The following is a 115343-nucleotide window of genomic DNA, read 5'->3' as shown; positions in this document are numbered from 1 at the left end:
CCCAGGCATCCCATCTAGATCTCGCCCAGCGGCTTTGCCAGGCCCGCACGGACTATCGCTATCGCCGCGTCACCCGCGACCCGTCCCAGCGCGTGTTTCTGCAAGGCTGGCTGGATCGGGACAACGACCTGCTGAGGTATATTCAGCCCCAGAAGCAGCCCTAAAATCACAGGCTACCGTGTACACACATCTCGATTTTTGCGTAAGGCTTTGAAAGATCCCCCTAAATCCCCCTTGATAAGGGGGACTTCCGATCCAGTTTTCCCTGCTTCGAGCCACGCCGGGTTCGGCTCCCCCTGCTTCAAGGGGTCAGGGGGGACACAGCATCGCCGATGAGTATAGACTTGTGTTTACGCTGTAGAGAATCACAGGGGAAGCGGCAATGCTATAACCAGGATGTTCACGCCGTTTGCTCTGAATCCTCCAAATCTATGGCCAACCCGCCCAACGCTGCCCCGCTGCCCGTTAGCCATCCCGACAGTCCCCACACCTGGAGCGACTATTACGACCTGATGGCGGGTCGTCCGCCGCGAGAAACGCTGCTGCGATCGCTCAGTTTGTTTGATGCGGAGGCGAAAGAGGCTAGAGTTGAACGCTTTGTAGGGTATGCGGTGGATTTGGGCTGCGGCGAAGGGCGCGACACGGTGGAACTGGTGCGGCGGGGCTGGCGCGTGCTGGCGGTAGATGGGGAACCGGAGGCGATCGCCCGCTTGCAGTCGCGCCCAGACCTCCAGGCAGCGCTTGCCGAACTTCGCCTGGAAACTCACGTACAGCGGTTTGAGCAGCTTATCTTACCTGCTGATCTAGACTTGATTAACGCCAGCTTTTGCCTGCCCTTCTGCCCACCGGATCAGTTTCCTGCCCTCTGGCAAACGCTAACCCACGCGCTGCGACCTGGCGGGCGGATGTGTGGGCAGCTATTTGGCGATCGCGACTCCTGGGCCGCCTACGACCACATGACCCACCTCACGCGGCCGCAGGCGGAAGCGCTGCTCCAGTCCTTCACCATCGAGCAATTCGAGGAAGAGGCGCATCCAGGAACCACAGCGCTGGGCGAAGCAAAGTTCTGGCACATTTTTCACTGGGTCATCCGCAAGTGAAGCCTGAAGCAGAACAGCGGCTCCACTGCTGGGTTCCCAACCTGTTCGAGTTTCAGGGCGGCATCCAGCGCTATTTGCAAGACCTGCTGCGGGCGATCGCCAGCCAGCCCTATTGCCACACGATCGTCTTCAACAAGCGCGATCGGGCGGGAAATGGCGACCTGGATAAGTTATCCAATCTTACTTTTCGCTATTTTGGAGCGCTGCCCGATGCAGCGAAAACACCAGGGTTTGCCGCAAGCCTAATGACGGCGGCGCTGGGCGATCGCCCCGATCTGATTCTCTGTGGCCACCTGCACTTCGCGCCCGTGGCGCTGATGCTGCGGCGACTGGCGGGCATCCCCTACTGGATTTTTACCTACGGCATTGATGCGTGGAACGTGCAAAATCCGCTGCAAAAAGCCGCCCTGCACGCTGCTGACCGGATTGTTTCCATCAGCGGCTACACGCGCGATCGCCTGCTCAGAGAACAGCAGCTTGACCCCGCCAGGGTTGCCCTTTTGCCCTGCACGATCGACGCGCAGCGATTTCGCCCCGCGCCCAAGCCCGATTACCTACTCCAGCGCTACGGGTTGCAGCCAGATCAGCCCGTCGTGCTGACGGTGGCGCGGCTGGTGGGCGGCGATCGCCACAAGGGGTACGAAGCTGTCCTGTCTGCGCTGCCCCTCGTTCGCCGGGTGCTGCCGCAGGTGCATTATGTGCTGGTGGGCAAAGGCGGCGATCGCCCCCGCATCGAGGCGCGAATTGCAGAACTGGGGCTGCAAGATTGCGTCACGCTGGCGGGGTTTGTGCCCGATGCCGAACTTTGCGACCACTACAACCTGTGCGACGTATTTGCCATGCCCAGCCAGGGCGAGGGCTTTGGGATTGTGTATTTGGAGGCGATCGCCTGCGGCAAACCCGCCCTAGGCGGCAACCAAGACGGCGCAACCGATGCGCTGGCCCAGGGAGAACTGGGGGCGCTGGTAGACCCAACAGATCACGAGGCGATCGCCCGCACCCTGATCCAGATCTTGCAGGGCGCTTACCCCAACCCGCTGCTCTACCAGCCCGCCGAACTAAGGCGAAGGGCGATCGCCCGCTACGGCCGCGACACCTTCAACCAAACGCTCAACCAACTCCTGACCCAGGCCTCCTGACCCCAGACTCCTGCCCCTTTCCACGCCGCTTTACCCCGTTTTCAACAGCGACGCACCAGCCGGACGCGGCGGCAGGGGTTGAGTAACTCGACGGAAAAAGGCGCTGTGGGGCAGCACCCGCCGCACCTCTTCGACCGTGGTGATGCCCTGCGTCACCTTTTGAATCGCAGCCACACGGAACGACTCAAACTGGCTCTCTGCCAGATAGCGGCGCAGTTGGGTCAGGTTGCCTTCGTAGATAATCTGCCGCACAGTGTCGTCTACGTTCAGTAGCTCGATCACCGCCTCGCGTCCCAAATAGCCCGACTGGAAACACTGGACACAGCCGCGCCCTTTTCGCCAGCCCTGGAGGTTGGCCTCGTCGGGGCGCAGGCCCAGCAGCTTCAGGTCAGCAGGCGTAGGCGTGTGGGGTTCGGCGCAGTGGGGACAGACCTTGCGGACGAGGCGCTGAGCCACGATGCCCAGCAGCGCGTCGCTGATCAGGCCAGGGTCGGGGCCGATGTCCTGCAGGCGGGGAATCGCGCCGATGGCATCGTTGGTGTGCAGCGTGGTGAGAACCAAGTGGCCGGTGAGGGCGGAGCGGACGGCGGTTTCTGCCGTTTCGCTGTCGCGGATTTCGCCCACCATGATGATGTCGGGGTCTTGCCGCAGGATGGCCCGCAGGCCGGCGGCGAAGGTCATGCCTGCGGCCTCATGCACCTGGGTTTGCGTGATGCCGGGGAGGACGTATTCCACCGGGTCTTCGACGGTAACGATGTTGACGGATTCGGTGGCGATCGCCAGCAGACTCGTATACAGCGTGCTGGTTTTGCCCGATCCAGTAGGGCCCGTGAAGATGACCAACCCCTGCGGCTCCCGCAGCCAGCTTTCGTAAATCTCCCGTGCGGTGTCCGAAAAGCCCAAATCGGCAATGGTCTGGAAGGTGTTTTGCTGGCGCAAGAGCCGCAGCACCGCCTTTTCGCTGGGTTCTGTTTTTACCCCGCTGATGCAGGGCAGCGTGCTGACGCGCAGATCCAGCCCTTCTTCCTGCTGTCCAGCCATGTATTTTTCGCTGATGCGCCCGTCCTGGGGGCGGCGGCTCTCGGCAATGTCCATTTCGCACATTACCTTGAGAGCGACGATGACCTTGCGGCTGATGTCGGGCGGCAGCGTGGTGACGTGTCGCAAAATGCCATCAATGCGAAAGCGCACCGCTAGCCCGTCGGCAGAGGGTTCTAGGTGGATGTCGCTGGCGCGGTTGCGGAGGGCGCTGGCGATCAGCGTGCGGATGCGCTCGATCTGGTTGTTGACATGCGACAGATGCAGTTCGGCGACTTCGGTCAGATCTTCGGTGTCCGATTGCCCGGCCGCCAGATGAATCGCGCCCGATTTGCTCATGCGCTTGGCAGTGAGGGCTTGCAGGCGATACCACTGGCGATAGCTCTTTTCGGCGATGGGGATGATTTCGATGCTGGCATTGAGGCGATCGCCCATTTGCTGCACCACTTCCGGCATTGGCGCGATGGGGCTACCCAGGTAGTAGCAATTGCGCCAGAGCAGCAGTGGCACGACGGGCGGGGCCTGCGTGCAATCGCCAAACCCTCGCCAAAAGCGCGTACTCACTTCCGGGTCGAGCAGCCGCAAATTTACGATTCCCTGTCGATTGACCAGCAGACCAAGCGCCTGCTCACAGGTGATTTGCTGCTGCTTGAGCTGTTGCCAGACCGATTGGCTATTTTGCATGGGCGCTTTCACCTTGTTGAGATTGGTTGAGATTGCAGTTGAGGTTGCAGTAGAAATTGCAAGCTGTGACTGTTGATTCACCAGATGCGCTTGAACCAGATGCGCTTGAATTTGTGTGCCCTACGCCAAAGTACGCATCAGAGAACCGCACAGATTTCTTTTTGGCTCAGGCGTGAAAAAATGTAACGGGAACTGCAAGCTTCATACAGCTTTCACAATCGAAAACAGAATTTTTTGTAAAGAAATACTTTGACGGCTCAAAGAACGAGCGCCCAATCCCTTTTCCCTTCAACGCTCCAGCCAAACGCCTCCAACATCCAAACCCCAAAATCTAAATAGGACTTATGCAGTTGGACGATTTCTCGCGGGCTGCGCCCGCGAGAAATCGTCCAAAACCCAGAAGACTTATCGCAAGTGCGTAAGTCCTGCCAAAATCCAACACCCAAAATCCAGCACCCAAAATCCAAAACCCAAAATCCAAAACCTCCATCGGCTTTCCCCCCTCCTCAGTAGGGCTATCCCTAATGCAAAATCAGCCCTTTCAGCCCATAAACGCGCCAGGATGGATCTGTTGGGTAGAGAACTGCGGGATTTGCGTCTGCCCGATGATGACGTTGCGTTTGGTTGGGAAAAGCCATGACAAATTCATTAAAAGAGCGCATTCAGGAAGATTTGCAAAAGGCCAAGTCTGAGGGCGGCCTGCGGGCAGAGCGGATTCGGGAGATTGTGAAGGCTGCGGTTTCAGAAGCAGCGGCAGAAGTGTCTCAAGGGACAGGCGAACTGAAGGCGATCGCCAAAGATGCTTTGACAGCGGTGTTTGCCGTGGTGCGCGATCGCGCGACGACCCGCACCGAAGAGATGGCGGCCTCGGTGGAAGGCGTGGTAGAAGGCATTGGCGAATTTCACCGAGAGGCGATCGCCCAGGCCCAAACCCAGATCGACGACCTCCAGCAAACACTGGATCAAACCGATCGCCAGTTTGAAGAGGAAGTCACCGTGGCCCTGGCAACCGTTGATCTGCCAGAGGCCGAAGCCACCACCAAAACCCCCTTCAAGGTGCTAATTGATCTGGTTGTAAACGCAGTGAAGGAGCGAGAAGTGTTTGATATTTTTCAGCAGCGCTATAACCATCTGAAGCAGCAGCTTGCAGAACTAGATAGTCGTCTGCAAGAGCGCTATGGCGATCGCTACGAAGAAGTGAAGCGTCAGCTTGAAACGGCGCAAACCTGGTATGCCAACGCCAAAACCAAAGGCGAAACCCTAGGCAACGAGGCAAAACACTTCAAGCAAGTGGAACTGGAAGAAAAAGCCGCTGACTTGGGCACAACTATCGCGCAGAAAGAAGCCGAAATTAAAGCCCAACTGCAGCAAATCGTGAACAGCGCCCTGCGCTAATCGCTGAGCCGACTGATTCTCTGACACCCTCAAGGCCCCCGTTTCTGACAGAAGCGTGGGGCCTTGTATTGACAACGGTTTTGATCCAGTATTGTTAACCTAGCTCACGTCGCGCTTCGCATAAGCCAAAGGTCAGAAAGAACGTGTCTTGTTCAAAACATCGTGCATTTCCGGCGCTTTTGTTTATTCCCCAGCGCTTCAATCCAGCGGTGCTAATGGCGATGCGAGCGGCATTACCGCTCTTGTTTCGGCTCCGTGTTCGTCCGTGGCTGCCGACGGGAATTTCCCATGTCGAGGTTGTGAACGCCAAAGAACTGGCGTTGCTTTATCAGCGGTTTCAGGCGGGTGAAGTTCGATTCATCTTGGCATTCCGCCATCCAGAAGTAGACGATCCGTTTTCTATGCTGTATCTGCTGTCCAGCGGTGTCCCCAAAGCGGCGCGAGAGCATGACATTCCGCTGCGATCGCCCGTGCATTCCCACTTCATCTACGACCGGGGCATGACCATCTGGGCGGGCGACTGGCTGGGCTGGCTGTTTTCGCGGCTGGGCGGTATCCCGATTCACCGGGGCAAGCGGCTGGATCGCACAGGTCTGCGGGCGGCGCGGGAGCTATTGCTCAACGGACAGTTTCCCTTGGCGATCGCCCCCGAAGGCGCAACCAACGGGCATAGCGAAGTCGTCAGCCCGCTAGAACCCGGCGTGGCGCAGTTGGGCTTTTGGTGTGCGGAGGATTTGCGAAAGAAGGGGCGATCGGAACAGGTCTACATCGTGCCGATTGGCATTCGCTATACCTACCCGCAGCCCATCTGGCCAAAGCTCGATCGGCTGCTCAGTCGGCTAGAGCAGGACACGGGCTTGCCGCCGCTGGTGCAGGACGAAACACCAACGGAGGACGTTCGCTATCGGCGCGTGCTGCGGCTGGCGGATCACTTGCTGACGGAAATGGAGGGATTCTATCATCGCTTCTATCCGCAGTATCTAACGCCTGAAGCCGATTCCAAGCCAGAACTAGACGAGAGCGCAAATCAACACCTGATACGGCGGCTGGAGACGCTGCTGGATGCCGCCCTCCGCGCTGCCGAAGCGCATTTTCGGCTGGAGGCGCAGGGCACGATTATCGACCGCTGTCGTCGGCTAGAGGAAGCAGGCTGGAACGCGATTTATCGAGAAGACCTGCCCGCAGATTTCGCGGCTCTGTCCCCATTCCAGCGCGGACTGGCTGATTGGGGCGCGGAGGAAGCCGAAATTCGCCTGCGGCACATGCGCCTGGTGGAAAGCTTTGTGGCAGTGACGGCCGACTATCTCCAGGAACAGCCCACGGCGGAGCGCTTTGCCGAAATGGCGCTGCTGATGTTTGACCTGGTGGCGCGGATCAAGGGCGACGACATGCCTGCCCGTCCGCGTTTGGGCTGGCGACAGAGCCGCGTGACGGTGGGAACGCCGATTTGTGTGAGCGATCGCCATTCGGACTATCAGCGGGATCACACCTCAGCAAAGCGGGCCGTTGCGGAACTCACGCAAGATCTGCAAGCGGCGCTGGAGCAATTAATTTAGTCAATTTGGTCAATCGACTCAGGTCAATCAACTCAGGTCAATCAACTCAGATAGTCAATCTCAGATAGTCAATCGACTCAGATCATGCCGCGAAATAGCCCCTGCGGCCGCACCAGCAGCACCAGAATCATCACCATCAGCGCCACACCCAGCTTATACTCCGAGGGCAAAACGTAGGTGCTAAGTTCCTGCGCGATGCCGATGATATAAGCCCCGGCGATCGCCCCGTAGGGATTGCCAATGCCGCCCAAAATCACCGAGGCAAACATCGGCATAATCAAAAACCAGCCCATGTTTGGCCGCACAGCCGTAATCAGCCCAAACATGCCCCCGGCGATCGCCGTCAGCCCCGCCGCCAGCACCCACGTCCAAATCACCACCCAATCGACGTTGATGCCGGATACCCGCGCCAGGTCGGTGTTGTCAGCAACGGCCCGCATGGCTTTGCCAATTTTGGTATGTTGCAGCAGGTAGTGCAGAGCGGCGATCGCCAAAATCGCCAGCCCCACCACAATCAGCCGCGTCGGCGCAATCCGCACGCCAAACACATCCAGCGCCGTCGCCACGGGCAGGTCATAGCGCTGGTTTTCGGGGCCCCACAGCAGCGTAATGCCGTTTCGCAAAAACAGCGCCAGCCCGATGGAAATAATAATCAGCGTGGTAGACGAGGCGCGGCGATCGCGCATGGGCGACCACAGCAGCTTTTCGCACAGCAACGCCACCCCAATCGTCAGCACCGCCCCAATCAAGATCGACAGCCAGATATTCACGCCATTGAGATTGGCTGTCAGCGTCAGATAGGCACCCAGCGTCATCAGGTCACCGTGGGCAAAGTTTGCCAGCCGCAAAATGCCGTAGGTCAGCGTCAGCCCCACCGCCGCCAGCGCAATGACGCTGCCCACCGCCACGCCATTTACCAAAAGCTGCACCAGTTGCTGATCCATTTTTGCTAGCCTTTTTTTCGTTAAGCTTGAGCGGTTACTGAGCAGTGGGTTCAAAAAAGCGGCAGCCCTGACACGGCCCGTCGGGATTTACTGCACAGCGCACCAGTTCAGAATGGGCGCTATAGGCACAGTTGGCATTGCCCAACACCCAGCGCCCCTGAAACCAGCTTCGTTCTTCGGGTCGGGGAGCCGCCTGCACGTATAGCGCGATCTTGTGCAGCCGATATTTGCCCCGCTTGTATTGATAGCAGTGGTGGCGCTCCAGAACAGCGTAGGTTTCTCCCTCAACATCGAGATAGGTTCCCGGCTGTGGGTTCCAGTCCAGCTTCAGACTGCCGATGGTCTGGCGCGGGTGGCTGAGAATAACCTCAGTGGGTAGAGACTCTTGCTCCATTGACCGTATTGCACTTTACACAGTTTGCAGGTTACGTGAGATGGTATCGCATTTATACCCATCTCCCCCGGTAACTTATTTCATCTTTAACGTTTTATGGCGTTTTGGGGCAAATTTGGGCACTGACATACTTGAGACAGCGAACTTACTGCCTTCATCCCCCAACCCCTTCTCCCAAGCGGGGAGAAGGGGAGCCAGACATAGGTTTGAAGCCCCTCTCCCGCTCTGGGAGAGGGATTTAGGGTGAGGGCTGAAATTGCTGCGTGAAGCATACTAGCGCCCAAATTTGGGCACTCAGTCTGGGAGAAATGGTTTTGGGAAGGCCCGGGAAAAGATGGCTAATCGCTTTGCTCGGAGTTTCCGTCTGGGGAGCCAGACTCCGCCGAAGGGTCTGAACAGCCTGGATTGCTAGCGATATAGCCGGTTTCAGCGATCGCATCGGACGGATTCTTCGGCGGGTTCTTCGGCGGGTGGGTTGCGTCTGGAGACTCAGCGGCGGTGGCGCTATGGGAAAGCGTATGGGTAGAAAAGCCGGATGAGCAGACCGCAGGAGCGATCGCCCCCTCTTGGTTTTCTAACAAGTGGCTTTCTTGTTCCCGATGCTCAAATTCAGGATTCGTCCACTGATCCAGCACATCGCGAATGACCACTTCGCGCAGCAAGATGCGGACGATAATCACCAGCGGAATCGCCAGAAACAGACCCAAAAACCCAAAGAAGGACGCAAAGGCAAACTGCGCCAGGAGCGTCACCGCAGGCAGCAGCGACACCTGCTGACCCATCACCACGGGCACCAGGAGAAACTGCTCAAGCTGCTGGATCAGGACGTAGGCAATTAGCACGCCTAGGGCTTTGACGGGGGAATCGATCAGGGCGATCGCCACGGGCGCAATGGTACTCAGCACCGGCCCTAGGTTGGGAATCGCCTCCATCAGCCCCGCCACTAGCGCATTGGCCAGCACCAGCTTTACACCGAGAATTTGCAGCACGATGCCGCTGACGATGGCAATCACCACCATGTTGATCAGCGTTCCAATAATCCAGCCCACCAGATCTTCTTCGCACAGCGTCAGAATCTCGTCGGCGCGGCGGCGATAAAACGACGGCACGAGCCGCAAAAATCCCTGGCGATAGGGGTGGGGGTTGAGCAGCAGCATAATGGTCAGCATCAGCACAAACAGGAAGCTGACACCGACATTAAAGAACCCAGAAAACGCCCGGAAAAAATTATTTGCCAGCCCCGACACAAACGGCTGAAGCTGGTTAAATAGCTCGTTGAAGTTGGGCACTAGTTCGGATGCGCTACCCGGAAGCCGCTCAGTCAGCCAGTCCAACCCCAGCCGAAGCTGGTTCAACCCCTGGGGCACAAGCTCCGTCAGCAGTTGAAACTGATCCAGAAACGGCGGCACGATGATCGCCACAAACAGGGTCATGATTAGCAGCAGACCCACAATGGAGAAAATCGACGCGGCCCCCCGTGGAACGCCATGCTTGCCCATCCAGCGCACTAGCCGATTCAGCGCTGTGGCAAAGACAATGCCGACAAACATCAGCAGCAGCAGTTGCTGAATCGACCAGAGAATATAGATGGCAGCAATCAGGGCCAGCAGACCGATCCATTGTCCAAGTTTCATGGGCTTTATCTAGTCGCCGGATGAAGGGAATTGAGTGCGATCGCAGGTCTCCGCGATTATCTTAAGGGAAACCGCCGGATGGAAACCGCCGAGGCTTGGCTGGCTAGTAGGGCGGTGGTGCTTCGTAGACGTAGGCAGGTTCAGAAGGATAGGGTTCGGGAGCGATCGCCCCTTCGGCTGGTGCATAGTCGGTTCTGGCGGCTTCGTCCCTAGTCGCTTCGCTGTTGGTGGCTTCGGCTTCCTGGGCGCGGCGGCTGCCCAGGATTTCGTCGCGCTGGGCACGCCACTGGGCGATCGCGGCTTGGGCTTCGGCATAGAGGGGGCGATCGCGGGCGATCTGGGCAGCGGTGTCGATGGCTTGCGACAGGCGCACGCGGGCAGCTAGGGCGCGGGCTTCGTCCAGATGCTTGCGGTCTTCGGCAATGCGAACCTCTTCCAGCTTTGCGTTCCAGGTCTGGATGGCAGCCTGCGCTTCGGCATGGAGGGTGCGATTGCGGCCAATCTTCTCTGCCGTGCGGATGGCGCGAGAGAGGTCGCCGCTCTGGGCAATGCGGGTGGCTTCTTCCAAAATGGGGCGATCTTCCAGGGTTTGGATCTGACGGCTCCAGGTGGCGATCGCCTGCTCCGCTTCGGTCCACAGGGCGCGATCGCGGGGAATTTGGCGGGCGGCAGCGATGGCCGCTTGCAGGTCGGCAATGTGTCCTGGCTCGGCCAGGGCTTGTGCCTGCAAAAACTGCGGCATGTCCTGAATCCGCTGGGTTTCCTGCTGCCAGTGGGCGGCTAGAGTTTGCGCCTGGAGACGGCGCGGGCGGTCGGGCGCGATCTGCTGAGCGAGGCGGCTGGCCCAGTCCAACGTCGTGCGCTGGCCCAGGCTGGCCACCAGTCCCGCGGTCTGCAACTGGCGCAGATCTTCGAGAACCGCGTGCTGGGTGTTTAGTTCGGTCTGGGCGATCGCGTAAAAGGTGCTGCTGGCGGGGATCTCGCTGAGGGCGGCGATCGCCTCGCGCACGCTCCAAACCTGGCGCAGCGACGGCAGCCATTGGGTCGCAGGTTCAGCAATCAGCCGCTGGGCATGGGCCAGCCGCAGCAGGTTTTGTCCCTCTCCCGTGAGGTGATTGACCAAATCGGGCGGAACTTGCTGCGCCAGCGCCAGCGCCCCGCTGCGATCGCCCGCCTGCCATTGCCGCAGCGCCAGATCCAGCAGCGCCCCACTCCAAGCTTGCAAATCAGCCTGAGCCGTTTCCCACGCCAGGGTTTGCGGATCGATCTGCTGCACCAGGGCGATCGCCGCCTGGAGGTTGGCAAGAGTTTGGTCGCCCGCCGCCTGCTGCGCCTGGGTCAGCAGCTTGTGCGCCGTCTGCTCTTGCAAAATCTGCCGAGTCAACGCCTCCATGCGGTGCGTCCGCCAGTATTCGCTTTCGACCTGCCCCAACACAGTGACTTGCTCCGCCGCCAGATTCCAGTCCTGGTTCCGCAGCGCCTCCTGCGCTTTGTTCCAAATTGCCTCGCCCTGCTGCCATTGCGCCTGCCACTGGGCGATCGCCGCCTGCGCTTCGGCATAGAGCGGACTATTGGGGGGAATGTGTCGCACAACCGACAGCGCCTCCTGCACACCGCTGCTCTCCAGTCGCGCCTCGGCCGCGTCCAAAATCTGCGCCGACCACTCCGCCAATAGCGACTGCCCTTCTCGATAGAGCGGGTGATCGGCCGGCCAAGCGGCCACCAGATTCACGGCTGCCGTCAGGTCGGCGAGATGTCCCGACTTTGCCGCCTCCCGCGCACAAAAGAGCCGCTCGGCATCGGCCGCCGCAAAGGTGATTTTGGCGCAGTTGGGCGGCTCTGGCAGGCGCGTCAGCCACTCCAGCGACTTAATCCCCAACCCCGCCAGCCCGCAAAACGTCAGCACCCACAGCAGCGACCATGCCAGCGATCGCCCCAATTGCCGATAGCGCTGCCACGCCACAGGACGATTCAGCCATTGCCAAAAGCCGTGGAGCGGCGAAGGCGATCGCCCTCGTCGGGGACGACGCTGGCGCGGCAGACCGGGCGACACCAGAACCGTAGAGCGAGTTTTGGTCGTAGGCGACGTTGCAGAACGAGAAGTGGGGCGAGAAGCGGCCGTTGCTAACGAAGCTTTGCGGGCGCGACGGGCACGCTGTCTGGGGGTGAGCCGACCTGCTGGAACCTGGAACGCACTCGGCAGCAGGCGATCGCCCCCTACCCACTCCTCCACGCGCCCAGTGGGCAGCATCCGCGACTCAGCCCTGTCCTGAAGCGGCTGGCGAACAGTCGAGCGAAAGCCGTTGATGTAAAAAGCGTCTCGATGGGCAGAATCACGCGGTGGTAAGGAGTCTCGCGTCATGAGCAATATCTACAGCGGTATTCAAGAGACGGGACAGCCAGCGACTCGAAATTGGGCGATCGCCCAGGCGGTCGGACGCAGTTGCCAGAGCGCATTGCACACAGAGCATTGCACACAGAGCATTGCGTAGATGGTAGCGAACTCTGGCGACTCCACTGCAAAAAGTTTGCCAGATCGAGGTAACGAAATCGAGGTAACAAAACTGTTACATCTTGAAACCTGACTCCACGATCTGAAATATAAAGAAAACATTAGAAATCGTGGAAACTCTGAGAAAGCCTGTGAATCTAATAAGTGAGCAGACGGGGACAGCGTAATAAAGTCCCTGGACGATAAATCTAGTTGTTAAAGCCAAGAGCGTCGGTTTCCGAGTCATACGGGAGTTGGCGCTCTCTTTTATTGATTTTATTGACCGTTATTGAACGCGGCGTGTGGCTTTCAATCTGCCCTCATCCCCCAGCCCCTTCTTCCAGGTCGGGAGAAGGGGAGCCAGATCTGCGAATTACGGATAGGACTTACGCGGTTGGAGGATTTCTCGCGGGCTGCGCCCGCGAGAAATCCTCCAAAACCCAGAAAATTTAATCGCAAGTGCGTAGGTCATAACGGAATTGAGATTACGGAATAATGTTGTGGGAGAGTTCAGGCATGGAATTCCCGCGATCGCGCTTTCAGCCTTTCTCCATAGAGCTTTTCTTGTTCCCGCAGTTCTCAAACCATGACCCAAACGGTTTCCCAGCCCGGTTCCCAACCCGTTTCCCAGCCTGCAACGCAGACAATTGTGGTGAAAATTGGCACCTCCAGTCTGACGCAGCCTGAAACCGGATATCTGGCGATCGCCACCATTGCCAAGCTGGTCGAGGCGCTGTGTCAACTGCGGCAACAGGGGCATCAGGTGATCCTCGTCTCCTCTGGAGCAGTGGGCGTGGGCTGTGCGCGGCTGCGGATGACAGAACGCCCCCGCACCATCGCCATGAAGCAGGCCGTGGCGGCGGTAGGGCAAGGGCGGCTGATGCGGGTGTATGACGACTTTTTTTCCTCCCTCGATCAGCCCATTGCCCAGGTATTGCTGACCCGCAGCGACCTAGTGCAGCGTAGCCGCTATGTCAATGCCTACCGCACCTTTCGGCAATTGCTGAAGCTGGGCGTGATCCCGATTGTGAACGAAAACGACACGCTGGCCGTCGAGGAACTCAAGTTCGGCGACAACGATACGCTGTCGGCGCTGGTGGCTAGCCTGGTCGAGGCAGACTGGCTGTTTTTGCTGACAGATGTCGATCGGCTCTATTCCGCTGACCCGCGCTATCACCCAGAGGCGCAGCCCATCAGCCTGGTAGACGATATCGCCGCGCTGGCAGAACAGGTGGAGGTGGGCGATCGCGGCACGAACTGGGGCACGGGCGGCATGGTGACGAAAATCTCGGCGGCGAAGATTGCGACAGCGGCGGGCGTGCGGACGGTGATTACCGAAGGGCGATCGCCCGACAATATTGCCCAAATCCTCGCCGGAGCTTCCCTCGGCACTCAGTTCGAGCCAGAAGACCAGCCCTTTAATGCCCGCAAGCGCTGGATCGCCCACGGACTGGTTCCCGCAGGCAAGCTCTATCTAGACAAAGGCGCAGTCAACGCCATTCGGCAGGCAGGGCGATCGCTGCTGGCGGCGGGCATCGCCGAAGTAGAGGGCGAGTTTCAGCCCCAGGACGCAGTGCAGCTCTGTGACCAAAACGGTCAAGAAATCGCCCGTGGCATCGTCAACTACAGCAGCGCCGAACTCCAGCAAATTCGCGGCCGCCACTCCGACGACATTCCCAAAATCCTGGGTTATGCAGGCGCAGAAACCGTGGTGCATCGCGACAACCTGGTGCTGAGTAATTAGCTCGCTCCCTTCCATCTCAAACCGGGAACAAGCTGGCTATCCACAAACACCTCTTCGGTAGTTTGTTTGCGGATCAACCCAAGTAATCTCAAACTGCGAACAATCTGGCTATCCACAAACACTTAGCTATAAGTAGCCGTGTTCTGCCAAAAAAGCAGGCGTGAGCGAATCAGGTAACGCATCTTCTGTTCCCTTAGCATCGAATGGGGTGGCATCTCCCAGCCAGAGAAACTTTTCTACGTACTTGCCCAGGATGTCGCCTTCCAGATTGACGCGATCGCCCGGTTTGAGGTGCTGCAAGTTCGTTTCAGTATAGGTCAGCGGGATCACTGCCACAGTGAACCAACTGCCCGCCGCGTCACAATCGGCCACCGTCAGGCTGATGCCGTTAACCGCGATGCTGCCCTTGGGCACGATGTAGCGGGCCACGCGGCGATCGCGCACCGAAAACCGCATCTCCCAGGAGGTTTCCGTGGGGACAGCGGATTCTAAGTAGCCCGCCCCGTCTACGTGCCCCGTCACAAAATGCCCGCCCAGCTTGCTGCCCACCCGCAGAGAGGCTTCCAGGTTGACCGGAATTTCAACATTCCGCCGCCCCAGCGCTGTGCGGTCGAGCGTTTCCGGCGAAACAGCCGCCACAAAGCCATCCGCCAAACAGCGCATCACCGTCAAGCAAACGCCGTCTACCGCCACGCTGTCCCCCAGTTCCAAATCACGGAGCAGGCGAGCATCGGTGCAGGTGACTTGCACTTCCGTCTCGCTGAGAGCAGACAGGGTTCCGAGCGTTTGAATCAGTCCAGTGAACACAGCAACATCTCCTTAGAAAAGGGACGGGTTAAAAAAGGGACAGGGGGAGCGGGACAGGTCTAGCCAACGGGTCACCCTTGTCAAGCGTTGTGCCGTCTGATCTGCCAGCCTTTATCTGCACGGTCTTAACCTTACATTTTTTGACCTTACATTTTTTGGAAAACCTTCAGCATTGGGGCTGTCGATTCGCCGGTGCTTCAGGGCATACTGGAGTTCAATCCAACCGTTGAGGAGATGACTTTTTCCTGGAAAACCTGGTACGCTTGAACTAAGATAACACTGCAACCCGCCGTTCAGCGACCTCTGGCTCCCTCAAACTGGCGCTGATCTGATGACAACTTTGGTTCCGACTGCTATGAACCCGGCTGTAAGCCCGACTTAAACCCGACTGAACCCAACTCTCAAACCGACTCTCAAACCGACCGGATAGCCCCAAAAGCCAATTGAACTATTGACTTTACGAATTAAGAATTCACGAATTGAGAATTCACGAATTGAACTCATTAGCTGATCTTGTCATACTGGACTGAGGCTAGGATCTGGGAAGTTGCTTCAATGCTGGCGATCGCAAACTGAGTGCTTAAGAACTGAGTGCTTGATTCTCAAGAGCTTAATTCTCAAGATGCGTCATACCATTCTCCCGCAACACTCGAAGGCATCTCAGAAGGCATCTCAAACATTAGAGGTTTTGATCTGGTTTTGACTGGGTTTTGGCTTCTAATTTCGTGTCTCAACGACCCGCCTGATCCCTTGGGCTTGGTGCTAGGCTATATCAAGCTCAAGGGTTTCAAAGCTCCAGTCCCCGCCTTTCCATCCCTTTGCTGAACGGATTCTAGAGGCTAGATGAATGATTGAGATGAAAGTCGCTGGAATTGCCCTAGAGGCAGCCTCCCGCAGCCCCTTGGTGCTGCTGCGAGACGCATCCGAACGACGCCAGCTTCCGATCTATATCGCCCACGATCAGGCTCGCGCCATCATGAGCGCGATCGAGAACCAGACTCCGCCCCGTCCCCTCACCCACGATTTGCTGGTCAACATTCTAGATGAATGCGACCTGATGGTAGAACGGGTCGTGATTCACTCGCTTCAAGACAATACGTTTTACGCGATTTTGACCATTCGCCAGGGCGAGGTGCGAAAGGAAATCGATGCTCGCCCCAGCGATGCCATCGTGATTGCAATCCGCACGCGCAGCCCGATCTGGGTGATGGAGGAGGTGGTGGCGGATGCGTCTTACCCAGTGGACACGGATGCCGACGAAGCAGAGCGTCAGGCTTTCCGCGACTTTCTCTCGAACCTGCGCCCAGAGGATTTCACGCAGCGGGGACAGTCTAAAAGTAGTGAGGGGTAGTTGTGAGGGATAGCCCCGGCTCTCAGAATTTTGGATTTTAGATTTTGGATTTTGGGAGTTTGATGAAAGCGCTGGAGGGTGAGTTGGGCGATCGCCCCTTGCCCTTATTTTTTGCCTCAATCTCTTTGCCCTAATTTTTCTTACCCCAATCTCTTTGCCCTAATTTTTCTACCCTATTCCTTGGCAGGTCGAGTAGATCGCCAGATCCACCAGCCCGCAATGCAAAGCGTAACATTGCCCAGAACGGTCGTCGCTGCCTGCACCGTCACCAGCCACTCCAACTGGGGCGCGTTGTCGAAAAAGTGCCAGGTGCAGGCACACATGGCGCTAATCAGCACGGGCAACATTCCCCAGGAGAGCGATCGCCATGCGGGCTGCTGCGACACGTCAGCATAGACCCAGACCAGCCAGATGGCGGCGATCCATTCCACCACGCTCGAAATGTGAATGATCCAGGTGGGAATTGAGAGGGCGTGCATAGGCAGAACCGGGGACAACTCGTGGCATGATTTTTGGGGGAACAGAAGGGAAGAAGGAAGAAGGAAGAAAGAAGAAGGAAGAGGGAAGAACGAAAAAAGGAAGAGGGGAAGTTCAAGGTTTAGTATAAACAATCCATGCGGGCGGTTTTGTGTGGCTACTATGGCAAGGGAAATGGCGGCGACGAGGCGCTGTTGGCGGCGCTGCTGCAAATGCTGCCGCCCCAGGTAACGCCGCTGGTGCTGTCGGGCAATCCGGCGGAGACGGCGACTCGGTTTGGGGTGGAGGTGTGCGATCGCATGAATGCTGCACAAGTTCTGCAAGCACTCCGTCGGTCGGATGCCTTTATCTGGGGCGGCGGCAGCCTCATGCAAGACGCGACCAGCGCCGTGAATCCCTGGTATTATGGCGGGCTGATGCTGACGGCCCAGCGCATGGGGCTAAAAACCATTGCCTGGGCCCAAGGCGTGGGGCCGCTGCACCGTGCTGCCAGTCGGTGGCTGGCTCGGCAAGCGTTTGTCGGGTGTCAGGGAGTGAGTGTGCGCGATCGCCCCTCTGCGGAACTGCTCACCGCCTGGGGGGTTCCTGTGACGCTGGCTCCTGACCCCGTGTGGGCATTACAGGGTCGTCCGGTGCCGGGGCTGTGGGATTTGCCCGCGCCGCGAGTGGCCGTGGCCCTGCGGCCCCACGCCGCATTGACCGAGGCTCGGCTGCACACCCTCGGCCGGGCCCTGGCCATGTTTCAGCAGGCGACCCAAACCCATGTGCTGCTGGTTCCCTTCCAGCCCGTGCAGGATGGGGCGATCGCCCAAACGCTGCACAGCCACCTGCCCGACCACAGCACCGTTCTAACGCTCACCGATCCGCTCCAGCTTGCTGGATTGTTTCAGGGAGTGGAACTGGCGATCGCTATGCGTCTGCACGGGCTGATTATGGCCGCTGCCCATCAGTGCCGCTGCTTTGCCATCAGCTATGACCCCAAGGTGAGCCGCCTGATGGACGAATATCAGCTTCCTGGCTGGGAACTGGATCACCTGCCCGACGATGCCACCGCCATCAGCCGCACCTGGATCGACCTCTACGCCAACGGAGACGGGCTATCGACCGACCAACTCGCCGCCATTGGCGATCGCGCTGCTATCCACCGCGACCTGCTCGCCCAACTCCTCTGATATCCAAGCCTCGATTGCCGCCATTGGCGATCGCGCTGCCATCCACCGCGACCTGCTCGCCCAACTCCTCCGACATCCAAGTCTCGACTTTAGATTTGCGATTTTGGATTTGCGACTTTTGATTTGCGGCTTTAGATGTTGAACCAACCTCCCAATCCAAATCTTCCCTCTTCCCTCTTCGTTCTTCCCTGTTCGTTCTTCGTCCTTCGTTCTTCGTTCTTCCCTCTTCCCTCTTCACCCGCCCCCCCAAACCTGCCACACCAGCCCCAGCAGCCCACCAATAATCGTGGGAAACTCTGGCCCCAGCACCCGTGCCGTCAGCGCGTAGGGCACCGTGAAGGCCAGCCCCGCAAACAGCGCAAATTTCCACGCCGCCAACCCCTGACGAATCGAGGGGCGATCGCCAAAAAAGACCGTCAGCATGACGCAGAGAATCAGCGGAATGAACGTGCCCACGATGCCATGCAGCATCCCTGCCACGGTTCCAATGGCCTTGAGGTATTGGGCGTAGCTCAGGCCCAGCGCGTCCACCTGGGTCTGCACCGCGTCCACCCCCGCCAGCCCCGCGTCGATGCCGATCAGCACGGGCGTACCCACTGCGCCAAAGGTGGAGGGCGTACTCTGGATAATCAGCGCCGCCAGCACCGCCGCCATTGCCGGAAAGCCAATGGCCACCAGCAGCGGCACGCAGATTACCGCAGGCGTGCCAAAGCCCGATGCCCCCTCGATAAAGCTGCCAAAGAGCCACGCAATGATAATCACCTGCACCCGGCGATCGCCCGAAATCGACAGCAGGCTCCGCCGAATCGCCTGAATCGCGCCCGATGCCTGCAACGTGTTCAGCAGCAGCACCGCCCCAAACACGATGTAAAGAATTTCCAGCGCAATGAACAAGCCCTGGATGCTAGAAGCTGCCACCCAAACTGGTGGAACGCGCCAGATCCAGAGGGCGATCGCCACCGTGACTAGATAGGCAATCGGCATGGCCCGTCCCGCAGGCAGCCGCGCCCCCAGCAGCAGCACAAACACCGTCAAAATCGGCAGCGCCGCGATTAAAAAATACAGCACAAGCTCTCAGAATACGAACGTTGGATATTTTTCTAGAGCATGTTCCGCTACTTGTCTAGGAACTGCGATACAGGCCCGCGCCAAACTCCCTGGAACTAATCCGTTTTGCCCAGTCAGGCGTTTAGAGGGTGTTTGAAAAGGTATCGCCTGTAATGTTAAGCACTCAGAGATCCCCCCTAGCCCCCCAAAAAGGGGGGAAACCGCCTTAAAGTCCCCCTTGTCTACAACCCAGCAGCCTTCAGGCGTGAGCCAGATCTTAAAAAGGGGGGGAAACCGCCTTAAAGTCCCCCTTTTGAAGGGGGATTTAGGAGGATCTTGCACGCTTTGCTACAAACAGTAGGACTTTTCAAACATCCTCTTAGAGATGGACAGTAGGAATGACGGTGGGAATGACAGGGGGAATATCGTTAGCTTTAGCTGGTTCAGCTTGCAAACCTGAAACCTGAAAAGACGCTTATTCGGGCGGCAACTCGCCAAAGCGATCGCGGTATCGAGCCAGCAGGGCTTCGGCAGCTTCCCGCTGCTGCTGTTCTGCCAGTCGCTGCTGCTGTTCTGCTAGGGCCGATTCTTCTGGCGTGGGGACGAGTTGCCCCGCAGGTGTCAGGAATCGGAGTTGCCCCGCCACCACGCCCAACCAGAGTTGCAACTGCTGGCTCCACAAGTGTCCCTGATCATTGGGCGACAACGCTTGATAGACTCCATCCAACAGATGAAAGCCCTGAAACTCCTGCGTGGTCGGGTCAAACCAGAAGTAGTCTGGCGTGCGGAAGGTGTCTTGATAGATTTGCTTTTTGAGGCCCCGGTCGGTGCTGGCGGTAGATGGCGACAAAAGTTCGATAATGACATTGGGGTACTTGCCGTCTTCTTCCCAAACGACCCAGCTTTTGCGGGGACGCTTCTCTGTGTTGAGGACGACGAAGAAATCAGGCCCACGAAAATCCTTCGATTTACTCTGGTTTGGGCTGTAGTAGATCGTGAGATTACCGGAGACGTAGAAATCCTGGCGATCGCGCCAAAACCAGTCCAAGCATTTGATTAGCAGCAGCATTTGCTGCAAGTGAAAATCGGTTTCCAAGGGAGGCTCGTCGCTGTAGAGGTCGCCGGGAGGAAAGGTCACGCCATCCAACTGCGCCTGCTCGAAGAAATCGAGAGCAGCTTCGGGCGCAGAGGGAGTCGCAGGAGTCGTCGGAACCGACATGGGAATCTATATCTTGCCAGTGCGTTTTGCTCTAGTGTAGCGGAGAAGATTTGCCGAGATGAGCCGAGAAGACGCGCCGAGAAGACGCGCCGAGAAGATGCGCCGGGAGGATCGCCCCCCTTCCGCCATCAAGCCGCTAGTCTAGGTTAAAGGGGGTGCTAGATTAGCTCCGTTGCGCCTGACCTCTATCATTCTGTTATTTCCCTGCTCCAGCCCTCTGTCACTCGGTCTTTTCTGTGTCTACACCCGAAGCGCTCCGCCAGTTGCTCAATGCCGTTGCCCAGGGCAAAGTCAGCCCTGACACGGCGCTCGAAAAGCTGAAATATTTTGACTTTGAACCCGTCGAAGAGTTTGCCAAAATCGACCACCATCGGGCGCTGCGGACGGGCTTCCCTGAAGCCATCTGGGGCCCCGGCAAAACGCCGGAGCAGATCGCCCAGATCATGCAGACCATGCGCCAGCGCAGCCGGGTGGTGATGGCGACGCGCATCGAGCCAGCCGTGTATGACCAGGTGCGATCGCTCGTTCCAGACGCAGTGTATTACCCAATGGCGCGGATCTGTGCGATCGCCCCCCTCACGCTCACACCTGTCCATCCCGGCACAATCACGCTGCTATCGGCAGGTACAGCAGATTTGCCAGTGGCAGAAGAAGCAGCGATTACGGCAGAACTCGCTGGATTCCAGGTACAGCGGCTCTGGGACGTGGGCGTGGCGGGCATCCACCGCCTGCTAAACAATCGCCATTTTGTGCAAACGGCGGACGTGCTGATCGTCGTGGCGGGCATGGAGGGGGCACTGCCTAGCGTCGTAGCGGGTCTGGCGGATTGTCCCGTGATTGCCGTGCCCACCAGCGTCGGCTACGGTGCCAGCTTCGACGGGCTGGCGGCCCTGCTGACCATGCTCAACTCCTGTGCGGCAGGCATCGGCGTGGTGAACATTGACAACGGCTTTGGGGCCGCGGTGTTGGCGGGGCAAATCCTGCGAACCGCATCACGGATTACAGTTGAATCCACCCCCCCCAAAGGAGTACCCTAACTAAGTCATCTCCAAGTGCTGCTATGTCTGCTACACCCTGTCATATTCTGATCGAGGGCAGCCCGATTGTCATCTACGCCAGCCGGAATGGCACGCCTGAGCGCCTTCTGCCGATTTTGAATCCGTTTCTAGACACCTTTTGGCAGGAGCGGGGGCTGGTGGGCGAACAGGGTGACACGCCCGCCTGTTTGGCCGCGCAGGTGATTGTGCGGCTGGGGTTTGAGTTTTGTGAGGACGATTTCTCAAACCTGAAGGCCAGCACCGAGTTCGACCCGACGGTGCAATATCTATACGAAATTCGGGGCGATCGCACGCTTCACATCTGGGTCGCCGATGAAGCCTATCGACAGCAGCCCCAACTCGGATTAGCGGGCTGTCGGGAACTCGTCGAGCAGGCTGCGCCACAGGCCTGAAACGGGTTGCGACGAAGGTTCGCGCCTATAGCTCGTCCAACTCAGCCAGCGCCGCTTCGGACAGTTCCGTAATTTCCTCTGGGGTCAGCGAGTCATCGTCTGCCATCAGGTCTGAAAGCACCTGTTCCATCTGCTCTAGGTCTTCTGTTGCATCCATGCTGTGCTTGATCTGGGAAAACACGCGATAAGCGTCAAGGGTTGCCGGATTAATCTCTTTCTGTCGCCCGCTGCTCTTACTGCTCATGTCTACTAGGTTAAATTCGATATTTTCAGCGTAGATCGCCATCGTAATATCGAAAATCTCGAAAAAGTTGATGACCCAGCGGCACTCGTCCTCTGGATAGGCTTTATAAAACTGCACCAGGTCCGCGATGCGGGCTTCTAGATGGGTGCGGGCATAGGGGCAAATCAGCACCAGCTTCAGCAGCACAATCACCAGCGTCAGCGGGTTGCCGTCCATCAGCAGTTGCACGAACAAAGGGGATGGGTCTTGCTGATTTTCGGTGGTTAGGTGGCTGACAATGCGGTTCACGGTTCGCAGCAGCAGCGCGTCGTCGAGCGGCTTGTCATGGTGGATGACGTAGAGGGCATCCAGCTTTTCGGCAACCTGTGCGTTGAGCGATCGCGCTTGTTCCTGGGAGGCCGACGAAAACACCAGGTATTTTTTCAGGCTCTCTTTGAACTCCTGATAGCGGAGTCCCCGCGTTTGGTTCAGAAAAATATGTGCCAGGTTAGCGTAGCTAAAGTTGCCCCGCTTCGCCACGATCATTTTCACCAAGCGCAGCACGTCGTCACCCATAATGGTGGGGTTTTTGGGCTTCAGCGCGGGAACGGTGTTGCTCTGCGATCGCGCTGTGTACATCGCCAGTTCAAACTTAAACCGTTCCTTAAGCTGCTTAGAAAGGGTGCGGGCGGCGTTGCGCTGTTCGATGGGGTTGTTCAGGTCGATGTATTGCGGCACCAGCAGGTAAGACGTGTAGCGGTCTGACCAGTGCTTGCGCTGATCGTCGTAGCGCGAGGCAAATAGCTTTAGCTCCTGGAAATCCTCACTTTCTACAAAATTCTTCAGCCAGCCGCGCAGCCGCCGCAGCGTGGGCGACATGGTGGGCTTGTCGAGAATGGGGTCATAGAAAAGCTGCACCAGCCCCCGAATCGAGTCGTGGCTGCGGCTGAGATCCCAGTTGTTGATGAGAATGTAGCAGGAACGCTTGAGCGTGTTACGAAACTCGGTTTCTTGGTTGGCAAAGACAATTTCGTAGAGCGAGGGGAGCGTATGGGAGCTAATGGTGTTGACGTGGTGAATGAAGAGATGCCGAAATTCTGCTAGCACCTCCTCCGGCGACCACTCCTTCACTATTTCCAGCAGGTAGTTGTAGATAACCTCCTGCGCTTTTGGAATGTTCCGCTGAAAACGATTGGCTCGTCCTCGTGGCTGCGGTTGATAGCCCTCGTTCAGTTTTTCCACAACCATCTAAAATGCTCAGTTGAAACTAGAAACTGCGGTCGGCGGGTCTGGATTTTCAAAATTGAGCGGCGATCGCCCCGATGGGCAAGGCGCGGCTTGGCGCACGGGCTAGCAGGCTGTCTACTTCATGGGAGGAATACAAGAGAAGGAGTGCAGTTTACGAACGATGCCACAAGAGTCACCCGTTGTGGTGAGCAATTCAGGGGAGTAGCGCGATCGCTGTTCGGTCGCGCTGGCGCTGTCTGAACCGAGGGATAGCTCCTCTCAGGAGGGCGATTCAGGAGGGCGATCGCCAGTCGTCTCGGTTACTAGGATCACTCCCCCTTCACCAGCCATAGTTTGCCAGAATTGCCAGAGTTGCCAGAATTTATTGGCAGCTCGCGGCTCCCTATGCAGCGCTCCCCTCCATGCAATGCCCCCTCTATGCAATGCCCCCTCTATGCAATGCCCCCTCTATGCAATGCCCCCTCTATGCAATGCCCCTCCATTCAAAGCCCTTCTGATACCCTGATACAACGCTTCCTCTTTTTCCCTGATGCTTCACAATTGAACTGCTCTGGTCACACGCCAGACAGCCCATAGATACAGCATTAATGGTCTGGGAGAAATGGTCTGGGAAAATTTTGCAGAGAGCCTTGCAATGGCTGGAGGTCATGCAAGGCTCCAATTATAGCGAGCGGCCCGAGGGGGCTGATACTGGGCGATTGAGGGAATCAGGCAAAAATGATAGAGCTTTGCATACTCTTTACAGAGTTTAACCTGGATCACTCACTGAGGGGTTCCGCCCATTGTTCTATTTGTCGTGCGATGTTTTACTGTCTTTTGCTTTCTTTTGCGTTCTTGTAAGGATTGCCATGCCTGCGCCAGTCTAAATGCTTCTGAATTTGACAGTTTTTGATACGGCTCACCAATCTATCTATTAGTAAATCACCCACCAGGGAATCGTCCGAAAGTTTGGTTTATTTGGTTTATAAACCTATTCGACTGGTTTTTATTTGAATTCAAGCCACTATGAATGTTTCCGATTACACTCCGTCGCTGGTGGGCGATTCCCGTAGGGATCGCTTCGCGAATCGCCTGCGTCGGCAAACCCAGCGCGACTGCCTGGGGGACTGGTGTGCCACAGCAGGCGACCCAAGCCATGCCCTCGACCCTGCAACCTGGACGGACTGGGGCAAGATTCCGCTGAATGCCAAGGGACATCTTCCCTGGACGAAAGGACGGCAGGTGTTGTGGCTGGCGCAGGAAATCGTCGTGCCCGATGCGCTAGAGGCATATCCACTGACAGGGCTGACACTGCGCCTGGCGCTGACCTGGTGGGCAGAGGACGCGCAGATTTTTGTAGATGGGCAGTTGGTGCAGGCGGGCGATCTGTTTGACTGCTCGGCGCGGGTCGTGCTGCGGGAGCAGGTGCTGCCAGGAGAGCGGATTCCGGTGGCGCTGCGGCTGGTCAGTCCGGGGCATGACGACGGGGCCCTAGTGCGATCGCACTGTATTTACGAGCGCCCCCAGTATGGACTGGAGCCTTGCCCAGAGCCGGGATTTGTGGCAGACGAGCTGGATGTCGTGCAGCACTACGTCGAAACCTTTGCACCAGCGCAGCTAGGAGACCTGGCGGCCGCCGTAGCCCCGCTCGACTGGAGCCAGCTTGCCAACCGAGCCGCCTTTGACCAAGCGCTCTGCGACCTGCGGCAGCGCCTGTTGCCCTTTGGCGAGTGGATTCGGCAGCGGCAGATTTCCCTGTTGGGACACGCGCACCTGGATCTGGCCTGGCTGTGGCCCGTGGCGGAAACCTGGGACGCGGCCGAGCGCACGTTCAAGTCGGTGTTGAGTCTCCAGGCGGAGTTTCCAGACCTGATCTTTACCCACTCTTCGCCCGCGCTCTATGCCTGGATGGAAACGAACCGTCCGGCACTGTTTGAGGCAATTCGGGCGCAGGTGGCGGCAGGGCGCTGGGAGGTGGCCGCTGGGCTGTGGGTGGAGCCGGAATTGAACCTGATCAGCGCCGAGTCGATCGCCCGCCAGATTCTCTACGGCCAGCGCTATGTGCAGGAAACATTTGGGCGCATCAGCGCGATCGCCTGGCTGCCCGACACCTTTGGCTTTTGCTGGCAATTGCCCCAGTTCTTGCGCCAGGGCGGTGTGGAATTCTTCGTTACGCAAAAGCTCCGCTGGAACGACACCAACGAATTTCCCCACGAAGCCTTTTGGTGGGAAGGGCCCGACGGCAGCCGCATTTTTAGCCTGCACTCTGCCCCCATCGGCGAAGGCTTCGACCCACTCAAGATGGCCCGCTACGCCACCCAGTTCGAGCAAAAAACGGGCTATCCCCATGCCCTCTGGCTGATTGGCGTGGGCGACCACGGCGGCGGCCCTACCCGCGATATGCTGCACCTGGCCCAGCGCTGGGGGCGATCGCCCTTCTTCCCGCGCCTCCAGTTTTCCACGGCACAATCCTACCTAGAAGCGCTGCGGGAATGGGATGATCCCAGTGTCAACGTCAACCCCCCAACGCCCCAACCCCCCTGCTGGCAGACCGATCTCTACCTCGAATTCCATCGGGGCTGCTACACCACCCATGCCGACCAAAAACGGTGGAACCGCTGCTGTGAGGCGCTGCTCTCCGAAGCGGAACTGTGGTCAGCCATGACGACGCTGGCCCTAGGACTGCCCTACCCTGCAACAGCCCTGGAAACTGCGTGGAAAAAGGTGCTGTTTAACCAGTTTCACGATATTTTGCCGGGATCGGCGATTCCTGATGTGTACGCAGAGGCCAATCGAGAGTGGGCGGCGGCGGCAGAATGCGCCAAAGACGCGATTGATGCAGCGCTGGGGGCGATCGCCCGTTACATTGCCCTACCGCCCGCGCCCCATTCCCAGGCCAGGGCGGTGCTGGTGTTTAACCCGCTAAACTGGTCACGCTCGGCGGTGGTGCGAGTGGGGGGGGAAGAACGAAGAACGAAAAACGAAAAACGAAAAATGGAGGGTCAAGAACATCGAAAATCGAAAATCGAAAATCGAAAATTGAACTGGGAGGTTCGCGGGCTGGACGGACGGGCGATCGCTGCTCAGTGGGTGCTGGAGGCGGATGACGACGAGCATTGGGAGATTGCGTTTCGGGCCGAAGCCGTTTCTGCGCTGGGCTATGCCTGCTTCTGGCTGTGCCCAGTTGAGGGGGACTCTTTGGCTGCGGAGCCGCTCCAGCCGACGGCTTCCTTCGTTCTGGAAAATGAGTTTCTGCGGGTGGCAGTTGACCCGGCTACGGGCAATCTGGCTAGCGTGTTCGATAAGGCGCAGCAGCGGGAGGTGCTGGCGGGGCCGGGCAATCAGCTTCAGGCGTTTCAAGATGGTGGGCAATATTGGGATGCGTGGAATATCGACCCAGCCTACGAAAGCTATCCCTTGCCGCCGCCGCAGCTTGAGGCGATTCGCTGGGTGAACAATGGGGCGATCGCCCAGACAGTGGAGATCGTGCGATCGCTCGGTCGGTCTACATTTCGCCAGCGCTACGAGTTGCAAACCGGGTCGCCACTGCTGCAAATCCGTACCTGGGTCGATTGGCAAGAGCGACACGTCCTGGTGAAAGCGGCGTTTCCGCTAAACCTAACGGCCGATTTCCTGACCTGCGAAATTCCAGGGGGCGTGATCCAGCGACCCACCCAGCCGAAGAATTCTGTCGAGGCGGCTCAGTGGGAAGTGCCTGCCCTGCGCTGGGCCGACCTGACCAGTTCCGATGCGTCGGAGGCCGTTCCCTATGGCGTGAGCCTGCTCAACGACAGCAAGCATGGCTACGACAGTCGCCCTAGCCAAATTCGCCTAACGCTGCTGCGCGGCGCAGCGTGGCCGAACCCCGCTGCCGATTTGGGGCATCATGAATTCACCTACGCGCTGTATCCCCACGCCGGCTGCTGGCAGGCGGCAGAAACGGTGCAGCACGGCTACGAGCAAAACCAGCCTTTGCGGGTGCGCGTCGTTGACCCGGCAACCGCCACGCCTTCCCAGGCTGCATTGCCGCCTGTGGGTTCGCTGCTCCACCTCGACGCTGGCTCAGCCGTGGTGAGCGCCCTCAAGCCTGCTGAAGACGGCTCCGGAGACTGGATTATGCGGTGCTACGAGTCGCAGGGAGCGTCAGGAGAAATTCGCTTTTTAGGAGGTGGCTCTCCAGGAGGTGGCTCTCCAGAACAACGGGCGATCGCCCAGGTGGTTCGCGCCGTCCCCACAAATCTGCTAGAAAATGCCAATCTGCTAGCAGATGCCAATGCCGTAGAGAATGAAAGAGGGGCGATCGCCCTCCAGCCGTGGCAGGTTCTTACCCTCCGCCTGACGCTCCAGCCTGCGCCCAAGCCTTAGAGCTAATTTATGAAGCAAATCTTAAGAAGCCTGAAACTCTTGGCATGTGTGGCTTTGAGGTCATGTTTGCCCAGGAAAAGCGGTTTCTCGGAAATCCTTGATTAACAAGGCTTTCAGGCTCCTTTACAAATTAGCTCTTAATCTTGGCACTGACATACTTGAAACAGCAAACTCACTGCCCTCATCCCCCACCCCCTTCTCCCAAGCGGGGAGAAGGGGAGCCAGATACAGGCTTGAAGTCCCTCTTCCGCTCTGGGAGAGGGATTTAGGGTGAGGGCTGAAATTACTGCGTGAAGTATATTAGTGCCCTAATCTTCGTGGTCTTCAAAGGGATCGTCCAACTGCTTAGACGGCGGGCCAAAGGAGGTGTAGATCGCGGCTCCGGTGATGCCGATCAGGATCGCGGTAACGGAAATACTAAGAACTGTTGCAGAGTCCATGAGTCGATCTAATTTATGAGTCACATTCCCCTAGAATATTACATAAAGTTAAATTTAACGATTGCTTGCAGGTAACCCATGGCACAACGCACTCGCTTGGGAGATATCCTTCGCCCCTTAAACGCTGAATACGGTAAGGTGGCTCCCGGTTGGGGCACAACCCCGCTGATGGGAGTTTTCATGGCGCTGTTTCTCGTATTTCTGCTGATTATTTTGCAGATCTACAATTCCTCGCTGATTTTGGAAGATGTGAATGTGGACTGGCGCAGCCTCGGCGGCTAGTTTTAGGATCACGCTCGATTATGAGAAAGCCCCGGTCATGCCAGGGCTTTTTTTTATGTTTATTTGATGGTTTTTAGCTGATGGCTCGTCCTGGGCACCTCAAGCGCTGCAATGCAGTCATCTGCTGCGCTATACCAAATTGCGGTCGGTCAGGATTTCGTAGCCTGTTTCCGTCACCAGCACCGTATGCTCGAACTGGGCGGATAGAGCGCGATCGCACGTCACCACCGTCCAGCGATCGCCCAGCACCCGCGTCAGCTTTGACCCAGCATTCACAATCGGCTCGATCGCCAGCGTCATGCCCGCCCGCAGCTTCACATTCGGCATCTGGTGCGTGCGGAAATTGAACACTGACGGCTCTTCATGCAGATTGCGCCCTACGCCGTGCCCCGTGTAATCTTCCACCACGCTAAAGCCATTGGCCTTGACGTGATCTTCAATCGCGCCCGCCAAGTCGAGCAAAAAGGCCCCAGCTTTGACCTGTTCAATGCCTTTGTAGAGGGCTTCTTCGGCGACCCGAATCAGCTTTTCGGCGGCGGGTGTTACCTTGCCCACGCCAATCGTGATGCAAGAATCGCCATGAAAGCCTTCGAAATATGCGCCCGTGTCTACCTTCAGCACATCGCCTTGGCGGATCGTTTTGCGGCGACTGGGAATGCCATGCACGACTTCATTATTAATACAGGCGCAAATAGACCCTGGAAACCCGTGATAGCCTTTGAAACTCGGCGTTGCGCCCATGTCCCGAATGCGCTTCTCGGCATAGGCATCTAGATCGGCCGTCGTCATTCCTGGCTGCACTATCTCCGAGACTTCCTTCAGCACCGTCGCCACGATCCGAGAAGCCTGACGCATGATTTCGATTTCGCGGGCGGACTTGATCTCAACGCTGCGGCTTTGCTTGCGGACGCGGGGCGAGTTGATGGCTTGCGGGAGGAGGTCGGTGAGAATGTTCATTAAATCCGGAGGTGCAGGGGTAGAAGTCGCTGGAGACGCTTGCTGAAAACGCTCAGCATGGAGGGCGAGATAGAGGGCGTGAAAGCCCTTACCTAAGTTACCTCAAGTATTCCCATCTAGGGGATGATTCGGTTGGGTTCGACCGTCCTGCTGCGGATTGTCCAGCCTGTGGCGGTTTGGCCGGTTCAGGTTGCCGCCGCCGCCACAATCTCCTGGAGCCGTTCGCGAAACTCGCCTTTGGGATGTGCGCCTTTGACTTCACCCAAAATTTTGAAGTCGCTTTCCGGCTCCTGGCAAATGATATAAGTCGGCCAGCCCATGCCTTCTTTATCGGGATATTGCGCCAGGAGGATCTTGCGGTACTTGCGGTAGGTGGCGGTGTCCTGCATTTTTACATCGACAAACTCTAGCCCCAGTTCGGCTGCCACTTTCTGGTCATAGAACGACATTTTGTGGCAGAGGCCGCAGTCTTCGGAGGAGAACTTAATCACAGTGGGATTCATAGCGGGGTTCACCAAATGCTGATACGAAACGTGTGACTGGTAGTGTCAGGACTTACGCACTTACGATAAGATGTCTAAACTTTGGACAATTTCTTACAGGCTGCGCCCGCAGGAAATTGTCCAACTGTGTCAGTCCTAAGTGTGACTATTAGACTTGCAGGCTGGCCTGAGTCTTGAAAAGAGTTTGCAATGGATTGTCACGTCTGGAACGAGTGCGCCTAGAACGAGCGCATCTGAAGCGAGGGGCCGGCCGCTATCGCAGCAGCGGCGATGCCTTGAGGAACTGTCCCTGGCGATTAACGTAGCGCCACTGGTTGCCGAGCTTGACGCGGGCCCAGCCCTCTGAAAAGGCAGCAGCATCGTCAAATTGGGGGGCGATGACCCAGGTTCCGGTGGGGTTGATATAGCCGTAGCGGTTGCCTTGTTTGACGGCGGCCAACCCCTCGGAAAAGTCGGCGGCATAGTCAAACTGGGGGGCGATCGCCATCTGTCCCTGGCGATCTACGTAACCCCATTTCGCACCCACCAGCACCGCTGCCCGCCCTTCAGCAAAGTCCGACGCAAAGCTGAACTGGGGGGCGATCGCCAGATTGCCCTGCAAGTCGATAAAGCCCCAGTCGCCGCCCTGCCGCACCCGCGCCCGCCCGTCTGCAAACCGAAACGCCCCATCAAACTGGGGATCGATGACGAGCGCTCCAGTCGGGTCAATATAGCCCCAGCGGCCGCCCTGCCGCACTGCCGCCCGCCCCTGAGACAGTCGCCATGCATCTTCAAACTGGGGATCGATGACCAGTTTGCCCGTCGGTGCAATAAACCCGTAGCGATCGCCCAGTTTCACCGCCGCCAGCCCTTCGGCAAAGCTCCCTGCCAGGTCAAACTGCGGCTCGATGGCGACCTCTCCGGCGGGATTGATATAGCCGTAGCGCGTGCCAGCGCGAATCGCCGCCAGCCCGCCCGAAAAAGAGGCCGCGCCCAGATATTGCGGCGGAACGATGACTTCACCCGCCCGATTCATATAGCCATAGACCCCGTTTGCCTTGACCAGCGCCAGGTCTTCGGAAAAGTCGGCCGCTCCGTCCATGTTGGGATCGACAGCGATCGCCACGTTGCCCGTCAGGTCGATAAACAGGAGGCGATCGCCCCGGCGCACCATCGCTAGCCCTTCAGAAAAATCGGCAGCCTGGTCAAAGGAAAGCTCCGCATCAGATTGGGCTAGGGTTTGGGAATCGGTCATGGCAGAGTCAGAAGACAAAACAGGGGTCAGAGCAAGATTTTCAGGACTGCGAGAACGAGAAGCACTATCCCAGCGGCAGCCCTCTAGCAGGAGCAGGGTGGAGGCGATCGCAGCGATGTAAAAAAAGTTTGGCATGGGACTGGGGAATTTGACGAGGAGGAGTGACAGAAGGCAGACGGATGGCTATGGGTTATAGGGGAATAGGAGGAGAGATACCTGTGATACGTAATCTCAGTGAAGAATGTTTGAAAATTGAAGAAGCTACTGAGAGCAGAGAAATCACGGAAAGATGCACTAACCCAGATGACTGCAAAGATAGCTGCGATCCCTATTGACGAAATTCCAGCAGTGTCCGATTGTTATGTGTAAAGAAACCATGAGCTAGCCTTGCAAAACTTAAAGCCTTCATGAAGTTGGTGACATATTTACGGATACTTAACGTGTTTTGAGGATGGACTAGGTATATCGGGATTGGATTTCGCTTGCCCAAGATTGCCTAAACGGGGCTATGGGTCCTGCTCAAGATTGGAGTTTATTTTGGCTTCATGCGAGGCAGTCTTTGAACCTGATTTCATGAAGATAGTTGGGCGGAGCAATCTATTCCGATAAGGCGACCTGTAGGCCTTGTAGTGGCGTGATAGCTACTAGCCTAGCGACGCTGTTGGGAATTGTTAAATCGTTCGTAATTTCTGTCTGAGCCTCGTTCTGAGCTTCGTAACTGGGTGTGTGGATGGCTCCCTGTTCGTTGAGTGTTCGTGAGTTTGCCTGAGCAATCTTGGTTTAGTTGCCTTCAATTGCGCCTTTGTTTCGGCAGCATCTTCGACCGAGTAAACGAGAAAATTCTTCAGGGAAAAATCTTATGGAAGAGTATCCTGATGTTCCGGTTGCCCCCTCATCTTCCTTCTATGCTGAATCTGCACCATTAGAGGCTGAAGCTGAACTGGACTTTGGATCGGGGTCTGAGTTAGTTGAGCCGAGTTTTTTTGAGCCTGTGGCTCGCGCTGTTGCGTTTGAAGCACGCCCGCTCGGCGTTGCGGCTGGGTCTGAGCTAACTGCCGCGCGATCGCCCGTTTCTGAGGACGCGCTAGACGACGTTGAGCTAGATTTCGACGAACTGCACACCTTTGAAACGGTTAGCACCCAGTTTCATCATCTGGGTGTGACCTTTGCCAATGCAGTCGCCCTTGTGCCCTCTAATCCAGCATTTCCCTCCCACACTGGGCAACTGGTGTTGATGGCTTGTCCCAAGGGCGGATGGCTAGAGGCAACCTTTGACCAGCCTGTGCAGCGCGTCAGCGGACACATCACCAGCTCTCGCCCGACGGTGATGGCAGCTTTTGATGAGCATAACCGCCCCGTTGCCCAAACGCAGACCCCAGCCGCCAACCTGGCAGGCTCCGACTCCAGCCACGCCCCAAATTTAGAAATGACGCTGACAGGCCGCCAGATTTCTCGCGTCACCTTCTACACCTTTGACGGACAATTGACCTTGGGCGCATTCAGCTTCGCGCAGTCCAACCGCCGAGCATCCTGAGGCAGGCTCTCAGGTTTCTGGTGAGTTTTCAGGCTAGTCTGTTGGTCGAAGACCGGGATCAGCAATTGGCAGCGGCTTGACTCTGATGGACGCGACAGGAATGCGCCGCCAAGAGTTCAACGCTCCATTCTGACGATTGATGAATCCCTACTCTCTACTAGCTCAAACAACCCGCGAGCGAGTCGGCGACGGGGCGATCGCCCCAATTCTGGCGGACTGCGGCGCTGCCTCACAAATCCTCATGCTGATCTGGCCGCAACTGGGCGACTTTGACAGCCTGGAATATGCCTGGTGGATTCGGCGGCAGGCGGCGCAGCTTCAGGCAGCGGGCATCGCGGTGCGGGCGGTGGGTATTGGCGATCGCCCATCAGGGCAAAAATTCTGCGAGTATACCGACTTTCCGGCCGACCATCTGTTCATCGACCCCAACGCATCGCTACACCAAGCGCTGGGGCTATATCGCGGCCTGTCGCTGAAACTCCCCGTCCTCTCACCCGCGCAAAATAGCTGGCTCAACCTGATGCTGATGTGTGCGGGGATCGGCAGTCCGGGCACGCTGGCGGAGGTGTTTCGCGGCTATCGGGGCGACCGCACTGCGCCCCAGCTCATTGCCGACGACGAAGAAATTCAGGCGTTTCCCTTGCCGCCCCTCAAAGGTTCCTTCTTTCGCTGGGCAGGCGGTCGCGGCTTCCAGCGCCCGTTTGAGCTAGCCACCCTGCGCCTGCGAAACATGGGCGAAGTGCTGCGCCACTGGAAGACCTACGTGCCCGATGCCGCCTATCTCACCCAGCGCGGCGCAACGTTTTTGTTCGACGCTCAGGGCGAATTACTGTACGAACATCGCGATCGCGCCATTTTGGGCTTCGCCAAAACCATGAGCAACCCGCTCCAGTTTCTCCAACTGTGAGCCTTGCAAGCCCCCGAATGAGTCCTCCAAAATCCCCAAAATCCCCAATCTAAAATCCACAATCGCCCCCCAGGAGCCTCCCCATGCTGCCCATTCGGGTGTCTTCCACCGGATCTCACTATCAGCAAAAAATCGGCATTCGCCAGTTCCAGTTTGCCGCCGATGAACCTATCGAAGTCGGTGGCGCAGACACCGACCCCACCCCAACCGAATACGTCCTGGCAGGGCTAGGCGCGTGCAAAACCATGATCATCCAGATGTACGCTGAGCGCAAAGGCTGGCCCGTCGAAAAAATCTCTGTCGATGTCACACTGGAAAAAACGCCCGACGGCTCTCAAATCAACGCGCTGCTCACCCTCAAAGGCAACCTCACCGACGAACAGCGCCAGCGAATGAAAGAAATTGGCGATCGCTGCCCAGTTCACAAACTTCTAAGCCACAGCCTGCCGATCCAGACAACCCTCAGACAACCCTGAAATAACCCTGAAACAAAAAGGAAGACACACCCACAAACTGAGCCACGTCAAGCAAACCAGCAAGTCGCACGCATCGAAACCTTTTAGGCCCACCAGTGACCCCTTAGGAGGGGGTGTGGGGGACGCTTCGTCCCCTGCAAAAGGGGGTTTGGGGGATATCCCCCAAGGCTGTTGGCTCGGATCAAGATTTACTGTCCTCATTCCGTCATAGGATCGAAAAGCACAGTTTGCAATCGCAGGTTGAGAGGACGACACATGCGCGTGTTGGTGATGGGCGGAACCCGGTTTATCGGCGTGTACCTGACAAGGCTGCTAGTGGCGCAGGGCCACGAAGTCGTGCTGTTTAACCGGGGCAACAAACCCGCACCCGTCGCGGGCATCCGGCAGATTGTGGGCGATCGCACTGACCCGCTCCAGCTCAAAACCAGCCTCTCTAGCGAATCCTTTGATGCCGTGTTCGACAACAACGGCCGCGAACTCAGCGACACCCAGCCCCTCGCCGAAATCTTCAAAGGGCGAATCCAGCACTTCGTCTACGTCAGTTCTGCCGGAGTGTACCTCAAGTCAGACCAGATGCCCCACGTCGAGGGCGATGCAGTCGATCCCAACAGCCGCCACAAGGGCAAATTTGAAACCGAGGCTTATCTGGCAGAATCCGGCGTTCCCTTCACGTCCATTCGCCCGGTCTATATCTACGGCCCGCAAAACTACAACGACCTGGAAGCCTGGTTCTTTGACCGCATCGTGCGCGATCGCCCCGTCCCAATTCCCGGCAACGGCATGGCGCTCACCCAGTTTGGGCATTGCCAAGATCTAGCCGCTGCCATGGCCGCTGTGCTAGGCAACGATCGGGCCATCGGGCAGATCTACAACATATCGGGCGATCGCGCTGTCACCTTCGACGGGCTGGCCCGCGCCTGCGCCACCGCCGCTGGCAAAGACCCCACCACCCTCAAAATCGTCCACTACGACCCCAAAAAATTTGACTTTGGCAAGCGCAAAGCCTTTCCCATGCGCGTGCAGCACTTTTTCACCGACATCCACAAAGCCAAGACCGAGCTAGGCTGGCAGCCCCAGTTTGACCTAGTTTCCGGCCTGGCCGACTCGTTCCAACACGACTACCTCGCCAGCGGCCGCGACAAAGCCGAAATCGACTTCTCCCTGGACGAAGAAATCCTAGCAGCCTACGCATGAGCCGGAGCCTGCCGGAGAATACTGGAAGTTAGAGATGCAGGTATCAGGCATGAGCGCTGTGGCCTGCGCCTACCCAAACTCCCGTATTCTCGTTATGACTTACGCAGTTGGACGATTTCTCGCGGGCGACGCCCGCGAGAAATCGTCCAAAACTCAGAAAGTTGAGTCGCAAGTGCGTAAGTCCTACTTGTATTCCCAAATCCTTACCCCTCACCTTGACTGACGAACGAGCCTACTGGCTGGCCTGGAGCCAGATCGCGGGCGTGGGCCCGACGCTGCTGATGCGGATCTATCGACACTTTGGGTCGCTGGCGGCGGCCTGGGATGCTGATCTGGCTGCCCTGGATGCAGTAGAGGGCATTGGCGGAGTGACGGCAGGGGCGATCGCCAAAATCCGCGCCTCGCTCAACCCTGCAACCCTATTTGCAGAACATCAGCGCGACAATCCCGACGTTTGGACACCCGCCGATGCCGACTATCCGCGCCTGCTGGCAGAAATTCCCGACCCGCCGCCGCTGCTCTACTATCGCGGGCAAGTGGCGCTGGCAGAAAACCGGGGGGAAGTGGGGCTGGTGGCGATCGTGGGAACCCGCAACCCCTCTAGCTATGGCAAACAGTGGACGTATCGCCTAGTGGAAGCGCTTGTGCAGGCAGGATTTACCATCGTCTCTGGGCTGGCGGAAGGGGTCGATGCGATCGCCCACCAAGCCTGCCTGGATGCGGGCGGCCGCACGATCGCCGTCCTGGGAACCGGGGTCAACCGCGTCTATCCCGCCAGCAACCGCGCCCTCGCCCAGCAGATCGACCGCAAAGGGCTGATTCTCAGCGAACATCCCCGGGGCACCGGCCCCGACCGCGCCCACTTCCCCAGCCGCAATCGCATCATCGCCGGACTCTGCCGCGCCACCCTGGTCATCGAGGCAGGCTCCAAATCGGGAGCGCTAATCACCGCCCGCGTCGCCAACGATTATGGCCGCGAAGTCTACGCCCTCCCCGGATCTCTCGACCAGCCCCAGTCCCGCGGGTGCCTGGAGCTGATCGCAGGCGGCGCACAGCTCATCCTCGACGAAGCCTCGCTATTGCAATCCCTCGGCGCAATTCCTCCATTAGACACCCTTTTAAAACACTCTGCGCCTTCCCAAAATCTGTCCCCAGCCAAGCCACCCGCACTCGATCTGCCGCCTCACCTGGAGCCGATTTTCCAGGCAATTCCACCAGAGGCGATCGCCCTCGACACCCTGGTACAAACCACCCAACTCGACACCAGCAACCTCCTCGCCGCCCTGCTGGAGCTAGAAATGCTGGGCGTGGTTTCGCAACTGCCCGGAATGCGCTATTGCCGAGCGGGATGACCATTTTTCGAGAGGGTAATCTACGCGCTGAGGCGATAGAGTGAAGAGGTATTTTGGGGTGACGACGACTGGCGCACTTCCCATCCCCCCAACCCGTTCTCTCGTTTCCCTGCTGCCCATGTCTTCCCCCAAACCCCGCCTCCTGATCATCGGACTCGACTGTATGGAGCCGTCGCTGGTGTTTGACCGCTGGCGGTCTGACTTGCCCAACCTGTCGCGGCTGATGGCGGCGGGCAGCTATGGACGCATGGAGAGCAGCATTCCCGCCATCACCGTCCCCGCCTGGAGCTGCATGATGAGTGGACGCGATCCGGGGGAACTGGGGATTTATGGATTTCGCAACCGGGCCGATCGGAGCTATGGCAAGATGGCGATCGCCGACGGTCGAGCGGTCAAGGTTCCGCGCCTGTGGGACTTGCTGGGCGATGCGGGCTGGACGGTGGCGGTTCTCAGCGTTCCGGGCACTTCGCCACCCTATCCAGTGAACGGCTCCCTCGTATCCTGCTTCCTTACGCCCAGCCGCGATGTGCCCTACACGCACCCGCAAGGCCTGGCCGCGCAAATTGCCGAATGGATGCCCGACTTTTTGCTGGACGTGCCGGAGTTTCGCTCCGAGGAAAAAGCGCGAATCTTGCAAAACATCTACGACCTCTGCAACCAGCGGTTTGACCTGGCAGAAAAGCTGATCAAGCGCGACCAGCCCGATTTTCTGATGCTGGTAGACATGGGCGTGGATCGGATTCACCACTCCTTCTGGAAGCCGATGGACCCCACCCACCCGCAGCACGAGCCGGGGTCGCCCTTTGCCAACGCGATTCACAACTACTATTGCCATGTGGATCAGCGCATCGGCGACCTATTAGCAAGGTGCGACGAAGAAACCGCTGTGCTGGTGGTGTCAGATCACGGGGCGCGGCCGATGATGGGCGGCATCTGCGTCAATGAGTGGCTAATCAAGTGGGGCTATCTGACGCTAAAGCAGCCCCCCTCGGAACCGCTGCCGCTGGATCAGGTCGAGGTGGATTGGAGCCAGACCAAAGCCTGGGGCGCAGGCGGCTACTATGGGCGGATTTTTATGAACATGCAGGGACGAGAACCGCAGGGCGTGATTCCCCTGGCGCAATACGAGCAAGAGCGATCGCGCTTAGCCGACCTCCTGACCAGCATCCCCACGCCAGACGGACAGCCCATGCCCAACCGCATCATGAAGCCGCAGCAAATCTACCAGAAGGTGCGCGGCGTGGCTCCTGACCTGATTGCCTATTTCGACGAACTGGCCTGGCGCTCCGTAGGCACAGTCGGGGACGGCTCGCTTTACACTACAAATAATGACACTGGGCCCGACGATGCCAATCATGCCCCCTTTGGGCTGATGATTTTCCACGACCCGCGCCAGCCCAAGGGCGGTCAGGTTCTAGAGGGCGCGACGCTTTACGACATCCTGCCCACCTTGCTACACCGCTACGGCCTCCAGCCCCCCGCCAATCTACGCGGCAACATCCTTCCCATCTAGCTTCAGATCCTTAACCCCTAACCCCGCAAATGCCTTCGTCTGGTCGCTTCCAAAGTCGCTTGCTGAGCTATCTGTCTCGGCAGCGGCTGCGTTTGGGCGATCGCACATCGCGCTGGATGCGCCAGGCCCAAAGTGCGATCGCGCTGGGGGCGCAGGTAGTGCTGTATCCGGTCTATGTAGCGTTTCAGTCGATGCGGCTGGCGGGGCGACAGATGGGGCCCGCAGCGCAGCGCGTGGGGCTGTTTTTGGAAAATGTCAAGCGCAGCGTCCAGGGCAAACCCGCGCTGCCCGCCTCGCCGCCGCCTGCCGATGCGCCCATTCACAAAACGCTTCGGGCCATTCGCTCGGCGGGTTTTGCCAACGCGCTGACTGCCGCACCAGCCGCCCCACCAACCTCCCCAGATTCGCGGGCGATCGCCCTCCGTCCTCCATCAAACCTGGCCCCGCCGCCCTGCCCTGAGGACGACCCCGCCCCGCTAACATTCCGCGAAGCATCGGCGCTCACCGCCGCCGAAGCCACCCGCCTGCCCCCCCAGGCTGATCAAACACTGGGCAACCAGGCCCCAGCAGACATTGGCGGCATTGCCTCACGGCTGGATAGCCGAATGCTGGTATTGGTGACCACGACCAACGCCCTCATCGACCTGTCGCCCCAGCAGCAGCGCTGGCTTCAGCAGCAGATCATTTGGGAACTGGCGAATGATGGCCGGGCCCGGCGGCGCTGGCTGCGGCGGGCAGGATTGACGGGTCGCCGCTCGGCTGGGGAACTGGGCAGTGGAGCGATCGATGGGGCGATCGCCGACCTCGCAGCCCCGCCACCCCGATCCCTGGCTTCCTCGCAAAGGGGCCGGCTGCCTCGGATGCTGCCCGTGCCCCTGCCGCGAGAAACCGCCGCCCCGCCTGTGAAGGCGTTTTATCAACTGATGGCGTGGGTGCAGACGGGGCCAGTGGCGATCGCCGCCAATCTCTTCCAGGAAGCCGCGTTGGCCGTGTACTTTCCACCGCCGGAACCCGACCCCCGTCCCGACGCACCGTTCCCAGGCACAGCCCATCTGCCCCATTCCGCACCCACCCGATCAGGCATTGCACCGTCCCTCTCGCCAACGATTCCGCCCCATCTGCGCCCCCACTCCCCCGGCGAAATTTTGCTGCAACTCTTGGCGGAGCAGCCCGCAGAGCCATTTACGGAGCCATTCACAGAACCATTTGCTGGGCAATTTACTGGGCAATTTACTGGGCAACCTGCGGAGCGACCGACTCACGTCCCCCCTAACTTCTCCACAGAGGTCATCTCTGCAGAGCGGCTGGCCAACGCAAGGGCGATCGCCCCTCTTGTTCCCACCGCCGACCTGATGCCCGACGCACACAGCGTCATCCTCACCATCAGCCGCCAAGATCCCAGCCCCCTCACGCCCCAGCCCCCCAGCTCTCCCACTCTCCAATCCCCAAACGCTTCACTCCACGCGCCCCCTCACGTGCCCCCTCACGCGCACACTGCCCAGCCGCCCTGCATCGACACTCCCGCCACCCTCGTCCGCTACGAAAAGCACCCCCTAGAGGCGGTGTTGGACTGGATCGATCGGAGCATTGTCTGGCTGGAAACCCGGCTGGCAGACCTGTGGCGGTGGCTGCGGGGTGAATCGGACAGCGACTCCTGATGGGGGACAGTTTTCCCGACTCGCTCCACAATCGTGACAGGACTTCCGAACTTGCGACAGGCTCTTTGGGTTTTGGAGAATTTCTCGCGGGCTGCGCCCGCGAGAAATTCTCCAACTGCGTAAGTCCTTGGTGAATCGGGAAAAGGAAAAATCGGGGCGGGCGATCGCCCCATCTTTGCCCTACCTTTGTCCCACCTTTTCCCTCCGCTCGACCCATCCACGCGGTTGCTCAGGCATGAATTCTCCGACACGCAGATTAAGGCTTTCCGTACTCTACAATCCCCATCAGAAATCTCAGAGTAGGATCGGCCTAGACGCAACACCAGACGCTATTCATAGACCGACGGATTAACCGACGGATTCCTTGAAAATCCAACCTGACCCTTTTGAACTTGCCAGGAGAAACGGATGGCAACTTTACTCGATCAACTGCGCGAGATGACGGTCGTCGTCGCGGATACAGGCGACATTCAGGCCATTGAAAAGTTTAAGCCCCGCGACGCAACCACCAACCCCTCGCTGATTACGGCGGCCGCGCAAATGCCGCAATATCAAGAAATTGTGGATGAAACGCTGAAGCAGGCCAAGGCAGATGCGGGCTCTGGCGCGACGGACTCGCAGGTGGCGACGCTGGCGTTTGACCGCCTGGCGGTAGAATTTGGCAAGCGGATTTTGGCGATTGTGCCGCAGCGCGTCTCAACCGAGGTGGATGCCCGCCTGTCCTACGACACCGAAGCCACCATCGCCAAGGGGCGCGAACTGATTGCCCAATATGAAGCGGCGGGCATTTCGCGCGATCGCATTCTGATCAAAATCGCCTCCACATGGGAAGGCATCAAAGCCGCTGAAGTGCTGGAGAAAGAGGGTATCCACTGCAACCTGACGCTGCTGTTTGGGCTACATCAGGCGATCGCCTGCGCTGAGTCGGGCGTGACGCTGATTTCGCCCTTCGTCGGCCGAATTCTCGACTGGTACAAAAAGGAAACCGGACGGGACTACGCACCCGCCGAAGATCCAGGCGTTCTCTCCGTCACCAAGATTTACAACTACTACAAAAAGTTTGGCTACCCAACTGAGGTGATGGGCGCGAGCTTCCGCAACATTGGCGAGATCACAGAACTAGCGGGCTGCGACCTGCTGACGATTTCGCCCTCGCTGCTGGCGGAGTTGCAATCTACCGAAGGCGACCTGCCCCGCAAGCTCGACCCCGCCAAGGCCGCCGCGATGGACATTGAAAAGATCACCATCGACAAAGCCACCTTCGACAAAATGCACGCCGAAGACCGCATGGCTTCGGAAAAGCTGGACGAAGGCATCAAGGGCTTTACCAAAGCGCTGGAAACGCTGGAAGCCCTGCTGGCCAAGCGGCTGGCACAAATCGAAGGCGGAGCGCTGGTGAACCACGCCGCTGAGGATCTGTTCAAAGCCTACGATCTAGACGGTGACGGCTTCATTACCCGCGAAGAGTGGCTGGGCACTGATGCGGTGTTCGACGCGCTGGACGAAAACAAAGACGGCAAAATTACGCCGGAAGAAGTCCACGCAGGGCTGGGCGGGGCGCTGCTGGCCGGCGTTTAGCTGCCCGAACGTTTCTAGTCACTTGCATCCTAAGCAACATCCCGGCGATCGCCCTCCATCAAACACAACTCGCCGGGACGTTTCGGTCAGGGCTTATGCACTTGCGATAAGCTAGCTGGATTTTGGGCAATTTCTCGCGGGCTGCGCCCACGAGAAATTGCCCAACTGTGTAAGCCCTTGTGTAAGCCCTAAGGTATTCAGAGTTCTGAAATAGGGGTTTAGGATGCAGCGATCCCCCTGCAACCCAAACCCCCAACCCCCACTCCTAAGCTTCGTCAAGCGCCGCAATTCCTGGCAGCACCTTGCCTTCCAGCAGTTCCAGGCTGGCCCCGCCGCCTGTGGAGATGTGGCTCATCTGGTCGGCCACGCCCACTTTTTCCACCGCCGCCACAGAGTCGCCGCCGCCGATGATGGTGGTTGCGCCAGTTTTGGTGATGTCGGCCAGGGTGCGGGCGATCGCCTCCGTCCCTGCTGCAAACTTGTCAAACTCGAACACGCCCATCGGCCCGTTCCACACCACCGTCTTGCAGTCCGCCAGCGCCTCCTGAAACACCTTCACCGAGTCGGGGCCAATGTCCAGCCCCATCCAGCCGTCGGGAATGGCTTCTACGCTGACGGTCTGGGCATTGGCATCGGGGGCGAAGTTGTCGGCCACCACCACGTCGGTCGGCAGCAGCAGCGCCACGCCCTTCTCTTTGGCCTTGGCTTCCAGCGACTTCGCCAGTTCGATAAAGTCATCTTCCACCAGCGACTTACCAACGCTCAGCCCCCGGGCCTTGTAGAAGGTGAAGATCATGCCGCCACCGATCAGCAGCTTGTCTACTTTTTCTAGCAACGCCTCGATCACGGTGATTTTGCTCGACACCTTGGAGCCGCCGATGATCGCCGCTAGGGGACGCTTCGGCTCTTCGATGGCACTTTGCAGATATTGCAATTCTTTTTCGATCAGGTAGCCCGCAACGGAGGGCTTTAGATAGTGGGTCACCCCTTCCGTCGAGGCGTGGGCCCGGTGCGCCGTGCCAAAGGCATCATTAACATATAGATCCGCCACCGACGCAAGCTGTTTGGCAAATTCGGGGTCGTTCTTTTCCTCTTCGGGGTGAAAGCGGACATTCTCTAGCAAAATCACCTGGCCGGGCTGCATGGCGGCAACGGCGGCTTCGACCTCTGGTCCAATGCAGTCGCTCGGCTTGGCGACGGTTTGCCCCAGCAGTTCCGACAGGCGGGCGGCAACGGGCGTGAGGCGGTTCTTGTCCGTAGCGCGGGCCGCAAAGTCGTCGCCCTTGGGACGGCCGAAGTGGCTGGTGAGGATGACTTTTGCGCCCTTGCCAATCAGGTCGTTGATGGTGGGCAGGGCGGCGCGGATGCGCGTATCGTCAGAAATGTTGCCCTGGTCGTCGAGCGGTACGTTAAAGTCAGCCCGCACGAGGACGCGCTTGCCCTGTAGGTCGTCGGCAGTCAAATTTGCTAGAGTTTTTTTGGACACCGCTATATACCCCCTCAAGTAAGTCTTTTTACCTATTGCCTATTGTAAAACGTCAGGGCTTGCTAACAGAACGGGGCTGAGCGCAACTCTTTCTCTACAAAAACTTTTCACTGCTGCGGGAGTCTATAGGTTTTACTTATAGACCCGCCTGAGCAACATTGATAGGGGCGATCGCCCTTGCTCTGTCAGCCCGCTGACGTTTCTCCACACCACCCATCACTCTACCGAACTCTGCGTCCCTGTGAGGCGTGTCATGTTTAAAACCGTTTTGTTTCCGGTCGATCAAAGCCGCGAGTCTCGCGAAGCCGCCGACGTGGTGGCCAATGTCGTCAAAACCTACGGCAGCCGTCTGGTGATTTTGTCGGTCGTGGAATCGCTAGATGAGGAAAAAGTCCCCACAGCCGCCGATTTGGAAATGACTTCTCCAGAGGCGATCGCCGAATTGCTCAAAAATGCCAAAGCCCTGTTTGCCGAGCAAGGCCTCGACGCGCAGGTGATGGAGCGGGCAGGCAAACCCGCCTTTACCATCTGCGACGTGGCCGACGAAATTGGCGCAAACCTGATCGTCATGGGCTGTCGGGGGCTGGGACTGACGGATGAGGGAGCCGCCGACAGCGTGACCAACCGCGTGATTAACCTGTCGCCCTGTCCGGTGCTGATTGTGCCGTAGGGTTTGCGGAACCCGGTCTGTAGAACTAGGGTTTTAGCAAGTCAGGATTGAGGCGACGGAGCGCTGGCGGGCTGGAGGATGGGTCTGTTTGTCCAATTGTGGAGTCAAAGACGACCCAAAACAAGGCTCCTGAACTCCTTTGCCGCAACACTCCTTTGCCGCAACAACTGAGCATAGCCGTCGGCATCTGAGCGGCGATGAAACCGAGCGGCGATGAAACCGAGCGGCGATCGCCCAGCGATAATCTGGACGCAAGTGCACCACTAGCCAGGAATTTAGCCGTTCTTGATAGGTCATAATAAGACTACTCCATTGCAGATTGGAGCCAAGAGCCAGTGCGGAGAAGTTGGTCGCTGCAGCGCATTGGCTCTTCGCTTTTGTGTGGACAGTAATTGATCCAGATATGGATCGATTACATCATATCAGAAGCGTTCCACAAGAGGATCTATCAGTTATGTTTTTCTGACACGATTCGCATGAGTAAGGCGGGATTAGCGCTCAAGCAGGTTCTCAAAAGCTATGGCATCACGCAGTACAGAATTTCTTTAGAAATGGGCATTTCCCGCTCTAATATTCATCGCTGGATCAACGAGCAGGCCGACCCAGCAGGCGACGCTATTCTGGACATTCGCGACGCGCTGCAAAAGATTGACCCAGCAGCGGCCGAGATGTTTATCCAGCTTTACTTACAAAACGATAGCCCCTAGTGTTTACATCAAGTTACATCAAGGGTTTATATCAAAGGCTTCAGGCGTTGCCGAAATGCTGCTGCCGCTTGGGGATTGGGGATTTTCGTGGCGATCGCCTCCACGAGTTCTGCCGGGCCTACGTTTGGATGTCGAGCCACCACATCCCGCAAGACAAGTCCTGCCATTGGGCCAATCGCTTCCGAGAGCGCCTGACGGCACTGTGTCAAAAATGTCTCATCCACCGCTGCGCCCAGTGCAGGCTCCTGGGGCAGACGCTGGGGGTTGGGAACGGCTTCGTCCGTCGAAACGAGCGGCAGCGGGGGGTCGGGAACGTCCAACAGAGCGGCGATCGCCCGATTTTGCATACGGCGGCGAAACTGGCTTGCCTGGGCAGGATTGGGAATTCTCATGGCGATCGCCTCCAGCAGCGCCTCTGCCGATAGCCCCGTTTGCTTGGCCAGCACCGAGTCCAGCAGCAGTTTCGCCATCGGGCCAATACACTCCGCCAGTTCCCGACGGCACGCCTCCAGCCAGAGCGCAGGCACACGAGGCTGGAGCGGGGGAACGCTGGTGTCTGCCAGCGGCATTTCAATCGTGTGCTGGAGTGTGGCGGGCGGCGGTTCGGTAAAAGGCGACTCCGTTGCGGCGGGCGGCTCGGTCAACCGATCGTCGTCAAACCGAGCGTCGTCTGGCGCAGACGGAGACAGGGGGATCGACTCCTCTACCGCATATTCAGGAAAATCCTCTGCTTCGGCATCCAGCGAAGGAAACGACGTTTTCCAAACCGCCTCTTCTACAACACCAGGCTGAATCGCAGAGATACCGAACAACACCTGTGGCGCAGGCGGCGAATCGGGAGATGACTCTAGAGGTAATTCTGGCAGCGAACTGTCAAGACGCTCGACGGGCGCGGCTGCCGATGGCTGTGCCGACTCTCCTGGCTCCGCCACCAGCGAATCAAACGCACCCCGAAACCGATCGAGGTTTTGCATCAGGTCTTGGAAAAACGCCGACTGCACGATTTCATCCACCTGTCGCTGGCGCTTGCTCTGGTCTAAATCGATTTGCACCTCGATCAGGCGGTCTTCGTTGACCTCTGGCAGCGACAGCGCCCGCAGATCGGTCAGCACCTCCCGCGCCGTCTGGTAGCGATCCTTCGGCTTTTCCGACAGCAGCCGATCGAGAATCCGCACGAGGCGATCGCTCACAGGGGCATACTCCCGCCAGCGCCACTCCAGCGACGTATGCTCCATCAGCACGCTCAGATCTTGCCCCGTCAGCAGCACCACCGCACTCACCCCCAGCGCATACAGGTCGCTGCACGGATAGCATTGCCCCATGCGAATTTGCTCTGGCGGAGAATAGCCAAACTTGCCCACCACCGAAGCCTGAGCGCTGCCTGGACTGCTACCCGCTGCCGAGAGGATCTGACTGACGGTCTGCTTGACCAGCCCAAAGTCGATCAGCACCGGATGGGTCTGGTCCTTGGGCAGCATGATATTTTCGGGAGAAATGTCGCGGTGCAGGATATTCAAGCCGTGCAGATACTCCAGCACCGGCAGCAAATCACAGAGCCACTGCACAATTTCCGCTTCCGAAAAGGGCGGCTCTCCTCGCCGCTGGCGCTCTTGCAAAAGCTGGCCGTAGGTCTTGCCGTCAATATACTCCTGCACCAGAAACAGCCGTCCCCGGTCGGTCAGCCACGCCAAAAACCGAGGAATCTGCGGGTGATTAATCTGATACAGCACCCGCGCCTCGCGTTCAAACAGTTCCCGCGACTTTTGCACGACATATTCTGTGCGGCTGGCAGGTACAAACTCCTTTAGCACGCAGGCATCGCCAAAGCAGTGTTCATCAGATGCAAGATACGTCCGCCCAAAGCCACCCTGCCCCAGCACCCGCTGAATTCGGTAGCGGCTGTTGATCAGCGTGCCCAGGGTTAGCTCCGATTCCTCGATGGGGCTGCCGCCGGGGGTAACGTTGGCCGGAATAGCGGGCGTAATCTGATAGGCCTGAATCGCTTCTTGCAGGTTCTTGAGCTTCAGCGACCCCACATAGGACGCGCTCAGGGAAATCCTCGATTTTACAGAGTCGTAGACCGACTGCGACATACAGATGCCGCGTGGAGCCGCTTCTTCCTGGAGCCGCGTCGCCACAGTCACCGCCTGCCCGGTCACGTCGTTCGCCTGCACGACGACCTCGCCCAGGTGAATGCCGATGCGATGGCTTAGCACGTCGTCTTCAGGCAGTTCTTGCAAAAGCTGCGCCATTGACCGCTGGATTTCGATAGCACAGTTTACGGCTCGATCGGTGCTGACGAAGTACATCACCAGCCCGTCTTCCAGCGATTTCAGCACGATTCCTTCAAACTGCTGACAAAGCTGACGCATTTTTTGCAAGTCGCGCCGGATCAGGCTGAGGGTATGCTCCGGGTCGTCGGCCATGCGCGAGTTGTAGCCCACCGCGTCTGTGACCAGCACGACCGCCATGGCCCGCTGGCCCAAATTAGAAGGACTCGGTTGTGGGGAAGCTCCAGCATCCATAGCCAGCACAGAGGGAACGGGATGAACCGGGAGAATACAGAATAAACCGGACGACAAAACTGGAAGCCGATGACAGATGCACTGCTTCCACTCTACCGCTGTTCTCTGGTTGTGTCGGAGTTGTGTCGGTCAGGATTCAGTGGGCCATCCTGTCGCAATTAAGGGAGAGCTTGGTTGCAGAAGCGAGGAAAGAAGCGGGAAAAAGATGGGCGATCGCCCCTACAGAACAATTTTTCCATCTTAAAAATATAAGTAAACATACCAAAAGTCTCCCCTTTTTCCACACAAAAGGGGAGTTTTCCACAGATAAACATAGGTTTTCCACAGGCTTTTGTGGAAAACTAGTACCTCTGTTCAAAATAGGGATTGCCAAGGGCGCTATGGCTGGCTATGTCTTGATGCGTCACAAAAAGATGCGTCACCGATATATGCGTCACCGAATATATGCGTCGGCAAACATGCGTCCGCAAACCATGCCGCGTTGCATTGCCGCAGGAGAGTCTCTCAGAGGGCGATCGCCCTTGTCCTGCGCGTCTATTCCTCCTGCATCGAAGCGCCTCCTGCATCGAAGCGCCTCCTGCATCGAAGCGCCTCCTGTGTTAAAGCGCTGCCTAAACGTTCCTGAACGTCTTACCTGAGCGCTTCAGCTACACCCCAACCCTGGCCGTACCCAGCTAGCCATCCGGCAGGATTCGCTTGCTTCCCCAAACCCTCGCACGCAGAGCACAAGGACTGGCCTATTCCCACTCAATGGTTCCAGGCGGCTTAGAGGTAATATCATACACGACCCGATTCACGCCGCGCACCTCGTTGACGATGCGATTGGAAATGGTTTCCAGCAGGTCGTAGGGAGCGCGTGACCAGTCGGCCGTCATGCCATCTTCACTGGAAACAAACCGCAGCACAATGGGGTAGGCATAGGTTCGCTGGTCGCCCATGACACCCACACTACGGATCGGCAGCAGCACCGCAAACGCCTGCCAGAACATACTGTAGGTGCCGCTGCGGTTCACCTCTTGGCGCACGATCAGGTCAGCATCCCGCAGAATATCCAGCTTCTCAGCCGTGACTTCGCCCAGGATGCGGATTGCCAGACCGGGGCCAGGGAACGGGTGACGGTTGACGATTTCTTCCGGCAGCCCAATGGAGCGGCCCACCTTCCGCACTTCGTCCTTAAACAGCTTCCGCAGCGGCTCCACTAGCTTGAACCGCAGGTCTTTGGGCAAGCCGCCGACATTGTGATGGCTCTTGATTTTTACGGCGACGCGCTCACCCGTTTGCGGGTCTACGTTTGTGTCTGCCGACTCGATTACGTCCGGATAGAGCGTACCCTGCGCCAGATAGTCAAAGGGGCCGAGCCGCTTGGATTCTTCTTCAAAGACGCGGATAAATTCGTGACCGATCCGCTTTCGTTTTTCTTCAGGATCGGTCACGCCCTTAATGCGTTCCAGAAACCGCTCCCGTGCATTGATGTATTCCACTGGAATGTGGAACTGCTCTTGAAACAGCTTGACCAGGCGCTCCGGCTCATATTTCCGCATGAAGCCCTGGTCGATGAACATGCAGGTCAACTGGTCGCCGATCGCCCGATGCAGCAAAAACGCCAGCGTGGAGGAATCGACCCCGCCTGACAGCGCCAGCAGCACCCGCTTGTCGCCCACCTTGGCGCGAATTTCTCGAATGGTTTCTTCGACGAAGGCCGCCGTTGTCCAAGTGGGCTGACATTCGCAAATGTGATAGACGAAATTGCGGATCAGGGCCTGGCCGCCGAGGGAATGCACGACTTCGGGGTGGAACTGTACGCCGTAGAGTTTGCGCTCGTGGTGGGCGATCGCCGCACAGGGCGTGTTTTCGGTATGGGCCAGCAGTTCAAACCCTTCCGGCATTGCCGTCACCGAGTCGCCGTGGCTCATCCACATGGTCGTGCCGTCTTCTACGTTGGTCAGCAGGTCGGTGGGATCATCGATAAACAGCGCTGCTTTGCCGTACTCACCGCACTCAGCCCGCTCCACGCTGCCGCCAAGCTGCTGCACCATCAGTTGCATCCCGTAGCACACCCCCAGGATGGGGATGCCCAAGTTCCAAATTTCGGGATCGCAGTGGGGGGCCCGCTCGTCATACACCGAGCTGGGCCCGCCCGACAGGATGATGCCTTTGGGGCTGAGTTGCCGAATTTGCTCCGGGGTGGTGCGATAGCTCAGCACCTCGGAATAAACCTGGGTTTCGCGAATGCGGCGGGCAATTAGCTCGGAGTATTGGGAGCCAAAGTCCAGAATGACGATCATCTGGCGGGTAAGATGGGCAGACGGTTCGGCGGTGGGGGAGAGGGAATCAACTTGGGGAGTCACGGTAGATCCTGGAGAAAACGAAGGGGTAGGAAGCAGATACCAAACGGCTAAAGCAGTGGGATAAAGAGGAGTAAAGTCGCAGGGCGAAGCACGAAACGTCAACGAACAGCTTTTCTCGCCGGACTCAGCTTGCCGGACTCAATTCGCCAGACTCAACTTGCCGGACTCAAAACGTAAGGGTATGGGATTCTGAGGCGGCAAAGCTGGCAATAAAGGCACACAAGTCTAACGTGATGTGCAACTTTCAATCTGCCCTCATCCCCCAACCCCTTCTCCCAGGTCAGGAGAAGGGGAGCCGGAGCGGAAGTCCCTCTCCCAAAGCGGGAGAGGGATTTAGGGTGAGGGTTACGAAAGTTGGGATGCACCCTGCGATCGCGCTTAATCATTAGGCTAGATCAGTGGCTAAATTAGCCGTTTGCCAGATGAGCCGTAAACGCTGCGAAATGCGATGGGAATTCCCAGCATCGTCGCACAGACGAACCAAAATTTAGATAAATAGATTCTGAAGGTCGGATTTTGACATTTAAAACCTGGGGCCAGTTGCCGCCTCTATCCAGCACCTACCTGGAACCCAGTCCGCTGGACGGGCGAAACAGCGCGACCGATCCGACGGGAGAATGTATCGAGATAAACAAAAGTTGACTTTAATATTTCAGCTAGCTTAACAAAACCTGGGACAAAATTGCAGACCCTAATTCGCTTTTCGCAATGATCTGGCGATCGCGCCCAAACAGGATTGACCCCACCCGCACCGGGCGATCGCAGTGGGTGCGAATATACACCGATGAGCGCTGGTCGATGGTTTGGGCGATCGCCCCATACACACGCCCCACCCAGTCGCTTCCGGTGTCCGCATCGAGGGTTTGCAAATACTTCAGCGCGGCCTCCGCCGTTTCGCAGGCAAAGATCTGCTGCACGTCTGCTGTGGGCAGGCCGGCGATCGCACAGTGTGCCGCAAAAATTTCCTGCCGCCCGTCGGCAACGTGGTGGTGCGTGTGGAAAATGCCGCCTGCCAGCTTCATCAGCTTGCCGTGATAGCCAAACAGCAGGATGGATTCTACCCCCTGCATTCCCGCCTCCACCAGCAGCGGCCCCAGCCAGTTTGCCGTTTTCACCACGCAGCCGGGATCGATTCCCAGCTTGCTTGCTAGATCCAGCCCGTTTTCCCCCAAGCAGAACACCAGCGCCGAATGGGTCGCCGATTTTTGCCGCAGCGCCGCTCGAAAGTCTTCCAGTTGCCCCGGTGCGCTGAGGGGCTGGGAAATGCCCGATGTGCCCAGCAGCGATAGCCCCTCGACGACCCCAAAGGCAGCATTGGAGGTGCGCGTGGCGAGCGATCGCCCCTCCGGCAGCACAATCGTCACGCCGATGACCTCCCCTGGCCGCAGCAGCGGCTCCAGATTGCCCAGCAGCAGGGTGCGGGCGTAGGCATAGATGGCGGGCTGATTCTCGGCGTTGACTTGGCGGCCGAGTCCTTCGCCGCCCTCTAGGGTGATGGCGGGGAGGGGAGAATCTTGCTTGCCGACTCCTGATCCCCGCTGCTGGATCTCAACGATGCTCCAGATCGGCGTGTTGCGGGTTAGATCGAGATTGTCGCCGGGGTCGCTGCGGGTGATGGCAAGGGCGGTGGTGGGGCCGAGGCGGGCCACCTGCTCGATGGGAATTTCGGCGGTCTGGGCGGGGGTGATCAGGTCGAGGGTGACGCTCTGGGGCGAGGGCGGGTCGTCGTGCAGGTGGCGCAGCGCGGCGATCGCCCCCGCACAGGCAAACACGGGCAGAGTATAGCCTGCCCGCGAAGAAGGGGGCTTAGGAAACGGCGCGGTCATGCGCCAATGCTAACGCTTCCAGCGCTGGACGGCTTCGGCGATGCGGCGGCCGTAGCGCTCGGACGTGAGGCGATCGCCCTCATCGAGGGTCGCTGGGGTCTGCCCCGAAAAGTCGGGCACCGTAAAGCCCATCACGCCCAGGAACGACCCCAGCCGATTCACGCCCTCGTTGTTGTAGCCCATTTCCGAATTGCCAACCCAGACCATGCTGTGTTGGGAAGCGTTGATGGCGAGGTAGAGCAGCGTGCCCTGCTTGTCGCCGCTGGGAGAGCCAGAGTGGGTAAAGCCGCCCGCGATTTTGTCCTTCCAGCCCTGCTGGGCCCACACGGCGCTGGCCGCATCCACGAATGCCTTGAACTGAGCCGCCACGCCGCCCATGTAGGTCGGCGACCCAAAGATGATGCCGTCGGCGCGATTCAGCTCTTCCAAAATGCCCGGATCTTGCCAGCGGCCGTTGACGATTTGCTCACCCGTAATTTGCAGCAGCTTGACCTCGGTGCCAGGAACCTGGCTTGCCCCTGCCGCCACTGCTTCTGCCATGAGCTTCGTATGGCCCGTACCCGAAAAATAGACAACTGCAACTGTCGGCATAACTGCGTCCTTTGAAATGTCTGTTCAGTGGTTTTGAGATCAGTAGTTTTGAGATCAGTGGTTTTGAGATTCAGTAGTTTTGAGAAATGGCGTATGAATCGGGTTGGATGAATCAGCTTGGATAAATCAGGCTGGATGGATCAGGTGGAATGAGACAACCTGCCAACCAAATGCCAATCAGAGGCCAACCAAATGCCAACCAGATTTAATTACCAGACGATACTTAGTCTCATTTCGTAACCAAGTTCAGTTTTAGCGTATAACAGACATACCGACTGAAACAAGACAGCACTTTGAGGTAAGTCAGTATGCTGCGGGTAACTGCGACCACGCCCCAGGAAGCGGAATCTTGCCCCGTGCGCGATGTGCTGGATCGCATTGGCGACAAGTGGAGCTTGCTGATCCTGTGTGCGCTGGCGGATGGCAAGCTGCGGTTTATGGACATCAAGCGGGCGATCGGCGATGTGTCGCAGCGGATGCTGACCCAAACCCTGCGACATTTGGAGCGCGACGGCTACATTACGCGCAGGGTATATCCCTCGGTGCCGCCGCGTGTGGAATATGAACTGAGCGAACTGGGGCGATCGCTCTTAGTCCCCGTGCAGCAGCTCATCGCCTGGGCCGAAACGCATCACCCCGAAATCGCCGCCGCCCGCGATCGCTACGATGCTCGCCCGGAGAACGTGCCCCAGGCGGACTGAGCCATGCTATTGCTGGAAATGCCTACGCGATCGCAGGGCTATCGCAATTCCAAAGTGGCAATCGCCCGCTGAAACACCGGATCATTCTCTGGGCCACTCAGCGTTACCAGCCGCCGCCGATCGGGGGTGAAAAAAGCGACGTTGACGACTTCGATTTCGTCGTGATGGTCTGTGTAGGTATAGACTGCAAATTCTTTGTCGCCTTCACGAACCAGTTGAATCTGCGAGTCTAGCCAGGTGTGATTTGCTCGAATAGCTTGCTCTAGCCCCCGGCTGCCCGTGGGAACACCATCCACATTCAGTTCCACACTCGCAAACCAGCCGCCTTCTCCATAGCCTGATCGCGTAATGCACTGGATGTAGTCATAGTTTGTGGGGTTCATAATGCTGGCCTGGCCGCCCTGCCGCCCCATCGCGCGATAGTTGGCAGGAATCTGAAACGCCACCCCAAGCTGCGTGTTTTCGTAGCGCCGGGTTTCTCTAGAGGGTTCCACCCACGCGCCATACTCACAGGCGATCGCCGGACGTACCCCGACCGTTGCGCCGACTGCCCCAAATACACCAATAGCCGCAGCCAGGGCGATCGCCCTGATTCGTGAAGCTGGTGTCATTCTCTGAGGCCGAGTCGGATGAACCTGCTGAGGAGGAATCGTCATGATAGGTTTAGTAAGCTTGGGGAAAGGTGAACGTTGAAGCTCGGTCAGGCAAAAGATGCCCCACAATGTAATGCCCCGTAATGCCCCGCAATGTGATGCCCCACAATGTGATACCCCACAATGCAGGGTCAAAGCCTGGGTTTTGTGGGTTGTATCGCCTGCCTGAGTCTGTCTTCTTTCAGATTGCCCTTGCGAAGGACAAAGAGATACCGAGATAAAATAAAGGTTTCTGAAAATTTTCCCGGCTTAACGAAAACGAATGGTCATTGCAATGCTGATAGCAGGCCTCGTCCTGCTGGTGGTTGGGGCGGAGATACTGGTTCGCGGCGCATCCAAACTGGCGGCGATCGCCGGAATTTCGCCACTCGTCATTGGGCTAACCATTGTTGCCTACGGGACTAGCGCTCCAGAGATGGCGGTCAGTATCCTATCGAGCTACGCAGGACAGGCTGATATTGCAGTGGGCAACGTGGTCGGCAGCAATATTTTCAACGTGCTGCTGATCTTGGGCATGTCGGCGCTGGTGGCTCCGCTGGTGGTCGCTCAGCAGTTGATTCGGCTGGATGTGCCGATCATGATTGGCGTATCGTTTCTGATGCTGCTGTTTGGGCTGGATGGGCGAATTGGACGCTCGGATGGCGTGGTGCTGTTTGCTGGGGCGATCGCCTACACGCTGTTTCTGATTTATCAGAGCCGCAAGGAGCAAAACCTGGATGTGCAGCAGGAATATGAGCAGTATGGCGCAGGAGAGCCGGGCGATCGCCCAGCCGCCCTAGTCTGGCTGATTAACCTGGCTTACATTGTGGGTGGGCTGGTGCTGCTGGTCTTGGGTTCCCGCTGGCTGGTGAATAGCTCGGTTATTATTGCTCGCTCCATTGGTGTCAGCGAGCTGGTCATTGGCCTGACGATTGTGGCTGCGGGAACGTCTCTGCCAGAATTGGCTACCTCCATCGTCGCCAGCTTCAAGGGCGAACGCGACATTGCCGTGGGCAACGTGGTCGGCAGCAATATTTTCAATATTCTTGCCGTGCTGGGCCTTTCGGCAGCCGTTTCTCCGGCGGGTCTAGCCGTGTCTGATTCGGTGCTGCGCTTCGATGGGCTGGTGATGCTGGCCGTGGCGATCGCCTGTCTACCCATCTTTTTCACAGGCAACCTGATTACCCGCTGGGAAGGCGCAGTTTTTATCGGATACTATGCCGCCTACACGCTGTATCTCATTCTCCGCTCCACCCAGCACGCCATCCTGCCGCTCTTTAGCCAGGCCATGTTCTGGTTTGTGCTGCCAATCACGGTTTTGACGATTGCCGTCGTAACCCTGCGCGAACTCCGCCGATCTCGCCACCGCAAGCAGCAGATCTCGTCCGCCGAAGATCCACCGACCCGATAGTCAATCGGTTCGTTCCACCTTGCTCAGCCCTCCAGTAAAACGTGCAGCGCTTCTGGGGTCTCCCTTCCCCGCCTGTGAGAGAATGGAGAATACTACTGTTAATACCCGTTAGGGGGTTCCGTGAGTTTTTCTGAAATGACTTCTGCAACACAAGCCATGCCCCAACGGGCAGTGTTTCCCTTCACGGCGATCGTGGGGCAAGAAGAAATGAAGCTGGCCCTGCTGCTGAACGTGATCGACCCCAAAATCGGCGGGGTGATGATCATGGGCGATCGCGGCACGGGCAAAACCACTACCATTCGCGCCCTGGCCGACCTGCTGCCCGAAATTGAGGTCGTTGCCGATGACCCCTTCGGCAGTTCCCCCACCGACCCCGACTTGATGAGCGACGACGTGCGGCGGCGGCTCAGCGCAGGTGAAACTTTGCCCGTGTCTCATCGCAAAGTGATCATGGTCGATTTGCCGCTGGGGGCAACAGAGGATCGCGTTTGCGGCACTATCGACATCGAAAAGGCGCTGTCAGAAGGCGTGAAAGCCTTCGAGCCAGGGCTTTTGGCTAAGGCGAATCGTGGCATTTTATACGTAGACGAAGTAAACCTGCTGGACGACCACCTGGTGGACGTGCTGCTGGACTCAGCGGCTTCCGGCTGGAACACCGTAGAGCGCGAGGGCATTTCGATTCGCCACCCAGCCCGGTTTGTGCTGGTGGGGTCGGGCAACCCAGAAGAGGGCGAGTTGCGGCCCCAACTGCTCGACCGCTTTGGAATGCACGCAGAAATCCGCACGGTCAAAGATCCCTCGCTGCGGGTGGATATCGTTGAGCAGCGCTCCGAGTTTGACCAAAATCCGAAGGCGTTTTTGGCAAAGCATCAAGCCCAGCAAGACGCACTGCAAAAGCAAATCGCCGATGCCCAAGCGCGGCTGTCATCGGTGACCATTGACCGAGAGCTAAAGGTAAAAATCTCTCAGGTGTGTGCCGAGCTAGATGTGGATGGATTGCGGGGCGACATCGTGACCAACCGCGCCTCAAAGGCGATCGCCGCTTTTGAAGGTCGCACCGAAGTCACCGAACAGGACATTCGCCGCGTCATCGGCCTCTGTCTGCGCCACCGCCTGCGAAAAGACCCGCTAGAGTCTATCGATTCGGGCTACAAGGTCGATAAGGTCTTTGGGCAGGTCTTTGGGCTATCGGAAGAAGCCATCCAAAACGGCGCGGCCGTTGCCCGCTAGCGCAACTTCCCGCTAGCGAAACTTCCTGCTAGTGACACTCATAGAGAACTTGTAGAGAACCTTGGACTAACAATCCGACCAACCATCCAAAATCGCAAATCTAAAATCCAAAATCAACACGCCCCCTATCCCCCGCATGACCCACATCCTTGGGCTAGACCCCGGCCTGGCAACTCTCGGCTTTGGGGCGCTGCGCTGCGAGCCGGGTTTCGGACTCCGATCTGCCGATCGAGTTGAGGTGCTGGATTTTGGCGTGATTCGTACCCCAGCGGGAACCGACATGGGCGATCGCCTTTGCACCATCTTCGACGACCTGCATGACCTGCTGAATACGGTCAAACCCGACCTGATTGCCCTAGAAAAGCTGTTTTTCTATCGCATGGGCAATACGATTGCGGTTGCCCAGGCGCGGGGCGTAATTGCGCTGGTGCTCGCACAGCACAAGCTACCTGTGGTGGAATTCACGCCCGCCCAAGTCAAACAAGCGCTCACGGGCTATGGCAATGCTGACAAACTCGCGGTGCAGGAGGCGGTGGCCCGTGAGCTATCACTGGCGACCATCCCCAAGCCAGACGACGCAGCCGATGCGCTGGCGATCGCCCTTGCCGCCTGGTTCCAGCGGTAAGTTCAGCCTCTAGACTCTTGCTCTAAACCTAAGCAGGCTCTACGCTTCATCCGACGTATTCGGATCTTCATCCTGAAGATGGTTCAAACCCTCTGGCTCAATCCCCCAGGCCTCCAGCAAATCGCCCGTGCTATCTAGCTTGCTGACCCCATGCTCAGTAATCAGGTAGGTAGAACTTTCGTCCTGCACCTGGATCAGGATTTCTCCTTCACTGTCGTCATCTACAATTTCAATGTCGGCTTCGTCGGAACGCTGGAGAGCGGCGATCGCATCCGGATCACCCTTTGCCGCCAAAACCTTCAACAGATTCAGCGTGGTGTAATGTACGGAGCGGGGAATACGTTCTGTCATAGCTATCCTGAAATCAGCTTGAGCTAAACAACGTGAGCTAAACAACGTGAGCTAATCAGCTTGAGCTAAAAAACGTCAGCAAGACTCAAAAACACTCAAAATTCGGTTCAAAACTTTGCTCTCAAGATTCATGCTTCAAAATACCCTACAGCATCCCTGAAAATTTGGATATAGCTCCTTAGAGCTGATTTATAAAGTAGCTAAGCTGCCAAGCGCTTGAGCATCAATTGAATCATGGCACCGTAGATCATGGCTTCACTCATTTCGCAATACAATTCGTAGTCTTTGCTCAAGCGTCGATAGCGATTCAACCAGCCAAAAGTTCGCTCCACAATCCAGCGCTTAGGCAGAATTTCAAACGACTTGGAGGTTCGTTTGATGACTTCTACGCGGACAGGTTCCCCACAGACCTGTTGGACTGCATGGGCAAACTTCTTGCCGCTATACCCCTGGTCTACCCACACCACCTCAAGCCGGGAGAGTTTATCGCTGGCTTCATCGAGCGTGACCACGGCTCCAAGCCGTTCTGAGGCATTCGCTTCGGTGACTAATACCCCAATTAAAAGCCCTTGGGAGTCTACAACGAGGTGGCGCTTACGCCCCTTAACCTTTTTGCCACCGTCGAAACCGTAGATGCCCCCCTTTTTTCGGTGGTCTTGACCGATTGGGAATCAGCAATTGCCACACTGGAGTCTATGGTTCTGCCCATTTTCTGCCGCAGGTCTGCTCGGCGTTGGTCGTGCATCTGCTGCCAAATCCCCTTGCGATGCCATTTGCAAAAGTAGAAGTACACCGTTGTATACGGGGGAAGGTCATGCGGTAGCATTTCCCACTGGCATCCAGTACGCTGCACGTAGAAGATTGCGTTGAGGATTTCTCGAAAGTCCACTTCACGGGGACGACCAAAGCCTTTACCGGCAGGTATCAGCGGTTGCAAAACGCTCCATTCTGCATCTCTCATATCACTGGGATAGGCTTTGCGCTTGGGATTGGCGATTTCCGGTAGGCGACTCATAGGCGGGCTTCAGAAGCATCTCTTTCAGACTAAGAGCTAATTTGTAAAGGAGCCTGAAAGCCTTGTTAATCAAGGATTTCCGAGAAACCGCTTTTCCTGGGCAAACATGACCTCAAAGCCACACATGCCAAGAGTTTCAGGCTTCTTAAGATTTGCTTCATAAATTAGCTCTAAAGTTCACCCTCAGGTTCGCTTGCCTCTATTTAGATTTTCTTTATAAATTAGCTCTTAACACAGCCAACTCCCTGTATAACTCCCGATGCAACTTTCCGGCTTTCACCACATCGCCCTGATCTGCTCCGATTACGAGCGCTCGAAACGCTTCTACACCGAGATTCTGGGCTTCCAGGTTTTGCAAGAAACCTACCGTACGGCAAAGCAATCCTACAAGCTGGATTTGGCGCTCCCCGTTGAGTCTGGAATTTCTGCCTATCGCATTGAGCTATTTTCCTTTCCTGCACCGCCGCCTCGCCCCTCGCGCCCGGAGGCCTGCGGACTGCGCCATCTAGCCTTCGCGACCCCTGATCTCGACCGTTCCGTTGTTTACCTGGAGTCTCAAGGCATTTCCGTCGAACCGATCCGAGTAGATGAGCTAACCCAAAAGCGGTTCACCTTCTTTCAAGACCCAGACGGACTGCCGCTAGAGCTATACGAAGCATAGACCGTTCGCCTTCTTTCAAGACCCAGACGGACTGCCGCTAGAGCTATACGAAGCATGGACCGTTCGCCTTCTTCCAAGACCCAGACGGACTGCCGCTAGAGCTATACGAAGCATAGACCGTTCGCCTTCTTCCAAGACCCAGACGGACTGCCGCTAGAGCTATACAAAGCATAGACCGCTGTGCGTAGCCCACTGTGCATAGACCCCCGTGGGCAATCCCTATACGCCCAGCGTGAACAAAAAAGCGCAAAGACAAAAAAACGGGCTAACCCGTTCCAGGTTAACCCGTCAATTGGGAACGCTCGAAGAAACTACTTTTGCACCACCAGCTTCACGTTGGCGTTTTGCAGACCGGGGCGCTTCACTTCTGCCAGCGTCTTGTTGACGGCATACTTCTGGTTGATGGAATTGATCAGCTCGGTCTGGTTGTGCTTCTTGGCAACGCCCCAGAGGTCGGCGATCAGGTCGAAGGAACCATCGGCATTGCGAGACCAGCCCAGATCATACTCGCCTTCCAGAACGGCAACGATGTCAGAGCGGACGCGCTGACCATTGTAGCCGCGCACATCAGCTTCGGTCTTGACCGTGATGCCCAGATCCCGCAGAGAAGCCTTCAGGATTTCGGCATCGGTGATTTTGGTACGCAGAGTGCTAAAGTGAGACATTTCGGATTTCCTCCTGTAGGGAAAACTGAGAGAGACAACGTTTTTTGGTAGGTAGGTACCGCCCGGCTCAGCCTTTGGAGGGCAAACAGAAGCGGCTATAGCGATTAGACTGCTAGCAATGTGCTAGCCTTTCCTCCTGTTGGGAGCAGGAGAGAAAGCCCGTTTAGCTCCACTCCAGCCGCTTATACTCCTCTTCGCGGCTTCGCTCTTCAGCGATAGAAGTGGCGGCAGGTCGCGCGCGCTGCCTCGCCCATTCCCGCAGGGCGACTACCTGCTCAGCCATCGTCTTCGACAGCGGAAGCGTCGATTTGACGGCAGCAATAATATCCAGTTGAGTGAACTCTCGATCTTGAGCAAAGGCTTCGTACATCGCAGCCACGACCGCCTGCTCAATCTCTGCACCAGAGAATCCACACACAACGTTGACCGAACGGCTCGCGCCCGTATTGGGGTCGGTAATCGAGACACTTGCTTCGGTTTCAGAAATCTTGGCCAACTGCTCCAAGTCAAACCGGGAGATGTCGTTTCGCCGCTTGGAGAGGTGGATGCGGAAGATGTCCTTACGTTCCTCAGCCGTGGGCAAATCGACGAAAAAGATTTCGTCAAAGCGACCCTTGCGAAGAAACTCACCCGGTAGCCGATCGACTCGGTTGGCCGTTGCCATCACAAACACAGGCGAAGTCTTCTCCTGCATCCAGGTTAAGAAGGTTCCAAAAATACGGCTGGAGGTGCCGCCGTCGGAATCGGCAGACCCCGCGCTCCCCGCAAAGGACTTGTCTAGCTCGTCGATAAACAGAATGGCGGGAGAGATAGACTCGGCGGTTTTTAGGGCACTCCGCAGGTTGGCCTCCGATCGCCCCACCATAGACCCGTCATAAACGCGACCCATGTCCAGACGCAGCAGCGGCAGTCCCCACAGGCGAGAAGTGGTCTTGGCAATCAGCGACTTACCGCAACCAGGTACGCCCAAAATCAGCATCCCCTTGGGCTGAGGCAGTCCATACTCTCGCGCTCGCTCCGTAAAGGCGTTCGAGCGCTGGCGCAACCAGGACTTGAGTTCTTCCAGACCGCCCACCGAGTCAATGGTGCTGTCTTCTTCGAGATATTCCAGAATGCCGTTGCGGCGGATGAGCTGCTTCTTCTCTGAGAGGACGACTTCCACCTCGGATTCGGTCAGCTTGCCAGCGGCAACTTGGGCCTTGCGATAGACCTTCTCCGCTTCGTCGCGTGTGAGTCCCAGAGCAGCCTTCAGCAGCTTCTCGCGGGTTTCAGTGGTGATGCGTCGAGCAGGGCGGGACTGATCCAACTGATGCGTCAGGACTTGGTTCAGCTCTGCCATGTCGGGGAGCGGGAAGTCTAAAACAGCGACCTCTTTCTCCAGCTCAATCGGAATGTTTTGAACAGGGGACATGAGCAGGATAGTTTTCTGAGTGTCCTTGAAGCTGGCGATCGCATCTCTCAGCCACCGGGTTACCGCAGGCGAGTCGATGAAGGGGTGCAGATCCTTAAACACAAAGATCCCTGGCTCTCGCTGGCGAATGACCCACTCGATTGCGGCTTCGGGAGAAACGGTATTGTGCTGGGTGATGTTGCGCGGCTGTCCAAACTCCACAATGCCGTGGGTAACTGTCCAGACAAAGACTCTTCGCAGGGGCTTCATCTGGGCGATCGCCGCGATGGTCTGCTCTGCCCGCTCTTCCTCAGAGGTCACGAGATAGATTAGAGGATACTGTGCTTGAACTAAAACGTTTAGCTCTTCTCTCATGTCGTCAACCTGCTATGGACAGTGGAGGACACCCGCAAACCGATTGTGATGCAATCGCCGAACCGCAGATCAGCAGCCCCTATGTAACCTGAATGACCTGATAGATGCCCGACCCCAGTGAATGCGAACCTGTAAGCTTCCAGAAACTGCTCTCGAAGCCCATTTTCAACCGCCTACGAACCCGTCAGACAATACAACCCAACTAGCAAGGAACCAAACTCTCTTCACCCGGTCGATCAAACCCTTCGGCAACAGGCTCAGGAGACGGAGTCATAGAAACGCGATCGACTAACTCGCCATCATCCTGCACGACTCCAGCGTGACTCGCCAAAGAAACTAGCTCACCCTCGCGGATCACATAGGAACTCTCACACCCAGGACAGTTGTATACTCGATGAGTCTGCCCATGAGACACAGATCCGAGAGACGCTTCTACTTCATCGACGACGTGCGGATGAGTCAGGTAGAAGACAATCGCACGTTCCACAATGCTTGACATCGCTTCGTCATCTACCGCTGCTTTGATTTTCAGCTTGCGGTGAAGCTCTCGTGGAACATACAGGGTGAGTTTACTCTTGTCTTGCATATTGATTTCGCGATTGATACCCGGGTATGTCGTTTAAGAATAGAGGCTTGGTTCAAGTGCTGTCAAGACGGAAGACCGCTATGACGGCAGCATTGTTACACAAGTTTACAAATGGCGTTACATCTCGATTCATCAACCGGGGATGGGGCGATCGCCCTCAGCCTTCTGCAACCAGGGCTGGGTCGTCTTCGCGTCAAATGGCAGCCAGCCTGTTGCTCAGTCTGAGCGTCGGACTGGTCAGCAGTTGTTCTCAGCCAGCGGTTAGCGAACGGCGAACCTGGAAGATTTATCAGAACCCCAACTACGGGTTTGAGTTTCCCTATCCCGACAACTGGATGCCTGCGCCCCTGCCAGACAGCCAGGATGGGCGGCGATTTCGCAACCCCTACAGCCCGGATGTGGAAATTCTTGGCTGGGCGAGCCATATCTCGTCTACGCCGGGGGATTCGTCTGAGCAGGTGCGGCGGAGCGTGCTAGCTGCGCCCAACTTTACGACGCGCCAGGGATTGCGCGGACAGTTGCGCGTAGAAATCGGCAGCACCGTCAGCCTGATGACACTGACGCTGACGGAAGAGGGCGTGGTGTATTTCTGGCAGGGGCGATCGCCCAGCGACCAGTTCTCGCAATACTATGAATTCTTTGACTACGTGGCCAAGCAATACTACGTGACTCCCAAGGGCAAATCCAGCCCCCAACCCCCAACCCAGAAATAACCTCAAGACTTACGCACTTGTGATAAGTTTTCTGGACTTGGAGGATTTCTCGCAGGCTGCGTCCGCGAGAAATCCTCCAACTGCGTAAGTCCTAAACCCGAAGTTATTAGTCTGAAATTGCAGCAGCGCAAGGCAGAGGAGCTTGAGACTTAACTCCGGAGCATCGCTACGCCGCTAAATCTTGCCAGCCAGGTGAGCCAGTTGACGCATATTCAGCAGGCGCATGGTCTGCCCAGCCGCGTCAATCTTGATCCAGCCCTTGCTGTCCAGTTTTTCCATGATCTTGGCTGCATCATCTGGATTGATGTCTGTAACATCTGCCAGGTCTTTGATCGGCACGTTGAAAATCTCCGTGCCGTGGGGCGTTGACTTCCCGTAGTTTTCACCCAGCAGCACCAGCGTATTAGCCAGCTTGATCGCCGGAGCGCGGTGCTGAATCTGGAAGCGAAAATTGGTCTGTCGCAAGCGCCGCACCATCAGTTGCAGCATCTTGTGATGCAGTTGCGAATCTTTGAACAGCGTCTGGATAAAGCGCTGGGCGGAAATGCTAAGCAGCTTTACAGGCGACAGCGCCACCACATCCGTCGAGCGAGGAGACTCGTCCAAAATCGCCATCTCCCCAAAGAAATCACCGCGCCCCAAAATCGCCAGCGTGACCACTTCTTCGCCAGAGTGACGGCGCACTTTTACCCAACCCGACTCGACGAAATAGACCGCATTTCCCCAGGCATCTTCCATTAGCACGGCGCGGCCAGCGGGATACTCATGCTCAACCGCAATCGATAAGAGCCACTCCAGGGTTTCTGGACTGGCGGAACTGAAGAGCGGGAACAATTCACTAAAGGCGGTGGTTTGCATGAAGAACGCCCTGGATAAGAAGTCGAGAGTCCCTCCAGGGGCTGTTTTGCGCGAAAGTTATTGGCGCGAAGAGAAACAGTCTGGCGAGACGCATAGTAGTCAAGCACGGGGAGCCACTTGCCAAGGTTAGAATACCCAGGCGACTAGCAAAATTAGCAGCCGCCTGCGGAGTCTGAAAGCCTTTCAAAAGTGCAGGTGAACGTCATTAGTAGAGCCAGATGGTTAAGTCTAGCGTATCATGGCGCTATCCTGGCATTGTCATGGCGCTGTTATGGCGATCAGTCCACGTCGGCGATCGCCCGTTGCAGCAGTGGCAGCAGCGGATCGAAAGAGGGTGGCCAGCCCACTAGAATCGGCTGCTGATGGGTCAGCGTGTCGGGGTCGAGGGCGGCTGTATCAAACCCGATGGGTTTGCCGTCCAGATCGCAACACACCAGCCCGGCCGCCCGGGCCAATGCCAGCGGCCCGACCGTATCCCATAGTTTGACCCGGCGGTTGAGGTAAATATAGAGTGCGGCGCGACCCTGAATCACCTCCAGCACCTTTAGCCCAAAGCTGCCGATAAAGCCAAACTGAGCCTGGGGAATATGGCGCAGAATGGATTCACCGTATCGACGGGCATCTTTGGTACCGATTAGAACTGGGAGGCGATCGCCCGTCAGCTCTGGCTGGGTCGGCATGAGCGGAACCACCTCCCCTGCGCCCGCCTGCCCAAATAGCCCCAGTTCCTCACCCCCAAAATACAGTTGATCAAACACAGGCGCATAGATCCAGCCCGCTGTTGGCCGTCCCTGCTCCAGCACTCCCACCATGACGGAATAATGCGGCTTGCCGTGGATAAAGTCTTCTGTGCCATCCAGCGGATCGACCAGCCACAGGCGGCCAGCTTGCTGCGAGAATTGCCGACGCGAGGCGGCGTTTTCCTCGGAAATCACCCCATCAGCAGGAAACAACGCCGTCAGCCCGCCCGCAAGCTGAGCATCCAGCGCCCGATCCACGTCGGTCACGTAGTCATCCAGCCCTTTTTCGTAGACCTTGAACGACCCTGCCGCCAGATCGAGCGATCGCCTGCCACAGTCCACCACCAGCCGATTAATTGCCGCAAGCTGATCGTCCGAAAGCTTCTGCATGGGTTTCCTACTTGCTCCTGCGCTGCGTGCCGTCCTCGTTTGCCGTCCTCATCATAGACTTAGACTGCATCCTACGCGCTCAAGTGCCACGCAACTCAAAGCAACCCCATCAGAACCTACACACCTGCGATCAGTTTTCTGGATTTCGGAGGACTTCTCGTAGATGCGGACTGCGAGAAAACCTCCAACTGCGCAGGTTCTACCTATGACATGGATAGAAAAATACTTGAGGACAGAGCAACGAATTGCCCCAAGAACGCTAGTCATTGTTGCCGATGCAACTGTTCATCCAAACATTTCAAGAAATAATTTCAGATAGGATTGATGCACTTGCGATAATTTCTCTGAACTTCGGACAATCTCTCGCGGGCTGCACCCGCGAGAGATTGTCCAACTCCGTAAGTCCTGTCAGAAATGTTTAAAAATAGCCTGAATGGGGCAACCTGCCAGCAATGTGGCAATTTCTCTAAAATTGCACGGAGGGCCCTGTAAAAGTCCTGTAGAAACGAGAAAGATTACTACCTTAGTGGTTAATTCAGAAATTGATCAAACCCGCTATGGCCCGATGAACAGTTCATCCTTACCCCTTTCCTCAGGCGGAAGGAGTTCGGTAAGGTGGGAATGCGGCCCTAGTTCGTGAAACCTGCTGTAGACAAGCTGCTTTATGGCTGGCAAGACCTACACCTTCTATCGCCAATCTCCTGCCCGCACGTCTCTCGTTCACCCCACGAGTGGGCAAAATCCGCTGGTCTATCGCGCTGTCGTGCTGATGCTGCTGATTACAGGCGCTATGGGGGCGTTTGTCTATCGCCTGTCCGAACTGCAAATCTTTGAAGGGGCCCACAATCGGGAACTGGCAGAGCAAAATCGGGTGCGCCGCATTCCCCTAGTGGCCGACCGGGGAACCGTGAGCGATCGCCACGGCAAGCTCCTGGCCACCAGCCAGATTTCCCGCTATGTCTACCTCTGGCCCCGGCAGCACTCGCCCAGAGAATGGCAGGAAATTGCCGTTCACCTGTCGCCGATGATTGGCGTTAGCCCAAAGGAAATTCTTGGTCGCCTGGAAAGGGCGGGCTATACCTCTCTGCTGCCCGTGCGCGTTGGCAATCAGCTTTCGCCAACCACGTTTGTGGCCGTGGCCGAACAGTTGCCCCGCTGGCCAGGGGTGGAAATTCTCACCGGATCAAGCCGCCGGTATCCCAACGGGTCGCTTGCATCCCATGTGCTGGGCTACATCGGCGAAGCCACTGAAGAGGACATGGCCCGCAATCCCGATTATCCCAGCGGCATGATTGTGGGCAAGATGGGGGTCGAGCGGCTGGCCAACGCGCAGCTAGAAGGCAAGTGGGGCGGGCGGCTGATAGAAGTGGACGCACGCGGTCAGGAATCTCGCTTGCTGGGCGAACAGCCTTCAATTAGCGGCGAACCCGTCCAGTTGACGCTGGATCTGGAATTGCAGCGAACGGCAGAAAAGGCGCTGGGCGGGCGGCGCGGCGCAGCGGTGGTGCTGCATGTGAAAACGGGTGAGGTGCTGGCGTTGGCGAGTTCACCGGCGTTTGACCCCAATATGTTTACCCGCAACGTAACGGAAGCAGAGTGGCAGCAGCTTCAAAAAGGCGACCAGCCGTTTCTCAATCGGGCCCTCCAGGGATATCCACCGGGCAGCACGTTCAAGATTGTGACGGCGGCTGCGGGGATGGAGACGGGCAAGTTTTCGCCCCAGGCGCGGGTGGGCACGTCGGCGTTTCTCAGCGTGGGCGGGCATCAGTTTTGGGAAAGCAGCCGTCGCGGGTTTGGAGCGATCGGCTTCCGCGATGCCTTGGCCTACAGCAGCAACACCTTTTTCTTTCGCGTTGGCATGTCGGTGGGGCCAGAGGCGATCGCCCGCTGGGGCCAGGCGCTGGGCATTGGCATCGAAACGCCACACCTGGGTCTGGAGGGGGCCAGCATTGGCATGATGCCCACGCCCGATGAGAAAGAAGCGCTATACAACGAACCCTGGTATCTAGGCGACACGATTAGCATGTCAATCGGCCAAGGGCTGGTACAGGCGACCCCGCTGGAGTTGGCGGTGATGACGGCGGCGATCGCCAACGGCGGCAAGCGCGTCCAGCCCCATCTCCTCGCTTCCCAAACCAACCGCCCCGACGTGCAGCCCGTGTCAGCCGGCCTCAAACCCGAAACCATCAAAGCCATTCAGGAAGGACTGGTGGCCACGGTGCAAAAGGGCACGGCTCGCCGCCTGGCCGATGGCTCCATCCCCCTGACGGCAGGCAAAACGGGCACGTCGGAAGTCGGCCCTGGTCGCAAGCCCAACGCCATGTACGTGGGCTATGGGCCGGTGAGCGATCCGCAGATTGCAATCGCCGTCGTCATCGAAAACGGCGGCTACGGCGGCGTGGCGGCGCTGCCCGTAGCTCATGAAGTGTTCAAGACCTATTTTGGCAAGCGGTAAGGCGGGGCTAAAGCGGCGGTAGCTCCTCCAAAATCGTGAACCGGACATGGTTGATGGCCAAATCTCCAATGGACACGTCCACATCGCTGGTTGGCGTTTTGATGTTTTCAAACGAAATGCCCTTAGCCATTTCGGCATGGAACCAGGGCAGACCCATGAAAAAGCGCGTGGGGTAGGGGCCGCCGTCCACCACATCGTCCACATTCGACTCCATCGGCAGCCAGCCAAAACCGGGAATGTAAAACTCAATCCAGACGTGGTTAAACTCCGGCTCCAGGGGATACCGCTGGCGATCGGCGTAGGGTGGACACTTGTAGCGGCCCACGGTGCGGCAGGCAATGCCATTCAGCCGAGCCAGCGCCAGCAAGATGCCGACATACTCCCCACAAGACCCCGTGCCCCGCTCCAGCGCCACATCTGGCGTGTCGATATGGGGCTTGATGCTGTAGGAGAGGCGATCGTAGACGTAGTTGCGAATTTTCAGAATTTTGCGGAGCAGGTTGGTTTCTGTGCCAATGGACTCGCGGGCGGCGGCCCGGATCGCGGGCGTATCCATTGCCAAATCGTCGTCATCGACCAGATAGCGCGACTGAAACTCCAGCGACAGCGGCGGGATTTTCTCTACGTCGTCGTAGGTGAACTGGTACTTGATGCCGCGCACCTCCAGCAGCGCCTTCCAGCCAAAGATATGGCTTTCGTGGGGCCGGAGTTGGTCAAACTTGAACACTGCAACCCGCTGTCCGTCTTGCAGTTCTTCGGTAAACGGGATGCCGATCGGCTCCACCTGTCGCAGCCGTTGGCGAGCCGTTTCCGCAGGCAGAGCAATCCGCCACTCTAGACTGTTTAGCTGCACCGCATCCAGTGGGGAAATCTCCTCTGCGTAGATCATTTCTACCAGAAACCCGTTGGAGAGCGTGTAGTGCTGCTGCGGGTCGTAGCGGAAATAGAGCGGATGGAGAAAGGTGCGATCGCGGAAGGTTAGCTCATAGGGCAGTTCAGGATTATTGGGGTCGTCTCGAATGTAGGCTTCCTCAAAGGAATAGACGACATACAGCACCTCGTCGCCTGTTGCGGGATCGGGATAAAACGCCAGCCCGCTGGGGCTATCGAAGGGGGTCAGCAGGCTGAATCGCAATTCGCCCGTTGCCCGATCCATACAGTAGACCGTGCGCTCCAGGCGATCGCACAGCCACAGTTCTTCCCCCCGAAAGGTGAGATTTTCAATGCCCACACCAGGCGCGGCAAAGCGAGTAATCTCGCGCTGAGTTTCTGCGTCGTAGATCAAAATTGCGCCCGCTTTCTGGCAAGTGACGTAAACCGCACTGCCGTAGACCGCCACGCCATCTGCCGGGTAGGGCAGCGTTGCAAACTCGTCTGGAGTGAGCGTATCGCCGGACAGATCCGTGAGGGGGCAGCGATAGACCCTGTTTTCCCGCGTGAACCAGAGCGTGTCTCCGGCGATCGCCAGTCCGCTGCCATCCAGAAATTGCTCGGTGTGTTTGGAGTTGAGAATCGTCGTGCTGTCGCTGTCGGGGGCGATCGCCACCAGATACCCCCGCACTGCGTCTAGCGTCAGCAGCCTGCCCTCATGCAGCGCCAGCCCCCGCATCATATACACGCCCACCGGACGCACCGTGCGGTGCAGCGTCGTTGCGTTGGACTGAATCACCAGGGAATCTCCCGGCTGTTCTGAGGCATTAGATAGGGCAGGTTCAAGCAGCATAAAGGGTTCGGGATGCAGGAGCAGGGGTCAGGCCGATTAAGCCGTCTTACATCATAGGAAAAAGACCCCAGCGGCGTGTGTATCCAAATGATGGTTTTTGGGCTAACTCCTGATGCTGGCAGGCTCCAGGCAGGGTTCAATCGTGGCAATAACGGACTCTGCCAGCGCGGTGTAGTCATAGCCGCCCTCTAGCCCAAAGGCAAGGTGCGGCGTGATTTTCAGACAATAGCGCGTGAAAATCCCGTAATCGGAAGGGTTCAGGCAAATTCGCGCCAGTGGGTCGGCACGGGTTGCATCGTAGCCTGCGCTGATCAGCAGCAGATCGGGGCGAAACGCCTGGAAAAAGGGCACAATTTCTCGCGCAAACAGCGGCTCATAGTCTGCTAAGGTGCTGCCGGCCTGCATAGGAAAATTTCGCACGGTGTCATGCGGGCCGCGATCGCCCGCCGCGCCCGTGCCCGGATACTGCGGATATTCGTGCAGCGAGCAAAACGCAATGCGCGGGTCAGATTCCACAATCGCCTCGGTGCCGTTGCCGTGATGCACGTCCCAGTCCAAGATGCCGACGCGCTCTATCCCCGGCTGCCGGAGCGCATACTGAGCGGCGATCGCCACATTGGAAAACAGGCAAAACCCCATACCCCGCCTGGGCAGCGCATGATGTCCCGGCGGGCGCACCAAGGCAAAGGCTGGCCGCCCCGTTTGCAGCACCGTGTCCACTGCATCCAGCCATGCGCTCACCGCCAGCAGCGCCGCCTCGTAGCTGTCCGGCGACACGACCGTATCCGGATCGACCTGCCCGCCGCCGTGGGTAGCGACATATTCCACCGCCGCCACATAGTCGGGGGGATGCACTGCGTAGAGCGCTGCCCTCAGGCGATCGCCCTGAGCATCTACAGGCGTGGGCGATCGCCAATCGAGCCGATCGGCCCAAGGCACCTGCCGCAGCGCCGCCACCACCGCCCGCAACCGTCCGGCGTTTTCGGGATGGTAGGAACCCGTGTCATGCTGCAAAAACACGTCGGAATAGAAGATTGGAAACTGCGACATGGCAAGGCGCTTTGGGGAGGAATGCCTCGATTCTACAGCGCTATTCTGGAGGGGTGGGGGCTACGAGCGATCGCAGCAAATCGACCAACCGCTGAGCCTCGACTACATACACGCCCTCAATCTTCTCGTCACTCGGCAGCGCGACCTTGGCCGTAGAAAATGCCAGAATCGGGGTCACGAAGAATGACCAGTTCTTTTGCGACTTTACCTGGACGGCTTGCAGCTTCACCTGTCGCAAAAAATCCTTCTCAAACGGCTTTTTCTCTGCTCCAAATTCTCGCAGCAACCGCACACCATCTGTCACGACCGTCCCTCGGTGCGATTTCACATCAATCACGAAGGCCTGCTGTCGCGGAGAAAGGCAAACTACATCAGCGTCCCCCAGTCCCTTGCCCAGCCACAAGCCATACTCAATCTGCCAGCCCTCAGCAATCAAAGGGTTCAGCAGTTTGGCAATCGCCTCTTCAGCCTGAGCACCCTGATCGGCGTGCCCTGCTCGCTTCCACAAGTACAGCCCGCCAAAAGCAGCCCCAAGCGCAATCGCCCCACCAGATAGATATAGTGAAAATTGCAGAGATTGAGAGGATTGATTTGATGTTGCTGTTCCAGTTGTGAGTTGCGAGAGTTGAAGAGATACCTGGTGCAAGCTAATCGTCGAGGCAATCGCCAAACCTGCCATCACAAAGAGAAAAATTGCCTTGACTCGACGCTTTAGCGCCAGTTTACGAACGTTTTGTCCGGCTCGTAATCCTGCTTGAGATTTTCGTCCCATACACTTTGTCTACAAGCTATCGGTGCACTTGAGTTGCATATACACAATCATACAGTATTTCTGGCGGTATTCATCACATCGCGGCGAAGCTATCGGTGCACTTGAGTTTTGCATACACAATCTCTAGCGTTCCCGATTCAGCCTTACAGACGTTACTGACTGTTGATAACTAGGCGATCGCCCTCCACGCGCACATCCCGCAGGTCTATCCCCCGCGCTTCGAGTTCAGCATTAATCCGAGCTTCCAACTCGGTTAGCGATAGCCCAAGCTGGCTGGCCACGACTGACGCGGGCAGGCTCAGGTTGCCAACTTTCACGGTCATGTTTTCGTCAAATTGCAGCTTGCCGTTTCGCACCGTCGGGTTGCCCTCGATGCCGAGATACACGCCGCGCCGCCCCAGCGCCGGAACAAAGGCCAGCACGCGATCTAGCGCCGCCCGCTCCTGCTCCGTCAAGCCGTCGGTGGGCAGTTCCGACAGGTTCACCACCACGCCGCCTTTGATCTGCCCATCCTCGATAGTGGTGCTAAAGCCGTTTTGCAATAGCGCCTGACCTTCGGAAGATCGGGCGATCGCCTCCGCCACCAGTTGGTTAACCTGCTGGCTATTGAGTTCGACTGGTGCGCTGGAAGTGGCAAGCCTCTCGAGAAGTTGCGAGGAGGGCAGAGTTGGGCTAGAACTTGATATTTCGGTTGGCGCTTCGGTCGTGTACCAATCTGGCACGCGGGCAACTTGCCGCATCGATAGAGACAACGCGGCGATCGCTCCTATGGCAAGTCCTGCCACAACTCCTAAAAACGAAACCAATAACTTATTCATATTGCAAGATCAATCTCAAACTCCCGATGCAAAGCAACATGCACGTCTATACACAATGCCGGTGATTAGGCTATGGGCAAAAGTATATAAAGTGCTTTGCGGAACCATCCTAAGTGTTTCGGCTTTAAGTTTTCCTGTAGTTACTTATTTTTGCTCTCACTTAGAGCTAATTTGTGAAGCAAATCTTAAGAAGCCTGAAACTCTTGGCATGTGTGGCTTTGAGGTCATGCTTGCCCAGGAAAAGCGGTTTCTCGGAAATCCTTGATTAACGAGGCTTTCAGGCTCCTTTACAAACTAGCTCTTAAATTAAATTGGAATACAGCTTTTAGCAAATCGAGAGTTTAGCTTTTCAGCAAATGTTTCCGAGCTTAGAGCGTGAATCAATCCAAATTCGTAACCTTACAAAAACCTATCCTAACGGTTACAAAGCCCTGAAAGGAGTCAATCTCGATATTCCAATGGGCATGTTTGGCCTGCTAGGCCCCAATGGAGCCGGCAAATCCAGCCTAATGCGTACCATTGCCACCCTCCAGGAAGCCAGCGAGGGCACCATTCAGTGGGGCGATATCAACGTCCTAGAAGAAAAGGTGAAAGTGCGTCAGGTACTGGGCTATCTGCCCCAAAGCTTTGGCGTCTATCCCGGCGTGTCTGCCGAGAAGCTGTTGGATCATTTTGCCGCGTTGAAGGGCATCACCAACGGCAAGGAGCGGAAGGAATTGGTGAAGCACCTGCTGCACCAGGTGAATTTGTAAGATGCCCGCGATCGCGCCGTCAGCGGTTTTTCGGGCGGTATGCGGCAGCGGTTTGGCATTGCCCAGGCCCTGGTAGGCGACCCCCGCCTGGTGATTGTGGATGAACCCACTGCGGGCCTCGACCCCGCCGAGCGGGTGCGCTTTCTCAACCTGCTCAGCGAAATCTCAGAACGGGCAGCGATCATCCTCTCCACCCACATTGTGGAAGATGTAAGCGAACTCTGTCCCCAGATGGCGGTGCTGATTGCCGGCCAGATCCGCCTCACCGGGCAACCCATCGGCCTGATGCAACAACTGGCGGGTAAGGTCTGGCGCATTAAGCTGCGCCGGGATGAACTACCCACCTACGAAGAGAAGTACCGGGTGCTCTCTACCCGCTTTTTCATGGGCGACATCATTGCCCGAATTTATAGCGAGTCGGATCCTGGTGCTGGGTTTGAGGCGGTCGAACCAGACCTAGAAGATGTCTACTTCTGTGTGATGAAGGAGATCCCGGCGTTGCAGTCTAGCAACGGGGCCATCCCCTAAGTCCCCAGGGTCTGAATCCATTCAGCCGACACAACTGGTAAGCGGACTATAAAAGTAAGCGAGCTATGCAAAAATCTCGGCGGGGGTTAACCCAAATTCAGGCACTACCGTGGACTCAATCCTTTCGTCACCGCTGTAGACCTGGTCTTCGTATTGACCGCTGACCCAGCGGCAGAGGGTTACCTGCCGCGTTTCTGGGTCCACAATCCAGTATTCGGCAATGCCCCGCGCCGCATACTCAGTGTGTTTATAGCGGTAGTCCCGTTCCCGGTTGGCCTGTCCAGGGCTGACCACTTCTATCACCAGCGCTGGGGGTGGCATATCGCGGGTCAGAGTAGCACGAGGAGCGCCTGCAATAGCAGCTTTTGATTCTTCGGAATGAACCAGCAAATCTGGAATCCGCCCAGTTGCCCGTTTGCCAGTGACTTCTATCTCAGTCCCCCAGACCACACGATCCGCCGGTATATGTTTGATCAACTCCAACAGCAACTTTCTGGCAATCCCAAGATTTTCATCACTTTCGGGCGGCATTTCCACCAGCACTCCATTCACCAGTTCATAGCGAGTGTCGGTGCCGTCGTCGTAAGCCAGATAGTCCTCGAAGGTCATATAGCTGGAGGGGAATGAGACAGCTTGACCCATGATCAAAGCGCTCCATGCATCGACGTTGATGTTTCTTATTCTACTGATTCCGATAATCCAGCCATGATCGCAGTCGCCCATTCAGCTTAGGAATGATTCACCATGCAAGTTGAATTGATGTATCAGCCCGCCTTTACCCTTGGTCGCCTCCAGCTACGAGGCGGCGAACAGGTGCGGGTGGAAGCCGCATCGATGGTGGGGATGTCTACCGGGACAACGCTAGAGACCAAAACCGGCGGCTTTATGCAAGCCCTAAAGCGGTCTTTTTTGGGGGGAGAAAGCTTTTTTCAGAACATCTACACCGCCCCAGCCCAGGGCGGCGAGGTGTGGGTGGCCCCTTCTCTACCGGGGGATTTGAACGTGCTGACCCTTTCTGAGCCGATGCTGATCCAGTCGGGGGCCTACGTGGCCTCGGATATGGGCATTACCCTGGATACCACGTGGGGCGGCTCCAAGTCCTTCTTTGGCACGGGGGGCGGGTTATTTATGCTGCGGGCCGAGGGGCAGGGGCAGGTGGTGGTGGCTTCCTACGGGGCGATCCACGAAATGACCTTGGCCCCTGGACAATCCTTCACCCTGGATACGGGGCACTTGGTGGCCCTGAGCGAATCCATGCCCTTCAAAACCCGCTCCGTCGGCGGCATGAAAAGCTTTCTTTTCAGCGGCGAAGGCTTTGTGGTGGATCTCACTGAGCCAGGGAAAGTCTTGGTACAAACCCGGTCTCAAGATCAGTTCCTGGCTTGGCTCATTCCCAAACTGCCCCAGCCCAGCAGTAGTAGCAGTTGATCGTATGTCCCCAGATCCCAGAGTCCTTAAAGGCCCCTGGGATATCGCTCCCCTACGAACATCCTTTTTTCTCCGAACATGGCTACGCAATCATCCTCGACCCCATCCACCCATCCACCCATTTCCCCCTGGCAACCCGTCTGGGAGATCGTCCGGTTTGAGCTGCAAGACAGCCTGCGAACCCGGAGTTTGCTGCTGGGCTTTGGCTTTTTCTTGGTTTTAGGACCGCTGGTGATGCATATCAACGGCAGCGATGTCCTGTTCTTTCCATTGCTCAGGCAAGCCGCGGGTACTGCCACCCGACCGGGGGAGATGATTCCCTACGCCAATGCCCCCCTGGCCATTATGAGTACCGTGGGCTTTCTGGCCGGGATTCCTTTGGCAATTGTGGTAGCGGGCATCTTTGCCGATCGCGCCACTAAGGACTTCACCGCCAACATGGATGGGCTGCTGTTTACCTCGCCCCTGAAGGAGTGGCAGTTTGCGGCAGGGCGACTGAGAGCTAATTTGTAAAGGAGCCTGAAAGCCTTGTTAATCAAGGATTTCCGAGAAACCGCTTTTCCTGGGCAAACATGACCTCAAAGCCACACATGCCAAGAGTTTCAGGCTTCTTAAGATTTGCTTCATAAATTAGCTCTGATCGCCAGTTTTTTGATCAGCCTGATCACGTTTTCAGGGCTGGGGTTAGGACTTTGGCTGGGGTCAATTTTGCCCTGGATGGCTCCTCAACGCATCGGCCCCTTCAATCTCCTCAGCTATGTCCAGCCCTACCTCTATCTGGTCATTCCCAATATCCTGATTTTTGGTCTGTTTAGCTTTGCCCTGGGATTACTTACCCGCCGCACCCTGACCAGCTACCTGAGCATTGTCGGACTGTATTTTGCCTACAGCGTTGTTGCCTTCATCTTCTCTGTTCTTAACTTGGATGCGTTCTTCAATGTTCTGGCGAATCCCTTTGGGAATGGCTCCGTAGACTACGCTGTCCGGTTTTGGACCAAGATTGAGCAAAATACCTTATCGGTGCCCTTTGCCCCGGCCATCTGGCTGTCGCGGTTGATCTATCTGGGGCTGAGCGCAGCCTTTTTTGCCTGGATTTGGCGACGCTTTAGCTTTGCAGGCATGGCCACGGCCCGCCCCCGACTGGAGCAATTCCTAGACTGGCTAGAACGGCGGTTCCTGGTTTGGAAAACCACCCCGCCGCAGGAACGCCCAGCAGAGGCGGTCCCCGTCCGGTCTGAATTGGCGACCCTCCCCACTGCTCACCGCCACTACGGCCCCGGTGCCCAGGCAAACCATGTCTGGCGCATCGTCCAAATGGAACTCAAGCGATTGATCTGGAATCCGCTGGTGCTGGCGATTTTAAGTATTAGCGTGCTGGTGTTGATGGTGCTAGTCGGCACGTCTATTCGGGATAATTTTGGTGCTCCTGCCCTGCCCGCCACAGCCTTCATCTTGGACATGGCATCCTTGCTGGTGAAATTCCTGGCCCCGCTGTTGATTATTTTCCTGGCCGGGGATCTGGTCTGGCGGGAGCGGGAGGTGAAGGTAGACCCCCTCACCGACCTGCTGCCCGTGCGCAGTTGGGCTGTGGTGCTGGGTAAGCTCCTGGCCCTGGTGCTGATTCTGGCCCTGGTGCTGGTGCTGCTGACGCTCGGCGGACTTCTGGCCCAAACCCTACAGCAATACACCCACTACGAACTGGGGGTTTACGCCATTGGGTTCTTTACCCTCGTGCTGGTGGATTTGCTGTTGATCAGCATCCTGGCGATCACGATTCAGGTGCTGGTGAACCAGAAGTTTCTGGGCTATCTGCTGTCTGCCGCCCTGGTGATTGTGTTTGCCCAGGGAGATGCGCTGTTTCGGTCGGCGCGGTTGCTCCAGTACGGCTACAAACCCGATGCCTACTACAGCCCGATTAGTGGCTATGGCGGAATGCTGGAGCCAGTCCGCTGGTATCAGGGCTATTGGTTGGCGATCGCCCTTCTGCTCCTTTGTGTTTCCGCCCTGTTCTGGGTGCGCGGCGTGGATACTCAACCCAAACAACGCTGGCGCATTGCCCGCCAACGCTTCACCCGCCCCATGCAGACCGTCATGGGCCTCAGTGCCCTAGCTGCGATTCTCCTGGGTGGCTGGATTTTCTATAACACCCACCTGCTCAACCCGGCCCCCAGCCGCGCCCAAGTGGAAGCCCAGGTGATTGCCTACGAACAAGCCTACGGTCGCCTAATCGATGCCCAGCCCAAGATCACCGCTGTGGATTGGCAGGGGGATCTATACCCCGAGGCCGATGGCCGCTTTGCCGTCAAGGGTACCTATACCCTAGAAAACAAGACCCAGCAGCCCATTGACACCATTCTGCTGAACCTGGCCAAAGACATTCAGGTCAATCAACTGACGGTCAACGGTAGCGCTGCCACCGCCACTGCGGAACATCCCGTGGTGCAAGCCTACGAGTTTGCGCTGGCGGCTCCCCTACAACCGGGGGCTACTGCCGAAGTTAGCTTTGACTTGCTGAAAAAGCCCGGCCCAGCGGTGGCAAGAGCAGGCATTAAGAATTTCGCAAGCCATTTCGAGAATGGATTGAATTTCAGAAGCGTTGACTTTATGCCCATGGTCGGCTTCTTCCAGCGGCCCCGGCTTAAGAACGAGCAGAAGCGCGAACAGGCAGGCCTGCCCCCCCTCGATCCAACCGCCGAAGCCGCCAGACAGACCCAATACACCCCCCTAACTCCGGCTGGGGATGCTGACTTGGCCCAGTTCTCCGCCACCCTCAGCACCAGCGCCGACCAAATCGCCATTACCTCCGGCGAACTCCGGCGAGACTGGGTAGAGGGAAACCGCCACTACTTCCAGTACCAGAGCCAAGAGCCCATTCTTCCGGTGGTGCCCATCCTGTCAGGGCGGTACGAGGTGCTCAAGGATCAGTGGCAGGACGTACAGCTTGAGCTGTACTACCACCCAGGGCACGATCGCAACCTGGAACGCATGGCGCGGGGTATGAAAAACACCCTGGACTACGCCACGCAAAACTTCGGCCCCTTCCCCCACACAACCCTGCGCCTAGTGGAAGTGCCCTACGTGGGTGAGGCCGTCAGCTATCCGGCCACCATCACCCGGGGCGAACGCTTTGGTTATCTGGCCAAGTTTGACGACAACGACCCCACCAGCGTAGACGAGGCCTTCCGCATTGCCGCCCATGAAACCGCCCACCAGTGGTGGGGGCAGCAGTTAATCCCATCCGATACCCCTGGTACCAAATTTCTGCTGGAGGCCCTGCCGGAATACACCGCCAACCAGGTCTATGGCTGAGAATATGGCCCCGAAAAACTGGGGTTTGCCCTGCGCCGCAACCTGGATGGCTACTTGCAGAATCGGTCGAAATCCGATGTGCCCCTGGTGGAGGCAGAGGCCCAGCACTTGGCTTATCTAAAAGGCTCCTTAGCCCTGTTTGCCCTGCAAGACTACCTGGGTGAAGATGTGGTGAATGGTGCCCTAGCCAACCTGCTGAAACAGTATGCGGACGTGCCGCCCTATCCCTCGGCTACGGATCTGGTCGCCGCCCTCCGGGCTGTCACCCCCGAAAAGTACCAATACCTGATCACCGACCTGTTCGAGACCGTCACCCTCTACGACAACCGGGTGACTGCCGCCACCGTCAGCCCCCGCGCCGATGGCAAGTTTGATGTCACCCTAACCATCAACACCGCCAAGGTGCGATCGGACGAGGTGGGCAACGAAACCCCCGCCTCCATGAACCAGGAGGAGATTGATGTCGGGGTTTACAACGCCGAGGGCAAGCTGATTTACCTGAAGAAGCACCCCTTCTCCGATGGCGCAAGTTCGCTGACGATCACGGTGGATCAACCACCGATCCGGGCGGGCATTGATCCGCTGCATAAGCTGATTGACAAGCTGCCGGATGACAATTGGGGAGCAGTTAGTAAAGCGAGCTGATCCAGCAAAAGCGGTTAACCTCCCAGCCCCTAGCGGCCCGTTGCTGCGGGAACGCTGGGTCGCTGCACCGTTGGCAGCCATCGGCTGGCGATCGGCATCCGCCAACCCGTGCCAAAGGCGCGATCGGTAATTTTTAGCCCTGGCGCGGCCTGCTTGCGCTTGAACTCGGCGCAAATCACCAGCCGAATCACCTGGTTCACCACGGCCGCGTCGTGACCCGCTGCTACGATATCTTCCGGGGCTTCGTAGCGCTCTACAAACCGCTCCAGAATATCGTCTAACACCTCGTAGGGCGGCAGCGAGTCCTGATCGACCTGGCCGGGTTTTAGCTCAGCGCTGGGGGGTTTGCTGAGGATGTGGGGAGGGATCACCGGTCGCCTTGTGGATTTTAACCAGAGAGAGGAGTTAAAGGAGGGCTGTTTTTCCTGGTTAAGCCACTGGCAGATGCCATACACCCGGGTTTTGGGTACATCGGCGATCGCCCCCAGGCCGCCGTTCATGTCGCCGTAGAGGGTGCAGTAGCCCACCGCCATTTCCGACTTGTTGCCCGTCGAGATCAGCAGATGTCCAAACTTGTTGGAAATCGCCATCAGCAGCGTGCCGCGAATGCGCGACTGGAGGTTTTCTTCGGCAATGCCAAACTCGGTGCCTGCGAAGAGGTCTGCTAGGGCATGATCAAAGCCCTGCATGATGGGCGCAATGGGGATGGTTTGGGTCTGGATACCTAGGTTTCTTGCCAGCTCCAGCGCGTCGGTGACAGAGTGGTCGGAACTGTAGGGCGAGGGCATCAGCACGCCGAGGACGTTTTCGGGGCCAAGGGCAGCCGTGGCGATCGCCGCCACCAGGGCCGAATCAATCCCGCCGCTCAGTCCCAACACCGCTTTGCTAAAGCCGCACTTGCGAACGTAGTCGCGCACCCCCATCACCAGCGCCATCCAGATTTCCGCCTCCGCGCAGTCGGGCAGGGGCGCAACGGCATCGGGCAGGGGCATCAGTTCACCCACCGCCGGGTCAAATGCAGCAAACACCAGATCGCGTTCAAAGGCCTTGGCTCGAACAACCAACTCGCCTGCCCGATTTAGCCCAAAGCTGCATCCGTCAAACAGCAGGTCATCGTTGCCGCCGACCTGATTGGCATAGAGAATTGGCTGGCCATAGCGAGTGGCACTGTGGCGCAGCATGTTTTCCCGCAGGTGCTGCTTGCCGACGCTGTAGGGCGATGCCGACAGGTTCAGCACCAGATCCACGCCCTGGCGCGTGAGTTCGGCGATCGGGTTCACCTCGTAGTGACGCTTGCCCCAAAAGCTCTCGTCGTTCCACAGGTCTTCGCAAATGGTGACCCCAATCCACACGCCGTCTAGCTCGAAGGCGCTGCTCTCCTCGCCCGGTTCAAAGTAGCGGTCTTCGTCGAATACGTCGTAGGTGGGCAGCAGCCGCTTGTGAAAGTAGCGCTGCACCGTGCCGCCCAGCAGCAGCGCAGTCGTGTTAAACAAGGGCTTTTCGCCATCGTGAACCGCGTCCGGGTTAGGCAACACCGTTCCCACCAGCACCGCCAGATCCCCAGGCAGGTCTTGCGCCAACTGCGTCAGGGTTGCTGCCATCGTTGCCAAAAAGCTAGGCTGCATCAGCAGGTCGCGGGGCGGATAGCCACACAGCGAAAGCTCCGTCGTCAGCAGCAGCCGCGCTCCCTGAGCGATCGCCGTTTGCGCCGCATCCAGAATCTGTCGGGCGTTGCTCGTCAGGTCGCCGATAGTGGGGTTCAGTTGGGCGATCGCAATTTTCATATATCAAATTTCATGGCTCAACGCTGCTAAGCGCAATCCCAAATTCAACTTAATTAGTGAACTTGTCACGAAATCCATAGTACCCGCACACTATATCCGTAGGTAACGCAGCAAATTTGGGACAAGTCTTATAACTTTGAGTTTAAGCCTTGAGTTTAATCTGTACTGATTTATTTGGAGTTTCCTGGACATCAAAAATGTCAACAACTTTAACTAACTGCTTAAGCTGCTTACAGCCGTAGGTACGAGAATCAAAATCTGGATGAAGCTGCGTTAGGCGGTTGCCGAATAAGCCTAGCTCCACCCAGCTCTCATCCTCCGCAGCAACCTCATACACTTCTTGGAGAATGCTCTTCGCCTCTTCTAAATTCGTGGGTTGGAGCTTAACTGTCGCTCCACTCTTAGCCTGATTCGCTTTTGGTAACGGACTTTCTTTTGTCTCGGCAACTGCGGCAACTGCTAGCGCTTCTGTCTGTTGCAGAATGTCGATATAGGTAAACTTGTCGCAAGCTTGAACAAAGGCTCTTGGAGTTTTCATGCGTTCACCAAAGCCATAAACAACCAGCCCTGATGCTCGAATTCGATTTGCCAGAGGCGTAAAATCACTATCGCTAGAAACAATACAAAACCCATCAAAGTTCTGTGTATACAAGAGATCCATTGCTTCAATAATCAGCGCCGCATCTGTTGCATTCTTACCTTTAGTATAGGGAAACTGCTGCACGGGCTGGATCGCAAACTCAGATAGCTTATCTTTCCATTGCTTGAGTTGAGGGGTTGTCCAGTCGCCGTAGATCCGTTTGATGTAAGCAGTACCGTACTTAGAAACCTCTTTGAACAGCGGCTCTACAACGTCGGCATTGACATTATCCGCATCGATCAAAACGGCAAGGCGATCGGGGCGTAGCTGTACTTCTCCTCTCATAATTCGTTTAGGCTCCCAGGTGAGAAACTAGCGATTTAGCTTAGCTATCAATTGCCACGGGCTGCGAAACCGCAACAGGCGACGGCGCGGGAGCAGCCGTTTTGGTGCTAAACACTAGCCCATGTTCGCCCACATTCACCAAAATCATGTCGCCTTCGGCAAAGGCATTCTCTAGCAGCTTCGTCGCTAACGGATTTTCAATCTCGCGCTGGATTGCCCGCTTCAGGGGCCGCGCGCCATACACCGGGTCAAATCCGGCATCGGCAATGTAGTTTTGCGCTTCGGGTGTCAGCTCTATCCGCAGCTTTTGCTCTGCCAGCAGGCGATGGATGCGCTGAAGCTGGATGCCCACAATCTGCCGCAGTTCCTTGAGGCTGAGGGCGTGGAACAGGATGATGTCGTCTACCCGGTTGAGGAACTCTGGGCGGAAGTGGTTTCGCAGTGCGTCCATCACCCGCTTTCGCATCTCCTCATACTTGGAATCGTCGCCCGACACGTCTAGGATATGCTCGCTGCCGATGTTGCTGGTCATCACCACGATGGCATTGCGAAAATCCACCGTGCGCCCCTGAGAATCAGTAATGCGTCCATCGTCCAGCACTTGCAGCAGAATATTGAACACGTCGGGATGCGCCTTTTCCACTTCGTCTAGCAGCACGACGGAATAGGGGCGGCGGCGAATCGCCTCGGTCAGTTGCCCGCCTTCTTCATAGCCGACATACCCCGGCGGCGCACCCACCAACCGCGAGACAGAGTGCTTCTCCATGTATTCCGACATATCCAGCCGCACCAGCGCATCCTCCGAGTCGAACATACACTCGGCCAGGGCGCGGGCCAGTTCCGTTTTGCCGACCCCTGTGGGCCCCAAGAACATAAAGGAGCCAATAGGACGACCGGGGTCTTTCATCCCAGCGCGGGCGCGACGAATCGCAGCAGCCACAGCAGCCACCGCCTCATGCTGCCCGATCACCCGCTGATGCAAAAAGGATTCTAGATTTAGCAGCTTTTGCCGCTCGGTTTCCAGCAGGCGGTTGACTGGGATGCCCGTCCACTTGGCGACGATTTCGGCAATGTCGGAATCGGTCACTTCCTGCCGCAGCAGAGCCTTGCCCGCGCCAGTATGCACCTCCGTCAGGCTGGCTTCTTTTTCTTCTAGCTCCCGATGCACTGCTTCCAGCCGTCCGTACTTAAGCTGAGCGGCGGTGTTGAGGTCATAGTCGCGCTCGGCTTTTTCGATTTGCCGCTGGAGCTTTTCCTCCTCTTCGCGCAGGGCTTTGATGGTTTCCAGGATTTTCTTTTCCGACTCCCACTGAACGGTGAGGGTCTGCTGTTCTTGCTTGAGTTGAGTAATTTCCTCCGCGATGCGCTCTAGCTTGTCTTTGGAAGGCCGAAAGGCGGCGCTGTTGACCCCTAGCCGCACGCCTTCGCTTTCGAGCGAGAGCTTTTCCATCTCAAGCTGGCGGACGCGGCGGTCGATGGTTTCTAGCTCGACGGGTTTGGAAGTGATTTCCATCTTGAGCTTGGCGGCGGCTTCGTCTACTAGGTCGATGGCTTTGTCAGGCAAGAAGCGGTCAGAAATGTAGCGATCGCTCAAGACCGCCGCCGCCACCAGCGCCGAGTCGGTAATGGTAACGTTGTGATGCACCTGATAGCGTTCCTTTAGCCCCCGCAGGATTGAGATCGTATCTTCCACGGTTGGCTGACCAATATAGACCTGCTGGAAGCGGCGTTCCAGAGCGGCATCTTTTTCAATGTGCTTGCGGTATTCATCCAGCGTCGTCGCGCCGATGCAGCGCAGTTCCCCCCGGGCCAGCATGGGCTTCAGCAGGTTGCTGGCATCCGTCGTGCCGGAGGAGGAACCCGCGCCCACGACGGTATGCAGTTCATCGATAAACAGCACCACCTGGCCTTCAGAATTGGTGACTTCCCGCAGCACGGCCCGCAGCCGCTCCTCAAACTCGCCGCGATACTTGGCTCCGGCGATCAGGGAACCCATATCCAGGCTGATCAACTGGCGGTTTTTGAGCGATTCGGGTACGTCGCCGTTGATGATGCGCTGGGCCAGGGCCTCGGCGATCGCCGTTTTGCCCACACCCGGTTCGCCGATCAGCACGGGGTTGTTTTTGCTACGTCGAGATAGGACTTGCACCACGCGCCGGATTTCCTCATCGCGCCCGATCACCGGGTCGAGTTTGCCCGCCTTGGCCAGTTCCGTCAGGTCGCGCCCGTACTTCTCTAGCGCCTTGTATTGCGACTCTGGCGACTGGCTGGTAACGCGCTGGCTGCCGCGCACGCTCTTGATGGTGGTTTCCAACTGCTTGGCCTCAATGCCCGCAGCTTTGAACAAGCGGCGACCCACGCGGTCATCTTCGCAGAGCGCCAAAACCAGATGTTCGACCGCGATGTAGTCATCCTGGAACACCTTGCGGGCCTCTTCGGCCCTGTCCAAAAATGTATCTAGGCCGCGCCCCAGGAAAAGCTGGCTGAGGTCGTTGGTGTTGACCTTGGGCTGGCGGGCGGCGAAGGAGTCTAGCTGCTGCCGCAGGCGGGCCGATTCCATGCCGGCCTTATCGAGAATGGTATTTGCCAAGCCTTCCTGATCTAGCAGGGCGATCGCCACATGCTCGACTTCCAGATTTTGTTGACGGTAGCTGCGGGCCACGTCCTGCGATTTCACAATCGCTTCCCACGCTTTTTCCGTAAATTTACCGGGATCGGTTGGCTGCATGTTAAAAATAAATCCTTGAATAGCCGCTCAGGGTGTTCTCTATTGTAACGTGAGTGTTCCGCCAGGCTTTTGAGGAAGGGGGCTAGATGCCATTTCCTGCAAACCTTTTGGGCTAACTTTCACCTACTTCTAGTGTACGGAAGCCGCCTCCGGTTTGCCTGAATTCAAAAACAGGACGCTGATGCAGCAGATGTGTAAGGGGCGATCGCAAGCGTGATTTTACCGAGGCTGAATTCGGAGCGATCGCACAAGATTATCCAGCAGCGTCAGGTTCGGGAAAAAGCCGTTGCTGTCTTGCAAGTTGAGCTGCTGAGCCACCCGCCGCAGATAGGTTTCATACTCCGCCACAAACGCATCGTACTGATCTGCCGTGAGCGGTGCTGTGGCAGGCAATACGGACGTTAGCAGCGGCTGCGAAAAGGACACGTAATAGCGCCCGTCAGTGGTCAATCCCTGAAAGATATAGACCAGTTCGTTGCTTAAAATGGGGCTAACGTCGTACTTGTAGACCCCGACAAAGCGCAGCCCGCTACCCTCCCCAAAGCGGAGATATTCCATCTGCGATCGCAGCACTTCGTCTCCCAAAACAGGCGGCAGCACGGTGATTGGGCGATTGATGTAGAACGGGCGCTGGGTCAAGATGGTTCGCAGTCCGTTAATCACCCGGTTCATCGCCTGTAGCTCTTGGCGATAGCCCACGTACATCGCCCGCAGCCCGCTGACGGAGTAAATCTTGAGCGTCCCCGGCGGCACTGCGATTCCCGCTGCTGGGCTGGGCACTTGAAATTGATAGACCAGATGGGATGGCTCGCCGTTGAGATAGGGCGGCTGATCGGGTCGATAGGGCCGCGCGGCCCGCCGCTGGCCCTGCACCGAGTCCGTCAGCGGCCCTGGTTCAAACCGCACCTGCTCCAGGGATAGCGGGAATTCAGTTGCCACGTCCGAAAGCTGAAGCACGTAGGGCCCGGGTGGCCGCCCTATGGAGGACGATTCCGAAAACTCTGGCGAATCGATGACTGGTGCAGGCTGGGCGATCGCCCTTCCAAAACCCAGAAGACAATCACCACCCACGACAGCTATGCTTCCTACGGGCAAGAGCAGGGAAAGACCCCACGCAACCCAACCATTCATTGTTTCGCTCCTCACTCACACTGCCCAAAATCCTGCCCAATGTCGATCCTCTCAAGGGGCGCTATGGGTGACATTGCCGGAAGTCCCGCCGCCCCTTGACTGGTAAGCTAAAATCGCAAATCCAAAATCGAGGATCGACACGAGACACAACCCGCTATCCAGCATCAACGCCCAGCCCAAGCTCTAGTGCAGACCCGATGCTTCTACACCCTCAGCCTAGACCGGGCTACGTTCCCCGCATTGGGTCAAAAAGACCAGAATGCTGCGCGATGACTCCGCATGACGCAGTTTCCGCATCCCACAGCAGTTGCTCTCAATATTATCCAGGTCTGACGCAAATGAGCGAGATTCCCCAGAATCAGAGGGTAAATGTCAGAGATTCTGTCAGAGATTCGGAATCGATTTGGAATCGGGGGTGACAAGGAGAGTGAGTAGAGACTCCCGACACCCTATTCACCTGTAATCGACAGTTCCTCAATCCACACGCGGGGGCTGAGTCCAGCGCCGACCCGTTCCAGTTCTGGCTCGATGTGGATGATGGACTTGAGGAGTTGGCGAAAATCGCCCGCGACCGTGGCGGATTCAATGCTGGTGCGCTGACCATCGCGAATCAACCAGCCATCGAACGGCAGCGAGAAGGAACCCTGGAGCGCCTGCACCCCGGCATGGAGCGCGTGCAGGTCATCGATGAATACAACATTATCAGCCGTGCTGAGGTCGAAAGCAGAGTCGGCAACCCCTGGCAGGACGTGGTAAAAATGGCTGCCAACCGTCACCTTTGCGCCCATGTTGGCGTGGCCCGTCGGCTGGGCGTTGAGCCGTTTGGCCGTGCCTGCGCTGTGCAAAAAGCTAGTCAACACGCCCTGGTCAATTAGCGAGACGCGGCGCGTGGGCGTGCCTTCGCCATCAAACAGTTCGCCGCCAATATTTTCTGGATGCAGCGCGTCGTCATACAGCGAGAGCAACGGAGAGGCGATCGCACTCCCCAGCGACTCTGGCGTAGACAAGCTCTGCCGATCGAGAATATTCTGCGCGTTAAACAGATTAGAAAATGCCCCAATCAGGCTCAAAAAGGCATCGGGCGACAGCACGACCCGGTACTTTCCAGTGGGAATCTTTTCGTAATCCAGGTGGCTGATCGTCTTCTCCGCCGTTTCCCGAATGCACTTCTGGATATCCAACTGCTCCAGCCCCCGGCTCACCTCAAAAGACCCAGCACTGCGGGGCTTTTTGCCTTCCTGCTCCGTCTTGCTGTAGAGGTAGATCGACGCAACTGATTGCCCCTGCCGCCGCACTGCGCCATCGCTGTTCAGATAAAACCGTTCCATGTCCCGCTGCGACAGACCGTTATAGGGCACAGAGGCGATCGCCGGATGAGCCGCCAACAGTTCCTTCTCGGCTGCAATCAGCGCCGCAATCAAGTCAGACACCGACGCAGGCGAAACGCGATCCTCTTCTTGCCCGGCCAGGGGAGCCATAGCCTCTGGGCTAAAGTCGGGCACGTTTTCCTTCATGCCAAAAAAGCTAGCATCGTAGGCCGTCTTCAGCGCCAGTTCTAGTCCCGTCGGGTCAACGTCGGTCGTCGAAGTGATGCCCAGCGTACCCTCATGGTTCCACACGCGCACCGTCACGCTCGATCGCTGGGACGCTTTCACCTGCTTGGGTTCGCCCTGATCCACCTGGACGCTAGTTTCATCGACCGACGCGCCGTAGATGTCGTATTTCTGAATTCCCAGGCGATGGGCAGACTCTTGAACCTGGTTAGCAAGATCGCTGACGAGAATCGGCATGGTGAGGGTATCTTAGGAAGGTTTTGGGAAGTTTTCCTAAAGTGTATCGCAGGGGGATAGAAGGGAAGAGGGAAGGGAGAAGAACGAAGAACGAAAAACGAAAAACGAAGAACGAAAAACGGAAATTCTTAGGGGCACCTCGAAAAATTCAGATACTCTTGAGAATGGCCACGAGAAAATAAGGGTTTTAGGCTCCCAAAATTCTCAATAAGGCAATTAATATAAGGCGATTAATCGAGGTGACCTTAGGCATCTCCCAAGCCTTCCCTCTTCCCTCTTCTTCCCGCCATTTCCCCCATGATTAGCTACCTAAAAGGCGCGATCGCCGCTGTGCAAAAACTTCCAAGCAATCGCGTCATCTTGACCCTAGACGTGAATCAGGTGGGCTATGACCTGCAAATCACGCCGCGAATGCTGCAATCGCTGCCGGGTATGGGCGAAGTGGTGCAGGTGTTTACCCATCAGCAAGTGAAGGAAGATCAAATTGTGCTGTACGGGTTTGAGTCACTGGCGGAGCGAGATCTGTTTCGGCAGTTAATCAGCGTCAGCGGCGTGGGGCCGCAGTTGGGAATGGCGCTGCTGGACGGCATGGGGCTGCAAGACCTGGTGCAGGCAATTGTGTCGGGCAACACGCGGATGCTGTCGCGCACGCCAGGGGTGGGGGCAAAAACGGCGGAACGGTTGGCGCTAGAGCTAAAGACCAAGCTGGCAGACTGGCGCACCCAATCAGGACTGTCCACAACCCCAGATGCCGCGCCTGTGGGCAGCGTGCAAGAAGATGTGGAACTAACGCTGCTGGCGTTGGGCTATTCCAGCGGCGAAATTATGCAGGCATTGCGGGCAGTTGGGAAAAAGACGGCGCTGGCGAAAAATGCCGACGCAGAGCAGTGGATTCGAGAGGCGATCGCCTGGCTGAGCCAATAGACCCCTAAGCCCTGTGATACAATCGTTGATTGTATTGATACTCACCGGACAACCCCAATGGCACTCCTGCAAGAGCGCAAGCAGCAGATTATCTCTGATTACCAAATCCACGAAACCGACACCGGATCGGCAGATGTTCAGGTGGCGATGCTGACCGAGCGCATCAACCGCCTCAGCGCCCACCTCAAAGAGAACAAGAAAGACCACGCTTCTCGTCGGGGTCTCCTGAAAATGATCGGTCAGCGCAAGCGCCTGCTGGCCTACATCCAAAAGCACGATCAAGATCGCTATCGCGCTCTGATCGGCAAGCTGGGCATTCGCGGCTAGGGTTTCGCGGCTAAAGCTTAAGATCTTGCGAATCGATTCGCCGGCCCAGATGGCGTGGCTGACCCCTTGCGGTTAGGACAGGTTTTCTTTATGGCATCTTCTACTCCGCCCAGTTCTGATTCTTCCAGCTCAGATGCTTCGACTCGTAAGGCCTTGCCGTTCGAGCCGAAAAAGCGCCTGAAAAAATCCGAAGCATCCACCGATGCTGGTAAAAAGCCAGAGCCGGGAGCGGAACCGAAGAAAGCGCCTAAATCTGCCTCGAAATCGGCCGCTAAGGCAACCCCCAAGGCAACGCCTCCAAAAGCAGGAGCGTCGGGGGGTGCGTCTGGCAATTCCGCCAAGAACGCTGCGGCAACCCGCGCATCGATGGCGATTCCTGATGCAGTGAGCAAGCGAATGGCCAGGCGCATGGCGATTTTCTGTGGTGTGCCGTCGTTTTTGGCGATCGCCACCTTCGTCGTCAGCTACTACATCGTGAGCCAGCACCTTCTGGACTTGCCCACCTCCGCCGTACTGCTGGTGAGCTTGGGCTTTTTTGGGCTGGGCGTACTTGGGCTGAGCTATGGGCTGTTTTCGGCTTCCTGGGAAGATGAACCGGGCAGCTTGTTGGGTGCGTCGGAGTTTCGCACCAACCTAGGACGCACCATTGCGGCATGGCGATCGCAGCGCCCTCAGTCCTAAACGCCTCATCGCAGAAACCACCCGACCGGAGGGTGGTTTTTGTCTTTTGGGCTGCCTAAAATAAGCGCTAGCGTTAGCCCAGCATTAGACCTTTGGATTTTGGCGTGCGGCGTTTAGAACTCTTAACTGAAGTTAACCTGCCAGTCTGCCGTTTCCGTAGCATTGAATACTCTAAACTAGTCATGTTTTTGGGCGATGTCTGCTCTACGGACGTTACCCAGCCCTGGATCTAAACGCAATCCAAACGCTCTGACTAAACCCCAGAGCCGCAGGACTTTTAACCTTTCTTGAATCATTCAAAGTAAGCAGGATTTTCCCATGATTGTGGTGATGAAGCCCGAAGCGCCCGCCGAAGAAATCGACCGCCTGAGTGCCGAGTTTCGCGAGATGGGCCTGACACCGGAAAAAATTGTCGGCAAACACAAAACCGTGGTGGGTCTGGTGGGCGAAACCGCCGAGATGGACGCACTCCAACTCCAAGACCTGAGTCCCTGGATCGAGCAAGTGCTGCGGGTCGAAAAGCCCTACAAGCGCGTCAGCAAGGAATATCGCCACGGTGAACCCAGCGAAGTCGTCGTGCCCACGCCCAATGGCCCAGTGACCTTCAGCGCTTTTGCGCCGTTGGTTGTGGTGGCAGGCCCCTGCTCTGTTGAAAACGAAACCATGATTGTGGAAACGGCTCGTCGCGTGAAAGCTGCGGGCGCAAAGTTTCTGCGGGGTGGCGCGTTTAAGCCGCGGACCTCGCCCTATGCTTTTCAGGGGCACGGCGAAAGCGCACTGGAACTGCTGCAAGCGGCCAAAGATGCGACCGGGCTGGGCATTATCACCGAAGTCATGGATGCCGCAGATCTGGAAAAAATCTGCGAAGTGACCGACATTGTGCAGGTCGGCGCACGCAACATGCAGAACTTCTCGCTGCTCAAGAAGGTGGGCGCTCAGGACAAGCCCGTGCTGCTGAAGCGGGGCATGTCTGCCACGATTGACGAGTGGCTGATGGCGGCAGAGTATATTCTGGCGGCGGGCAATCCCAACGTCATCCTCTGCGAGCGCGGCATCCGCACCTTCGACAATCAGTACGCCCGCAACACCCTCGATCTGGCGGTCATTCCGGTGCTGCGATCGCTCACTCACCTGCCCATCATGATCGACCCCAGCCACGGCACGGGCAAGTCGGAATATGTGCCCTCGATGGCAATGGCTGCGATCGCCGCCGGAACGGACTCCCTGATGATTGAGGTTCACCCTAACCCATCGAAGGCGCTGTCCGATGGCCCGCAATCGCTCACGCCGGAGCGCTTTGACCGACTGATGCAGGAGCTATCGATCATTGGCAATGCGGTCAATCGCTGGGAAGCCAATCCTGTGCCTGTTCTGGCCTAGGGGCGACCCGAAAAGTTGGCTTGCTCGAAAAGTTGGCTTGCTCAAAAAGTTGGCTTGCCCAGAAAGGTGGCTTGCCCAGAAAGGTGGCTTGGGGGCGATCGCCCAGAGGCGTACGTACCAATAGGCGATCGCCCCTACGAGTGATACGAGTGAGCAGATCTTCGGATTGGCAGACGACTTCCGGTCGGCGCTGCGACTAAAATCGAACTTAACCGGGAGCGTTTTTACGAATGTTCTTTCACCGTTGAGTTCAACCCAGCGCGATGCCTGACTTTGTGGAACTGGATGGACGGAAATTTTTGCCTGCGGATCAACTGCCGCAGCCAGAGTGGCCTTGCGTCATTAGCGAACGCCCGCAGCCGACACTGACGCTCAAAGATGACGACCTGTTTTTGATTACCGACACGCTGGGCAATATTTCAGCCTGCTTGGAGGGAGACTCCATCGGCAGTTTGGGGCTGTTTTGTCAGGATACGCGCTTTTTGAATCGCCTAGAGTTGCAGATTGAGGGGCGATCGCCCGTCCTCCTCAGCAGCAACGCCGACAAGGGATTCGTCCTGTCGGTGCTGTGCGCCAACCCCCAGCTAGACACCATTCCGCCGGAAACCATCGGCATCCAGCGGGAACTAGTGCTAAACGGCGGGTTGTTTGAAGAAATCAGCCTGACAAACTTCAGCACCGAACCTGTGCAGTTTGAACTGAGCCTCAGCTTCGATGCCGATTTTCTGGACTTGTTTGAGATTCGTGGCTTTCAGCGCGATCGCCGAGGACAGCGCCTGCGACTAGTGCCTCAGGTGGCGCAGGATCATCGGCTGGATGTGATAGAAGCTGCAACGGACGACGCAACGGAGCCGCTGCCCCAATTACTATCCCCAGAAATAACTCTGGCCTATCAGGGCCTAGATGGCGGCTTGATAGAATCGCGCATCCAGTTCTTGCACCAGCCGCCAAACTTCCTCAAAGGCTATACCGCCCTGTGGCAAGTATCGCTGGAGCCACACGAAACACTGACCCTGGGCTATCGGCTGCAACCGCTGCTGAATGGGCGATCGCCCTCCGCCGTCAACACGCCCATGACGCTGATGCAGGCCAAAGCAGCGGAACTGCTGGAGCAGACCCAGTGGGGCGAGCAGGTGACGCGCATTCGCTGCGACAACAAGGCCATCAACCAGATCATTGAGCGGGCGCAGCGGGATGTGTACCTTTTGCGGCAGACCTTCGGCAAGGGCAAGGTGCTGTCGGCAGGTGTACCCTGGTTTTCGACGCTGTTTGGGCGCGACTCCATCATTGCCGCCTCGCAAACGCTGATTCTTGACCCCACCATTGCCCGCGACACCCTCAGCATCCTGGCCTACTATCAAGGCAAGCAGCACGACGACTGGCGCGACGAGCAGCCCGGAAAAATTTTGCACGAGCTGCGCCTGGGCGAAATGGCCCGCTGCCAGGAAATTCCCCACACGCCCTACTACGGTACAGTAGACGCAACGCCGCTGTGGCTCATGCTCTACGCCGAATACTACGCCTGGGCCCATGACCAAGAAACCCTAGAGCGACTCTGGCCCAACGCGCTGGCGGCAATGGAGTGGATTGACGAAAACCTCAAGGAGACGGGCTATCTGGCCTATGCGCGGCGCTCCTCTCGCGGGCTGCAAAACCAGGGCTGGAAAGACTCTGGCAACTGCATTGTGAACCGCCGGGGCGAACTGGCCGAAGGGGCGATCGCCCTCTGCGAAGTGCAGGCCTACGTCTATGCCGCAAAGGTGCGACTGGCAGAAATCGCCCGCCTGAAAAAGCGCATCGACCTGGCCGATCGCTGGCTGGAAGAAGCGCAAGACCTCAAGCGACGGTTTAACCGCGACTTTTGGATGAATGACTTAGACTTTTGTGCCCTGGCGCTAGACGGCGAGGGCAACCCAGTCGATAGCATCACCTCCAACCCCGGCCATTGCCTGAATTTGGGCATTCTCGACCAAGACAAAGCCCTGAGCGTGGCCGAGCGACTGCAAGCACCCGACATGTTTAACGGCTGGGGCATCCGCACCCTCAGCAGCCTGTCGCCTGCCTACAACCCAATGGGCTATCACATCGGCTCCGTCTGGCCCCACGACAACAGCATGACCGTGCTGGGGCTGCGATCGCTCGGACTCATTGACCAGGCTCTCGAAGTCACCCAGGGCATTTTCGACATGACCCTTCGCCAGCCCTACCAGCGCCCACCCGAACTCTTTTGCGGCTATGAGCGCACCGCAGACAACAGCCCCGTGCAGTACCCCGTTGCCTGTTCGCCCCAGGCCTGGGCCACGGGTTCCATCTTCCAGCTTTTGCTGACGATGGCGAACTTGGTGCCCGACGCGCCCAACAACTGCCTGCGAATTCTCGATCCGGCCCTGCCCGACACGATGCACCGCCTGTCGCTGCACAACCTGCGGATTGGTCAAACGCTGCTGGATCTGGAATTTGAGCGGGTGGGCAGCGCCACGGCCTGCCGTGTGGTGAAAAAGCGCGGCAACCTGCGCGTGGTCATCGAGGCGTAGGGTTGATTCTCGATTTTGGATTTGCGATTTTGGACTTGCGATTTTGGACTCGCGATTTTGGATCGCCCGTCAAGCTTCGGCGCGCTTCCAGCAATTTCCCTGGCAAATCCGCTTGGGAAAATTAATGGGAGCCACCGATTTCTTTGGAACGGCCAGCGCCGCAATTCCTAAAGCACCTGATGCGTGTAGGCGTGCTGCTTTACGTTGTCTTCGGGCTTGACCAGGCGGTCAGAATTTAGCACGCGCTTGCGCTCGGTGGAATGGTTGAAATCAGTGCGAACCGTGCCCAGGGGAATCAGCGACTTGGCTACGGGACGAACCTTGTAGGTGCGGGCTGCGGCGATCGCCCTCGCGGCAAACTCATCACAAAACTGCGTGTCTGCCGGAAAGCCCGCAGGGAGTTGCGGTTCCTCGCCCGATAGCACTGCCCCCAGCGTCGTCGCCACGGCCTGGGTGTAGGAAGTGGGAATGCCACGGGCGATCGCCTCCAGCGCGGCCGAGGGAATCGGCTCCGCAATCGTTACCGTATGCACCTCCCCATCTGCCTTCAGAAAACAGGTCGCTAGACCCACCACCAGATAATCTTCGGCCCCCAAATCGGGCGCTGTGGCTGCAATGATCATAAGTTTCTATAGTTTGATGTTGATAGTTTGAGGACTTACGCAGTTGGACGATTTCTCGCAGACTGCGCCCGCGAGAAATCGTCCAAAACCCAAAGAGCTTATCGCAAGGGCGTAAGTCCTGAGTTTGTGTTGAAGTCTGTGTTGCGCTTTCCCCTCATTCTGCGATCCTTCGGCACAGATTCGGCAAATCGCAACCCTGGCTGTAATGAAACTAGAAAAATCTTTATGCTCTGGCGAGCGCTATGCTCTGGCGAACTTTATACCCTAGCGAACTTTATGCGCCGGGGGAATCCCCAAACCGCTGCTCTCGCACCTCCGCCGCGTAGGTCTGCACGGCCTGGGTAATGATATCCCGCAGGTTGGTGTAGGGTTTGGCGAAGGGGGGCTGCCATTCTGACAGGCCCAGCAGGTCGGGCGTGACGAGGACCTGGCCGTCGCAGTGGGGGCCTGCGCCGATGCCGATGGTGGGGATGGTCAGCTTTTGGGAAATTTGCAGCCCCAGGTCAGCCGGGATATGCTCCAGCACGATGGAAAACGCGCCGGCCGATTCTAGGGCGATCGCCTCCTGCAAAATTCGCTCAGCCGCCTCTGCCGTCGTGCCCTGCTTGCGAAAACCGCCAAACTGATGCACCGACTGCGGCGTTAGCCCCACATGGGCCATCACGGGAATGCCTGCCTGCGTCAGCCGTTCTACCGTCTCTAGCATGGCGGGATGGCCGCCTTCTAGCTTCACAGCCTGCGCTCCAGTTTCCTTTAGCACTCGCCCGGCCGAGTGCATGGCCTGCGCCACGCTCTCCTGATAGGTCATAAACGGCAAATCGCAGACCACCAGCGCATTTTTTACGCCGCGCCGCACTGCCTTCGTGTGGTGCAGCATGTCCTCCAGCGTCAGCGGCAGCGTGGTTTCGTGGCCCAGCGCCACCATCGCCAGCGAATCGCCCACCAAAATCACGTCCACGCCTGCTCGATCCAACACTTGCGCCATCAGAAAATCCCACGCCGTCAGCACCACAATCGGGCGACCGTCGCGTTTGAATCGGCTGAGCTGTTGGGTGGTCACGCCCATGATTCAGAAACTCCGAGGTTGAGGTTGGCGATTATAAGGTGGCAGTGGAGCTTGGCGGTGGAGGTTGACGGTAGAGGGTGAAGATGGAGAGGTTTCGTCTGGCGCAGTAGCCCGAATTGGGGTTATCGAGGTCCCGCGGCGATCGCCCCGTTAGCCAGCGCAATGGTCGCCTCTTTTTCGCCGTTTTTGATGCTCACGCCGTAGAGAATACCATCTGCCTGCCACATCACCGTCGCCACGCAATAGGCTCCGCAGGTGTTGGCATATTGCCCGCCCACGCCGTTGGTCAGGGCCACGGCTTCCACCGTTTCCGAAATGCCGAGGATCTCCGCCGGAGTCATCGTGCCCTCATAGCGTTGCGCCCAAGTTCCGCCATAGCTACAGGCCGTCGCACCGTTGCAGTCGGCTACATAGTCAAAATCTACGCCGTAGCTGTCTTCGTCGCCATAGGCGTGGACATACACCTCCTCCATCCCCGGCACTGTGTCCGGCAGAAAAATCGGAATTGGCGTTTGGGGACGCAGTTGGCTGACCACCTGATCGACGGGAACGGGGGCCCCCGCCAGCGACGGGGCACAGCCCGCGATCAGCATCGGAATCAACGGAAAACCTAGCGCAAAACCCAGCAGCATGGGGAGCGATCGCCTCATGATTGATCTCCAGGACGTACAGAAAAAGTACACAGAGAGATACACGGGAAAACAGCGTGAATCCGTGAAGTTCTTTGGTGATCTGCCAGGTTGCCGTTCGCCCAGGCGGTATAGTGTCTTCTGGGATCGCGCACGCCGCCTGTAAAACTCTATCGCGTTTCCTTGCGGCCGTGTCACCTGCCCGGTGGACTGCGAAACTGCCCACAACCCACCGCTACGCCCAACGCCGTGAACCCATTGCAAAGGTTACGCCCAGCGCCATGACTCAGGAGCCGCCCCCACCGTCCAACTCGCCCAATAACCCGCCGGAACCGCCAGAGAGACCCCCCACGAACGTACCCGGCTATGGGCCGCCCTCGCTGCAAGATTTGCAGACGGAATACGTGGGGCTGGGCAAGCGGCTGTTGATTGGGCTGCTGCGGGCGAATGTGCGGCTGTTAGAGGGATGGATTGCTGCCCTGGAAGCACCGCCCAGACAGGCCCAGACCACCCTGGGCGATCGCCCACCGGGAGAACTCGCCGCCGACAGCAGTGCCCTCGTCCGCACAGAGCCAGGTGCGCCGCCTGTCCCGGTTGCGCCATCGCTGGGTCGCCGCCTGTGGATGGCGGTTCAGCAGGTGTGGGCGACTGTGCAGCCCGCCGCTCGGCAGGTCTGGGCTGTGGCAAAGCCCTACTGGGAAAAGGGCTGGGCTTGGTGGACAGCCAATGCGTTGCCAAAGATTCGAGCCATCCTGCCAGCGTCGATTCGGGACACGCTGGCAGATTCGGTGCTGAGTGGGGCGATCGCCGGAATTGCTACTCTCCTGGTCTTCGTCGTGCCCAACCTGCTGCCGTCTCAGGAGCCAACCCGCATTACCGAACCGCCCCTGATCAGCGAAGCGCCAGCAGATGGTCGCCGCGTCGAGCAGCCCCTCCCCCGTATCACCACAATTCCTGAAGTGGTGCCCGATGACCTGCCGCCCGCGCCTGCCCCCAGCCCAGACGACAGCCTGCGCCCGTCTCGTCCGACTGCCAAGCCCCAGCCCACGCCCCCGCCGCAGCCATCGCCCTTGCCCACACCCGCCACACCCGCCACACCTGCCCGTCCCGCCTTGCCCGATCAGCCCCTGGTGGCAGCGATCCAGGAGGAGATTACCAGCGTCACGGATGCCTACAGCGAAAACCTGATCCAGACCATCCAAGCCAGCTTCCGCAGCGGCCGCCTGAGGGTGAACTTGGGCGATGGCTGGTATGCCCTGTCGCCCGCCAGCCAGGATAAACTTGCGGCAGAGTTGCTGAAACGGGCAACGAGGCTGGATTTCACCAAGCTGGAACTGGTTGCACCAGACGGTACGCTGCTGGCTCGCAGTCCTGTGGTGGGCGATCGCATGATTATCCTCAAGCGCAGCCTCCAGCCAGAGCAAGCGGCTTAATTGGGCAGGACTTAAGTTTGATAAATTCTCGCGGGCGTAGCCTGCGAGAAGGTGTTCAAAACCCAAAGAGCTAATCGCAAGTGCGTCAGTCCTGTGGGATTCTGGGGGAATGAGGAACGTCGGGGGCCCAGTTTTTCACCTGTAGAAGCTCATTTTCTGCCTATTTTTCTGCCCATAGAAACAGGCCAGGAATCTGCCTCTGGAAACTCGAGATGCTGAGTGCGGCTTGATAGCGTACTAGCATTGCGAAATGAGGCGTTTAATCATGACTACCGATTCCACCGATTCCACACCGATTGTTCCCGCCAACACGGTGTCGGACAAGACCGAAAGCTTTGATGCGCGGGAAACCAGGGCGGCGATCGCCGAAGGTGAAGAAAAGTCGCCCGAAGAAAACCTGGATTTGGACAAAGACTATGCAGCGGCACAAGCCATGAGCCAGGGCACGCTCAGCCCTAGGGAAGCAGCAAAGCAGGTCGCCCCTCAGCATGAGGTGGCTCAGCCGGAAGAGGTGAACATCTCTTCAGAGGATGACCGCTTGCCCACCGCCGGGGGCGACCCGGCCGACTACCGGGAACTGGCTCGCGAGGTGCGCCCGTCTGCCTAGAGCATGTTTTAAAATCCTTCGATCCCCTCTATCCCCCCTTAAATTCGATCCCCCCTAGCCCCCCTTAAAAAAGGGGGGAACTGAGCCGAACCACTCCGGAGGTCCCCCTTAATAAGGGGGATTTAGGGGGATCGACTCAAGGCAATCAACGACCTAGAAAGTTTTAAGACACTGCCTAGGGAATTCCATGAGAATCCCACCAGAATTCCATCAGAATTCCATCGCCCACTATCTCTCGCCCACTATCTCTGAACTGAACCCATGCGAACCGCTGAGAGGTTGCACAACCCGTGCTTCGTCTCGGCGGTTTGTTTGATTCAGCGACCTTAACTTTTCCGATTCCAGCAGGGCGATCGCCCCCGGTAAACCCCTCAAAGTCCCTAACTTTTCCATATCGATGTCTCCAAGGGAAAATCCTATAAAAGAATCATCGCTCCAAGACACGCATACCGCTTTCGACCGAATTTCCCAGTTTCAGCCAACCTCCCAGCCTAATTCAACTTATCAAAGTCAACTCCAATCCACTCCAATCAACAAGAGGACATTGCCATGACTCGCCTAGACGCAAAATTGCAAACTATCCGCCAAAAGCTTCAGCAGACTGATGTGCCTCTGCAACTGAGAGTCGTGTCCTATCTGCGGATGTCGTGCCGCGTGGTGGATGAGCGCGGTGGCCGCTATTCCCAAATGCTGGCAGCGCTGCACCGCCACAAGGCCGACTGGTGGAAGACCTGCCACATTACCCAAGAGGGCATGCTAGAGTCGAGCGATGCAATCGTGAATATGCTGTTGTCTCCGATTGCCGCGCTGCACGCCGACAGCCAGCCCTCCCGCACGCTGCAACTGTCCGCTTGATCTGGCTGCTTGATTTGGCTGCTTGAGCTAGGACAAATTTGCGGAACAAAGCTAATCCTAAGCTCATCCTAAGCTCGTTAGAACGAAGCGCGGCGGATGCCCTGCTGAAACGCTCTGGCGGCATCCAAGCGGGAAGTCTGACCCATCAGAACACACTGAGTCAACTCGCCCAGGCATAAGCACCTCAATCGTTCCATCAAAATAAAACAGCCGAACGCCCAGTGCATTTCTAAAGCCTTCCTGGATCAGCTTGAACTGCTCCCAAGTGCGCCCCGATTGAACGATTCGCTGATCCTGCGTCGGCGGAAGCGTTTGCATGGCGAGGGGGTGGACTAGAGCGGTCGGTAGACACGATAGTTCACATTGGGGAAGATATTGTCGATCGCCTCGACTTTTTCCAGCCAGCCGCTGTCGATTTTGCCCGCTAGGATGTCTTCGCGCAGCTTGTTGAACCGCATCAAGTGCGATCGCGTCCGACGCACCGCATAGGGCACCATCGTCCCCGTCCGCATGATGAACGCCCAGTCAGACGATTGCGCCAGCAGCAGCTCCCGCGCTGCCTGGTTCAGCGCCCGCCATTCCAGGTCATCGGCAGGTTCGCGTTTGGCCAGGTCGATCATCCGTTCCGCAGCTTTATGCAGATGTGGATAAATCCAGGCGTTGGTGTCGTTCAGCCAATATTCATGGAAGCCTTTGAAGCCCCAGCTTGACTGGGATGGGCGGCAGACCTGCTGGGTCGGGTGCGCCTTGAGATAGTCGGAGAGGTGAGTCATCTCGAAGGTGTGTTGGTCAAACCAGGACTTGCGGAAGAGATAGTTCAGGAACCAGGGCCCTTCATACCACCAGTGACCAAATAGCTCGGCATCGTAGGGCGACACGATGATGGGCGGGCGCTGCATGATGCCGTGCAGGTGTTCGACCTGGCGTTCGCGGTTATAGACGAAGTTGCCAGCGTGTTCTGCTGCTTTTTCTCGCGCCCAGTAGGGGTCGTAGAGATCTTTGTCGCTCAGCCCTAGTCCGCGCCCGGTAATTTTGTGATACTTGATGCCGACGTTTTTGCGCTGGCCGTTGGGCATGATGTAGGGCTTGATGTATTCATATTCGGCATCCCAGCCCAGGTCGCGGTAGAACTCGCGGTATTCTGGCGCACCGGGATAGCCCACTTCGGATGACCAGACCTGCTGCGACGATTCGTGATCGCGCCCAAAGGCGGCGACCCCTGTTTCGGTGAAAATCGGCGCGTAAGTGCCAAAGCGGGGGCGGGGACGGGCGTAGAGAATGCCGTGGCCGTCGGTGATGAAGTAGCGCACACCCGCATCCGCCACCATCCGCTCGACCCCTTCGTAGTAGGCGCATTCCGGTAGCCAGATGCCGTTGGGCGATCGCCCAAAATGCTCCTCATAGCTCTCGCAGGCCACCTGAATTTGCGCCCACACCGCCTGCGGATACATCTTCATCAGCGGCAGATAGCCGTGGGTTGCCCCGCAGGTAATGATGTCGAGGTTGTTGGAATCCAGAAATCCCTTGAACGCGCCCACCAAGTCATGATTGCAGCGCTCCCACACCTGGCGCACGCTGTTAAACTCGGCAGCATAGTGTTCTGCCAGATATTTCATGTGGCCCGTGTGGGCATTGCGGTCAATTTCCATCTCCGCCAGTTCTTCGAGCTTGGCGAGGTGGATGTCGTATCGCTCTTGCAGCAGCGGATCGCGCAACATCGACACCAGCGGCGGTGTCATGCTCATCGTCAGCTTAAAATCAACGCCATCGCGCTTCAGCCCCTCAAATACCTGGAGCAATGGGATATACGTTTCCGTAATCGCCTCAAAGAGCCACTCTTCTTCGAGTACATAGTCGCTCTCTGGGTGGCGCACAAAGGGCAGGTGGGCGTGGAGGACGAAGGCAAGGTATCCGATGCTCATGGGATTGGCAGGTGGATGGGCGAGTGGACGAGCTAGGTAAAGAGCCGGATAATGGCAGTTTTAGAGCAGCGTATGTATAACGATTAATTAAGATTCCTTGAACTTCTTAAGAGATTTACTGGTAGCCAGGGCACCAAACGGTATCGCAGGCAGCAACTTTAGACTGTGGGCTAGAGTGGGTTCAATAAAAAAATCGATCCGGCTGGGCTATCTCCAAGTATCGTAGAGCAAAAGTTATCACGCGACGGATCAACCTGGATGAGATATGGCACAAACGAACCTGCTTGAACTCGCGAAGCAAGGTGACCCACAGGCGATCGCCACGCTCATGAATCGCTCCCTACAGCCGCGCGGCATGACCGCCTCGGTCGATCGCCAGGGAGCCTGCCTGTATGTCACGCTGCAAGCAGAGCAGGTGCCCAATCGCCAGGTACTTACTGCGTTTGTGCAGAACGGCATCAGCAACCTGGGTGTGTCCTCAATCCAGTTGGTCAAGATTGCCGGGCAGCAGTTTGGCATGGCCGAACCTGCCTGGACGCAGGACTTACAAATCGAGGTCACCGATTTGGGCGATTTAGGGTTGGGTGATTTGGAGCCATCAGAACCTACTGCCCCGCCCTACGATGCAGGCATTTCCCTCGACGGGCTAGACGACATTGCGCCCGCCCCCAACCCCGTCGGCGATATTCTCTCAGAACTGACTGCGCCGCCACCGGATCTCACCTTCGAGCCAGAGGGCTTGTCGTTGGAACCCCCCCCGCTGGATTTTGAGGATGAGTTCACATCGGGCGACTTGCCCGCTCTGGGCGACGATTTTTCGGGGGATTTTTCGCTGGGGGCGATCGCCCCTGAAAATCCCATCTCAGGCGACTTGTCAGGCGATCTGGGCGACGATCTGCTGGCAGATCTGGATTTGGGTGCGGGTCTAGAACCCGACCCGATGGCAGATTTGCAATCTGGCGATCTGGGGCTAGACTCCTTTGATGACCTAGATAATGCCCTAGAAACCGGCCTTGGCGCGGGGCTAGACAACGACCTGGAACTAAGCGGACTGGACGGACTGGAAGATCTGGACGGACTAGAAGGCAGCTTGCCTGCCCCAGATCTGGGCAGCGATTTTTCAGAATTTGACCAGGGCACGGGTTCTTTCGACAGCGCCTTTGAAACTAGCACACCCGCCGACGCAGAAATGCACGAACCGTCAGGCGATGCGCGGCTCTCGGATCTCAATGCATTGGAATCGACACAAGATTGGTCGCTCGACGGGCCCGATGACATGCTCAGCGATCTCGGTTCTCTCGAAGGGGATCTGGCGCAGTTGGGCGACGAGTTTTTGGGAACCGATGCGGTGACTGGAGAATCCCGTCCTGGCATGGGGCTGGAACCAGACGAGTTTGACCTATCTGCCGATTTGTCGTCCGATTTCTCATCCGATTTTTCGATGGAGCCATTGATGGAGCCATTGAGTAACGCGGACGAGTTTGACCTTGGCTTGCCCGATCTGGAGCCATCCAGTTCGACGTTGGACAGCAGTTTCGATCTGACTCCCGAACAGGTCGATTTCCCGCTGACGGACTTTGACGAACTCAGCACCCCGTCAAGCGCCAGTGAGCCATTGTCGGGTCTGGAAAACCTGGACTTTGGGGACTCAGCCCCATCAACCCCGGAGGATGCAGGGTTGGGTGATATGGGACTCGGTAGCACAGAATTCGACAATACCGAGTTTGGCAATCCCGAGTTTGGCAGCACAGAATTCGGTAGCCCGAACTTTGACGATGCTTCGCTGAGCGATGCCGATTTTGACTTTGACGCGAGCGGTTCAGAGCTATTCAGCGAATCCTCTGTGTCTGGTGATTCTGGTGATCTGGAAAGGGATTTTGCAGGACTGTTCGCGACGGGCGAGCCAGCCGCGAACAGTTGGCAGGAGGATGATTTGGGGGCGATCGCCGCTGGATTTGAAACCGAAGCTCAGTTTGACGACCTGCTACCAGAATCCTCATTTGACGAAGGCGGCAGTTCTACGGACTTTGACGAGCCAGCCCCAACTCCACCGCCCTACGTTGCCGAAGAAATCTCCCTCGACCTGGATCTGGATGACATCCAACTGCCACCCGTGACGACCGAAGGCGGTGATGATTGGGATGCTGATCTGGAGTTTGGCAACTTGACCGGAGAAAACCTGTCAGACTTTACTGCCGATCCGGCGGAGCCTGCGGAACCAACGTTCGAGGCAGCGGCAGAACCAGACGCACTAGAGTTGGACAATGAGTTTGCCAACAGCGAGTTTGCTACCGACGAATTGACCAGTGGCGACTGGGAGACTGCGCTGCCGATGGCGGAACCCAGCGAATTTGACGAAACCTTTGGGCGCGAGTCTGCTCCTGCGCCCTTCCCGGCGGATTTTGCAGAGTCTCCTGCTGCGCCGATTTTTGCGCCTGCGGGAGATTCTGCGCCCTGGCTGAGTGAGCTACCGCCCGAATTTGCCATTGATGTCACGCTGAATGGCTCTCTGCTGGATGCTGCTGGGGTGGGCCTGTTGGAGGATGAGGGGTCGCGGGCGATCGCCCCAGAGTCCCTAGAACTGGCGCAGGATCTAGAGCTAGAAGCCCAAGACCTGTACTTTGAGTCGGTGGCAGACAGCATCTCCCCAGAATCCTCTCCGCCTGCTGCTGCGGGTGATGTTGGCTTTGATCTGGAAAATTTGGACAACCTGGATAGCCTGGATAACTTGGACAGCTTGGACAGTGTGAATGATCTTGACCCTGCCGATGGCTCGGACAGCCTGCTGGATAACGATTTGTTTGAGGAAACCTTTGAGGAAACCTCAGACATTCCCCTCTCGCAACTGCCCACCGAGATTCCCTCGTCTGAAATTCGGGACGATGAGCCAGACGCGCCCGACTTTCTCGACGTACCCCTTTCTGGCGTTGAGTTTGATGAGATTGCCTTTGACAACATCTACGACAGTGCCCCAGCCAACGAGTTCACCCTCGAAGACGAAACGGCTCCCACAGAACTGATGCCTTCTGGCGAAGAAACGCTGCCGTCGGAACTGCTAGTTGATGACCTGGATGAGTCCGGTGGCGTCGAGATGGATAACCTGGGGCTGGGGCTGGAAAGCTTGGGGAGTAAAGAGTTTCAGCCCTCTGAAGCAGAAGCGGCTGGCAGAGATGACTTTGGGCTGGATGGAACAGACGAGTTTGACCTGGATGCACCCGCAGCCGATTGGCAGAACGAGCCAGACCCGCTGCCCGAAACCACGTTTGGTCTGGAGGACGACGATGAAGCGACCATCCTGCTAGATCCCAGCACCTATCCGGGAACTTCGTTTGGCACTGTGCCCCAGTCGCCAGAACTCGACCGCGAGGAATTGGATTGGCTGGCTAGCGAGGTCGCTGCCTCTGCAAATCCGCCCGTTTCGCCGCTCAGTTCTGCTGAGGAAGGCTGGAACTACGGCATTCCGCCTGCGCCGCCCCCGCCAGAGGATACCTTTGCCTACCCCGCGAGCGCTCCCCATCCGCCAGCCCTGGCCACAGTCGATGAGTCGGAGGCTGGGGAACAGGCAGAAGCGTCTGGCGCACGCGCCACCAATCTGCTGTATGGGGTGCTGCTGGCGCTGCTGGCATGGATCTTGGCGCTGATTGGGCGATCGCTCTGGACAGAATTGACGCAGCCAGAGCCGCCTCCAGTGCCCCCAGTCGAGGTGTCGCCCCAGTCGCAGGATGTGAACCCTGGGCGATCGCCCTTCTCTACGTTTTCTTAAGCCCAGCGCATAACCCCAGATAGTGGGCGATCGCGATATCCTGGAAGTCCGGTCGATTCATTTGGCCGACATTCTGGCGTGGAGCAGCAAGTCCCTGAGCCAATGCTGGGCGAAACGGTTGCCCCATAGGGCGATCGCGCTTTGTTCTGTCTCCTGCCGTCCTGTCTCCTCTGTTTCTTTGCAGCTTCACCATGCCCTGGTTCGTCAAGATCGAAAAAGGGCTTGTGGACAAGGCAACGTTTGATCAATCTGTGCCAGCCCACAAGCAGTTTGTCCGTGACCTGATCGCCAAAGGGCATCAGGCTAAAACCGGGTACTGGGCCGAGCGGGGCGGAGGAATGCTGCTGTTTCAGGCAGACTCGATGGAAGAAGCTAGGGCGATCGTGGCGCAAGACCCACTAGTGCAAAATGGCTGCGTCAGCTACGAGCTACACGAGTGGAAAATCGTGGTCGAGTAACACAAGGCGTTGGGTAATTTTGAGCGAGAGCGCATGGCAGACAACGGCGACGGCTACAAAGTGGTGGCAGAAAACCGACAAGCTCGGTTTGAATACGAGATTCTGGAAACCTTTGAGGCCGGCATTGAGCTAGTCGGCACAGAGGTCAAGTCTGTGCGGGCGGGCAAGGCCAACCTGCGCGACGGCTTCGCCCTCATCCGCAACGGCGAAGTATGGCTGCACAATGTCCACATTTCACCCCATGACACCGCCAGCCAATATTTCAACCACGACCCCCGCCGCACCCGCAAGCTGCTGATGCACCGCCAGGAAATTCGCAAACTGATTGGCAAAGTCGAACAGCAGGGCCTGACCCTGGTGCCGCTGAAAATGTACCTCAAGCGCGGCTGGGTCAAAGTTTCTCTGGCGCTGGCACGCGGCAAAAAGCTGCACGATAAGCGCGAAGACCTGAAGCAGAAGCAAGCCAAGCGAGAGATGCAGCGGGCAATGAAGCGATAGGTGGGAATGAAGCGATAGGTGGGAATGTTGATTTTCGATTTTGGTTAGTGTCCCGATTTATTCGCCACCCCCAAAATGACCAATCAAGAGCAGCCATAGCGGTCGCCAGATCGAAGTGGCGAAAAACTAAGGACACTAGCGATTGGCGAGTTTGGATTGGCGCGTTTGGAGGGTGGATCGAAAGATCGAGGTTAACCCGTAAATTGCAAAATTAGGCAAAATGTTAGGGGTTCTGTCTTGACCCAGCAAACCGGATGACGCAATCCATCCAGCCCCTTTCAGAAGCAGTCGTCAATCTCATTGCAGCGGGCGAGGTGATCGACTCGCTGGGGGCGGTGGTGCGAGAGCTGGCGGAAAACGCGCTGGACGCGGGCGCAACTCACGTCAGCATTGCCGTATGGCCCGAGCGGTGGTCGCTGCGCGTGGCGGACAATGGCAGCGGCATGAGCCATACCGATTTGCGCCGAGCAGCCGCGCCCCACAGCACCAGCAAAATTCACGCTAGCGAAGACTTGTGGAACATCCGCAGTCTGGGCTTTCGGGGCGAGGCGCTGCATAGTTTGGCGCAATTAGCCGATCTGGAAATTGGCAGCCGTCTAGCAGGCTCGACGGAAGGCTGGTGGGTGCGCTACGACTGCCAGGGCAACCCCGTCTTGGAAACCACGGTGGCGATCGCCCCTGGCACGGTGGTCACGGTTTCGCACCTGTTTGGCAACTGGCTGCCCCGCCGCGAGGGATTGCCGCCGATGACCCAACAACTCCGCGCCATCCAGCAGGTGGTCTATCATCTGGCGCTGGGCCATCCGCAGGTGACGTGGGTGGTTCAGCAGGGCGATCGCCCCTGGTTTAGCCTGTGGGCCAGCCAGACGGCGAGACAGATCCTGCCCCAAATCCTGCGGGACGTGCAGCCGGGGGATTTGGTGGAGGTTGAGTTGGGAGTTGGGTTGAGGGCGGATGGGAGTGGTGAGGATGCCAGCACGCCCCATCCCCCGCGCTCCACATTCCTGATTGGTCTACCCGACCGCTGCCATCGCCGCCGCCCAGATTGGGTAAAGGTGGCAGTGAATGGGCGGGTCGTTCAGCTTCCAGAACTGGAGCAGACGATCCTGGGCGCGTTTCGCCGGACGCTGCCGCGCGATCGCCATCCCGTTTGCTTCTTGCATCTGCATCTGCCGCCGGAGCAAATTGACTGGAATCGCCACCCGGCCAAAGCCGAGATTTACCTAAAGGAACTAGATCGGCTGCAAGCGCAGGTGCAGGAGGCGATCGCCCACGCCCTCAGCCTTCATGCCCATAGCCTCAGCGACGCTGCCCATAGCCAGCGCCTAGGGCAAGTGCTGAGGGCTGCCGAGTCTGGCGGGGGCTACAGGCTGGGCAGACTGGACGAACCGAACCAGCCCATCGGCGAGGAGTCTCGTGAAGAATCTTCTGAGGAAGCTTCTGTGCCTGCGTTCCCGCCTTCTTCCGCGCCCACTCCGCTGCGGGCGATCGCCCAGGTTCATAACATGTACATCTTGGCAGAACACCCCGCAGGCATCTGGCTGATTGAGCAGCACATTGCCCATGAGCGGGTGTTGTATGAAGAACTGTGCGATCGCTGGACCGTAGTGCCCCTCGATCCGCCTGCGCTATTGCCCAACCTCGCGACGGCCCAGGTCGAACAACTCGTCCGCATTGGGCTGACGGTGGAACCCTTCGGAGAAGCACTGTGGGCCATCCGCACGGCTCCGGCTCCGCTGGCGCAGCGGGAAGATTGTACGGAGGCCCTGCTGGAACTCAGCTTGGGCGGCGATTTGGAAACGGCGCTGGTAGCAACGGCCTGCCGCACGGCTATCCGCAATGGCACGCCGCTGACCCTACCCGAACTGCAAACCCTCCTCGATCGCTGGCAGCAGACCCGCAACCCACGCACCTGCCCCCACGGTCGCCCGATTTGCCTGTCGCTGCAAGAGTCCAGCCTGTCGCGCTTTTTCCGGCGGCATTGGGTGATCGGCAAGAGCCACGGAATTTAGAAATTTAGGGGTTGAAGTTTAGGGGTTGCAGATGTGATTCTGTCCCCAAAGAACTGCCTACGGCTGAGGAGAGGCTTCCAGCGTAACGGCTGTACCGCCTTCTTCTTGCGGGGTCGGCCGAGGCGCTTGTTCTGGTGCCAGTGTTTGGATGGTGAGCGCTTGGGGTGGCGTGGCATCGGGCGGGTAGAGCAGTTCAACCTGCACCTGACGGCGATCGCCCCGTCTCAGATTTAAGGTCAACAGCGGCTCACCTTGCTGTCCTCGTCGCTGCACCACATGCACATAGCGGGTCTGGGCCACTCCCCAATCGTTCACATATCGCAGCCGCAGCGTCCCTCGGAAAAAGATGCGGCGATCGGGCGGACTCAGGAACCGCAATGCCTGACCCCGCAGCGATTCGTCCTTCATTGGCGTTTGGAACAGCAGCGCCACAGTCTGCTCCTGATTGGTGTTGTTATACAGCGGCAGCGTCAGGTTGTAGCGCACGCCATAGTTGCCATGCCCCCGATAGGCAGTATCTGGATAACGAACCAGCATGGGCGCACTCTGAATTTGCCCAGTGCCCAGGGTGTGCCGATCGACCGTGCTAATTGCATAGGAAATCGCTCCGCCCCGCTGGGGAATCGTCAAGTGATCAACCCCATCGCCATCCGTCAGCACAGCATCCCAGCGAGAACCCTGCGTCACGCCAGATACCCGGCTGTAATAAAACCGACCAATTTGGCGGGCATTGGGCGGCGTTGGAACGCGATCGCGCGGCCCAGCCACATCGCCCTGCTGCAAGAGTGCCAGCCACTCCTCCATGCGGGGCGATCGCTCGGTGCCGTTGCCATTCACCCTGGCAAACATGCCCAAACTCGCCAGATGCACGGGGCCATCGCTGGACAAGTGCAGCAGCGCCGATCGCCCGTTGATGGGCAGATTGGCATTGGATGGACGAGCCGGGCGACGCGCCTCACCGTTTTGCACAACATCGGCTGCCTCTGCCGCGTCTAGCCCCATATCCTCCGGATCGACAATGGGCAACGGCTCACGATTGCGGTAAGACTGCAAGCTCCGCAGGGGAATGGGTTCGTTTAGCAGCAGTTGCACATACCGGGGTGGAATCGTCACCCGCTCCGGCAAAATGGCTTGGCTCAGCCCTCGCAAGATGTCGCCCATGGTGCGGCTGCCTGGCCCTGCAAACACCGTGGGTCCGGCGTTTGCCACGTAGGAGGGCAGATCGTAGAACGGGGCTTCCTGGCTCAGGTAACTCGCAGACTGATGAACCTGAATCGTCACCGGGCGATCGGATGGATTGTAGGCCAGAAGCCCAATGTAGAGCGTCCGCACGTCGGTTGGCGTGCGCCCTTTTGCAATGTGATGGGCGAACACGTCAAAGCGCCCTTCAAAGGCGTAGTTCAAGTGGGCAGAGGGAACGCGCATCCCCTGCGGGGGAAAGGTGGATAGCAAGATGCCTTCTTGCTGCACTAGTTCCGGGCTGTTGCTGTTAAACACTGGCACCGAATCAAGCTGCCCCGGCAGTGGGCGCACCTCTTGAGCTTCGACCACATGGCTGAGTCGTGGGGTCGGTGGAGGTGGCGTAGGGATGTAGACCTCGGCCGGGGTGGCTTGAGCTAGGGGAAACAGTGGCAAAAATGGAAGCATGAGAACCTGCAAGAAACCCAAATCTAAAAGACTCCAAATCACCTTGAGAGGGGCAAAAGCAACAGGACAAGTCGGGTCAGATCAAGCAGAAAATGTCGAGCTTGAGCAGATCGAATGAGCTGACCCAAAAAGCCCCGATTTTTACTTTTGGCAAAAGCACCTAAGGAGTGCGCTTCATCCTCAAAAGCGGATGTGCTAGTCCGCCTATCGCGCTGAGCCGCGCCTTCTAGCGGTCAGCGGTTTACCAGAGTCAAAAGCGCATCTGTAGACAAGTCCCAAGGGAAAGGGAGGATCGACCGTGATCCACAACGCAACGCCTTGTAATGCAACGTCTCACCATATCACTCCAAACCACTACACACTACTTTCACAACTAGGGCACACCCGGAAGTCGTGACAGCGAGCAAGGGGGCATAAGCCGCTGGTCGCGGTTCCTCAATCAGGTTACCCAGAGATTGACTAGAAGACACATGTACCTAATGTCTCAGCTTGAAAACCCTGTCAAAACTATACGAGAAATCGGCACAAGATGAAGAAATCCTAAGGGAGTTGATCCGGGATTTTTTAATGCCTAGTCGAGGTTTATGCTTCCTTTCAGGAAAGAAGGCATAAGTTCATCAAAAATTCACAAACTAAATTGACAAACCAGCCTGCGAATCTTGCGAATCTAGGGAGGATGTCTCCAGAAAAGTGGGTCAAGAGAAAAGTAGGTTAAGAATTGAGGGTTCCCCGCGTCACGCCGAGCTGATTTTGTAGCTTGAGATCTTTCCACAGCGCAGTTCCGCTTAATGTTCCCTCCAGCAGCGCTTGATATCGCTGGATGGTTTGCATGACCTGAGCAGGCGTTTCGTTGAGAAATTCTAGGCGAAACGCCTGTGCCCCAAGCTGCATAAGTCGATGAACCGCTTCTGCTCCAGTTTGGGCAGTGCCGTTAAATACGGTGTTGCGACAGCCTGCGTCGGCTTGCAGGATATGCTCTGTGCCCGTGCGATCGCGCAACTTGACTACCTGCTTTTCGCAGGGGCGACCACAGTTTGTATAGTCTGTCCCAAGGGACAGACACGCGCAAAAGACGCAGTGTTCCATGTGAAACATGGGCATGTGCTGATGAATCGTGACCTCAAACCAGTCTGGTGGGCAACTGGTCAATAGGCCCTCTAGCTGCTGGAGGTTGAGATCGTAGGACGCGGTGAGTCGCTCTAGCCCCGCCCGTTGAAAGTAGTCGGCGGAGAGCGCGTTGGCCACATTCAGCGAAAAATCGCCGATACGGCGCTGGTCGGCGAAGAACTGGAGATGGTCGTAGTTTCGCACTAAATAGCCATCTGCTTGGGCATTCTTCACCTGCCGCAAGATCCAGGTTTCGCTGGGTTTGGTGATGCGGGGCGGCGCAACGAAAATTTCCAGGGAGTCAGAGTTGGGGTGACTCCGAACCAGCCCGACCGCTTCGCGGTATTTGCGCGGGTCTTCAAATTCGCAGTAGAGCGTGCGGAGTCCGGCAGTGAGGGCGGCCTGAAGTTGTGGCAGGGTGCGGGTGAGGGCGATTAGGTTGGTGGATGCGGGAGAGCAGGAGGGAGCAGGAGCAGCGGGCAGGAGGGTGTGCAGGGTGGCATGGGGGTTGAGATGCCAGGGTTTTGGCTGGGCGCGCTGGGCTTCGAGCTGGGCGACGAGTTCCCGACGAAGGCGGTTGAGTTCGCTGAGGGGCAGCATGGTGGCGTTGCCCAGGTGATTTTGCAGGGAGTCGAGATAGAAGGGCGTGTTGCCGAGCCGTCCCAGTTGTGCCCGCAGGCGTTCGGTGGTGAGGGGCTGGGTTTGGGCGATCGCCAGTGGCAGTTCCGATTCTATCTGGGCGATGTGGCCCTGTTCGTCGCGGGCGATCGCCACCAGCGGCTGCCCCGCTTCCCCATGCACTTCAATGGCAATCGGTCTTTGGACCTTGGGCGTGTCGCCTGCATAGCTCTGGCGAAGCTGACGATCCAGTTCGGGGTCACTGGTTTTCCAGAGGCGATCGCCCACGCGCACCCGCCGCCAGTCTATTGCGCCGCGCCCAAAGGTGAGCGTTGCTTCGTTACCCTGCATTTCGACGGAATACACCCGGCCGCCTTCTTCCGGGGCATCGGGGTGGCCGCTGTCGAACACCACACCATCGCCCGGTTTTAGCGGAGCCTGGAGCCTGATCATGGCTCGCTCGTTGCGGAGGCGGGTCACTTCGCCCAGATATACGCCCCGCTTTTTGCCAAATCGCGCATGGACAAGTTCCTGGTTGTTGATGCCGCGAAACCATCCCGTGTAGAGGCCGCGAGAGAAAGCCATTTCGAGGTTGTAGCGGTCTTCAGGAGATGAGGCGCTGGGGCGTGCTGCGAATTCATCGCTCTGGCGCTCTGAAACCATCTGCCAAACGCGATCAAGCGCGTTGCGATAGACCCGCGTGACGTTGGCGACGTATTCTGGCGATTTCAGGCGACCTTCGATTTTCAGGCAGGCTACGCCTGTGGCTACCAGGTCGGGCAATACGTCGAGTCCAGATAGATCCTGGGGGCTGAGCAAATAGTGGCGATCGCCCAAATCCACCTTCTGCCCGTCTGCAATGAGATCGTAGGGCATTCGACAGGCCTGGGCACACTCGCCCCGGTTGGCAGAGCGGCCGCCGAGGGATTCGCTGGTCAGGCATTGCCCAGAGTAGGCGACGCAAAGCGCCCCGTGGACAAAAACTTCCAGCGGCATGGACATCGCGCGATTCGCGCCGCGATCCCTGAGGGAATCGCCCAGTTGCTGCCGGATCTTTCGGATATCCTTCAGCGAACACTCGCGGGCCAGCACCACCAAGTTGCAGCCCAGCGCTTGGGCAAAGGCGACCCCGGCAGCGCTGGTGATGGTCATCTGCGTGGAGGCGTGGATGGGGAAGTCGGGCGACAGGTGGCGAATTAGGCGGCAAATGCCGATATCTTGAACAATCGCCGCATCTACGCCTGCCGCGATCATAGTTCGCACATACTGCTCGGCTTCGGCGAGTTCTGCCGGAAAGACCAGCGTGTTCAGCGTGACATAGCCCTTCACGCCGCGCCGATGTAGAAATGCCATCAATTCCGGCAAATCGGCTTCGGTAAAGTTTTGCGCCCGCATTCGCGCATTAAACCGATCCAGCCCGAAATAGATTGCGTCGGCTCCGTTTTCGACCGCAGCACGGGCGCAGTCCCAGTTGCCGGCGGGGGCCAGCAGGTCTGGGCAGCGCGGTGGGGCGATCGCCACTGGACTTGAAGACAGCAGAGTATCCATAACGCTGTATCACGCTGTAGCTGAGGGGCTATTATGAGCTATTTAGGAGCGATCTAGGGGCTATTTGGCGCTATTTGGGCGCTATCTTTGGCTCAGTCCGCAGAAATTTCTTGCGCCTCGCGCTCATCGGCTTCTGGCTTTGCCCCAGAAGGAACTTCGAGCGGCGGCGGATCGGGTGGGGTGTGGGCTTCAGCAAGGGGCGCAGAGCCAGATTCAGCGGCGATCGCCTCCGGTTTGCGCTCCGAAAAGCCCCAGACAAACAGCAGCGCAATCACCGAAATCATTGCCCACTGGGGCGGCACCAGGCTGTCGTTAAACACCTTAATCAATAGGCGTAGCCCCACCAGCCCCACGGTGATGTAGCCCGCGTCTTCCAGATGGGTATATTCATCCAGCCAGCGGATAAATAGCCCCGCCAATAGCCTCAGCGTGAGAATCCCGATCAGCCCGCCCGTTAGCACCAGCCACACTTCCTGAGACAGGGCGATTGCCGTGGTAACGCTATCCAGCGAAAACGCCAGATCCGTAATCGCAATCATCGGAATGGCCTGCCAGAGTGATGTAAAGCGCGGCCCGTGGTGGTGGTGTTCGCCGTCCTCTGTTTCATCGGAGGTGAAATACTTGAACACCAGCCAGAGCAAATAGAGCGCACCCGCCAGCTCAAACTGCCAAAACCGAATCACCCAGGTTGCCGTCAGAATCAGGATGACCCGAAAAATAAACGCGACGAGTAGCCCCAAATTCAGCGCGTCTCGCTGCATTTTTTTGCCGTCTAGCCCTTGGGCGATGGCCGCCAGCGCGATCGCATTGTCGGCGGATAGCAGCGTTTCGAGGGCCACCAGCACCGTCAGCAGAAGGAACGTGTCTACACCCAGGTTGGGAGACAAGTCGAGCAATCTATCTAGCATGGCGGCAATCTCTAGGCAAACAGCAACGCAAACAGCAAACGCAAACAGCAGAATGTCTGCAAGAATCTGTAAAAAACTCTGCTAAAAAGCAGCAGATCAACGCAAGTTTGACAAACTGCGTCTCTCACAGCATATCGAATTTAAACCCAAATCTTTGTCTCAGAAAATTCCAGGGATGAATCCAAAGCTTTTGCGGGTTCAGCAAAAACGTCTGACCCGTGCATGAAATCCGACCTCGACCCGACTCGCTTCGTTGGGCTGAAATCCGGGTATGGTGAGGAGGCGATCGCACTATGCAAACGCGCCCGCTGCTACACTGCTTCTCCGAATCGTTCCTGCTTCTCCGAATCGTTCCCTCCCGTGCTTGGTCATGTCGTCCTTTTCTGCTGATTCTGCTAGAAACCTGCTTAAGAACTTGCCTGAGAATTTGCCTGAGAACTTGCCCGCACTGCTGGCGCGATTTCGGGCTGTGTATCCCTTCGCTAGCCTGATTACCGACCTGCTGACCGTGCAAAACGGGCGTTATATCGTGCGGGCTAGCGTAATCATGGGTGGGCTGACGCTGGCCACTGGGCTGGCCGAAAGCGCCAGTATCGAAGACGCAGAAGACCGGGCACGGGGGCGATCGCTCCAGGCGTTGGGGCTGCATGGATTGGGCATGAATGACGGATCAACGGCCGCTGTCCAAACCTCTGTTCAGACCCCTGCTCAGACCTCTGTTCAGACTCCTGGGCAAGTAACGGGGCAAGTAACGGGGCAAGTAACGGGGCAAATCGGTGGGCAACCGGGCGGGCAGTTGAGGGGGCAATCGGGCGGGCAAATTGGCGAGACTGATGGCCAAACGCCTGAATTTGCGCCGATGGATGCAGCCTGGAATCGTTCACCGAGCGGTTTGCCCAGCGCCAGTTTGCCCGTGGAGAGTGCGGGGTCTGCGATGCCGCCGATTGCCCCAGCGCGTGACTTTGTCACCGAAGCGGCGACACTCCCCACAGAGAGCGACTGGGACAAACCCGACCCGCTTGACCCGCCCCTGCCGCCTGAAGACGAGCTAGACTCTGGCCCCGTCGTGGCAGATTTTTACGCCCATATTTCCGCATCCGACGACGGTTTTTCAGAAGCCTCCGAACCCGTCGATTTGTCCCAAATCACCAAACCTGCCTCACAGATCAGCGCCAAACCCTCTCGCAAGAAGTCCGCTAGCCCGCCGCCCAACCCCGAACCCGCGCCGCCTGGCCCCGCCCCCGCCTCCATCGACTTTTCCGATATCCTCGCCCAGACCGATGTGGAACTGCGCCGCCTGGGGTGGGATGCCAAGCGCGGCCGCGAACACCTGAAAGCGACCTACAGCAAGCGATCGCGCCAGGAACTCAACGAAACCGAACTCTACGACTTTCTGGATTTTCTCAAGTCTCAGCCCAATCCCTGACCCACAGCGCTTCATCCTCTGCTTAATCCTCTGATGTCTCTAGATGCGATAGATGCGATCGCCGCTCAACTCGAACGCTTCGCCATGGTGCAATATCCGCTAGAAGTGTCGGCCGTGATCACCTCAGCCCTATCGGGGATGATCGCTGCTCGCAAGAAAGGGCTGGATCTGGTGGGTGTGTATGCGATCGCCTTTGTGAATGCCTTTGGGGGCGGAACCTTGCGCGATGTGCTGCTGGATCGGCGACCGTTCTTTTGGGTACGCTATGAGGGCTATGCGGTGCTGGTGCTGCTGCTGGCGGCGCTATATGTCTACGGGTCGCGCCTGCTGAAGCCAGTCAAAGCGCCTGCCTATCGAGTCTTTGCGCTGTTGGATGCCTTTGGGCTAGCGCTGTTCAGCATTTCCGGTACGGCCTTTGCGCTGGAATATCGAATGCCGCCGTTCACCGCGTCGCTGCTGGGCGTGATTACGGGCGTGGTGGGCGGCGTATTGCGCGATATCTTGCTGGTGCAGATTCCCGTGGTCTTTCGCAAAACCGCCACGCTCTACGCCACCTGTGCCTTTGTCGGCTGCTGGGTTTATCTGGTGCTGGTGCTGTGGCAGGTGGATATGGCGATCGCCACCGTTGCCGGGTTTTGCACCATCGTTCTGCTCCGAATGCTGGCGCTACGCTATAACCTGACGCTGCCCACCCCACGAGAGGAAGAATAAAATGAAAATCAGGGATGGCTTGCTCAGGGCAATGAGCTAAGGATTAGAATTAAGGGTCGTCAAGTATCTGGTGCCAACTTCACAAACCCAACCCAACAGGCTTCTTGATGAATTTGACCATTAGCCCCGATGGAATTGAACTACCGCCGGGTAGTGAGGTGATCTTGCGTCATCAAAGCTGGGCAGATTACGAAGGGCTGTTGTCAAGCCGTCGCGATCGCGCTGCGGTCAAAGTCTACTTTGGAGTCAAGAAACAGGAAATTCGTTTGATGGCTCCTTTGCCTGGCCATAGCAACCGCTCCGCTACCCTCACTGATTTGGTGAAGGCGCTGCTGCGGCATCAGAACCAAGACTGGCACGCCTTCGATCCCCTCACGCTGAAGCGAGTCAGCCAAACCGGAGTAGAACCCGATGCCTGTTTTTACATCCAAAATCGATTGGCTATTTTGGGTAAAGAACGTATCGATTTGGAAATTGATCCTCCGCCGGATCTAGCGCTTGAGGTCGATCTCACGTCTTTTACTCAGCCAGCAGATTATGAGGCGATCGCCATTCCAGAACTCTGGATTTATCGGAGTCAGGGCCTGCGAATCTACATCTTCGACAGCGAACACTATCAGGAAAGCGAGGTCAGCGGCATTTTTCCAGATATTGCGGTCAAGCAGTTGATCCCCCGCTATGTCGAGCTAGCCTGGAGCCAAGGCTCAAGCAGCGCCCTGCGCGCTTTTGAGGCAGAGCTTGCATAAGCCCCCTTGCATAAGCCCCGTTGTTAGCTTGTCTGCTCAGCCTCTAATCCCCGACCCATAGTTCCTGATCCCTGACCCCTGACCCCTTAATCCTCACTTCTCCGTCATGGTCCACACGCCGTCTTGCCAAGTTTCGTCGTTGGGCGGATGGCTGAGCCAGTGGGTGCAGCGGTCGAGGTGGAGCTTGGCGGCTTTGTCTTCGTTGTTCACGTCTTGCAGCAACGTGGCAAAAGCGCTCATCGCTTTAACGAAATCGCGATTCAGGTAATGCTTGCGCCCTTCGTGATAGAGGTCAATCAGCCGCTTTTTCTCGTCGGGAATGATTTCGTCACGCAGCCCAACGAGTTCATAAATGCTGACGGGCTGCGTCTTGCCCTTCACCCGGATACAGTCTAGCTCTCGCGCCCAGACCCGATCGGCGCAAGGCTTGTAGGTGTTCTCGCTGATGATGATGTCGGTGCCGTATTGCTTGCTGGCGCTTTCCAGGCGCGACCCCAAGTTAACCCCATCGCCAATGGCCGTGAACTCCATGCGGCGGCTGGAGCCGATGTTGCCGCTGATGACGATATCGGAGTTGATGCCGATGCCGATCCGAATCGGTGGCTTTTGGCGCTGTACCCGGTCGGCGTTGAACGCGGCAAGTCGGTGCCGCATCTCGATCGCCGTTTGTACGGCCATCCACTCGTGGTCGTCCAAGGGCAGCGGCGACCCAAACACCGCCATGATGGCATCACCGATGTACTTGTCCAGCGTGCCCTTATAGGTAAACACCGCGTCTACCATGCTCTCGAAATACTGGTTCAGCATTTCGACCACCTCTTCGGCGGTCATGCTCTCGGTCAGCGTGGTGTAGCTGCGAATGTCGGAAAACAGGACAGACACTTCTTTGCGATCGCCCCCCATTTTGGCAGCGTTGGGGTTCTCAAAGAGCAACTGCGCCACTTCCTGCGACATATAGCGCGACATGGTGCTTTTTAGCCGCTTTTCGCCGCTGATGTCGTCCATCACCACCAGCGCTCCCGACACCTGCTCTGGGTCACTCGCATCGGCGATGGTGTTAATCGACAGGTTAATGCTGTGCTGCTCCACGCCTTTGACCGCGTTCAGCGTTTGATCCGGGTAATACTGCTGACGGCACTTGTCATCTGTTGGCATGAGCGCCATTTTGAACCACTTGGAAAAATCCCCCTTTTCCAGCCCAATCAGTTCCTCGGCGTGCAGCCCCTCCAGCGGGTCAGTGTCGCTCAGACCCAGCAGTTTACGGGCGCTTTCGTTGGCGGCGATGATGCGTCCCTCTTTGTCGGTGGAGATAACGCTGTTAGAGAGCGATCGCAGAATATCGCGCTGGAGTTGCTCCTGCTGCTTCACCGTGGCGAACAGCTTGGCGTTTTGCAGCGCCACACCCGCCTGAATGTTGAACGCCTGCATGAACTCCTGATCGTTTCGGTTAAAGCTAGCCCGCCAGATCTCCGGCGCTTCAGGATAGTTTGCCGGATCGTAG

At 57.6% G+C, this 115343-nt stretch carries 93 protein-coding genes and 4 pseudogenes (2 of these 97 cut by a window edge); 51 read left to right on the top strand and 46 right to left on the bottom strand.

The window, feature by feature from the left end:
* The 3 genes from HPC62_RS23830 to HPC62_RS04475 form a co-directional block, all read left to right on the top strand.
* On the top strand, positions 1 to 164 hold the 3' portion of the coding sequence (locus HPC62_RS23830) for a glycosyl hydrolase 108 family protein (protein WP_172353939.1). Its footprint begins 949 nt before the window's first position; only the last 164 of its 1113 coding nucleotides appear in the window; its start codon lies off the left edge, out of view; the stop codon is at positions 162 to 164.
* A 267-nt stretch (positions 165 to 431) separates the two neighbouring features.
* The gene (locus HPC62_RS04480) at positions 432 to 1100 is read left to right on the top strand and encodes a class I SAM-dependent methyltransferase (protein ID WP_172353938.1); all 669 of its coding nucleotides are present in this window, start codon (positions 432 to 434) and stop codon (positions 1098 to 1100) included.
* Positions 1097 to 2239 carry a glycosyltransferase gene (locus tag HPC62_RS04475; protein ID WP_172353937.1) on the top strand — a complete coding sequence of 381 codons (1143 nt, stop codon included), beginning with the start codon at positions 1097 to 1099 and terminating at the stop codon, positions 2237 to 2239. Before HPC62_RS04480 ends, HPC62_RS04475 begins: the two co-directional genes overlap by 4 nt.
* A 30-nt stretch (positions 2240 to 2269) precedes the next feature.
* Here the strand turns inward: HPC62_RS04475 and HPC62_RS04470 are convergent, their stop codons facing one another.
* Complete coding sequence (locus tag HPC62_RS04470; RefSeq protein ID WP_172353936.1) at positions 2270 to 3961, bottom strand: GspE/PulE family protein; 1692 nt, start codon at positions 3959 to 3961, stop codon at positions 2270 to 2272.
* Positions 3962 to 4597: 636 nt separating this feature from the next.
* Here HPC62_RS04470 and HPC62_RS04465 point away from each other — a divergent pair.
* On the top strand, positions 4598 to 5356 hold the full coding sequence (locus HPC62_RS04465; protein ID WP_172353935.1) for a histidine kinase: 759 nt from the start codon (positions 4598 to 4600) through the stop codon (positions 5354 to 5356).
* A 143-nt stretch (positions 5357 to 5499) separates the two neighbouring features.
* Positions 5500 to 6912, top strand: coding sequence for a lysophospholipid acyltransferase family protein (locus tag HPC62_RS04460; RefSeq protein WP_228721702.1), 1413 nt, complete (start codon positions 5500 to 5502; stop codon positions 6910 to 6912).
* Positions 6913 to 6989: 77 nt separating this feature from the next.
* On the opposite strand, the gene HPC62_RS04455 is transcribed toward HPC62_RS04460, so the two are convergent.
* From HPC62_RS04455 to HPC62_RS04440, 4 genes are all read right to left on the bottom strand, one after another.
* A complete protein-coding gene (locus tag HPC62_RS04455; protein ID WP_172353934.1) occupies positions 6990 to 7856 on the bottom strand; it encodes a branched-chain amino acid ABC transporter permease in 867 nt (288 codons plus the stop codon).
* 34 nt (positions 7857 to 7890) lie between these two features.
* Positions 7891 to 8250, bottom strand: coding sequence for a DUF6464 family protein (locus HPC62_RS04450; RefSeq protein WP_172353933.1), 360 nt, complete (start codon positions 8248 to 8250; stop codon positions 7891 to 7893).
* 338 nt (positions 8251 to 8588) lie between these two features.
* Positions 8589 to 9884, bottom strand: coding sequence for an AI-2E family transporter (locus tag HPC62_RS04445; RefSeq protein ID WP_172353932.1), 1296 nt, complete (start codon positions 9882 to 9884; stop codon positions 8589 to 8591).
* A gap of 103 nt (positions 9885 to 9987) precedes the next feature.
* On the bottom strand, positions 9988 to 12246 hold the full coding sequence (locus HPC62_RS04440) for a hypothetical protein (protein ID WP_172353931.1): 2259 nt from the start codon (positions 12244 to 12246) through the stop codon (positions 9988 to 9990).
* Between HPC62_RS04440 and HPC62_RS23825 the strand changes: the two genes are divergently transcribed.
* A complete protein-coding gene (locus HPC62_RS23825; protein WP_255548857.1) occupies positions 12245 to 12376 on the top strand; it encodes a hypothetical protein in 132 nt (43 codons plus the stop codon). The genes HPC62_RS04440 and HPC62_RS23825 overlap by 2 nt on opposite strands.
* A 585-nt stretch (positions 12377 to 12961) precedes the next feature.
* Positions 12962 to 14119: a glutamate 5-kinase gene (proB, locus tag HPC62_RS04435; RefSeq protein ID WP_172353930.1), complete on the top strand. Its 1158-nt coding sequence runs from the start codon at positions 12962 to 12964 to the stop codon at positions 14117 to 14119.
* Positions 14120 to 14245: 126 nt separating this feature from the next.
* Here proB and HPC62_RS04430 read toward each other — a convergent pair whose 3' ends face one another.
* On the bottom strand, positions 14246 to 14926 hold the full coding sequence (locus HPC62_RS04430; protein ID WP_172353929.1) for a riboflavin synthase: 681 nt from the start codon (positions 14924 to 14926) through the stop codon (positions 14246 to 14248).
* An 847-nt stretch (positions 14927 to 15773) separates the two neighbouring features.
* Between HPC62_RS04430 and HPC62_RS04425 the strand changes: the two genes are divergently transcribed.
* On the top strand, positions 15774 to 16277 hold the full coding sequence (locus tag HPC62_RS04425; RefSeq protein WP_172353928.1) for a bifunctional nuclease family protein: 504 nt from the start codon (positions 15774 to 15776) through the stop codon (positions 16275 to 16277).
* A gap of 173 nt (positions 16278 to 16450) precedes the next feature.
* On the opposite strand, the gene HPC62_RS04420 is transcribed toward HPC62_RS04425, so the two are convergent.
* On the bottom strand, positions 16451 to 16756 hold the full coding sequence (locus HPC62_RS04420) for a DUF2499 domain-containing protein (RefSeq protein ID WP_172353927.1): 306 nt from the start codon (positions 16754 to 16756) through the stop codon (positions 16451 to 16453).
* A 135-nt stretch (positions 16757 to 16891) separates the two neighbouring features.
* On the opposite strand from HPC62_RS04420, the gene csaB reads away from it, so the two are divergent.
* Positions 16892 to 17926 (top strand): polysaccharide pyruvyl transferase CsaB, encoded by a 1035-nt coding sequence (csaB, locus tag HPC62_RS04415; RefSeq protein WP_172353926.1) that lies wholly within the window; start codon positions 16892 to 16894, stop codon positions 17924 to 17926.
* A 261-nt stretch (positions 17927 to 18187) separates the two neighbouring features.
* Here the strand turns inward: csaB and HPC62_RS04410 are convergent.
* Both HPC62_RS04410 and HPC62_RS04405 read right to left on the bottom strand, forming a co-directional pair.
* Positions 18188 to 18994 (bottom strand): annotated as a pseudogene (locus tag HPC62_RS04410) (L-lactate permease); the annotation flags it as partial.
* Between the two features lie 454 nt (positions 18995 to 19448).
* On the bottom strand, positions 19449 to 20192 hold the full coding sequence (locus tag HPC62_RS04405) for a Uma2 family endonuclease (protein WP_172353924.1): 744 nt from the start codon (positions 20190 to 20192) through the stop codon (positions 19449 to 19451).
* Between the two features lie 236 nt (positions 20193 to 20428).
* Here HPC62_RS04405 and larB point away from each other — a divergent pair, with 236 nt between their 5' ends.
* Together larB and HPC62_RS04395 are read left to right on the top strand one after the other, a co-directional pair.
* Positions 20429 to 21229: a nickel pincer cofactor biosynthesis protein LarB gene (gene larB / locus HPC62_RS04400; RefSeq protein WP_172353923.1), complete on the top strand. Its 801-nt coding sequence runs from the start codon at positions 20429 to 20431 to the stop codon at positions 21227 to 21229.
* Positions 21230 to 21252: 23 nt separating this feature from the next.
* Complete coding sequence (locus HPC62_RS04395; RefSeq protein WP_172353922.1) at positions 21253 to 21642, top strand: histidine kinase; 390 nt, start codon at positions 21253 to 21255, stop codon at positions 21640 to 21642.
* Between the two features lie 25 nt (positions 21643 to 21667).
* On the opposite strand, the gene HPC62_RS04390 is transcribed toward HPC62_RS04395, so the two are convergent.
* Positions 21668 to 23113, bottom strand: a complete 1446-nt coding sequence (locus tag HPC62_RS04390; protein ID WP_225910606.1) for a hypothetical protein — start codon at positions 23111 to 23113, stop codon at positions 21668 to 21670.
* 1005 nt (positions 23114 to 24118) lie between these two features.
* Here HPC62_RS04390 and HPC62_RS04385 point away from each other — a divergent pair.
* Complete coding sequence (locus tag HPC62_RS04385) at positions 24119 to 27457, top strand: alpha-mannosidase (protein ID WP_172353921.1); 3339 nt, start codon at positions 24119 to 24121, stop codon at positions 27455 to 27457.
* Positions 27458 to 27765: 308 nt separating this feature from the next.
* Here HPC62_RS04385 and psbN read toward each other — a convergent pair whose 3' ends face one another.
* On the bottom strand, positions 27766 to 27897 hold the full coding sequence (gene psbN, locus HPC62_RS04380; protein ID WP_068511165.1) for a photosystem II reaction center protein PsbN: 132 nt from the start codon (positions 27895 to 27897) through the stop codon (positions 27766 to 27768).
* Positions 27898 to 27975: 78 nt separating this feature from the next.
* Here psbN and psbH point away from each other — a divergent pair, with 78 nt between their 5' ends.
* The gene (gene psbH, locus HPC62_RS04375) at positions 27976 to 28179 is read left to right on the top strand and encodes a photosystem II reaction center phosphoprotein PsbH (RefSeq protein WP_172353920.1); all 204 of its coding nucleotides are present in this window, start codon (positions 27976 to 27978) and stop codon (positions 28177 to 28179) included.
* 129 nt (positions 28180 to 28308) lie between these two features.
* Here the strand turns inward: psbH and map are convergent, their stop codons facing one another.
* The 3 genes from map to HPC62_RS04360 form a co-directional block, all read right to left on the bottom strand.
* Entirely contained in the window at positions 28309 to 29136 is an 828-nt protein-coding gene (gene map / locus HPC62_RS04370) for a type I methionyl aminopeptidase (RefSeq protein ID WP_172353919.1), read from the bottom strand.
* Positions 29137 to 29321: 185 nt separating this feature from the next.
* On the bottom strand, positions 29322 to 29639 hold the full coding sequence (locus HPC62_RS04365) for a thioredoxin domain-containing protein (RefSeq protein WP_172353918.1): 318 nt from the start codon (positions 29637 to 29639) through the stop codon (positions 29322 to 29324).
* Positions 29640 to 29892: 253 nt separating this feature from the next.
* Positions 29893 to 31008: a WG repeat-containing protein gene (locus tag HPC62_RS04360; RefSeq protein ID WP_225906735.1), complete on the bottom strand. Its 1116-nt coding sequence runs from the start codon at positions 31006 to 31008 to the stop codon at positions 29893 to 29895.
* Positions 31009 to 31864: 856 nt separating this feature from the next.
* Between HPC62_RS04360 and HPC62_RS04355 the strand changes: the two genes are divergently transcribed.
* From HPC62_RS04355 to HPC62_RS04320, 8 genes are all read left to right on the top strand, one after another.
* Positions 31865 to 32407 carry a hypothetical protein gene (locus tag HPC62_RS04355; protein WP_172353917.1) on the top strand — a complete coding sequence of 181 codons (543 nt, stop codon included), beginning with the start codon at positions 31865 to 31867 and terminating at the stop codon, positions 32405 to 32407.
* Between the two features lie 139 nt (positions 32408 to 32546).
* A complete protein-coding gene (locus tag HPC62_RS04350; RefSeq protein WP_172353916.1) occupies positions 32547 to 33314 on the top strand; it encodes a peroxiredoxin-like family protein in 768 nt (255 codons plus the stop codon).
* Between the two features lie 83 nt (positions 33315 to 33397).
* Positions 33398 to 33790: an OsmC family protein gene (locus tag HPC62_RS04345; protein ID WP_172353915.1), complete on the top strand. Its 393-nt coding sequence runs from the start codon at positions 33398 to 33400 to the stop codon at positions 33788 to 33790.
* A gap of 255 nt (positions 33791 to 34045) precedes the next feature.
* Positions 34046 to 34984: an NAD-dependent epimerase/dehydratase family protein gene (locus HPC62_RS04340; protein WP_172353914.1), complete on the top strand. Its 939-nt coding sequence runs from the start codon at positions 34046 to 34048 to the stop codon at positions 34982 to 34984.
* 215 nt (positions 34985 to 35199) lie between these two features.
* Positions 35200 to 36336 (top strand): DNA-processing protein DprA, encoded by a 1137-nt coding sequence (dprA, locus tag HPC62_RS04335; protein ID WP_172353913.1) that lies wholly within the window; start codon positions 35200 to 35202, stop codon positions 36334 to 36336.
* A 118-nt stretch (positions 36337 to 36454) separates the two neighbouring features.
* On the top strand, positions 36455 to 37849 hold the full coding sequence (locus tag HPC62_RS04330) for an alkaline phosphatase family protein (RefSeq protein ID WP_172353912.1): 1395 nt from the start codon (positions 36455 to 36457) through the stop codon (positions 37847 to 37849).
* A gap of 29 nt (positions 37850 to 37878) precedes the next feature.
* A complete protein-coding gene (locus HPC62_RS04325; protein ID WP_172353911.1) occupies positions 37879 to 39507 on the top strand; it encodes a hypothetical protein in 1629 nt (542 codons plus the stop codon).
* Between the two features lie 408 nt (positions 39508 to 39915).
* Positions 39916 to 41085: a transaldolase gene (locus HPC62_RS04320; protein ID WP_172353910.1), complete on the top strand. Its 1170-nt coding sequence runs from the start codon at positions 39916 to 39918 to the stop codon at positions 41083 to 41085.
* Between the two features lie 265 nt (positions 41086 to 41350).
* On the opposite strand, the gene HPC62_RS04315 is transcribed toward HPC62_RS04320, so the two are convergent.
* Complete coding sequence (locus tag HPC62_RS04315) at positions 41351 to 42571, bottom strand: phosphoglycerate kinase (RefSeq protein WP_068511142.1); 1221 nt, start codon at positions 42569 to 42571, stop codon at positions 41351 to 41353.
* 253 nt (positions 42572 to 42824) lie between these two features.
* Here HPC62_RS04315 and HPC62_RS04310 point away from each other — a divergent pair, with 253 nt between their 5' ends.
* Complete coding sequence (locus HPC62_RS04310; RefSeq protein ID WP_172353909.1) at positions 42825 to 43241, top strand: universal stress protein; 417 nt, start codon at positions 42825 to 42827, stop codon at positions 43239 to 43241.
* 476 nt (positions 43242 to 43717) lie between these two features.
* Complete coding sequence (locus HPC62_RS04305; RefSeq protein WP_172353908.1) at positions 43718 to 43948, top strand: helix-turn-helix domain-containing protein; 231 nt, start codon at positions 43718 to 43720, stop codon at positions 43946 to 43948.
* Positions 43949 to 43974: 26 nt separating this feature from the next.
* Here HPC62_RS04305 and HPC62_RS04300 read toward each other — a convergent pair whose 3' ends face one another.
* The 4 genes from HPC62_RS04300 to HPC62_RS04285 form a co-directional block, all read right to left on the bottom strand.
* Complete coding sequence (locus HPC62_RS04300; RefSeq protein WP_216655323.1) at positions 43975 to 46473, bottom strand: protein kinase domain-containing protein; 2499 nt, start codon at positions 46471 to 46473, stop codon at positions 43975 to 43977.
* A gap of 737 nt (positions 46474 to 47210) precedes the next feature.
* Complete coding sequence (gene guaA / locus HPC62_RS04295; RefSeq protein ID WP_172358772.1) at positions 47211 to 48758, bottom strand: glutamine-hydrolyzing GMP synthase; 1548 nt, start codon at positions 48756 to 48758, stop codon at positions 47211 to 47213.
* 719 nt (positions 48759 to 49477) lie between these two features.
* Complete coding sequence (gene cbiD / locus HPC62_RS04290) at positions 49478 to 50647, bottom strand: cobalt-precorrin-5B (C(1))-methyltransferase CbiD (protein ID WP_172353907.1); 1170 nt, start codon at positions 50645 to 50647, stop codon at positions 49478 to 49480.
* A gap of 9 nt (positions 50648 to 50656) precedes the next feature.
* Positions 50657 to 51238 (bottom strand): flavodoxin family protein, encoded by a 582-nt coding sequence (locus HPC62_RS04285; protein WP_172353906.1) that lies wholly within the window; start codon positions 51236 to 51238, stop codon positions 50657 to 50659.
* Between the two features lie 308 nt (positions 51239 to 51546).
* Here HPC62_RS04285 and HPC62_RS04280 point away from each other — a divergent pair, with 308 nt between their 5' ends.
* On the top strand, positions 51547 to 51939 hold the full coding sequence (locus tag HPC62_RS04280; protein ID WP_172353905.1) for a winged helix-turn-helix transcriptional regulator: 393 nt from the start codon (positions 51547 to 51549) through the stop codon (positions 51937 to 51939).
* Positions 51940 to 51977: 38 nt separating this feature from the next.
* Here the strand turns inward: HPC62_RS04280 and HPC62_RS04275 are convergent, their stop codons facing one another.
* Positions 51978 to 52550, bottom strand: coding sequence for a hypothetical protein (locus tag HPC62_RS04275; protein ID WP_172353904.1), 573 nt, complete (start codon positions 52548 to 52550; stop codon positions 51978 to 51980).
* 304 nt (positions 52551 to 52854) lie between these two features.
* Here HPC62_RS04275 and HPC62_RS04270 point away from each other — a divergent pair, with 304 nt between their 5' ends.
* The 3 genes from HPC62_RS04270 (at position 52855) to ruvC (ending at position 55837) form a co-directional block, all read left to right on the top strand.
* On the top strand, positions 52855 to 53982 hold the full coding sequence (locus HPC62_RS04270; protein ID WP_172353903.1) for a calcium/sodium antiporter: 1128 nt from the start codon (positions 52855 to 52857) through the stop codon (positions 53980 to 53982).
* A gap of 135 nt (positions 53983 to 54117) precedes the next feature.
* A complete protein-coding gene (gene bchI / locus HPC62_RS04265) occupies positions 54118 to 55212 on the top strand; it encodes a magnesium chelatase ATPase subunit I (protein WP_172353902.1) in 1095 nt (364 codons plus the stop codon).
* 136 nt (positions 55213 to 55348) lie between these two features.
* Positions 55349 to 55837 carry a crossover junction endodeoxyribonuclease RuvC gene (gene ruvC / locus HPC62_RS04260; RefSeq protein ID WP_172353901.1) on the top strand — a complete coding sequence of 163 codons (489 nt, stop codon included), beginning with the start codon at positions 55349 to 55351 and terminating at the stop codon, positions 55835 to 55837.
* 39 nt (positions 55838 to 55876) lie between these two features.
* On the opposite strand, the gene HPC62_RS04255 is transcribed toward ruvC, so the two are convergent.
* Entirely contained in the window at positions 55877 to 56188 is a 312-nt protein-coding gene (locus HPC62_RS04255; protein ID WP_172353900.1) for a hypothetical protein, read from the bottom strand.
* A gap of 200 nt (positions 56189 to 56388) precedes the next feature.
* Positions 56389 to 57203 (bottom strand): IS5 family transposase gene (locus HPC62_RS04250; RefSeq protein ID WP_172353899.1). Its coding sequence is split into 2 segments (ribosomal slippage): positions 56389 to 56825 and positions 56825 to 57203, totalling 816 coding nucleotides; the frame shifts between segments, so codons are not numbered across the junction.
* Between the two features lie 259 nt (positions 57204 to 57462).
* On the opposite strand from HPC62_RS04250, the gene gloA2 reads away from it, so the two are divergent.
* Positions 57463 to 57864, top strand: a complete 402-nt coding sequence (gene gloA2, locus HPC62_RS04245) for an SMU1112c/YaeR family gloxylase I-like metalloprotein (RefSeq protein ID WP_172353898.1) — start codon at positions 57463 to 57465, stop codon at positions 57862 to 57864.
* A gap of 311 nt (positions 57865 to 58175) precedes the next feature.
* Here gloA2 and HPC62_RS04240 read toward each other — a convergent pair whose 3' ends face one another.
* From HPC62_RS04240 to HPC62_RS04230, 4 genes and pseudogenes are all read right to left on the bottom strand, one after another.
* Entirely contained in the window at positions 58176 to 58529 is a 354-nt protein-coding gene (locus tag HPC62_RS04240) for a DUF1257 domain-containing protein (protein WP_172353897.1), read from the bottom strand.
* Positions 58530 to 58692: 163 nt separating this feature from the next.
* Positions 58693 to 58941, bottom strand: a pseudogene (locus tag HPC62_RS24270) (AAA family ATPase); the annotation flags it as partial.
* 68 nt (positions 58942 to 59009) lie between these two features.
* A pseudogene (gene ycf46 / locus HPC62_RS04235) lies at positions 59010 to 60294 on the bottom strand (stress-responsive protein Ycf46); the annotation flags it as partial.
* Positions 60295 to 60496: 202 nt separating this feature from the next.
* Positions 60497 to 60880: a hypothetical protein gene (locus HPC62_RS04230; protein ID WP_172353895.1), complete on the bottom strand. Its 384-nt coding sequence runs from the start codon at positions 60878 to 60880 to the stop codon at positions 60497 to 60499.
* Between the two features lie 80 nt (positions 60881 to 60960).
* On the opposite strand from HPC62_RS04230, the gene HPC62_RS04225 reads away from it, so the two are divergent.
* Complete coding sequence (locus tag HPC62_RS04225) at positions 60961 to 61593, top strand: hypothetical protein (RefSeq protein ID WP_172353894.1); 633 nt, start codon at positions 60961 to 60963, stop codon at positions 61591 to 61593.
* A gap of 174 nt (positions 61594 to 61767) precedes the next feature.
* On the opposite strand, the gene HPC62_RS04220 is transcribed toward HPC62_RS04225, so the two are convergent.
* Positions 61768 to 62451, bottom strand: coding sequence for a Crp/Fnr family transcriptional regulator (locus HPC62_RS04220; RefSeq protein ID WP_172353893.1), 684 nt, complete (start codon positions 62449 to 62451; stop codon positions 61768 to 61770).
* A 278-nt stretch (positions 62452 to 62729) separates the two neighbouring features.
* Complete coding sequence (locus HPC62_RS04215; protein WP_172353892.1) at positions 62730 to 63581, bottom strand: 3'(2'),5'-bisphosphate nucleotidase CysQ family protein; 852 nt, start codon at positions 63579 to 63581, stop codon at positions 62730 to 62732.
* 664 nt (positions 63582 to 64245) lie between these two features.
* On the opposite strand from HPC62_RS04215, the gene mrdA reads away from it, so the two are divergent.
* A complete protein-coding gene (gene mrdA, locus HPC62_RS04210) occupies positions 64246 to 66036 on the top strand; it encodes a penicillin-binding protein 2 (RefSeq protein ID WP_172353891.1) in 1791 nt (596 codons plus the stop codon).
* Positions 66037 to 66043: 7 nt separating this feature from the next.
* Here mrdA and HPC62_RS04205 read toward each other — a convergent pair whose 3' ends face one another.
* From HPC62_RS04205 to HPC62_RS04190, 4 genes are all read right to left on the bottom strand, one after another.
* Positions 66044 to 67648 (bottom strand): transglutaminase-like domain-containing protein, encoded by a 1605-nt coding sequence (locus HPC62_RS04205; protein WP_225910665.1) that lies wholly within the window; start codon positions 67646 to 67648, stop codon positions 66044 to 66046.
* Positions 67649 to 67861: 213 nt separating this feature from the next.
* Positions 67862 to 68809, bottom strand: coding sequence for a histone deacetylase family protein (locus HPC62_RS04200; RefSeq protein ID WP_172353889.1), 948 nt, complete (start codon positions 68807 to 68809; stop codon positions 67862 to 67864).
* A gap of 40 nt (positions 68810 to 68849) precedes the next feature.
* Positions 68850 to 69581 carry a nuclease-related domain-containing protein gene (locus HPC62_RS04195; protein WP_172353888.1) on the bottom strand — a complete coding sequence of 244 codons (732 nt, stop codon included), beginning with the start codon at positions 69579 to 69581 and terminating at the stop codon, positions 68850 to 68852.
* Between the two features lie 152 nt (positions 69582 to 69733).
* Entirely contained in the window at positions 69734 to 70366 is a 633-nt protein-coding gene (locus HPC62_RS04190) for a hypothetical protein (RefSeq protein ID WP_172353887.1), read from the bottom strand.
* Between HPC62_RS04190 and HPC62_RS04185 the strand changes: the two genes are divergently transcribed.
* Together HPC62_RS04185 and HPC62_RS23345 are read left to right on the top strand one after the other, a co-directional pair.
* The gene (locus tag HPC62_RS04185; protein ID WP_172353886.1) at positions 70350 to 70664 is read left to right on the top strand and encodes a hypothetical protein; all 315 of its coding nucleotides are present in this window, start codon (positions 70350 to 70352) and stop codon (positions 70662 to 70664) included. The two genes, HPC62_RS04190 and HPC62_RS04185, sit on opposite strands and share 17 nt — an antisense overlap.
* A gap of 91 nt (positions 70665 to 70755) precedes the next feature.
* Positions 70756 to 71679, top strand: a pseudogene (locus tag HPC62_RS23345) (ABC transporter ATP-binding protein).
* Between the two features lie 63 nt (positions 71680 to 71742).
* On the opposite strand, the gene HPC62_RS04175 reads toward HPC62_RS23345, so the two are convergent.
* Positions 71743 to 72321, bottom strand: coding sequence for a Uma2 family endonuclease (locus HPC62_RS04175; protein ID WP_172353885.1), 579 nt, complete (start codon positions 72319 to 72321; stop codon positions 71743 to 71745).
* Positions 72322 to 72423: 102 nt separating this feature from the next.
* On the opposite strand from HPC62_RS04175, the gene HPC62_RS04170 reads away from it, so the two are divergent.
* The 4 genes from HPC62_RS04170 (at position 72424) to HPC62_RS04155 (ending at position 77061) form a co-directional block, all read left to right on the top strand.
* A complete protein-coding gene (locus tag HPC62_RS04170; protein WP_172353884.1) occupies positions 72424 to 73107 on the top strand; it encodes a TIGR00266 family protein in 684 nt (227 codons plus the stop codon).
* A 78-nt stretch (positions 73108 to 73185) separates the two neighbouring features.
* Positions 73186 to 73620: a hypothetical protein gene (locus HPC62_RS04165; RefSeq protein WP_172353883.1), complete on the top strand. Its 435-nt coding sequence runs from the start codon at positions 73186 to 73188 to the stop codon at positions 73618 to 73620.
* 105 nt (positions 73621 to 73725) lie between these two features.
* Positions 73726 to 76416, top strand: a complete 2691-nt coding sequence (locus tag HPC62_RS04160; protein ID WP_172353882.1) for an ABC transporter permease/M1 family aminopeptidase — start codon at positions 73726 to 73728, stop codon at positions 76414 to 76416.
* 54 nt (positions 76417 to 76470) lie between these two features.
* Positions 76471 to 77061 carry a hypothetical protein gene (locus HPC62_RS04155; protein ID WP_172353881.1) on the top strand — a complete coding sequence of 197 codons (591 nt, stop codon included), beginning with the start codon at positions 76471 to 76473 and terminating at the stop codon, positions 77059 to 77061.
* 29 nt (positions 77062 to 77090) lie between these two features.
* Here the strand turns inward: HPC62_RS04155 and HPC62_RS04150 are convergent, their stop codons facing one another.
* The 5 genes from HPC62_RS04150 to HPC62_RS04130 all read right to left on the bottom strand — a co-directional run bounded on the left by HPC62_RS04150 (position 77091) and on the right by HPC62_RS04130 (position 85419).
* On the bottom strand, positions 77091 to 78845 hold the full coding sequence (locus tag HPC62_RS04150; RefSeq protein ID WP_172353880.1) for an NAD+ synthase: 1755 nt from the start codon (positions 78843 to 78845) through the stop codon (positions 77091 to 77093).
* Positions 78846 to 78987: 142 nt separating this feature from the next.
* On the bottom strand, positions 78988 to 79770 hold the full coding sequence (locus tag HPC62_RS04145) for an NYN domain-containing protein (protein ID WP_172353879.1): 783 nt from the start codon (positions 79768 to 79770) through the stop codon (positions 78988 to 78990).
* A gap of 40 nt (positions 79771 to 79810) precedes the next feature.
* Positions 79811 to 82498, bottom strand: a complete 2688-nt coding sequence (clpB, locus tag HPC62_RS04140; protein WP_172353878.1) for an ATP-dependent chaperone ClpB — start codon at positions 82496 to 82498, stop codon at positions 79811 to 79813.
* Positions 82499 to 82717: 219 nt separating this feature from the next.
* The gene (locus tag HPC62_RS04135; RefSeq protein ID WP_172353877.1) at positions 82718 to 83629 is read right to left on the bottom strand and encodes a hypothetical protein; all 912 of its coding nucleotides are present in this window, start codon (positions 83627 to 83629) and stop codon (positions 82718 to 82720) included.
* A gap of 449 nt (positions 83630 to 84078) precedes the next feature.
* Positions 84079 to 85419, bottom strand: a complete 1341-nt coding sequence (locus tag HPC62_RS04130; RefSeq protein WP_172353876.1) for a TldD/PmbA family protein — start codon at positions 85417 to 85419, stop codon at positions 84079 to 84081.
* Positions 85420 to 85716: 297 nt separating this feature from the next.
* On the opposite strand from HPC62_RS04130, the gene ruvA reads away from it, so the two are divergent.
* The 5 genes from ruvA (at position 85717) to HPC62_RS04105 (ending at position 91265) form a co-directional block, all read left to right on the top strand.
* Entirely contained in the window at positions 85717 to 86343 is a 627-nt protein-coding gene (gene ruvA / locus HPC62_RS04125; protein ID WP_172353875.1) for a Holliday junction branch migration protein RuvA, read from the top strand.
* 57 nt (positions 86344 to 86400) lie between these two features.
* Positions 86401 to 86670 carry a 30S ribosomal protein S15 gene (rpsO, locus tag HPC62_RS04120; RefSeq protein ID WP_172353874.1) on the top strand — a complete coding sequence of 90 codons (270 nt, stop codon included), beginning with the start codon at positions 86401 to 86403 and terminating at the stop codon, positions 86668 to 86670.
* A 90-nt stretch (positions 86671 to 86760) separates the two neighbouring features.
* On the top strand, positions 86761 to 87351 hold the full coding sequence (locus HPC62_RS04115; RefSeq protein WP_172353873.1) for a PAM68 family protein: 591 nt from the start codon (positions 86761 to 86763) through the stop codon (positions 87349 to 87351).
* Between the two features lie 318 nt (positions 87352 to 87669).
* On the top strand, positions 87670 to 88731 hold the full coding sequence (gene aroF / locus HPC62_RS04110) for a 3-deoxy-7-phosphoheptulonate synthase (RefSeq protein WP_172353872.1): 1062 nt from the start codon (positions 87670 to 87672) through the stop codon (positions 88729 to 88731).
* Between the two features lie 263 nt (positions 88732 to 88994).
* Positions 88995 to 91265: an amylo-alpha-1,6-glucosidase gene (locus tag HPC62_RS04105; protein ID WP_172353871.1), complete on the top strand. Its 2271-nt coding sequence runs from the start codon at positions 88995 to 88997 to the stop codon at positions 91263 to 91265.
* A 167-nt stretch (positions 91266 to 91432) separates the two neighbouring features.
* On the opposite strand, the gene HPC62_RS04100 is transcribed toward HPC62_RS04105, so the two are convergent.
* From HPC62_RS04100 to HPC62_RS04090, 3 genes are all read right to left on the bottom strand, one after another.
* Positions 91433 to 91888: a hypothetical protein gene (locus HPC62_RS04100; RefSeq protein WP_172353870.1), complete on the bottom strand. Its 456-nt coding sequence runs from the start codon at positions 91886 to 91888 to the stop codon at positions 91433 to 91435.
* Between the two features lie 274 nt (positions 91889 to 92162).
* The gene (gene panB, locus HPC62_RS04095; RefSeq protein ID WP_172353869.1) at positions 92163 to 92954 is read right to left on the bottom strand and encodes a 3-methyl-2-oxobutanoate hydroxymethyltransferase; all 792 of its coding nucleotides are present in this window, start codon (positions 92952 to 92954) and stop codon (positions 92163 to 92165) included.
* 122 nt (positions 92955 to 93076) lie between these two features.
* Entirely contained in the window at positions 93077 to 93604 is a 528-nt protein-coding gene (locus HPC62_RS04090; protein WP_172353868.1) for a hypothetical protein, read from the bottom strand.
* A gap of 170 nt (positions 93605 to 93774) precedes the next feature.
* On the opposite strand from HPC62_RS04090, the gene HPC62_RS04085 reads away from it, so the two are divergent.
* The 3 genes from HPC62_RS04085 to HPC62_RS04075 all read left to right on the top strand — a co-directional run bounded on the left by HPC62_RS04085 (position 93775) and on the right by HPC62_RS04075 (position 96478).
* Positions 93775 to 95016 carry a hypothetical protein gene (locus HPC62_RS04085; protein WP_172353867.1) on the top strand — a complete coding sequence of 414 codons (1242 nt, stop codon included), beginning with the start codon at positions 93775 to 93777 and terminating at the stop codon, positions 95014 to 95016.
* Between the two features lie 265 nt (positions 95017 to 95281).
* Positions 95282 to 95623 (top strand): hypothetical protein, encoded by a 342-nt coding sequence (locus HPC62_RS04080; protein WP_172353866.1) that lies wholly within the window; start codon positions 95282 to 95284, stop codon positions 95621 to 95623.
* 549 nt (positions 95624 to 96172) lie between these two features.
* Complete coding sequence (locus HPC62_RS04075; protein WP_172353865.1) at positions 96173 to 96478, top strand: hypothetical protein; 306 nt, start codon at positions 96173 to 96175, stop codon at positions 96476 to 96478.
* A gap of 332 nt (positions 96479 to 96810) precedes the next feature.
* Here HPC62_RS04075 and HPC62_RS04070 read toward each other — a convergent pair whose 3' ends face one another.
* Positions 96811 to 98400: a glycoside hydrolase family 57 protein gene (locus tag HPC62_RS04070; protein WP_172353864.1), complete on the bottom strand. Its 1590-nt coding sequence runs from the start codon at positions 98398 to 98400 to the stop codon at positions 96811 to 96813.
* Between the two features lie 265 nt (positions 98401 to 98665).
* Here HPC62_RS04070 and HPC62_RS04065 point away from each other — a divergent pair, with 265 nt between their 5' ends.
* The 4 genes from HPC62_RS04065 (at position 98666) to mutL (ending at position 105131) form a co-directional block, all read left to right on the top strand.
* On the top strand, positions 98666 to 102163 hold the full coding sequence (locus HPC62_RS04065; RefSeq protein WP_172353863.1) for a hypothetical protein: 3498 nt from the start codon (positions 98666 to 98668) through the stop codon (positions 102161 to 102163).
* 191 nt (positions 102164 to 102354) lie between these two features.
* Positions 102355 to 102621, top strand: coding sequence for a YciI family protein (locus tag HPC62_RS04060; protein WP_172353862.1), 267 nt, complete (start codon positions 102355 to 102357; stop codon positions 102619 to 102621).
* Between the two features lie 33 nt (positions 102622 to 102654).
* A complete protein-coding gene (gene smpB / locus HPC62_RS04055) occupies positions 102655 to 103119 on the top strand; it encodes an SsrA-binding protein SmpB (RefSeq protein WP_172353861.1) in 465 nt (154 codons plus the stop codon).
* 254 nt (positions 103120 to 103373) lie between these two features.
* Entirely contained in the window at positions 103374 to 105131 is a 1758-nt protein-coding gene (mutL, locus tag HPC62_RS04050; RefSeq protein WP_172353860.1) for a DNA mismatch repair endonuclease MutL, read from the top strand.
* A 57-nt stretch (positions 105132 to 105188) separates the two neighbouring features.
* Here the strand turns inward: mutL and HPC62_RS04045 are convergent, their stop codons facing one another.
* The 3 genes from HPC62_RS04045 to HPC62_RS04035 all read right to left on the bottom strand — a co-directional run bounded on the left by HPC62_RS04045 (position 105189) and on the right by HPC62_RS04035 (position 110959).
* Entirely contained in the window at positions 105189 to 106778 is a 1590-nt protein-coding gene (locus HPC62_RS04045; protein ID WP_172353859.1) for a DUF3370 domain-containing protein, read from the bottom strand.
* Between the two features lie 711 nt (positions 106779 to 107489).
* Positions 107490 to 110051, bottom strand: a complete 2562-nt coding sequence (locus HPC62_RS04040; protein WP_172353858.1) for a U32 family peptidase — start codon at positions 110049 to 110051, stop codon at positions 107490 to 107492.
* A gap of 92 nt (positions 110052 to 110143) precedes the next feature.
* Positions 110144 to 110959 carry a TerC family protein gene (locus tag HPC62_RS04035; protein WP_172353857.1) on the bottom strand — a complete coding sequence of 272 codons (816 nt, stop codon included), beginning with the start codon at positions 110957 to 110959 and terminating at the stop codon, positions 110144 to 110146.
* Between the two features lie 370 nt (positions 110960 to 111329).
* On the opposite strand from HPC62_RS04035, the gene HPC62_RS04030 reads away from it, so the two are divergent.
* The 3 genes from HPC62_RS04030 (at position 111330) to HPC62_RS04020 (ending at position 113842) form a co-directional block, all read left to right on the top strand.
* Positions 111330 to 112385 carry a hypothetical protein gene (locus HPC62_RS04030; RefSeq protein ID WP_172353856.1) on the top strand — a complete coding sequence of 352 codons (1056 nt, stop codon included), beginning with the start codon at positions 111330 to 111332 and terminating at the stop codon, positions 112383 to 112385.
* Positions 112386 to 112418: 33 nt separating this feature from the next.
* The gene (locus tag HPC62_RS04025; RefSeq protein ID WP_205370440.1) at positions 112419 to 113096 is read left to right on the top strand and encodes a trimeric intracellular cation channel family protein; all 678 of its coding nucleotides are present in this window, start codon (positions 112419 to 112421) and stop codon (positions 113094 to 113096) included.
* A 107-nt stretch (positions 113097 to 113203) separates the two neighbouring features.
* On the top strand, positions 113204 to 113842 hold the full coding sequence (locus tag HPC62_RS04020) for a Uma2 family endonuclease (RefSeq protein WP_205370439.1): 639 nt from the start codon (positions 113204 to 113206) through the stop codon (positions 113840 to 113842).
* Positions 113843 to 113935: 93 nt separating this feature from the next.
* Here HPC62_RS04020 and HPC62_RS04015 read toward each other — a convergent pair whose 3' ends face one another.
* Positions 113936 to 115343, bottom strand: partial view of a GAF domain-containing protein gene (locus HPC62_RS04015; RefSeq protein ID WP_172353854.1) — the 3' portion only. The gene runs 1331 nt beyond the window's last position; 1408 of the gene's 2739 nt are visible here — the last part of the coding sequence; its start codon lies off the right edge, out of view — the gene reads right to left on this strand; its stop codon occupies positions 113936 to 113938.

The organism is Thermoleptolyngbya sichuanensis A183 (assembly GCF_013177315.1).
Classification (GTDB): domain Bacteria; phylum Cyanobacteriota; class Cyanobacteriia; order Elainellales; family Elainellaceae; genus Thermoleptolyngbya; species Thermoleptolyngbya sichuanensis.
Note: the sequence above shows the minus strand (reverse complement) of the source record. Positions and strands in the feature narration are given on the sequence as shown.

Excerpts from the sequence above, each read along its gene's own strand:
- HPC62_RS04480 (WP_172353938.1), top strand. The coding sequence starts at position 432 with ATGGCCAACCCGCCCAACGCTGCCCCGCTGCCCGTTAGCCATCCCGAC.
- HPC62_RS04470 (WP_172353936.1), bottom strand. The coding sequence starts at position 3,961 with ATGCAAAATAGCCAATCGGTCTGGCAACAGCTCAAGCAGCAGCAAATC.
- HPC62_RS04465 (WP_172353935.1), top strand. The coding sequence starts at position 4,598 with ATGACAAATTCATTAAAAGAGCGCATTCAGGAAGATTTGCAAAAGGCC.
- HPC62_RS04455 (WP_172353934.1), bottom strand. The coding sequence starts at position 7,856 with ATGGATCAGCAACTGGTGCAGCTTTTGGTAAATGGCGTGGCGGTGGGC.
- HPC62_RS04450 (WP_172353933.1), bottom strand. The coding sequence starts at position 8,250 with ATGGAGCAAGAGTCTCTACCCACTGAGGTTATTCTCAGCCACCCGCGC.
- HPC62_RS04445 (WP_172353932.1), bottom strand. The coding sequence starts at position 9,884 with ATGAAACTTGGACAATGGATCGGTCTGCTGGCCCTGATTGCTGCCATC.
- HPC62_RS23825 (WP_255548857.1), top strand. The coding sequence starts at position 12,245 with ATGAGCAATATCTACAGCGGTATTCAAGAGACGGGACAGCCAGCGACT.
- HPC62_RS04440 (WP_172353931.1), bottom strand. The coding sequence starts at position 12,246 with ATGACGCGAGACTCCTTACCACCGCGTGATTCTGCCCATCGAGACGCT.
- proB (WP_172353930.1), top strand. The coding sequence starts at position 12,962 with ATGACCCAAACGGTTTCCCAGCCCGGTTCCCAACCCGTTTCCCAGCCT.
- HPC62_RS04425 (WP_172353928.1), top strand. The coding sequence starts at position 15,774 with ATGATTGAGATGAAAGTCGCTGGAATTGCCCTAGAGGCAGCCTCCCGC.
- HPC62_RS04420 (WP_172353927.1), bottom strand. The coding sequence starts at position 16,756 with ATGCACGCCCTCTCAATTCCCACCTGGATCATTCACATTTCGAGCGTG.
- csaB (WP_172353926.1), top strand. The coding sequence starts at position 16,892 with ATGCGGGCGGTTTTGTGTGGCTACTATGGCAAGGGAAATGGCGGCGAC.
- HPC62_RS04405 (WP_172353924.1), bottom strand. The coding sequence starts at position 20,192 with ATGTCGGTTCCGACGACTCCTGCGACTCCCTCTGCGCCCGAAGCTGCT.
- HPC62_RS04395 (WP_172353922.1), top strand. The coding sequence starts at position 21,253 with ATGTCTGCTACACCCTGTCATATTCTGATCGAGGGCAGCCCGATTGTC.
- HPC62_RS04390 (WP_225910606.1), bottom strand. The coding sequence starts at position 23,113 with ATGGTTGTGGAAAAACTGAACGAGGGCTATCAACCGCAGCCACGAGGA.
- HPC62_RS04385 (WP_172353921.1), top strand. The coding sequence starts at position 24,119 with ATGAATGTTTCCGATTACACTCCGTCGCTGGTGGGCGATTCCCGTAGG.
- psbN (WP_068511165.1), bottom strand. The coding sequence starts at position 27,897 with ATGGACTCTGCAACAGTTCTTAGTATTTCCGTTACCGCGATCCTGATC.
- psbH (WP_172353920.1), top strand. The coding sequence starts at position 27,976 with ATGGCACAACGCACTCGCTTGGGAGATATCCTTCGCCCCTTAAACGCT.
- map (WP_172353919.1), bottom strand. The coding sequence starts at position 29,136 with ATGAACATTCTCACCGACCTCCTCCCGCAAGCCATCAACTCGCCCCGC.
- HPC62_RS04365 (WP_172353918.1), bottom strand. The coding sequence starts at position 29,639 with ATGAATCCCACTGTGATTAAGTTCTCCTCCGAAGACTGCGGCCTCTGC.
- HPC62_RS04360 (WP_225906735.1), bottom strand. The coding sequence starts at position 31,008 with ATGCCAAACTTTTTTTACATCGCTGCGATCGCCTCCACCCTGCTCCTG.
- HPC62_RS04350 (WP_172353916.1), top strand. The coding sequence starts at position 32,547 with ATGAATCCCTACTCTCTACTAGCTCAAACAACCCGCGAGCGAGTCGGC.
- HPC62_RS04345 (WP_172353915.1), top strand. The coding sequence starts at position 33,398 with ATGCTGCCCATTCGGGTGTCTTCCACCGGATCTCACTATCAGCAAAAA.
- HPC62_RS04340 (WP_172353914.1), top strand. The coding sequence starts at position 34,046 with ATGCGCGTGTTGGTGATGGGCGGAACCCGGTTTATCGGCGTGTACCTG.
- HPC62_RS04330 (WP_172353912.1), top strand. The coding sequence starts at position 36,455 with ATGTCTTCCCCCAAACCCCGCCTCCTGATCATCGGACTCGACTGTATG.
- HPC62_RS04325 (WP_172353911.1), top strand. The coding sequence starts at position 37,879 with ATGCCTTCGTCTGGTCGCTTCCAAAGTCGCTTGCTGAGCTATCTGTCT.
- HPC62_RS04320 (WP_172353910.1), top strand. The coding sequence starts at position 39,916 with ATGGCAACTTTACTCGATCAACTGCGCGAGATGACGGTCGTCGTCGCG.
- HPC62_RS04310 (WP_172353909.1), top strand. The coding sequence starts at position 42,825 with ATGTTTAAAACCGTTTTGTTTCCGGTCGATCAAAGCCGCGAGTCTCGC.
- HPC62_RS04305 (WP_172353908.1), top strand. The coding sequence starts at position 43,718 with ATGAGTAAGGCGGGATTAGCGCTCAAGCAGGTTCTCAAAAGCTATGGC.
- HPC62_RS04300 (WP_216655323.1), bottom strand. The coding sequence starts at position 46,473 with ATGGATGCTGGAGCTTCCCCACAACCGAGTCCTTCTAATTTGGGCCAG.
- guaA (WP_172358772.1), bottom strand. The coding sequence starts at position 48,758 with ATGATCGTCATTCTGGACTTTGGCTCCCAATACTCCGAGCTAATTGCC.
- cbiD (WP_172353907.1), bottom strand. The coding sequence starts at position 50,647 with ATGACCGCGCCGTTTCCTAAGCCCCCTTCTTCGCGGGCAGGCTATACT.
- HPC62_RS04285 (WP_172353906.1), bottom strand. The coding sequence starts at position 51,238 with ATGCCGACAGTTGCAGTTGTCTATTTTTCGGGTACGGGCCATACGAAG.
- HPC62_RS04280 (WP_172353905.1), top strand. The coding sequence starts at position 51,547 with ATGCTGCGGGTAACTGCGACCACGCCCCAGGAAGCGGAATCTTGCCCC.
- HPC62_RS04275 (WP_172353904.1), bottom strand. The coding sequence starts at position 52,550 with ATGACACCAGCTTCACGAATCAGGGCGATCGCCCTGGCTGCGGCTATT.
- HPC62_RS04270 (WP_172353903.1), top strand. The coding sequence starts at position 52,855 with ATGGTCATTGCAATGCTGATAGCAGGCCTCGTCCTGCTGGTGGTTGGG.
- bchI (WP_172353902.1), top strand. The coding sequence starts at position 54,118 with ATGACTTCTGCAACACAAGCCATGCCCCAACGGGCAGTGTTTCCCTTC.
- ruvC (WP_172353901.1), top strand. The coding sequence starts at position 55,349 with ATGACCCACATCCTTGGGCTAGACCCCGGCCTGGCAACTCTCGGCTTT.
- HPC62_RS04255 (WP_172353900.1), bottom strand. The coding sequence starts at position 56,188 with ATGACAGAACGTATTCCCCGCTCCGTACATTACACCACGCTGAATCTG.
- gloA2 (WP_172353898.1), top strand. The coding sequence starts at position 57,463 with ATGCAACTTTCCGGCTTTCACCACATCGCCCTGATCTGCTCCGATTAC.
- HPC62_RS04240 (WP_172353897.1), bottom strand. The coding sequence starts at position 58,529 with ATGTCTCACTTTAGCACTCTGCGTACCAAAATCACCGATGCCGAAATC.
- HPC62_RS04230 (WP_172353895.1), bottom strand. The coding sequence starts at position 60,880 with ATGCAAGACAAGAGTAAACTCACCCTGTATGTTCCACGAGAGCTTCAC.
- HPC62_RS04225 (WP_172353894.1), top strand. The coding sequence starts at position 60,961 with ATGACGGCAGCATTGTTACACAAGTTTACAAATGGCGTTACATCTCGA.
- HPC62_RS04220 (WP_172353893.1), bottom strand. The coding sequence starts at position 62,451 with ATGCAAACCACCGCCTTTAGTGAATTGTTCCCGCTCTTCAGTTCCGCC.
- HPC62_RS04215 (WP_172353892.1), bottom strand. The coding sequence starts at position 63,581 with ATGCAGAAGCTTTCGGACGATCAGCTTGCGGCAATTAATCGGCTGGTG.
- mrdA (WP_172353891.1), top strand. The coding sequence starts at position 64,246 with ATGGCTGGCAAGACCTACACCTTCTATCGCCAATCTCCTGCCCGCACG.
- HPC62_RS04205 (WP_225910665.1), bottom strand. The coding sequence starts at position 67,648 with ATGATGCGGGGGCTGGCGCTGCATGAGGGCAGGCTGCTGACGCTAGAC.
- HPC62_RS04200 (WP_172353889.1), bottom strand. The coding sequence starts at position 68,809 with ATGTCGCAGTTTCCAATCTTCTATTCCGACGTGTTTTTGCAGCATGAC.
- HPC62_RS04195 (WP_172353888.1), bottom strand. The coding sequence starts at position 69,581 with ATGGGACGAAAATCTCAAGCAGGATTACGAGCCGGACAAAACGTTCGT.
- HPC62_RS04185 (WP_172353886.1), top strand. The coding sequence starts at position 70,350 with ATGGCAAGTCCTGCCACAACTCCTAAAAACGAAACCAATAACTTATTC.
- HPC62_RS04175 (WP_172353885.1), bottom strand. The coding sequence starts at position 72,321 with ATGGGTCAAGCTGTCTCATTCCCCTCCAGCTATATGACCTTCGAGGAC.
- HPC62_RS04170 (WP_172353884.1), top strand. The coding sequence starts at position 72,424 with ATGCAAGTTGAATTGATGTATCAGCCCGCCTTTACCCTTGGTCGCCTC.
- HPC62_RS04165 (WP_172353883.1), top strand. The coding sequence starts at position 73,186 with ATGGCTACGCAATCATCCTCGACCCCATCCACCCATCCACCCATTTCC.
- HPC62_RS04150 (WP_172353880.1), bottom strand. The coding sequence starts at position 78,845 with ATGAAAATTGCGATCGCCCAACTGAACCCCACTATCGGCGACCTGACG.
- HPC62_RS04145 (WP_172353879.1), bottom strand. The coding sequence starts at position 79,770 with ATGAGAGGAGAAGTACAGCTACGCCCCGATCGCCTTGCCGTTTTGATC.
- clpB (WP_172353878.1), bottom strand. The coding sequence starts at position 82,498 with ATGCAGCCAACCGATCCCGGTAAATTTACGGAAAAAGCGTGGGAAGCG.
- HPC62_RS04135 (WP_172353877.1), bottom strand. The coding sequence starts at position 83,629 with ATGAATGGTTGGGTTGCGTGGGGTCTTTCCCTGCTCTTGCCCGTAGGA.
- HPC62_RS04130 (WP_172353876.1), bottom strand. The coding sequence starts at position 85,419 with ATGCCGATTCTCGTCAGCGATCTTGCTAACCAGGTTCAAGAGTCTGCC.
- ruvA (WP_172353875.1), top strand. The coding sequence starts at position 85,717 with ATGATTAGCTACCTAAAAGGCGCGATCGCCGCTGTGCAAAAACTTCCA.
- rpsO (WP_172353874.1), top strand. The coding sequence starts at position 86,401 with ATGGCACTCCTGCAAGAGCGCAAGCAGCAGATTATCTCTGATTACCAA.
- HPC62_RS04115 (WP_172353873.1), top strand. The coding sequence starts at position 86,761 with ATGGCATCTTCTACTCCGCCCAGTTCTGATTCTTCCAGCTCAGATGCT.
- aroF (WP_172353872.1), top strand. The coding sequence starts at position 87,670 with ATGATTGTGGTGATGAAGCCCGAAGCGCCCGCCGAAGAAATCGACCGC.
- HPC62_RS04105 (WP_172353871.1), top strand. The coding sequence starts at position 88,995 with ATGCCTGACTTTGTGGAACTGGATGGACGGAAATTTTTGCCTGCGGAT.
- HPC62_RS04100 (WP_172353870.1), bottom strand. The coding sequence starts at position 91,888 with ATGATCATTGCAGCCACAGCGCCCGATTTGGGGGCCGAAGATTATCTG.
- panB (WP_172353869.1), bottom strand. The coding sequence starts at position 92,954 with ATGGGCGTGACCACCCAACAGCTCAGCCGATTCAAACGCGACGGTCGC.
- HPC62_RS04090 (WP_172353868.1), bottom strand. The coding sequence starts at position 93,604 with ATGAGGCGATCGCTCCCCATGCTGCTGGGTTTTGCGCTAGGTTTTCCG.
- HPC62_RS04080 (WP_172353866.1), top strand. The coding sequence starts at position 95,282 with ATGACTACCGATTCCACCGATTCCACACCGATTGTTCCCGCCAACACG.
- HPC62_RS04075 (WP_172353865.1), top strand. The coding sequence starts at position 96,173 with ATGACTCGCCTAGACGCAAAATTGCAAACTATCCGCCAAAAGCTTCAG.
- HPC62_RS04070 (WP_172353864.1), bottom strand. The coding sequence starts at position 98,400 with ATGAGCATCGGATACCTTGCCTTCGTCCTCCACGCCCACCTGCCCTTT.
- HPC62_RS04065 (WP_172353863.1), top strand. The coding sequence starts at position 98,666 with ATGGCACAAACGAACCTGCTTGAACTCGCGAAGCAAGGTGACCCACAG.
- HPC62_RS04060 (WP_172353862.1), top strand. The coding sequence starts at position 102,355 with ATGCCCTGGTTCGTCAAGATCGAAAAAGGGCTTGTGGACAAGGCAACG.
- smpB (WP_172353861.1), top strand. The coding sequence starts at position 102,655 with ATGGCAGACAACGGCGACGGCTACAAAGTGGTGGCAGAAAACCGACAA.
- mutL (WP_172353860.1), top strand. The coding sequence starts at position 103,374 with ATGACGCAATCCATCCAGCCCCTTTCAGAAGCAGTCGTCAATCTCATT.
- HPC62_RS04045 (WP_172353859.1), bottom strand. The coding sequence starts at position 106,778 with ATGCTTCCATTTTTGCCACTGTTTCCCCTAGCTCAAGCCACCCCGGCC.
- HPC62_RS04040 (WP_172353858.1), bottom strand. The coding sequence starts at position 110,051 with ATGGATACTCTGCTGTCTTCAAGTCCAGTGGCGATCGCCCCACCGCGC.
- HPC62_RS04035 (WP_172353857.1), bottom strand. The coding sequence starts at position 110,959 with ATGCTAGATAGATTGCTCGACTTGTCTCCCAACCTGGGTGTAGACACG.
- HPC62_RS04030 (WP_172353856.1), top strand. The coding sequence starts at position 111,330 with ATGTCGTCCTTTTCTGCTGATTCTGCTAGAAACCTGCTTAAGAACTTG.
- HPC62_RS04025 (WP_205370440.1), top strand. The coding sequence starts at position 112,419 with ATGTCTCTAGATGCGATAGATGCGATCGCCGCTCAACTCGAACGCTTC.
- HPC62_RS04020 (WP_205370439.1), top strand. The coding sequence starts at position 113,204 with ATGAATTTGACCATTAGCCCCGATGGAATTGAACTACCGCCGGGTAGT.